Source organism: Photobacterium angustum, assembly GCF_003026365.1.
Taxonomy (GTDB): Bacteria; Pseudomonadota; Gammaproteobacteria; order Enterobacterales; family Vibrionaceae; genus Photobacterium; species Photobacterium angustum.
On record NZ_PYOM01000005.1, the window covers coordinates 173,015 to 266,251 of the forward strand.

The following is a 93,237-nucleotide window of genomic DNA, read 5'->3' on the forward strand; positions in this document are numbered from 1 at the left end:
AACTCATAGTTGGACAGCGAATCTTGTTTTTGTTGTTCATCCACTTTTGCTAAATGCGTTTGCAATTGCTGATTTTCTAAATCCTGCTTTGAAATAGAGTCAGGTTGCTTTTTAACCAGCGCCAGCATTCGTTGCAATTTTGATTGTTCTATCTTGTACTGCGTTTGAGATTTTCTCAGTTCGTCCTTTGCTTGCGTATTATCTAATGCAGCAATAAGCTCCCCTTTCTTAACGTAAGCCCCATCTTTGAAGTATTTCTTTTGCAGTATTTCTGAAGCACTAAACGTTAGAGCCGTCGAATCAACAGCCGTAATTTTTCCGACTTCTTGCATGTCTTGATTGAACTGTCGATTTTTAACATCTTGAATTTTAATGGGAGTTGGTGCTTTCTTGGCAGGCTCTTCAGCCAGAGAAGATAATGTTGTTAAAAAGAAAGAAACTAACAACATACTAGACAAAACTCGGCTCTTGCTATTCATTGCAATACTCTGTTTCACTTGTGAAGGAAGATCACACAATATCACTCTGAATTTTTCTTTCGTTAACGTTATGTCAGAACATAAATGCCATTTATTCCTTTGATAACAACAATTTACACTCAAATTAAACTCGTGAAATATAAAACATTATTCAATAATAATTTGAAATAGATAAGATGATGATTTGCAATAATATTATTAAGGAATGGTGTTTTGTATAATTAATGAACAACGATTTCACGTTTATCACATACTCCGTTAATACAAGCAGTGATGCGCACCTTACCCGAGTAATTCACTAATTTAATTTCATTACCAGTAAATGGTTGGTTATTTACATACCAATCAACCTTTACGTTTTCATCTAGCGTTTGTAGCGGTAATACGTCTAATTGATCTTTATAGTAATGCTGCCCTGTCACTATTTGCTTGATATACGGCGCAACATTTCCTTTATCCTTATGTAAATCATCTTTCCCTTTAGGCGTTGAAATCCCCTCTCGTTGCTGTTGCCAGTTTGCAAGAAGTGTCGGCCACGTTGTTTGAACCGAATCCAAACTTGGACGTAAAAAGCGCCCATCGGTTTCCAACGTGGGTGGTGTAATTCCTCTTACGGTATAGGCTTTTCTTTGCGAAACACATTGTGCAAGAGGCGTAATTTGCTTATTACGCCCACTCGGCCAACAAATGGTCTTTGTCACAACGTCTTTAGGTTTTATTCGTTGGTGTTGATCGCGGGGTAACTGATCAAAGGCGTCAAACATAATAGGTGCGGCTTGTGTCGCCCCTAAATAACCAACAACAGGGCTAGAGTCTGGGCGACCTATCCACACGCCAACGGTAAAATCTGGGCTAACACCTATCGACCAAAAATCACGATAACCATAGCTAGTCCCTGTTTTCCAAGCTATTTGACGTCTTATCGATGGTACTACTCTATCTGGCGCGCTTATTTCACTCAGTGTTTTAAAAATAATCCAACTTGAAGCTGGTGAAAATAGTGGTTTACTCACAACTGATTTGGCGTTTTGTAGCAGTTGTAATGGCTGATATTGCCCATTCGTTGCCAGTGTTCGGTACATAGCTGCCAGTGTGATTAAATTGGTTCCTGTCCCGCCTAACCCCACCGCTAAATTTGGTTTTTTATGCTGTAATTGAATCCCAACCTGTTGCAGTTTTTGATCAAAAACCTCTGGTGTTTCTTTATTAAAAACTTGTATTAAAGGAATGTTCAGTGATTGCTTTAATGCCTCACTCATACTCACTGCGCCTTGAAATTTGCCATTTAAGTTTTGTGGCTTATAGCCTGAAAACGATGACGGAATATCACTGAGCAAACTTTGAGAATGAATGATCCCAAGATCAAGGGCTGTACCATAAATGAATGGCTTTAAAGTTGAACCTGGCGATCGAACCGCTTGTACCATATCAACATAAGAAAATCGGCTAACATCATTAAAATCAGCTGAACCTTGATAGGCAATAACATTGGCAGAAGCATTATCAACCACAACAATAGCCGCAGAGCTTTTTGCAGGTAAGCGTTGAGAAACAGTCGTGAGCAGACGGTGAATTCGTTTTTGAATATCCGCTCGGATAGTGGTTTGAATCACCGCTTGGTGTGGATAGCCTTGCTGTAGCATGCGGCTCAATAATGGCGCTTGCAGTGGTTGAAAATAAGGGGCAACAACGACGGGTTCCTGTTGCAAAAAGTTCGCACTGTATTGATCGAGCTTGTTATAACGCACTAATCGTTCAAGCACTTTATTACGCATCGCTTTTGCACGTTCAGGGAAACGATCTGGGCGATATAACGATGGTTTTTGCGGTAATACCACCAGTAATGCCGCTTCTGACTTTGTTAGCAATTGAGCAGACTTTCCAAAGTAACGTTGCGCTGCAGCCTCAACACCTTCGATATTGCCACCAAACGGGGCAAGATTTAAATACAAGGTTAAGATCTGATCTTTACTAAAAAACCACTCTAATTGAAGCGCTCGAAATAACTGGGTTAGTTTGCCTGATAATGAACGTGAATGAGGTGATATTAAGCGCGCAACTTGCATTGTTAATGTTGAGCCACCAGAAACGACATGCCCATTAACGCCCCATTGCCATGCAGCCCGAAAGATCGAAAAAGGGTTAAACCCGGGATGGAAATAAAACCATCGATCTTCATAGGTTAATAACGCTTGTCGATAAAAAGGATCAACTTGCTCCGGTGAAATTAATTGTGTTCGACGCACCCCTTTATTATCTGCAAAAGCGCGCAGCACTTCTCCCTCTTGGCTTTTAACTACAACCGCAGAGCCATTCGGATAAAGTGGCGGTAATGGAAATGCATAATTAAGCGCAACACCACCAGTAGCTAATAACACAATGGTTATACAACAAGCCTGCAACCACGTTTTATAACGTGATGCAGGCTGTTGAGCAGAATGATTACTTTTCAATGGTTACCATGTCTTGCTTAGGCCAGTACACCGCATGTTGTGATGGCTGGTACATCGACTCCATGTAAATTGGCGGAATAGTAAAGGTTCCCGGTACTTCAGCACGAAGTAAATACGCAAATGAATAGGTTTTATCCTTATCAAATGACTGAGAAATTACATAACGGTCATTACGATATTCACTATGCTCAGGTGAACTTAATGTCACACCTTTGGGTGCTAATGCTGCTACATCAAGCCCTTGATTAAGTGCAGGGTTTTCTAACACAAAACCTGCTGGGATCATCTTAGACAGTAAGCCTTCATTTACTCGCTGGTTGAGATTAACATTCAATACAACCAATAACCGTTGACCAACTTTTACTGTATTACCAGTAAATGGCTTGCCGTCTAATTGATAGACAGAGCGTGAAAGCGTATTCACTTTTAATGTATTCAACGGATTATCACTATTTGATACCGCTTTATTACGTTGCTGATACCCCTCACCTTGTAATTTAACGTACAGCGGCTTGGTATTATGATTAGTAATTGTTAAACCTTCCGTTAATGGTATTGAAAATGGACCAGTATGTTGCTGATCATTACCATTAATTGTCACATCAAACTGCTGATCTTTATTCAATCTTTGGGTCAATATCGCAGCTTGTAACAATGCACCACGCTCTTGGGTGCTCAGCCACAATTTATCGCCTGATTCTGCGACAAGTTGTTCTAATAAATGCTTTTGAATTTCCGCAGCTTTTTGAGCCAAAATACTATTCGTTTTTAGTTGCTGCAAAATCAATACAGACAAGGCGCTATCACGCAGATTAGAGCCATAATCTTGAAAATAGCTGCTGTAACGTTTAACCGTATGGTAATTATTTAACAGTGCTAGTGCCTTATCGCTATCGCCTACATTGGCATAACTTGCCGCAAGTTGTAGTTCACTTAGTCCAGATGGGAAGAGTTTAAGCCCTAAATTATCAATATCGCTCCACTGAATCAGCCCTTGTTGAGACAACACATATGCCGCATAGGTTAATGCACTATCCGCATTTTGTTGGTTATACGCCCATTGCTTCATTCGAGTTGGGTTCTTCACATATTCGAGGATCTCGTCTTGTGCCCGTGTCAACATGGCTTTCGGTACTATATTTGGAAATTTTTTATCAGCACGTAGCAAAAAGTCCGTCACATAAACGGTTAACCAAGGCTGATCGTTAACACGACTGCTATAGCCATCACTTGGCCACAACGAAAAACCACCTTGTGAAGTTTGCATAGGTTTCAAATTCATTATCGCTTGATAAATCATATCCCTATCAGATGGCATCGCTTCAGCATTAGGTGCTTTTCCTTGCGCTTTCAATCGCTGCTCAAACGCTGCTTTTTTAAAGCGAGTTAATTCTGGTAAATCATATAAATATGGCAATGCTTTACTGGTCGTTTGCTCTACACAGCCATAAGGATATTGATAAAGATCTCTTGCTTGCTCTATTACGCTTAACATCGGTGTTTGGCTGATATAAGCAAAGCCTAATTGATCTGGAATCGTATCAAGCCCTTGCCACAACGAAGATGTCACTGTCAGCTTTTGTTGCGGCTCTAACAGATCCGAATGCATCTTATAAACCCACGGCATTACTGACTTGATCGGTGTTGTCCATGAACGATCAATATTGATCTTGTTGTTGCTGTTTTGTAAAAGCGAGTGTGCCTGCAGTTTGAACTCTGCACGGTTAACAACTATTGGTGAGTCAACCGTAAACGGGACGTTGTAACTTATATGCTCGCCATCTTGTAATGTAACCTTGGCTGGCAGCAGTGCAATCGCTAAGTTCACGCCTTTGTTAGCGCTCAATGCCAGTGATAACGTCTGCGCTGTTCCACTAATATTGTGAATATCTACCGTTACGCTCGATTTATCTCCCGCTACGAGAAAACGAGGAATACTTAATTCAGCGACAACAGGCGCTGCTATTTTATTACTTGATACACTTCGACCCACTTGTGAATCGTTAAATGTCGTAATGATTAACTGACCTTCACCATTGTAATCAGGGATAGCTAATTTCACATTCGTCTTGCCGTTTTTAACCATTATCGGCTTGGACATTAAAATTACGGTTTTACTTTCAACTAAATCGTCATTTTTATTATCAGTACGCGTAACGCTATCGCTACCGAAACGAGATTGAGCAAAGGGATTTGGACGCAAATCATAGAAACGTGAATACAGATCAACCACATCCGCGCTATAACGACGCTGTGCAAAGAAGTAATTAAATGGATCTTGTGGTTTAAAACGGCTGAGGTTAATAATGCCTTTATCCACAAGCGAAACCGTTACCCAAGTATTATCATTTTGTTGCTTCTCAATACCGGCAACGCTAATTGGGATATCTAAGGTCGTTAACGGACGAATAATTGGCGGTACTGTCGCTTTTATTGAGAGCTTTCTCGAATCACGATTAAGCTTAACGGGCTTAATTCCAAAATAACGTTTTGGCGCATTATCAACATTACCTATTAACGTAGCGGTTAAATAAATATCGTGACGATTTAACCCCTGTGGCAGTGGGATCTCAATATCTTGTTTGCCTTTCGTTACCTTAGTACGCTGCGACCAAATCACTTTATCTGTTTCTAGCGTCACTAATAAGCTACCTGCAATTGGTGCGGTGATCGCTGAACGGATATTCTCTCCTGCGTGATAACGTGATTGATCAAATGAAATATCAAGATGTTCAGGCTTGGCTTTTATTTGCTGATAGCCATCATACCAGCCTGCATAGAATTGATATTCAGTGACTGTTTTACTCGCTTGATCTGTCACTGTAATACGGTACTGACCCCATTTAGTCGCAAAAGACAATCGATGACTTTTTCCTGCTTCAACATGAATAGTTTGCGAAGAGATCGATTTCCAACGCGCTTGTTTCTTACGCTGCCAACCAACACCTTCCTCATATAACCAATAATAAGGCCCCTGATCGTAATCCACTTTTACGGTCAAATTACCAGCAAGACGGTGTTGACCATCATGACTTAATAGCGCGATATCAAATTGAGGGTTAGCATCATAACCGACACTTTTTTGCAGCGGCTTAACACCAGCAATTGGGCTATCTTTCCACACCGTGTAACGTAAATCCCGTTGTACAGCAGCCCCACCCGTTTCTAATAAACTGAAATTAACGACCGCATTAACTGGGGATTGAATTTTAGCTGCTGAAGGTGTCGGCAAGACAATCTCTGCTTTCCCTTCAGCTGATAATGTTTGCTTATCTAATTGCTGATAACTGCTTACCAATGAAAATCGCTTACCAACTCGATAATCACTGTATTTACCGCTAAAGCTCGACGTTGGGCTATACATTACTTCAGCAGTAACTTTATTTCCCGCTGCTGGGCTACCAAATAAATAGCGTCCACTCAGTCCAACCTTGGTTTGACTGCCTGCCACAACAAGCTTTGCAGGATCGGTAAAAGTTAAATCCATTCGCTCAGGAACAAACTCTTCCAGTTCGAAAAAATATTGGCTGATCGGCTTTTGAGCTTCAGGATCGAGCCTTACTTCAACGGTATAGCGCCCTGTGCGCCAACTAGATGTAGTGTTCAATTGCTTAGAATAAAAACTCGCCGCTTGCGGAGAGAGTTGCTCAGATAACACAACATCATTACGTGGATCTAATACCGTTAATGTGATCGGCTGCTCTTTAATCGCCAGACCGTCTTGATCACGCAGCAAAATATTTAACGGTAATGATTCACCAGGCTTAACTAAATCACGGTTACTATAAATAAACGCTTCATAAGGTTGATAAGCTCGCCCTCCTACTTTGCTATCCGATAAATCTAAGGGCGCTTCACGCAGAGGTAAAATACCGATCTCTTGTTGTGACTTCTGTTGTAATGAAGGATCGAGTTGGCGTTCTGCTTTCGTTTTATTGGTACGAGCAATAACGATATCGGTGTTTTTCGCCACAATATCAAAATTAGCTTCACCTTTATGGTCGATGGGTGCTGTTCTAAACAGTTTATGGTCGCGATAAATATCAACGCTACCTGAAGTTACAGCTTCACCCGTTGATAAACGTGATACAGAAAAACTCGCTTGATGGGTATTTAACCGTGCTTGAATACCAATATCAGTCAATAACACATGTTTAACTTTTAGCTCATCAAACGCGCCAGGTGCCTTTAACACCACAACATACCAACCTGAAGGCAAATGATGTGAAAGAGGGATACGTGCTGCAGTTTGTTGATTTAATTTACTTGGCGGTAGGGTAAAACGATCAGCATAAACACTTTCATAAGCGTGTTGTAAACGCTCTAAACTATAAGGGCCTAGGTTATCTAACAGGTAACTGTCATTTAAAAAGGTGTCGGGATCGGTAATATGTAAAATTTCAACATCAACTTTATCAAGATTCATAAAGTTAATTGGAATTGATTGGTGTTGAGATTGAGGAACTAAAGGGCCATTACCAATCACTTCCACCATCGGTGGCTGACGAATAGGATCTTTCTCTTGATTAGCGTACGCGGTAGCAGACAACATAAAACTAAAAAATAACGCTATTAAATATAATCCCGCTATCGATCGTTCTGATCCCATTATTCGCATCACTGTCCCCTTTAAGAATTACTCAAGTCTATGCACTGCATACGGTGTAATTCTATACAGAAAAGCAGATTTATTCATCCGAACATCGCTATATGTTTTCTAAAACGTTCTAAATTTTCTAATAAAATTAATAATATATTTCGCCATGACTCCGTGGCTAGCTATAAATACGGGCAATTGCTCTTTTTATCTTGGTGTCATTATCCGTTATAATCACCACAACTTTTTAAAGAAATTACCTACAGGTGTAGCGACAATATGGCTAATCAACCTAATTTTACTGATGAAGAATATAAAGCATTCGCGGAATTAATGGACTCATACAATCGTACGTTCGCCGTATCTATCACGACATTAGTTTTAGCCGTAATTGGTTTTATTATTGCAGAAGTTCAGGTTGGTTATTTAATTACTAACAATATTCGTTGGCTGTTCGGCTTACTGGTTATGCTCCCTCTTGCTGTCACCTCTATTGGGACGAAATATGACTTTAACCACCTGACTTTTAGTATGCCTAAAACCATCTTATATAGCGTACTCAATGTCATTGCTCTCATTTCAATTATCGCGATCGTGATTATGCTTAATAGCTGAGTCCATATTGATAAATATCGTACATACAAAAATCTCCTTGCTGATAATTTAGCTTCAGCAAGGATTTTAACATCTTTAACCGTTAGATCTTATCAATCGTACTCGTTGTTAGGGCATTCATTAATGGTGATTTTGTCACTGAGGAAAAGTGAATTTGGGATCAAGTGAGTCGCGTCTTGATCTTTAATTGAAATGTAACGTAAGTTCAAATCTACGACTTGCCCTTTAGAGTCCGCTACTTCAATATGATCACCTAATTTAATCGGCTTATACAAAACAATCATCACCCCAGCAACGAGATTAGAAATCGCATCTTTCAAAGCAAAGCCTAGCGCAAATCCCGTTAACCCTAATCCTGTGACTAAACCTGTAACATCAAAACCTAATTTTGAGAACGCCAGAACCGCACCTACGATTATTAAAATTGTTCTCTGTGAATTAGACATTAAACGAAATGAACCTGATGCCTCAGAATCAAAACGCTGTGAGAGTTGTTTCAACGTTTTATCAATGACAATACTGATGACAATACAAAACAAAAAGACGCCGATTGCCTGAACAACGTTATTATCCATAACTTGTACTTCCTTTCCTTGAACAAACTTAAATATAACTTACTGATTTTATATTTAATAATATTAAATCATGCCAATAAGTATCATTATTGACAATGAATTCTCTAGAAATTCAACGAACGCTGACATTCACACAAGCCATATCCATATTATCAAGCAGAATTTTGAATGATGTATCAGGTTGTATTTATGATCTGATCAGGGAGTTTGTTGATGGCATTTGACTATGGGTCAATTGATTTAGGGCTTAAAAACCCTTTTAAAACTGAAGGAAAAATAACAGCGGCGCGTGGCATTATTGTTATTTGCCTTGGTGCTTATGGGTTATTTTCAGCAGCAAAAACGGTAACTCATAGTACGGTAGCGGGTTGGATAATGATCCTATTTGCCTTAGCTTTACTTATCAGCGGGTTAACAACTGCCTACCGTGGTATTTCAGCAACACTTAAGTATTTTGTTGGCCGTAATCATCCAACATCTTTAGCACATAATCATAGCAACACATCAGAGCACGCTTACCAAGAAAATGCTTATGTCGCCTACTCTGAAGGGACAATTACCGATATGCTCATTGGTCGTAAAAATACGAATTTTGCCGAACCAACTGGGTTTATTGCACATGCATTGCACAGTATTTTCCCTAGCCTAATCTACATGCCCTACCCTATCCGCAATTTAGCTCAACGTTTATGTGCCGCTTGGACTAATACGATTGTCGCTTTATTGTGTTATGGCTTTGTCGCTTTTATTTCCCTAACTGGCTTTATTGGCTCACTTGGTAAACAAGTATTTCCTGTTTATTCCGTGGTACTGACATTGGGGTTATTATGCATGTGGATTTTAACCAGTTTACGACTTAACCGTATGTCGCAAACACGTGTACCTCGTTTATCTAACATTGAATTTATTCGTACTCTGATTGCTGCTGTTGTATTACCCATAGCAATAGGGTTAGCACTGAAACTGGCGATGCTTGTTGTTGGGAAAACTCGTGTCAGCCATTTTATTAGCTACTTCACCAACCTACATAATACGATGTTTATCTGTGCGATTATCATAGGTGCAGCGATTGTCACCATTATTGTGGCACTCATGCTTAATAAGCGTTTATCGCTATCCAACCCAAACGTGGAAGTTTCCGAACTACGTGAGAACTGGCAAGAGTCCGTCCACCCAAACGAAGTATTCATTAACCTTGATAATCTTGTTATGGCAAATCGCCGTTATAAAGAGGTGCCTAACCGCATTTATAAAGAGCTCAAGCCAACATTAGAAGAACAAGTACAAGCCAAAGGCAGTTTTGCAGGAGAAACACTCCAAGAAGTACAACCAAAGTATAAAGCGATTGAAGTCGATCAAGCATTAGATAACACTCGAATATTTAGCTTAATAACTGGCAACCTTCTTCTTATTGGAGCCGCTATTACCGTTTTGTTTGCCGCACTCTCAATAACAGGCATTGTTACAGGTAGTCACACTGCAACTAAGGTGACACAACTTTTCTTTGTTTCTTGTATTTTAAAAGCACTAGGTAGCATTTTATCTAATGCTAGCCATTTGTTTTTTGCTGAAATGCTATTTGAAAGCAATATTATCTATTTAAAAGTAGAGGGTACGTTTACTGAATCAAAAATCTCAACAGGTAATAGTATTCACGACTCGACTCGTTCTGAGAATATTTTAGTCCGTTCAAGTCTTACACCCTGGATTATTGTTAGCCGTATTATTAGTAGCTCATTTGCTTCATCTGGGACAAATAACCTTGAGCACCCTCGATTTATTTTAGAAATGCACAAAAATGATCGTGAGCTAGAGAGTATCCGAGGTGATTTAGTCAGTTTCTTAAAAGACAGAGAATCGATAGCGGCCATAACAAGCCAACGTGATTTGATGAACACTTCTCAAATTCATGAAATTAACCAGCAAACTCGCGCAAGCAATATGTCGATTATTCATTATGATGAAGAAATAGGTGGTTATATTCATCGTGAATACGAAGAAAAATTCCCACAGTAATTTTCTTTGTTCAATTCATATAAAAAGGAGAAAGTATTTAGTTATTTTCTCCTTTTTATTTTTATTCGTCATGTTTAATTAAATCATAGTCACGCTATAAAAAATAATTACGCATTTTTACTCCCGCAATCCATGCAATATTAGTGTGCATCAAGCTAAAAAATTTATATGACGAATATCACGTTTTATATTTCATTCAACTGCAAGAATATTCGCTCAATACATATAACTTAACGATAATTAATGAAAAAGATAACATTACTTTCCGCACTTATTTCTTCAGCTATTACTGTACCAGCTTTTGCCTGCACTACGATTTTAGTAGGTAACCAAGCAACAACTGATGGATCTTTTATTGTCGCACGTAATGAAGACTATCAAGCCAATAATGCTAAACAGTTTATTTACCATCCCGCTGAAGCTAAACAAAAAGCTGATTTCAAATCTAACGCCAATGACTTTACTTACCCAGCTGCAGAAAATGCACTGGAATACACTTCATTGTCAGATTTTGACACCCATGGTACTAGTATGGGTGAAGCTGGGTTTAACTCTGCTGGTGTAGGTATGTCTTCAACCGAAACCATTTATAACGGTGCTCAAGCACTCGCGGTTGATCCATATGTAACCAAGACTGGTATCGGTGAAGATGCGATTGAAAATGTCATTTTGCCGCGAGTAAAAACAGCCAAAGAAGGCGTTGAACTGTTAGGCAAGATCATTGAGAAACAAGGCGCATCTGAAGGCTTTGGCGTTGCCTTCGTCGATAAAACCGGTATTTGGTATTTAGAAACAGGCAGTGGTCACCAATGGATGGCACAAAAGATCCCAGCCGATAAATATTTCGTTTCAGCGAACCAAGGTCGATTAACTACCTATAAACCGCATAACCCCGATTATTTAGCTTCTCCAACACTAGTTAGCTTTGCCGAACAACATGCTTTATACACTCCTGTTACAGGAGAGGCTTTCAACTTCCACAAAGCTTACTCGCAAGATACCAAGAATGATCAAACGTACAATTATCCACGCGTTTGGACGTTACAACACATGTATACAAAAGGCTTAAATACCAAGATAACGCAAGGTGAAAGTTTCCCGGTATTTTTAAAACCAAGCCATAAATTATCTGTTGCAGATGTTGAACAAGGGCTACGAAACCACTATCAAGGTACGTCACACGACCCATACGCGAATAGCAACCCTAAAGAAGCATACCGACCAATATCTGTATTTAGAACTCAAGAATCACACATATTGCAAGTTCGTCCTAATCTGCCTATTGCTATCGGTGAAACCGAATACATGGCGTATGGGATGACAGCACTTAGCGTTTATATTCCTTATTATCAAGGTATGACAGAAGTGCCTAAAGCATTAACTATTGGCACAGATAAAGCAGACAACCTATCTGCTAACTGGCAATTCCGTAAGTTACAAACCATTGCCATGACCAACTGGAATGAGTTCTCGCCAATTGTTCAAAAAGCCTATCAACAATTTGAACAGCAAACGGCCGTTAAGCAACAAGAGCTTGAAAAGCAGTACCTTGCGCTATACAAAAAGCAACCTAAACAAGCACAAGCATTAATCAATCAATTTGAACAAAAAACAGTTGATAACGCATTGGCATTAACCAATGAATTAACCAATACCTTATTAACAAAAATGACCCATAACACCGATATGCTGTATCACTTTGAAGGCGCATAAGTTGATAAAACATAATCACTAGTAATAATCGAGAGATAACCCAAGGTTATAAAATTAAGGGTTATTTCTCGTTTTATCTTTTCAATGTCGCACTTTGAAACAATATTTATACCTATTCTTTTTCCGCATCTTATATCATTTGCTCATTCTGTTATGAGCACTCTCTACAATGCGAACACTACTCACCTTTCTTAGCCTTATTGTTCTTGTCTTTATCCCTTGTTCTGCATTGGCAAAAACAAGTGAGCAACAAGCTCAGATCACCTTAGGTCGCTATTTATTTAATGATGTTCGCTTATCAAAGCTCGGCAATCGCAGCTGTGCCCTTTGCCATGCTGTCGATCTTGGTTGGACAAATCGATTCAGCAAAGTGCCAGATATCCATGGCAATCCAACAACGCTAAACACACCAGCATTACTTAATGTTGCCCACTATGGCCAATTCATGCAAAGTCGCGAAGGATTACAGACATTAGAACAAGCTATTTTGTTGCCTTTATTTGGCACAACCCCAACAGAAATGGGGATGACAGAGCCGTTATTAATACAACGTTTACAACAAGCGTCTGATATCTATACCCCACTATTTGAAGCCAGTTATCAATCAGCAGATTTCACAACACAGAAAGTCATTGACGCATTAGCGAAGTATGTAGAAACAATTCAAAGTGTTGATACGCCCTATCACCGTTATTTATCAGGTGATACTGATGCACTGAATAAAGAGCAACAACTAGGATTAGCACTGTTCAATAGTGATCGCCTTAAATGCTCCCAGTGCCATGGTGGCGAGCTATTAAATACCCCTAAAAACAACACCGATCCACTTTATGTCAGCACAGGGTTGTACGGTATAAAAAATAAAGATGGTAAATACTTATACCCTGAAAATGAACGTGGCAAAGCCAGTTTTAGCCATAAAGAAAGTGACGACGGAAAATACCGTATACCTTCATTGATCAATGTGAGCGAAACAGCACCTTGGGGACATGATGGCAGCGTACAATCGCTTGAGCAGTATATTGAACATTATGCCGCCGGTGGACGAATACTTACGATAGGAAAAAATACAGGAGATGGTCGTTATCATCTCAATAAAGACAATAAGATCTCAGGTTTTAGTTTATCGAATAAAGAGAAAAAAGCGCTCGTTGCCTTTCTCAATAGCTTAACCATAACTCGACTACCAGCACAGCAACACCAAGATCCTTTTTGCCAGTTAGTCCCATTAAAAAATAAAAAAGACAGCCCGAACTGTCTTCCACCTTTTAAAGTGAAGTCATGAACACCATAAACAAGACCATGAAAAAGACGATTCAGCTAATAACAATAAGCACCTTGCTAAGCCAATCAATGGCCGTAAGCGCGAACACCGACATTAACCCTGAACACAAAGGGCGCAATGATTATTTTGCCAAAAGTTATCAGCCACTATGTAACTTGCCAACAAAGGCCATTGCTACAGCTTCAACACTTGAAGAGGCCAGCCAGCAAGAATTCATTTTAAATAAAGAATTAGGCTTATCCACCCAGCTAAATTCCCAAGGTGAAGCTTATATTCAACTGGCGATCAAAGAATGGAATGAGAAGTTTATCGTAGGTGTTACACCAAAAACCCACGTATCGATGGCGGGGGCTGATATTCAAGGCGCTGATATTGTTAACTTGCAATGTGCCGAGCAATCACAATACCTTACCCACTTAAACACCCACGAATGGGGAAGCTATACTCTGAAACTGACAGGTAAGCCAAACCAGTTGGTGAAAGTACAAATCACCACAACAGCTCAGTAGAAACAAGCCTGAGCAATCTTTGCTTAGGCTTATTGTTTCAAACTTATAAACCTGTGTTGCGGTGGTATTCTTGCTCAGCAAATTCTTTGCCTTTTTGTGCCGCCGCCGCACAAGACTCTGGTGCAATATCACCACGCTCAGTCACATATTGCTTAAGCTCTGCCGCTTTCTCTGTGCGATTAAAAAACTCATGATAGCCAATATTTTTACATAGCTCCCATGACGATACACCCGTTGCATTTTTTAATGTATAGCTATTTGATGGCGTTCCAGCGCAACCCACTAGCCCGAATGCAATCAGTGAAAATAACACCTGCTTTTTCATCAAAAATCCTTTATTTCAACTTTATCTCAATGATTTGACATACAATATCACATCATCTCTTACTTATGTTTTAGTATAAACATGATACTGATTCAAAGCCTCATTATTGATTAGACGTTAATAGGTTAATTTCCTAATATACGCATGGTTCAAATACGTTTATGATCGTTGCCAATGTAACCTTCATCGCTAGAGCTATTTTTAGGATTCACCATGAGCAATTTTAATCTTTATACCGCCCTTTTACCTTGTTTCGATTGCCGTCAACAAAAAGCAGAAGCAAGCTTAGGTTGGCTAACCCCTGCTATGCATGAAGCGGTTCTTGCGCAAGTTAATACCATCATTACAGATAGCAATGATTACCCTGATGATCTTGTTACCACTATCACTTGTTCTGTTGATGAAGCTAAGTATTACCTATTGTTAAATGCATTTGCTTATTCAGAAGAAGAAATGCAAACAACAGGCGTAGATCCAGACGACCTTGTTGAAATTGAAAAAGAAATCAAAGCAAACAAAAATGCTGATGGCATGATTGAGCTTGAACATGACATTGCGCTACAAGGCTGTACTGCTTGCTGCCCTGACGCATAATTCCATGCTATTTACTATGGTGTACGCTATGTGCGCCATAGTCATACTCCCTCCTCTCGCCTCAACCATGCCGCCTTAAGACTTGAAATTACGCTGACTAACCCCATTTTATTAATACGACAATTAATAATAAGAGCAAAAGTAAGATGAACAGCCCTATTTTAGATGACTTAAATTGGCGTTATACCACCAAGAGTTACGATCCTAATAAAACCATCTCAGCAGAAAATATTGCCATTATTTCAGAAGCACTACGCTTATCGGCATCATCAATCAACTCGCAGCCATGGCGCTTTATTATTTTAGAATCAGATGATGCTAAACAACGATTTAGCAATACCTTTGAGACTAAGTTTTTAGCCAATAAACCTCACGCAACTAACGCTAGCCATATCATTTTATTTACTCACAACCCTCATTATTCGATTGAAGATTTTGAAGCCGTGATCGATAAAAATATTCTTGATGGCCGAATTAAACCAGAGAAAAAAGACGATGCTGTGAGCAAGTTTAGTTTTGCGGATTTATACACCGAACCGAGTGGCTACAATGCTAATTGGACAAAAGCACAACTGTATCTTGCTTTCGGTAATATTCTGCATGTTCTTGCACGATTAAAAATAGATTCAACACCACTTGAAGGTATTGACGTAAAGCGTGTTGAGAAAGAATTCAGCCAAGAGTTAGATGGCTTCTCATGCCCTGTCGCACTCGCGATTGGCTACCATGATGAGTCTGATTTTAACGCACGCTTACCTAAATCTCGTATGCCATTAGAAACCGTTGTTCATAAAATCTAACAGCGAGTGGAATGGTAAAGTGATAGGTGAACCTAAAATAGTAAACCTACACACTAATAGCATTATTTAAACCAGTCGATGGTTGATAATCTATTAACTATAAAAAAGCCGCTGATTAATCAGTGGCTTTTCTTTTAAAACTTGGTGGAGAGATAGGTCTTGAACTCTCGATACAATATAAAACAATTGTAACCACCAAACGTTACGCATAGTAAAAATGCAACGCGTGCGAATCACGCTTTAGTTATTTGTTATATAAATTATTTCAGCGCAATGTAGACGCTAACTTTACTAGCACTTTCGTAGTGCTCAAAATCTGTTGTATAAGCCCTTTCATGCGCACAATTAGAAGAAGTAAAGTACGACCAAACTGACTGCCACGCAGTGATAACAGCAGCAGGAAACTCACCTTCAGATTCAAACTTAAGGTAAGAGCCAGGAAGAACAGATACCGATGACAGCGCAACATTTGAAGAGGATATTTCGTTCGACCCCATCAAAACATCAAAGTAGCCATCAACATCTGACTCGTAGTTGTAGTAGACACTATAAGCCCTTGCTCCCGATTGATAATTGATGACTAAGTTCGAGTCAACGTATTCAACATGCTTTGGGATATTCGCCGTTTCAGGATTCATCTCAATTTCATTGCGGGTTCTTAGAACTAAACCTTGGATTTCAAAACCTTTTACTTCAACAACTTCCATTTTTCACTCCATTTATATAGCGTTAGCATAACGGGCGTCCTCACCGAATAAAACGGTACGTATAAAAGCCCAACCCTTTTGCCCCTGCTGCCAACATGTCATGCAATTAACGGGAATATTTCGACCCAAATAACCGACGTTCAATAATAAGGATAATAGCTTTCTCGCTTCATAATTAAAGAGGATTTTATTATCAACAAGGGCATTAATATTATTGATTCACACCAAGGATAACGCTCGACTGCTTTTTGTCTTCACCCTTCATGCTATTTCCAATATTTATATAAGGTGGCTTGGGTTTGTCCAACACCAACGTTAGCATGCCTTTTTTATTTCCAAAGTCAGCGTACTGCGACCTTACAAGCTCGCTTGGGATACTTATTTATTAGAAATGGCAGTAATGAATTTTAGACATAAGCGGTTATGCAGTTACCACAATTAAAACTAGTGTGTCTTAGGAAAAGTAAAGATAACACTTATTACAGGCATTACTCTAGATATAGAGGTATGTAATAAATACAGGAAAGTAGTTTGTCCTGACCCCTTTGTATCACCCCATTTGTATGGGCAGCTTCAATACGCTAGATACGAAAAAGCCGCTGATTAATCAGCGGCTTTTTTGTTTTAAATATGGCGGAGAGATAGGGATTTGAACCCTAGATACGCTATAAACGTATGCCGGTTTTCAAGACCGGTGCTTTCAACCACTCAGCCATCTCTCCATGGCGCGAATAGTAGCGAAGTGAATACCGAGTGTAAATAGTAGTAAGTGTTATCTGGACAGTCTTTAATCGAATTTAACGGATTATTATTTCGGAACACCGCAATCTGTTAAAAAACGTTCAAAACCGTATTTTTCTAGCCATTCCAATTGTTCAGTTGAACTCACTAAGAAGCGACCAATAAAATTCACCCCATGCCCTTTTATTTCGCCAACTTGATTCTTTGTACGAGGAATAAGCAACATCCAGCGTTGTGTTAATAATATATTATACGGGTGACATTCTGTTAAACCATTGATACTCGATGTCATATACAATTGCATTGATTCCATAACCGACAAGTAATGCTGGTAAAGTTCTGCTGTATTCAAATATTCGAATTTTATTAAGTCATGTTTAAAGGGTAATAGACCCTCAAGAATTGTCTTCTCTAAAGGCAGTGATGTTCTAATTAGCTGCATATGCCGATGCATTTGGCTAGAACCTGCTATCGCACCTGAATTAAAAAAACCTAAAACGCTATCATCCGTTATTCCTTGTACCCAAGCATCAAAATCCTTTAAAACTAATGGCGAAGTTTGAGGAATATAATTTTTCGCACAGATAAGTAGATGCGGAACAACAATAGGAAATTTATTTAATAAACAAACGTGTTGTTCTCCAATCGTGTTGATATATGCTGAGGGATTATAAGGTGATACAAACGGATCATGAGTTGCTACAGATGGAGAGTGTTTAACTTTCATATTCTCTGTTTCTATATTAACAATGAACCCTATCCCATTTTGCTCAATGATAAGATCGTTTGTTATTAACGGTAGTAACTCACCAGACGCTAATCCCTTGTTTGACTTTTCATAACCGATATCCCACAGCATATTCTTTCCTTTACCACTTATTTAGTAGTCTTCATCAATCTCGGGAGTACATTCTTCGCAACTTTGTAAAGCAATCTCGTGTTTAAACATTGCAACACCTTCTGATGTCATATGCTCTGAAGTGAGATCATTAACTTCGGTTGAATCTTCTGAATTAACTTGGCCATGGTTAATTTCATGTTCAGAATAACCATAATAGTTAAGTAACAAATAATCACGAGCTTCATCTTCTGAACATATGATACTGACTGAAAAATACTCTTCGTAGTCTGTATCTGATTGAGATAGTACGTTTTTTATCTGTTCGAGAACATCATCTTTCATACTTGGTGTAAACCATCCAAGTTCAGTTTTCGCCATTCGTTTATGACAGATAAAGCAAGGTAAATCTTCGCTGTAATATTTAAAGTTAGTCATTGTGAAACTCCATAAAAGAGGTACACGACAAAATATTCCTAATATAAATAAATTAATAGCTATAAAAATGGAATTTTGTGTTGCGGTTTGAGCTTTTATTCTATAAATAATAACGTTATCGAGATCATATATTTTATAAATATAACCTCTCTACTAATTTAACTGACTCAAGATCACAAGTTAACAACTTAATTACATACTTTATATTTTTAATAGCTATTCTTAAAAGTCACAAATTGAATGCTTAACAGGATGTAAGATAAGCATTGCTCTTAAAAGGATTAGGAGGTTCAATCGAAATGGAAAATAATAAAGACACAAAAAATAAATGGATTATACCCACAGGGATCAGCTTACTTATGGCTGTACTTGGTGTTGTTATACTATCTCCATTTATTAACATTTAATTTAAATGGGGAGTTTCTTCTCCCCATTTACTTCTTACTAAAAATTAACTTACAGATTTCATATTGAATGGATAATAATATTTTGGCATTTCAGAAAGCCTGTTAATATTATTTTGTTCTTTTTCTGTTAATACTAAATTATCTCTTTCACCGTATAAAGCAGATTGAAATATAAGCCAACTATTAAGAAATAATTTATCTCCTGTTTTGGCTGTATAATCCAATAACTTATATGTAAAATCTTTTTCTTTTTTTATAACACACCGTTGAAGAGCCGCATTATTCAATTCATTAAGTATTATCTTTTTTCTTTCTAAAGGTAGACTGCTTAACCATGGATCATTAATAGGTTTTAATTTTCTATTTTCAAGTAATTGACATTGATGAATTTGGTTCTCATATTCTTGCTTAACTTTTAACAACTGCATTTTCTCTGAAGCGCCATTCATACTTAATGAAAATGAAGGAAAAGAGATAATTAAAAATATATACAGTAAATTATACACTTATAGCTACTCAATAAAAAATAATGATTCAGTGAGAAACATTAATTAAATGATGTTTTATATATCAGACGGCAACCTTACAACAATAATTAATGTAAAACAATAAAGATATTTATCGATAAAAAATACAAATTATAACCATAAAAAATTCTTGTTTAAATTGTTAGATTTTCATTTTAATTTGATTGTTTAAACTCATTTTTTACTACAAAATAATCTCAATTAATAACGCTGTCTTTTTCATATATACTATGTTTAGGGATAAAATAATGCATTTCGAACAGCAATTAGCCTTAGCGCATCAAGAATTAACTCGTTATGGTATTCAGGCATCGAATAGTCATCCTATAAGTTTTCAATTATTGCACTGGTCAGGTTTACAAGCGCCTCTCCCTCATTATGGTCATTTCAAAACCAACTTTTCCATTTTTTCTGCATGGTATAGCCTTATTTTTGCGATCATTTTCATTCTTGCAGAAATAATTAGTGACACGCCTATTGCTCTCATTTCGGCTATTTTTACCTCTTTATTTGCAGGTCTAACTGCAGGAATTTCAATGGCTACTTATTATTACTACAGTGCTAAACGTTTTAATTTGAGCCCTTGGCACCAGTTAAAATAGTATTAATTGTAGACCCAAACACGACTTCCTTTATTTCTGGTTTATTCCCCTCCCTATTAAGCTATGCATAAAACGCATGGCTTAAATGCATTTTATTCATTTGTTTAGAAAATTTATCTCTATATTATCCGCCGCTCGCATTTTAACGCACGCTGCACACTAAAATTTAGAGACAATCATGTTTTCACAATCAACACCTGCACAACTTATTCGCATGCTTGCGCTCCTTGTTATCACTTTGGTTGCTGTTCATCATTGCCAACCATTATTAGATGCCCTGGCTAAACATGCGACAAATGGCGGCTGCCACCAACAAAACATGATGGATGATGAGCAACCTATGCCTCACCATCACATGCATTAGTTATCAACACTTCCCTATTAATACGATTCACTTATACGAGTACCCTTAATGAGTATTTTTCGCTTTCCTCTCCTAGTTTGGTTAGGTATTGGCATTTTAATTTTTAGCCTAGGGATCAGGCAGTCTTTCGGTATTTTTATGATGCCCATATCTGACACTTTTGGCACAGGACGTGAGTTTTTCAGTTTTGCTATCGCCTTACAAAACCTATTATTTGGCTTTTTCCAACCTTTTATCGGCATGGCATCTGATCGTTTTGGCTCAAAGAAAATCATCATCGGTGGTGCTATTGCGTATGGGTTAGGTTTATATCTTACCTCTATCGCAACCGAGCCAAGCATGCTGTATTTGAGTATCGGTGCATTAATTGGCTTAGGCTTAAGTGCAACAAGCTACGTGATTATTTTAGGGTCTATTGCTCGTGTTGTTCCCGCAGAGCACACAGCAAAGGCCTTTGGTTTAACCACATCAGCAGGATCATTTGGTATGTTTGCCGTGATCCCAGGTGCTCAAGCGTTACTTAATCAATTTGATTGGCAAACAGCAATGCAAATATTCGCCCTGCTTTGCTGCATGATGATCGCTTTTGCTGCCTTTATGAAAACCGCTAATGAAGATAGCTCTAGCAATACACCTGAGGTTGACGATAGCCAAACATTAGCAGAAGCCTTAAAGGAAGCATTTCAAAATAAAAGCTATTGGTTAATTCACTTAGGTTTCTTTGTCTGCGGTTTTCACGTTATGTTTATCGCGACGCACTTACCAAGCTATTTAGCAGATAAAGGTTTACCTGCACAAACAGCCGCTATGGCGCTGGCCTATGTCGGTATCTTTAATATCTTCGGATCTTATTTCTGGGGAATTATGGGGGACCGATTCGACAAACGCTATGTAATGACATCACTCTACCTTGTAAGAACAGTTGTTATTGCAGCGTTCGTTACACTGCCTGTAACTGAAAACACAGCGGTTATTTTTGGTGGGGCTATAGGGTTTTGCTGGTTAGGGACTGTGCCATTAACTTCTGGTTTAGTTCGACAAATATTCGGTGCGAGATACTTATCTACTTTGTACGGTCTGGTTTTCTTTACTCACCAAGTGGGGAGTTTTTTAGGTGCTTGGGTCGGTGGGCGTATTTACGACTATTACCATTCATACACACCTATCTGGTGGCTAACCGTTGTTATGGCATTTATTGCTGCGCTAGTGCACTTACCTATTAACGATAAGCCTCTTCCTCGTTTACTTGCTCACCACGCAAGTTAAACACACAAAAAGCCCTACTAATTTTCATTAATAGGGCTTTATTCAACTCTTTCTAATTGAAAGTATCTTCGTCGATTACTTGTTTAAGTACTCGCCTTGACGAAGTGCTTCAATACGTTTTTCTAGTGGCGGGTGAGTCATGAATAATTCAGATAATGACTTCTTACCATTAATACCAAACGCCATCATTGAACCTTCTAATTGTGGCTCGTGGCTCACTTTTAGACGTTCAAGCGCTGCAATCATTTTCTCACGACCAACAAGCTTTGCAGAACCAGCATCAGCATAGAATTCACGATGACGGCTGTACCACATTGTTAGAATACTTGCTAAGAAACCAAATAGAATTTCCATGATGGTTGATACGATAAAGTATGTCATGTAGCTACCGCCACTTTCACCTTCTTCATCGCTATTGTTCACACCACTGATTGCGCCAGCAACTAAACGTGAAACGAAAATAACAAAGGTATTCACAACACCTTGCATTAACGTCATTGTTACCATGTCACCATTAGCCACGTGACTCACTTCGTGAGCAAGCACAGCTTCAGCTTCATCACGTGTCATACTGTGTAATAAACCTGTAGAAACGGCTACAAGTGAATCATCACGCTTCGCACCTGTTGCGAATGCGTTAATATCTGGTGAATCATAAATCGCGACTGTTGGCATACCAATACCCGCCTGTTGTGCTTGGCGAGATACTGTTTCTATCAACCAGTGTTCTGTTTCGTTACGTGGGCTTTCGATAACCACACCACCAACAGAACGAAGGGCCATTGACTTTGACATCATCAAAGAAACCAATGAACCACCAAAACCAAATAGTGCAGCCATAACTAGCAAACCAGAAAGGCTACCGGGTTGCATCCCTGTTACAGCATAAACAATGTTCAATACAACACTGAACACCAGCATTACTGCTAAGTTTGTTAATAAAAACAATGCAATACGCTTCATATTTCTAATATTCTCCACTTAGAAATTATTTCAATTCCTACCGTTATCAGTAGAATCGATGCTATCTCTTAATACTGACTCTATACTAAACAAAGTCTGTAACTTAACACTATATTCAATGAATATACGTATGATTTAAAGAGTTTAATTGTTACTAATTCTTTATATATGTTCAAAGAGGCAATTTATCAATAGCGAACACAGACAAAGGTTTTGCTTTATTTATTTAATATAGTCAATCTATGACCTTCTTTTATCCTCAACTCTCCCATTAATATAAAATTAATTTCATATTTTTTATGAGCAAGTACTTAATTTTATCAACAGGTTACGCTCAATGGATGTGCAATATGTTACTTATTAGACTTTAGTCTTATTGCCTCAGAAAACATTCTCGACTATTGTGATTGTGTTTATATTATACAAAACTTTGAACCAGGGAGGATTCATGGCTAGTAAAGAGAATTACCAAGTTGCCGTCGATATTTTACGTTGTCACCTTGGCATGTCTTTAGAAGAAGCTCATAAAGAGCTGGGTATTGATCAGGTAGCAACATCGTCAGCAACAGAAACACAAGAATTACTCATTGGCCTTAACCAAGATAATTAATTGTGTAATACCGCTCAGTTATACAGAAAAAGGCACTCAATGAGTGCCTTTTTCTTATTCTTTTTATAAAAAAACATGATTAAACGCTATAACACAAGCTTTTCTAATTGAATATACGATGATAAATCACGCTTATTAATACCTGGCATATAGGGAATTTCACCTAATTTCACACCTGGTAAATTAAGCTCTAGCATTTTTATCATTTCTGCGTAATTTTCAACCCCAGGATTAACACGATTAGCAACCCAGCCAACCAGTTCTAAACCGTCAGCTTCAATAGCTTCAGCCGTTAGCATCGCGTGGCTTAAACAACCTAATTTAATGCCTACCACTAAAATTACAGGCAACTTTTCTCGTTTAACCCATGTAGATAAGAAATCGGTACGTGTAACGGGCACACGCCAACCACCCGCCCCTTCCACTAATACCACATCAGATTTAGCTTTAAGATGCGCTAAGCTCTGTGAAAGCACATCAAAATCAATTGTTTTACCTTCTCTTTCTGCAGCCAAGTGCGGAGAGACTGGCTCTTTAAACGTATAAGGGTTCACTTCTTGATAAGTAAGCTCAACCGGTGAGGCTTCTTGTATAAATAAAGCATCTGAATTGCGAAGTCCTTCAGCTGTTTCTTCACTGCCAGAAGCGATAGGCTTATAACCTGCCATTTGAATATTGCGCTGACTGGCCGCTTGTAAAATAGCGCGGCTACTGACTGTTTTACCGACTTCGGTATCCGTTCCAGTAAGGAAAAAAGCATTAGTCATTAATTAAAACTCCAAAACAAACTTGATAAGTGGCGGGTAATAAATGGCTTTCATCACGATAGGCATCATAGGCATGCTCTAACGCACTCAGTGTTTGACGACCTAATAACACATTTTTCCTTTTTTGTTGCAAATGTGTAGCGCCAATGCCTTTTAGATCTTTCATTAACGCCAATGCTGATGGGTAATGAATGACTATGGGTGAGAATACTAATTTATCTACCTGTATTCCTGTTTGCGCCAGCGCAACTTTTATTTCATTTTCTGTTTTAAAATCATTAACATGTTGATGTTGATCAACTTGTGCCCATGCATCTTTTAACTCATATAACGAGCCATCAACCAGCGTTGTGAAAAAGATCATACCGCCCGGTCGAACAATACGTTTTAATTCTTTAAGTGGTAAAGCTAAATCATCACACCACTGTAACGCCAAGCTACTAAAAGCAATATCATAGCTATTGTCTGCCAATGGCAAATTTTCAGCATCAGCCAATAGATAATCACAGTCGCTATTACAGCGTTGTTTTGCTTGCATCAACATTTCTGAAGACAGATCTGCAGCTGTCACATTAAAGCCAAGCTTTACCAGCTCCGCACTAAAATAGCCTGTTCCACAACCTATATCGATCGCTTTTTTATGGCTTCCTACGGCATGAAGATGAGGTAATTCCTCTAATAATAAATGCCCAACTTTACGTTGAAATGCCGCTGCGTTATCGTAATTTTTCGCCGCTTTACCAAAAGCCGATGCAACCGCTTGTTTATCTATTGGCACCGCAGGCTCGGTATTAAACGCCGTATTAAATTTATCCATTATATTGCTCATTAATCACCTCATTTAATGATGCAGCAAGCAGACGAATATCCTTATCGTTATGTGTTGCTGTTAATGTGACGCGAAGACGAGCTGTATTTTGAGGAACCGTCGGAGGACGAATAGCACCCACCCATAATCCACGCTGTTTTAACTGCCCAGATATCGCGATAGTTTGTTCACTACTACCAATAACTATCGGTTTTATAGGGGTAATGGTGTGCTGCAACGGTATAGCAGAATCGAGTTGCTGGGTGAACAAATCACTTAACGCTGTTAATTTTTCTCGTCGCCAAGGTTGTTGTTGTATTACTTCACATGCCTTACTTAATGCATAAGCTTGAGCTGGCGGCATCGCTGTTGAATAGATGAAGTGTCGTGCAAACTGAATTAAATATTCAGCAGTATCGTTATCACATAATATTGCAGCGCCTTGAAGCCCAAACGCTTTGCCGAAAGTGATCAGTAAAATATCTGCTTTTATTCCGCTCGCAGCACAACTCCCTTTTCCTTCATCACCAAGAACACCACACCCATGTGCATCATCAACCACTAACCAACTTTTTTGTTTATCACAAACACGACGTAATGCTTTAAGCGGTGAACAATCACCATCCATGCTAAATACGCCTTCTGTAATCACCATTCGTGCTTGCTTAGGTTCGAGGATTTGTTTATCAAGTAATCTATCTAGAGCATCAATATCATTGTGTGGAAAACGCTTCATCATTGCTGGTGATAACATTCCCGCTTCCATCAATGAAGCATGATTCAACTTATCTTGATAAACACTATCGTGCTTTTGTAATAGCGTAAAAAGCAAAGCTTGATTTGCGCTAAAGCCGCTACTGAAAAGTAACGCCCTGTCATAACCGAGCCATTCCGATAATTGTGCTTCTAAATTTGCATGGGGAGAGTGGTAACCTGTCACTAATGGTGATGCGCCACTGCCAGCACCATATAGACTCAACCCTTGCTGCCATGCTTCGATAATTTCAGGTGACTGTGCTAATCCCAAATAATCATTACTTGAAAAGTTAACAAATGATTGTTGATCCGCAGTAATATGTCCTGAATCATTACCCTGCTTACGAGATAAACAAGTACGGCTACGATAAAGCCTTTGTTTATCTCGCTCAGCTAACGCATGGCGAAAACGTTGACTAAACAGAGGCATCGTAAAAGATGTCATCTTTAGTCGGGCGCGATGCCACACGTTGTGCCACTTTGCCTAATAATTCATGTTCTTGAACTTCATCAGGTTTTGCTGCTTGTTGCTCACTGTTAATTCCTAACTTAGCAAACAACTGCATGTCTTTATCTTCACCTGGATTCGGTGTTGTCAGTAATTTACAACCATAGAACACAGAATTAGCACCCGCCATGAAACAAAGCGCTTGCATCTGATCATTCATGTCTTCACGACCGGCTGATAGACGTACCGCTGACATCGGCATAATAATACGAGCAACCGCAATAATACGAATAAAGTCAAAAGGATCGACATCATCAACACTTTCTAACGGTGTCCCTTTCACTTTCACCAACATATTAATCGGTACACTTTCAGGGTGAACAGGCAGATTCGCTAATTCAACTAATAATCCAGCACGATCACGTGAGCTTTCACCCATTCCAATGATCCCACCAGAACAAATTTTCATCCCAGCATCACGAACATGAGATAACGTATCAAGTCGATCTTGATAAGTACGTGTGGTGATAATATTGCCGTAGTATTCAGGGGATGTATCAAGGTTATGGTTGTAATAATCTAAACCAGCGTCGGCAAGCGTATCGGCTTGATCACTGGTGATCATACCCAGCGTCATACACGTCTCTAAACCCATTTCTTTTACGCCTTTAACCATATCGAGTAGATACGGCATGTCACGCTCTTTCGGGTTCTTCCAAGCCGCTCCCATACAGAAACGGGTTGCGCCTGATTGCTTTGCTTTAGTTGCAGCGTCTAGGACACGCTCAACTTCCAATAAGCGTTCCTTATTTACATCTGTACGGTAATGAGCACTCTGTGGACAATACTTACAATCTTCAGGACATGCACCTGTTTTAATTGAAAGCAAAGTACTGACTTGTACTTGATTCGGCTGATGATATTGACGATGTACTTGCTGTGCTTCAAAGACTAAATCCATAAATGGTTTATCGAATAAAGCTTGGACTTCCTCTACTGTCCAATTATTACGTACTTCCACAGTCTGACCTCAATTATAGTTATCTTACGACTCACAAGGACTTGCTCGATCCTTCCTGTTTATCTGATGTTTCACAGTTCTAGTTGTTAACGTCTTGTTTCACTTTTACTAAGTAAAAAGTTATTAAATGATAACTCTATGAACTATTACTACTTGGCTAGTCTACTAACAGTGCGTAGACTGTCAACTATGGATAATAACAGAGGTTTACATCTGTGCAAAAAGCGAACAATATAGATATTGATTTTGATAAAGAACACGTTTGGCATCCCTATACATCAACAGTAACCCCCCTACCTTGCTACCCTGTTACGTCAGCCCAAGGGGTTTATCTCACTCTTGAAGATGGCACTCAGTTAATCGATGGTATGTCATCATGGTGGTCGACCATTCATGGTTATAACCATCCGGTTTTGACTGAAGCGGCAAAAGCGCAGCTTGATAAAATGTCACATGTGATGTTTGGTGGTATCACCCACCAGCCAGCCGTTGATCTGTGTAAAAAGCTCATTGCTATCACCCCAGATCCTTTAGATAAAGTGTTTCTTGCCGATTCTGGCTCTGTTGCCGTTGAAGTTGCTCTTAAAATGGCATTGCAATATTGGCACGCACAAAATGAATCTCGTGCAAAATTCTTAACTGTCAGCCATGGTTATCACGGTGATACTTTTGCAGCAATGTCTGTAACTGATCCCACTAATTCCATGCACAGCATTTATAAAGGTTTTTTACCTGAGCATATTTTTGCCAAATCGCCAGAATGTGGATTTGGGGATGATTGGGATGAAACAGACATTGCTGACTTTGAAGAAAAAATGCGTCTTCATCATCAAGATCTAGCTGCGGTGATTATTGAACCCATTGTTCAGGGTGCAGGTGGCATGCGTTTCTATCATCCAACGTATTTAAAACGTATTCGTGAGCTCTGTGATAAATACAATGTTTTACTTATTGCTGATGAGATTGCTGTCGGATTTGGTCGAACAGGTAAATTATTCGCCTGCGAACACGCAGAAATAAACCCTGATATTATGTGCTTGGGTAAAGCGTTAACGGGTGGATATATGACCTTGTCAGCCACTCTGACCACCAAGCATGTCGCCGATACCGTTTGCAGCGGTGAAGCGCAATGCTTTATGCATGGACCAACATTTATGGGGAATCCCCTTGCTTGTGCCGTCGCAAACGCCAGTTTAGATTTATTAGCAGAAAATAAATGGCAACAACAAGTCAAAAATATAGAGCAGCAATTATCGCTGGAACTTCCGTTAATTGCAGAACTTGAAAATGTAAAATCTGTCCGTTGGTTAGGTGCTATTGGTGTGGTTGAACTACATCACCCAGTTGAAATAAAAAGTATTCAAGAGAAGTTTGTCCAACAAGGCGTATGGGTTCGACCCTTTGGCAAACTTGTCTATATTATGCCGCCTTTCATTATTAGCTCTTCACAGCTAACACTACTGACGACAGCAATTAAAAAAGTTATAAGTTCAATATAACGGTCATTAATCTTAGCTAAAATATCGCATGATTTATCAAAAAGCAGACAAAAATCTTATTTATGTCTGCTTATACTTTACGTCATGATGCCAGTACTAAAAAATAATAATAATTTAAGTACTGTATCGAAGAGAGTACGTCAGCTAGGGCTAAAATTATGCAAATACCTCTGTTTCCACTAGATATTTATCTATTACCAGGCGGGGTCAGCAAATTAAGGATCTTTGAACCTCGTTATATCAAACTGGTAAAAATTGCAGCAACAAACAAATATGGATTCGGTTTGTGCATGTCAATCGATAATACGATCTGCCACTTTGGCACACGCGTAGTTATCACTGATTTTGATTCTTTACCAGACGGTGTCTTGAGTATCACAATTCAAGCCGTTGAGTTATTTCTTATTGACGATCATTGGCGTGATGAAGATGGCCTTCATTTGGGCAGGATATCTTCCGTTCCTAATTGGCAAAGTACTGATATTAACTATACCGATCTTGAGATAGCTAACAGCCTTAAAGTACTTTTCCAAGAACATCCAGATCATGCAAGTTATTACCCTACCCCTAATTTTGAAGACATGACATGGGTATGTCAGCGCTGGCTTGAAATTTTACCCTTAGAAGTCAACCAAAAGCAGTGGTTCATGAGCCGAAACGACCATACTGCCGCCTTATCTTTTCTACACACTGTAATTGATGATAATTTGCAAAAAAATGATCCATAACTAAATAAATGACGTATCACTATGTAACCATTCACTATTTATATCAATACACATTGAGATTATGTCTATTATTACATACCCTAATTCTCAATCTAGTCATCATTATAGGTTGAGAACACCCACAATGAATGAGATCAGTATTGAGCAACAAAAACAATTACTCGTTAGTGTAGCAACAGACCGTGACAAAACGGCTTTTGCCGCTATATTTTCTCATTTTGCGCCCAAAATCCGCTCTTATGGTTTGAAACACCTTAAGCAAGAAGCTAATGCGATGGAGCTTGTTCAAGAAACAATGCTTACTGTTTGGCGTAAAGCACATCTTTTTCATCCTGAGAAAGGTGCAGTATCAACATGGGTTTACACAATAATGCGTAACCAATGCTTTGATATTTTACGTAAGCGCCAAGCAACAAAAGAAGATAATTATAGTGATGATATTTGGCCTATTTTTGAGCAGAAACTCGTCACAACATCTGATGACCCAAGTAACGAACAACTCAATGGTGAGCTCGTTACATTAATAGCAACATTACCAAAAAATCAACAAGTTGTAGTGAATGAAATTTATCTCAATCAGCGTTCACATCAAGAACTTGCTGACCAGCTAGGACTCCCAGTGGGTACCGTAAAATCGAGGTTACGCTTAGGCTTGCAAAAGCTGCGTTTGCATTTGGAGAATGACGATGCCTACTAATAACATATCGTTTATTAAACATCACCCCAGTAAACAATTACTTGAGCAACATATAGAAGGTAAATTACCGCTTTCTATGGCACTGGCTGTAGCGGCACATATTGAACTTTGCCCTCATTGCCAACAATTAGAGTTACAATTAACGCCTCAAATTGCCAATGCTGCTTGGGCACAGTCAAAAGTCGCACAACGTGATTTAGAGCAAGACATAAACGTTGACGCATGTTTTTCTGCCATGCTGAGTGATATTACAGAGAGTAGTGATGGCAATACGTCATACCATGAGTCAGAGCCTCTTTCTATTGAATGTAAAGGAATGACATATACCTTACCGAGAGCATTCACTAAATTTCATCAGTTAAACTGGCGCAATTTAGGGAAAATTAGTCGTGCTAGATTACCCTTTGAAGAAGCTGAAGTAAGATCTAGCTTATTACATATAGGCAAAGGCGGTACTATCCCAACTCATACTCATAAAGGCTACGAACTTACGCTGTTACTTGCTGGAGATTTTGAAGATGAAAACGGGCACTATGTCGCTGGTGATTTTATCTTACTTGATGAGTCACATTCAGGACACAGCCCAAAAACCTCCGAAGGATGCCTTTGCTACACCGTGTCAAATGCTCCACTTCATTTTACCCAAGGTGTGAGTCAGTTATTTAACAGCATAGGTAAAGTCATCTACTAATACTTATTTAGAGCCTCTTAACTAAAATGCCTGATGGCTAGGAAAACAGTTGAGAGGCTCTACACCCCCATTCATTTATTGATTTAATGTATTTACAATTTTTTACTTTATTTCGATAATCTATATTTCACCCTACCATTCATTTATAAAATAAAACATAAAAACAACCTTATTTATAATATAAACAAAACAACATCGTTTTATATTTTAATTCTTATTTAAACATAAAATCGTATTTGTAGTTTAATTACTTCAAATATGATTTTATTTGAAAATAAGTCTTATTTTATTTTTTACTAAAGTTATCTATTATTCAAAAAACTGGCATCTTTATTAGGTTGGAATCGCAAAATATTTGTTTCCAATACTCACCTAATCAATTATTAAGCACACCCAAAAAAAAACAACATAACCAATTGATTATTAATAAAAACAAAAATAAGTATTAATGCATAATTATCAACTAACATCACATTTCTTTTATTATTCATCACCTTTTGGATTAAAAAATAGATAGTCATCATCTATTTCCAACCTAAAATACTCTTCCCACTGCGGTTATGCGTTCAGTTTTTACGTGTCACTCAGTAAATAATTAAAAATAACAACAAAACAATTTCGTGGGACAACGAAATAATCTAGGTGGGAAATATGTTAAATCTTGCAATATCGGTTATCCCTATTTTGCTTTTAATTTGGATGATGACAAAAAAGAATGCGTTGCCATCACATATCGCATTACCAGTGACAGCACTCATTGTTGGTTTTTTACAACTTGTCTATTTTGGTACAGACAGCCAACTTTTAGCCGCAAACGTCATTTCTGGTGCATTATCCGCGATAACGCCAATATCTATTATTGCTGGCGCTATTTTATTAAACCGTACATTGAATGTATCTGGTGCTGAAGATGTGATTCGTCAATGGTTAGAAGGCATCAGTAAGAATCAGGTAGGCCAGTTAATGATCATTGGCTGGGCGTTCGCTTTTATGATTGAAGGTGCATCGGGGTTTGGTACGCCTGCTGCGATTGCTGCGCCGATATTAGTCGGTCTTGGTTTTAATCCATTACGTGTAGCCATGCTAGCACTGGTTATGAATTCTGTTCCAGTCTCTTTTGGTGCAGTGGGTACACCTACATGGTTTGGTTTAGGTAACTTAGGACTACCCGATGCAGAATTGCTTGATGTCGGTCGCCTATCAGCAATTATGCACACAGCGGCAGCCGTGGTGATTCCAGTAATTACGCTTAAATTTGTTGTTAACTGGCAGCAAATAAAACGCAACTTTGTGTTTATCCAACTAAGCATTTGGTCATGCACTATACCTTATGTATGCCTAGCCCAGTGGAACTACGAGTTCCCAGCATTGATCGGTGGCGCAATTGGCTTAACGTTGTCGATTATTTTTGCCCGTTACAATATTGGTTTAGAAAGACAGACAAATGCTGAAAACGATAAAAAATTAGCAAAATTACCATTTGGTACTGTTTTTAAAGCAATGGCGCCAACACTATTACTGATTGTCATTTTAATTGTAACCCGTATTAAACAACTTGGTCTCAAAGGCCTATTAAATGACGCGACGCCGATGCTACATCTAAATTTAGGTTTTGCTGATTTACACCTTAGCCAAGCGTTAATCATTCAGCTTAGTAATATTTTAGGTACAGATACATCTTGGGCATATAAAACACTCTATGTTCCTGCATTAATTCCGTTTTTTGTTGTAGTGCTTATTTCAATTCCTTTCCTAAAGATGAATAAGCAGCAAACAAAACAAGTATTTAGTGATACCGCATTACGTATTAAAACACCGTTTATCGCCCTAGTAGGCGCGTTAATTATGGTCAAGTTTATGATGATTGGTGGAGAGCACTCACCAATTATGACTACGGGTAATGCCTTTGCTGATCTAATGGGTAAAAACTGGCAATACTGCGCTGCCTATTTAGGTGCGCTTGGTGCTTTTTTCTCAGGCTCCGCAACCGTTTCAAACCTAACCTTTGGCGCAATTCAGCAAAGTATTGCCCACAATGTTGGGTTAACTGAAACCACTATATTAGCCATGCAATCTGTTGGTGGTGCGATGGGTAATATGGTGTGTATTAACAATATTATTGCGGTATCAACCATTCTTGGTATTGCAAATAAAGAAGGCTACATCATTAAGCGTACAGTGATCCCTATGATTTTGTACGGTGTGATTGCAGCATGTGTCAGCATTTTTATCTAATTGTCCCTACATAACATTAGATAAATGATTGGCTTACTTTCGGGTAAGCCAATCTCGAATATGAACAATCAGGCGGTAACCCGCCACTGGAGCAATAAAATGAAGGTAAACTTTTTTGTCACCTGCCTAGGCGATACAGTAAAAGCTGAAGTAGCCAAAAAAACAGTAGGTTTACTAGAACAACTTGGCTGCGAAGTGATCTTCCCAGAACGTCAAGGTTGTTGTGGTCAGCCTGCATTAAATAGTGGCTACATTGAAAAAAGTAAGCCGGCAATGAAAAGTATGATCCAAGCATTTGAGATCAATGACTTCCCTATCGTAACACCAGCCGGTTCTTGTGCGGCTGCGCTTAAAAAGTACCCAGAGTATTTAGCAGATGAGCCAGAATGGGCAGAGCGTGCGAAAAAAGTCGCTGATCGTCTGTTCGAATTAACACAATTTGTTGTACGTCAACTAGGTGTTGAAAACGTCGGTGCTCGTCTTGAAGGTAAAGGTGTTTACCACCCTTCTTGTAGCTTGATCCGTAAACTTGGCGTACGTGAAGAACCTCTACTTCTTCTTAGCAACGTTGAAGGCCTTGAGCTTTTACCTATCGAAAACCAAGAAACATGTTGTGGTTTTGGCGGTACATTCTCTGTGAAAATGTCTGAAATCTCCGGTGAAATGGTGACAGAAAAAGTGCGTCACATTAAAGCAGCAGAGCCTGATTTCTTAATCGGCGCTGATATTAGCTGCTTATTAAATATTGGTGGTCGTATTAGTCGTGAAGGTCAACCAATCAAAGTGATGCACATTGTTGATGTGCTGATGAGTCGTTAAGAGGTCATTATTATGTCAATGAAAACAAGCAACCAAAAATTTAAAGATCGTATTCATGTAAAAATGAAAGACGAGTCTATGCGTGCCGCTGTTGCTAATGCACAAGAACGTATGTTCAAAAACCGCGCTGTTGCTGCGGAAAAACTAGGTAACTGGGAAGAGTGGCGCGAAATGGGTATGGATATCCGTAACCATGTGCTTGAAAACCTAGACTACTACCTACAACAACTTAGCGATAACGTTGAAAAGAACGGTGGTCATGTATTCTTTGCAGCAACAGCTGAAGATGCAACCAACTACATCGAAAAGATTATTCAGCAAAAGAATGCGAAAAAAGTTGTTAAGTCTAAATCCATGGTGACCGAAGAAATCGGTATGAACCAAGTGATTCAGCGTAATAACTGTGAAGTGATTGAAACCGACCTTGGCGAATACATTCTTCAAGTCGATGATTGTGATGCGCCATCGCACATCGTTGTACCTGCACTACATAAAAACCGTACTCAAATTCGTGAAGTTTTCAATAAAAAACTCGGTTACGAAGGCTCTTCTGATCCAGAAGAAATGACACGTTTTGTTCGTAAACATATTCGTCATGACTTCCTTGAAGCAGAGATCGGTATCACGGGCTGTAACTTTGCTATTGCAGAATCAGGCACAGTCACCCTTGTGACCAATGAAGGTAACGCGCGTCTTGCAACCAGCCTACCGAAAACACATATCGCAGTAATGGGTATGGAGCGTATCGTTCCTACTTTTGAAGAATTCGATATCCTAGCAAGCTTGCTATGTCGTAGTGCAGTAGGTCTGCCTCTAACGGGTTATGTAACAGCACTTACAGGTCCTCGTGAAGACGGTAACTGTGATGGCCCTGAAGAGTTCCACTTAGTGGTTGTTGATAACGGTCGTTCTAAAATTATTGGTTCTCAGTTCCGTTCTATCCTACGTTGTATCCGTTGTGCGGCGTGTGTTAACACATGTCCTGCATACCGTCATATTGGTGGTCAATCTTACGGTTCAATCTACTCAGGCCCTATTGGTGCGGTACTTTCACCACTACTTGGCGGCTATGAAGATTTTAAAGATCTACCAAACGCTTGTAGCTTATGTCGTGCTTGTCATGATGTATGTCCTGTTAAGATCCCACTGTCTGATTTGCTGCTTAAACACCGTCAAATCATGGGTGAAGAAAAAATCACAGATTCTATGGAGCGAGCTTCAGTCAGTGGATTTAGCTTTGTGAATGCTCACCCTGCACTATGGGATAAAACCGTTAAGATTGGTGCTATCGTTGCAGGTAAACTGATTAAAAATGGTCAATTACCATTTAAAGTTGGTCTATTAAACGCATGGACTCAAACGCGTGATTTACCAAACCCATCGGGTGAGTCATTCCGCAGTTGGTTTAAAAACAAAAATAAATAATTAAGGAGCTTTCCGTATGTCATCTCAAAATGAGCAACGCATTTATAATCGCGATAGTTTCCTTAACAACATCGCTAAACAACTTGGTCGTGACCGCATTACTACACCCGTAGAGCGTCCAAACCTTAAATATAACTGTCACAAAGAAGTATTTGCTGATAAATCACAAGATGAATTAAAAGATATCTTGGTTGAATACACGCAGTCTTCTTTAGGCGCTCAAGCTGTTGTGACAACAAAAGCACAGTTAACTGAAGCACTACGTAATGTTTGTTTCAAATACTGCAGCGAAGACGAAACAAACATTGATCCTGTTGGTGAAACCATTTTTACCGCAGATACTCGTCTACTTAACATTATTGACCCGAAAGATTTGAGCGCCGATAAGCATGGTGTTTACATTTGGGATCACTCGGCGGGTTACGAAGCAAACATCACAGTAGCAGAACGTGCAAAAGTCGGTGTTGTATTCGCTGAACAAGCGTTAGCAGAATCAGGCACAATGGTACTTTACAGCAACCCAGCACAGGGTCGCGCAGTAAGTCTATTACCAGAAGCATCTGTATTCGTTGTACCTAAAAGCTCAATCGTTGCTCGTTTAACACAAGCAACTGAGATTCTGCATCAAAAAGCCATGAACGGTGAGCGTGTACCTTCATGCGTAAACTTTATTTCAGGTCCGAGTTCGACAGCAGATATCGAGCTGATCAAAGTTGTTGGTGTGCATGGGCCCGTCTTTGCCACCTACATCATTATTGATGATATGTAAGCTTACTTATCACCAATAGTGATAGCAAACTAGTAGGATACTAGTGGTTAAGCACATTACGGGAATATGAATAACGCAGTCTTCGGGCTGCGTTTTTTTAACTAGAATTTAATCATTTTAAGTATATAATCCTTCGCCTATTAGGCTTTAAGTGGGATAAATAATGCCAGCTATCGATGATCTCGTTTTATTCACTCAAGTTATTGAACATGGCTCATTCAGTAAAGCTGCTGAACTCAATAATGTGACTAAATCCGTTGTTAGCAAGCGTATTAGTAAACTTGAAACCGAATTAGGCTTACAACTCATTTACCGCACCACACGAAAGCTAACACTCACTGAACCCGGTGAAGTGCTTTACCATCGTGCTAAAAGTATCAGCCATGTTGCTCAAGCTGCTTTTGACTCTGTTAAGGGTTACAGCGAAGCACTCTCTGGTAAAATTCGGATGTCAGTACCGACAATTTCAGGCGAATTAGTATTAGCAAAAGCCGTGTCTGATTTTTGTCAGAAACACCCCGGTCTTTCGGTTGATATGTCGCTAAACAATCACTTTGTCGATCTCGTTGCTGACAACTACGATCTGGTGATCCGTACCGGTTATCTCGAAGATTCAAGCCTAATCGCTCGTCATATTTTTAATTCGCGCTGGGTAATATGTGCCTCACCCGCTTATATTGAACATTATGGCAAGCCAGAAAAACCTAAAGATCTCAATTGTCATAACTGTCTAGGTTATAACCCTCAAAGTACTGGCCCTTTTGACTGGCAGTTTATTAAACAAAATAAAATTTACACTCAAAAAGTCAGCGGAAACTTTTCATCCGACAATGCGATCGCGTTGAAAAAAAATGTACTCGCAGGTAATGGTATCGCTTATCTACCAAATTGCTTAGTTCATGATGAATTAGAGCGTGGCGAGTTGGTTGAATTACTTTCGACGCATGCAGGTAAGGTGGTGGGAATTTATGCAGTCTATCCTTATACCAGAAAGCCCGCTAAACGGATTCAAGCACTGATTGAACATATTCGAGAAAGCTACATGGAAATTAAAGAAAAGTTCTAACTCCCATGCAATATCAATCAGTTATATCTAGAACAATTAACCATCTACGAGTTTCATCAATAGATGTCCATCGTACAACGCTTGTTTAACCAGCGCCGCTCCCGGCATCGTCGCTTGAGTATAAAAACAGCTTTCTTCTATTTCTAAGCCATCGAAATAAACAGGCAAGGTTTGCGAGCTAATACGATCCATAATCGCAGGGTAAAGCACGGATTTAGCACGATTAAACTCCCCTCCAATCAAAATGCGCTGAGGGTTAAATAAGTTAACCATTATCGCGATGGCTTGGCCTAAATTATGGCCTAACTCCACAATAATTTGTCGCGCTAAACTATCACCTTCCACTGCCGCATCACAAACTGACTCAATCGTTAAAGGCATATGATTAAGCATAGAGTCATGCCCTGCTTCAAGCTGCGTTTTCACTTGTTCTAAAATAGCCTGTAAACTCGCTACCGTTTCTAAGCAGCCGTGATTACCGCAAAAGCAACGTTTGCCAAACGGCTTAATTTGAATATGCCCAAGCTCACCTACGTTACCGGTTTTCCCTTGCAGCACGTTATCGTCAAGGACGATCCCCGCTCCCACGCCATGATGAATCGAAATCAAAATAGAGTTTGAAATACCACGAGAATTACCAAATAACTTTTCAGCTAAAGCCCATGAACGCGTGTCGTTGCCGATAAAAACAGGCAGCCCGGTTTCATTATGAATAATTTCACCCAAGGGTAAATTAGACACATTATAATGTGGCATCTGCAATACCATACCTTCACTAGAATTGACTAACCCCGGTAATGACACAGCAATCGCAGTTATTCTATCTAGCTCGCTGACATGATTGGCAAAGAAAATGTTTATTTCAGCTAATAACTTTTTAACCACATCTTCTTGATGAAGTTCTTCAATATCTTGACGTTCTTCTACTAAAATTTCGCCGCCAAGTTCATGTAAAGCAATAGTAAGATAACCACGCCCCAAACGAATAGATAAAAATTGCCATCCTTCATTAGCAGGAACTAGTCCAATCGCAGGTCGTCCACGGCTGCTAGGCTCTTGAAATTGCGTTTCTTTAATTAAATGCGCATCAATTAATTCACGGGTGATCTTAGTAATACTTGCGGGGGCAAGTTGACTGCGTTTAGACAATTCAATGCGCGAGATCGGCCCATACAAATCAATTAGTTTATATACGCTGCCGGCATTATTTCTTTTTATATGATCGATATGGCCTGGCTGAGCGACGTACATGTCGATACTCCTGAGAAAAATCAGCTGAAAAACCTTCGGAAGTTAATTTTTTTACTTTGCGAAGTAATTGTGAAGCCTCTTATCGTCAGTACGTGACAAGTATCACTATCAATGACTAAAGACATTGAGTTTCGCTTCTGCGATAATGAAAAAAAGGCTTTTTTGCCTACTATTTTTTTTAATTAGCGGATTTATTTCACGCAGTAACTTTTCTAATAATGGCCATGTTTCATTAACACTAGAATAGTGATAATCGTGAAAATAAGAGGTTCAACGTGTACAAAATTAACGAAGTATTCGAAACAATTCAGGGTGAAGGTGTATTTACTGGCGTACCTGCAATTTTTGTTCGATTACAAGTCTGCCCTGTTGGCTGCTCATGGTGTGACACCAAACAAACTTGGACAGCAGAGCCACAAGATTTAGTTAGCTTAGACCAGATCATGGCTAAAACTGGGGACTCACCGCTTTGGACTAATCTTGACGCTAATGGTGTAGTGCAATTATTACAAGATCAAAAATATACTGCTAAGCATGTTGTTATTACAGGCGGTGAACCTTGTATTTACGATCTTCGACCTTTAACTCAAGCACTAGAAGAGGCAGGTTTTAACTGTCAAATTGAAACCAGTGGCACATCTGAGATTCAAACTAGTGATAATACTTGGGTGACGGTATCGCCAAAAATTAACATGAAAGCAAAGTTGCCCGTTTTAGCTTCTTCCCTAGCGCGTGCTAACGAGATCAAGCACCCTGTCGGCACTAGCAAAGATATTGAACAACTTGATGCGCTCATTGATGGTGTTACGTTAAAACCTGATGTCACGATTGCGCTTCAACCTATCAGTCAAAAAACACGTGCAACAGAGCTATGTATTGAAACTTGTATTCAGCGTAACTGGCGTTTATCGATTCAAACACACAAATACCTAGCCATCGCTTAATCGCTCTATACTTTGCTTGATTTATAAAACACTTATCAAAAAAACCGCTTCGCTTTAATGTTTTACAACGCTAAAGCGAAGTGGTTTCTTGCAAATGACCGATAATTAACCAACTATCACCTCAAATTGCCTATTTCCTTCATCAATTTATCATTTGATTGATATCAATACTTGATGCTTGTCGTAAGAAAGGTAATATTGCTAATACATAAATATCTTTAAGCACGAGATACTTTAATTCCAAAGTCAGTGCCTAAACGGAGAATGATTTAAACATGACTTACGCGCCTGTAACAGACGTATTAAGCGGTAAACTAGCGGTAGACAGTGAAGTAACTGTTCGCGGTTGGATTCGCTCACGTCGTGATTCCAAAGCTGGGATCTCTTTCCTTGCCATTTATGACGGCTCTTGTTTCGACCCGATTCAGGCCGTGGTCCCTAATGAGTTAAATAATTACCAGGAAGAAGTGCTTAAGCTAACAACTGGTTGCTCTGTTGAGGTTACCGGTACTATTGTTGCTTCACCTGCTAAAGGTCAAGATTTCGAACTAGCTGCAACCAACGTGAAAGTGGTTGGTTGGGTTGAAGATGCTGATTCTTACCCAATGGCTAAAACTCGTCACTCAATCGAATACTTACGTGAAGTGGCACACCTTCGTCCACGTACTAATGTAATTGGTGCGGTTGCACGTGTTCGTAACTGCCTATCTCAAGCTATTCACCGTTTCTACCACGAGCAAGGCTTCATTTGGATGTCAGCACCACTTATCACAGCATCTGACTGTGAAGGGGCTGGTGAAATGTTCCGTGTATCAACATTAGATCTTGCTAATGTACCAATGACAGATGAAGGCAATGTAGACTTTGACAAAGATTTCTTTGGTAAAGAGACATTCCTAACAGTATCTGGTCAGCTAAACGCAGAAGCATATGCGTGTGCACTAAGCAAGGTTTACACTTTCGGCCCAACCTTCCGTGCTGAAAACTCAAACACAAGCCGCCACCTAGCTGAGTTCTGGATGGTAGAGCCTGAAGTTGCTTTCGCTGAACTTGATGATGTAGCAAAACTTGCTGAAGACATGCTTAAGTACGTGTTCAAAGCTGTACTTGAAGAGCGTCGTGACGATCTTGAGTTCTTTGCATCTCGCATCGACAAAGAAGCAATTACTCGTCTAGAGCAATTTGTAACGTCTGATTTTGCACAAGTTGATTACACTGATGCAATTAAGATCCTCCAAGATTCTGGTCGTAAGTTTGAGTTTGATGTTGAGTGGGGCATTGATATGTCTTCTGAGCACGAGCGCTTCCTTGCAGAAGAGCACTTTAAAGCACCTGTAATTGTTAAAAACTACCCGAAAGATATCAAAGCATTCTACATGCGTATGAACGATGACGGTAAAACAGTTGCAGCGATGGACGTACTAGCACCTGGCATCGGTGAAATCATCGGTGGTTCTCAACGTGAAGAGCGCCTAGACATTCTAGATGCACGTATGATTGAGATGGGTCTAGATCCTGAGCACATGGGTTGGTACCGCGATTTACGTCGTTACGGTAGCGTTCCTCATGCAGGTTTCGGTCTAGGTTTCGAGCGTCTAGTTTCTTACGTAACAGGTATGGGTAACGTACGTGACGTGATCCCATTCCCACGTACTCCTCGCTCTGCAAACTTCTAATCATATTTAGTTTAGAATTTCAAAACGCAAAAAGGCTGTCCTATTGGCAGCCTTTCTTTTATCATCTATTTTTTAAGAAATTTGATTAACAATGAAATTAGACGACGTTAATCATTAAAGTCTAGGTCATTAAACGGCACAGGTTTTGAGTAATAATACCCTTGAATATAATCAATTTTATGTGCACGCAAGAAATCAACTTGCTGCTGGGTTTCAACCCCCTCAGCGACAATATCAATCCCTAATCTTTTCGCCATCATAATAATTGAGTTGAGTACTTCCACTTTCACATCGTCCCCCCCAATAACATCAATAAACATTTTATCGATCTTCACGCCATCTAAGTTAAAGTCCATAAAGTAACTAAAACCACCATAACCCGTTCCAGCATCATCAAGTTTAATTTGATACCCCTGCTCTTGCAGACTACGGATATTCGCTTTTGCCATCGCGAGGTTTTTAAAATGCTGGCGCTCGGTAATCTCGAACGAAGCAATAAAATTCGTTTCAGATTTCAACATATCAATAAGCTGATCAATAAGCTGATCAATAAATGCTTTATTCTCTATCTGTTGCGCCGTTAAGTTAAAGGCGCAGAATACCTTCCGTTCATATTGATAACGGTTTTGTGAAAAGTCTTTTTGTACTTTTTTCACTAAGGTTAATGTAATTTGGTTAATTACTTCCATTTTCTCAGCGACATCAATAAAATATACTGGCAGTAATAAACTACCATTACTTAATTTCCATCGAACGAGAACCTCTACCCCTTGAAGTGTATCACCAAGAGGTATAATAGGTTGATAGTATGGAATAAATTTATTATTTTTTTACAGCTAACTACTAATAACTTTTTTAAGTCTTGCCGAGAATGATAATAGTAAATAACACCAGCGGAGATTAAGCATAAAAAGAAGAAGTAGATTAATGAGTAATAATTAAATTATATTAATAATAAAAAGATAAACACTTATTAAAAAATTAAAAAATCATTTGAAGTAATATAAATAAGAAACGTTTTATGATTAACATTAAATTAAGACTACTATTTATTTTTTCTTACTAATAAAAGATATATAACGGATATAAGGTGGCTGTTGTTCTTCAATCATTGGAGAATAGACAATAAATAAGATAGCCACGATACTGTGAATTTTTCAAATCATTAACTAATAAGAACGACAATAACATTTATTTGTCTTAATATTTTTATAATAGGATTCAAAAATACCGCTATTACCTTACCCAAAACTCACAGATGTGCTTTAATTATACTTAAAATGAATAAAAAGAATTCAATGAATTTTACATGTCGTATTGATAAAATATTCTCATCAAAGATATGATAAATATTATTGAATTTATATCTTTAAGATATAAAATCCACCCTTCATCTCTTGTATTGATATAGCAAATGTTTGGTAAGTTAATAAGTAAAAACAAAAGTTTAATCACTAGCCTTAAACTTTTCTCACTGTTATTCATAGGAATATCAGGTGGATATTTTGCTTACAACGCCTATCATTTAGACGAATTTCATGAGCAATTTTTTGAAAAAATGAATTCGATTTACTCTGTGAGTCGACGTTTTAGTTCATATTACAACAATACTGGAACCACCTTTATTCCAAAAGGTATGCATGATTACAATGGCGTTGACGTTTGGGTAAAAAAACCTTCAGATGTAAAATTATTATCAACAGGAATAAACCGTCTTCGTTCTCAACTCGATGAAATTACAGATAATAACATCTGGACGATTGCTGTTTTTGAAAATCCTGCAGACTATGTCCATTTCGACCCAGCTAGACCACTTTATTTAGAACTTTATAAAAACAATCATGACAAAGATATAATAAAGCGAATTATTCAACGTGAGGGTCTTGGTGAAACTTACCGCTATTTTTATGGCTGTAATTTAAAACTGACAGAAAGATATGTAGAAGAAAGTTCTAACCAACACATCAGATCTTTATATTATCCTATCTATAATAATCGTAAGTTAGATGCATTACTGGTTATTGATATCAAAAGTAACTTACTTCATAAAGCACTTAAAAGTTACAATCGCGAATTCAAAACGGTGCTTTATGAAAACCCATCAAAGCATGGATATTACATAAAAAAACTATTACCTTGCGCTAGCCAAGATCCATTTTATGTAGGCGTAAACTTATTGACTATTTTAAAAGTATCGCTTACGCCTGCATTACTTTTAACCTTCTTTATTCAGCTATTAACTTCGAGATTGAAAAGAAGAAAGTTTTCGTTACAACGCGATCTCATGACGCATTTCTATCGACGTGATTACTATGAAAAAAAGCTGCTTTCTCAAAAGAGTTTTTGTTTATTAATCATTGATATTGATAACTTTAAGTCTATCAATGACACTTATGGCCATGAAGTCGGTGACGAAGTAATTCGTACTGTCGCAGAAAGAGTAAACCAGTGTATCCGCCAAAGTGATATCGCGATACGTTGGGGAGGAGAAGAGTTTATTTTAAGCTTCCCAGTAATGACAAGAGAGCAATTAGAACTAAAGGCAGAAGAAATCCGACATATTATTCAGGTATACCCTATTCATGGGATTGATGTCACAATTTCAATAGGGGGTACTGTGTCGGAGACATTGTCATTTACTGAAGCATATAAAGTCAGTGATGATGCGTTATATCAATCAAAACATAACGGTCGTAATCAATCGACAATTGTTTGATGACGTTATTACTACTGACAACTTACTTTTGATACTAAATTAGCAAATAATTACTGTTATATGCCATCCTTGATAGATCACTTATCGTTCAAGGATGGCAACATGATCACTTCATCTTTATCAAATCATATTCTTACGCTTACTATTGACCGCCCTACAGCGAAAAATGCACTTAACCTTGATATGTACCAAGATCTTGCTCAACTGTTAGAGCGAGCAAAAAATGATGATATATACGTCGTTATTATTACCGGTAGTTCGGATATTTTTTGCAGTGGTAATGATATTGAAGACTTTATTCAGTTAGCGCAGGCAGATGACACTCAAGCACAAACAAACCGAGAGATTATTGAACGCTTTATGCTCGCAATGATTGACTGCCCTGTGCCTATTATTGCCGCTGTGTCTGGTGCTGCCATTGGGATAGGGATGACACTGTTACAACACTGTGATTTCATTTTTGCCACCCCCAATACAATCTTCACTCTCCCTTTTGTAAAGCTTGGATTATGCCCTGAATTTGGTTCAAGTTTATTATTACCGCAATTGATCGGCGAACGAAAAGCTAAAGCAATGTTACTGCTTGGCGAGGAAATGACAGTAGAGGAAGCGTTATCTCTTGGTTTTATCAATCAAATAACCGTTCAACCTGAGCAACGAGCTGCACACTGTGCCAATACACTTACCGCTTTACCTAAAGAAGCATTGCAGCATACTAAGAAGCTACTATCTGACAGTACACGCCAACAACTTATTGATTGTATCTACAAAGAGAATGACCTTATTTTTAAGCTTATTAAACGTTCAGAAGCAACCAATGCGTTATCTCGATTTAAGGGCAAAAAAAGTCATACTTAATTCATGAATAAAAATTATGACTAATTTGTTGCATTATCTTGTAAAGGTTCTATGACAAAGGGTATAAATAGGCATAACCATTTATTAACGCCACGGATGACCAACTATGTTTGAGAAAATTACGGCAGCTCCTGCTGATCCAATTTTAGGTTTAACAGAAGAATTCAAAGCAGATACACGCGCAACAAAGATTAATCTAGGCGTTGGTATTTATAAAGATGAAACAGGGAATACGCCTGTTCTTGCCACCGTAAAAAAAGCAGAAGCAATTTTGCTTGAAAAAGAAAAAACAAAATCATACTTAAGCATTCCAGGTACTCCAGAATACGGCCTAGCGGTTCAAGAGCTACTTTTTGGTAACGATGCAACAATCATCACTGAAAAACGCGCACAAACAGCTCAAGCACCTGGTGGTACTGGTGCATTACGTGTTGCCGCTGAATTTATTAAGCGTCAATTGGGTGATGTAAAAGTATGGATCAGTAATCCTACTTGGGCTAACCACCACGGCGTCTTTGGTGCTGCTGGTCTTGAAACACAGCAATACTCTTACTACAACGCAGAAACAAGTGATATTGACTTTGACGCAGCTATTGCTGATTTAAGCCAAGCTAGCGAAGGAGATATTGTTCTTCTGCATGGTTGTTGTCATAACCCAACAGGTATTGACCCAACAACAGATCAGTGGCAAGCACTAGCAAAAGTCTGCATTGAGAAGAAACTACTACCAATGTTTGATTTTGCTTATCAAGGCTTCGCACGCGGTGTAGAAGAAGATGCGCAAGGTTTACGTATCTTTGCAGATCAACTGCCAGAATTGCTGGTAGCGAGTTCCTTCTCTAAGAACTTTGGTTTATACAATGAACGAGTAGGTGCATTTACACTTGTTGGTAAAACAGCAGAGCAAGCAGCTACAGCATTTAGCCAAGTGAAATCTATCGCACGTGTTATTTATTCTAACCCACCAGCTCACGGTGCTGCGATTGTAACAACAATCCTAAATAACGCTGAGCTTCGTGCAGAATGGGAACAAGAAGTTGCTGATATGCGTGATCGTATCCAAGAAATGCGTACACTATTTGTAACGACATTAAAAGAGTTAGGTGTAACTAACGACTTTAGCTTTATTGAACGCCAAAACGGCATGTTCTCGTTCTCTGGTTTATCAAAAGACCAAGTTACACAACTTAAAAATGACTTTGCTATTTATATTGTTGGTTCTGGCCGTATTAGTGTTGCGGGTATGACAAAAGATAACATGATGCCTTTATGTAAAGGTATTGCTGCCGTCTTATAATATAAAAAATAAGTAATAAAAGAGGACGTAATGTCCTCTTTTATTTTCTACCATAACGACGAGATGTCTTTTTATGCGAATTTAACTAATTAAGTTAATATAAATCAGCCCGATTTATTCAATGGTAATACATTACAATATAAATCTCGCTCGTAATTTCTGTTTAGCTGTTCCTTCCAAGGTCTGTTTGCAATAGGAACAAGATAGAACATTTCACGTGCGGTATCAGTTACAAAAGCCATATCATGCCGCATCACTTCATAGTGAATATCATGAACAAACCCTAACGAGAAACTTTGCCTACCCGTTAATATATTTATATCTTCCCTCGTTAAAGAAACGCCTTGATTATCTTCAGCGAAACGATCAATCAGCCAATCTGAAAATTCTCTCGCACTTATCATTGTCATAGATCATTAACTCCAAATGCTTCGAGCTTCTTGAAATTAACATCCAAATAATTGCTATCTAAAACATAAGTTAATAAATTTTAAAATATAATCTAATAAAATCATGGATATTAATTCATTATTATATTTATAGCATTAAAATAGTTATTCTTAAAAATAATCGTAACGATGCATAAATAATAAAGTAGAACTTAATATTAGCAGAAGAAAATAATTTAGATGGAATATAAATGAGAATAAAAACCCCCGCTTCTTAAGAAGAAGCGGGATTGGCTGCTTAAAGTGCTTTGTATAAAACTTTGTTGCCAGCCAATTGAATGCGTTCAACTAACCCTTCTTCAGTCAGTTTTTTTAACGCACCTGTAGCCCAAGAAGCCGCTTTCGCATCTTCTTGACCAGCTTCTAAGCCAATGCCTTTAGGGTTTAAACCTTCAGCATTTTTAACAACAATATCTAACACTTGTTGCTGCTTAGGAGTTAATGACACTGCTGATGTAGCCTTAGCGGGTGCCACTTTAACTTCTTTTTTTGCTTCTACAGCTTTTGCCGCTGGTGCAGCCTTCACTGTTTCAACATTTGATGCTTTTTCAGCTGCTTTTTTAGGCGCTGCTTTTGTCGCTAACTCAGCAAAAACAGGCGTCTGTTTTTGAAGTTTTAGCTGTACTTTACGTTTGTGAGAGATTCTCATTAAATTTCCTACTCCGTTGCACTACTTTCAGTCACCACTATGCCAGCGGGAAAAAGTAAGCGCGTTTTATATCAAGTATGTCAGAGAAATACCAGCAAACGGCGATATATCAACCGATAAATATGATTTTAAGCAAAAAATTCCTTTTATATTCTTAATATATACTTAATAAGTACAAAAGATGTAGGTATCTATCATGAACATGCCGTTGATGTGCAATATTTTGAGTAGTCAATACGATCGCTACGCATTTCCATAACGTAGGATAAATAGATGATTTGATTTGATTTGATTTGGAGTAAAGCAATGGAAACCTATCATGTAAAGTCAGCCCCTATTACCCCTTATGTAATGCTATTTGTTTTTTGTTTTACAGCGTCGATTAGTGCTAGCTGCCTTACCTTTTTTATTCCTAATATGACACCTCTAGCAACCATTTTTACCACTATTATCATTGGGGTTAGTGCCGTTATAGTTATTCGTTATATCTGTGACTCAAAATATCTGTTCACACTTACATTCATGCATTGCCAATATCACAGTCGTTACGGTGGCTGGTCAACGCCTTGGTATAATATATCTCAATTAGGTAAAGCTGAAATAAGCCACCAAGGCTGGCAACAGCCCCTCCCTTGGATCGGTATTAAACTTAACGATTATGATGACTTTATTAAAAACATCAGCCCCCGATTAGCAGCACGCATTATTATCGAGCAGCGTATTTTATTAGTCATGGCAATTAAAAATAGTGATGTTGATAATCACACTATAGAAGATGTGTTATTTGATGATGAGCCCTACCAATCCCAAAATGGTAATGTCTTTAAAGGCTTAAGAGCGATGCTAGCACACAGAATGGAATATAATCGTGAGTTCTTAGGGTTTGATTTTTTTATCTCTGAAGATACGTTAGATAGGCCAATTAATGATTTTATTGGCCTATTAAGACGTTATAAAGCAGCCGCTATACGCCAATAACGTCGCTATGTTGTGCTTTTAAAAATGGTAATAACAATAACCCTATCGCAGCTGCCGCTACAGAAATAACGACAAAGAATCCCATCCAATGGTAATGCTGCATAATTATCGCCAATGGGTAACCTGCAAGTGCTGCGCCCATATAGGCAAATAGCCCCACAAATCCGGTTGCTGCGCCAACAGAGTCTTTATGTGAGCACTCAGCAGCCGCCATACCGATTAACATTTGAGGGCCAAACACAAAAAAGCCAATAGTAAATAAACACACCGCCTGTAAAACAAAGCTCGAGATTGGAATTAACCACAGCGCGGCAACAGACAAAAAGATACCGATTGAAAACAATAAGATCATCGGCCCGCGATTGCCTGAGAATATTTTATCCGATCCCCACCCAGCCACCAGCGAACCTAAAAAGCCGCCGATTTCAAACAAAGACAGCGCGCTATTAGCCGTGATTAAGCTATAACCATATTGTTCGGTAAGATACAAATTACCCCAGTCGTTAATCGCTGTCCGAACGATATAGACCAGAATATAGCTAAAGCTTAATAACCAAATATATTTATTATTCAGTACATAACGAAACAGGATCTGCTTTTGCGATAAGCCCTTGCCTGTATTTTCATGGGCGATTTCTAAGTAATCTTTGCGCCAATGTCCAATACTGGGCAACCCCATTGAAGTCGGTTTATCGCGTAAACGCCAGCAAAGAAATAAACCGATAACCACTGCAATGATGCCAGGAATATAGAAACTGTAACGCCAGCCAAAATGGAGCACAGTAAAGCCAACAATAATGGGGATCATTGCGCCCCCCACATTGTGTGCAGTATTCCAAATAGACCACCATCTGCCGCGCTCAGATCGTGAATACCATGTTGTTAGTAATTTAGAACAGGCAGGCCATCCCCAGCCCTGAAACCATGCATTTAATATCCATAATATGCTTAGCGCGACAATGGAACTAGATAAGCCAAATAGAATATTAATTATACCGGTCGCAATCAGCCCAATCCCCATAAAGTAACGAGGATTAGAACGATCACTAACAATCCCAGAGATGAATTTCGAGCAGCCATAAGTAAGATAAAATAGCGTGCCCATTAAACCAATATCCGCTTTATCCCACCCCAAATCTGTAATAATTGCGGGCATAGCATAACTAAAGTTTTTACGGGTTAAATAAAAGGCAGCATAACCAATATACATACTGACCATAATGTGAATACGCCAATAACGATAACGTTGAGCCGTTTCTTGAGTCGCGTCTATATTCATAATTCTATTATCGTCTAAAGGTTCTAAATCTATGAGAGAGAGCTAAGCTGTGGCAGTACAACACGAATGTTTGTTCCAGCTAATTTCGGATGCTCATAGTACATCTGTAATTCAGCTTTAGGCTGAGTATGACTGGTAATAACACACTGACCGCCTAATGCTTCGATACGCTCTTTCATCCCACGTAAACCAAAGCCTTTCAATGTGTCACTGGTTTTAAAACCCACGCCGTTATCTTCTATTTCCATAGTGATATTGTCATCAACCGACAGTGTAATCAGCACTTCCGTTGCCTTTGCATATTTTGCGATATTATTAAGTGCTTCCTGTACGACACGAAACAGCGTGATTTGCAGCATATCTGACATCACATTATCAATATCTTTCGGATAGGACATTGCGACATCAATATCTTGTGCTTCAAAGTTTAAATCTCTGATCACTTGTTCAATCGCTGCTTTTAAGCCTAAATCATCCAGTGTCTTTGGCCGTAATTGCGACAATAAGCCTTTTGTTGTGTCATAAATATTTAGCGATAATTGTTCAATTGAAGAGGCGCATGACTCGCCAACCTGTGATATTTCGACACGTTTTAAAATACTGGCTTGAGTGCGTATTGCGGTAATATTTTGTCCAATTTCATCATGTAATTCTCGCGCGATATTTTGTCTTACAGACTCTTCTGCCGTAACCAACTGACGTGATAATGAATAATTTCGTTTTAATTGTTTCGACAGTTTTTTATTTAAATCACGCTGATGTTGGATCCCAATTCCCAACAAGATCCCCGTAATACTTTGTGCTGATAACGACAACAACAAATCAACGGTTTCAATTGAGCTCACTTCACTACGAACAGCAATTAAAGCAATACTGTTAAGTAAGGTGCCAAGTAGTGCCCCTTCCCAACCATAACGAAACGCCAATAAAATAATAGGAATTGCCAAACAAAATGGTGCAAACAAACTCAATTGCTCAGGTAAATGCACCTGCAATAGAATATTGGCAATGAATAATAAGCAGAAAAAAAATAGATGCTGGCTACGAAATTCAACAGGACGAGAAACCACATCAACAGTTAATGGTATCCACTCCTTTTGAAACAAATAATTCCAAATCAAATAACAGCTAGGAACCAACATTAAACCGCTAGTCATACTAATAAGGAAAATAAAACCGAGTCGGCGAGTATTGAGAAGATCAAAGAAGTGCAACCCATTCAATACCAGCATATTGAACAGTGCTAAAGTGGTTATCGCAATCGCCATAACAGTAAGTAACCGCCACTGCACACCTTTATAGTAACGCCGCGCAAGTAAGGTAACAGGTATAGATAAGACACTGGCAATAAATAAAGCCAGCCAACTATATTGCGGTAAAGATAAAGCTAATAACAGTAACCCACTCCATTCCGCGCTATAAATCGCAAGCCAATATTTCTTCAAGCTGTGAAGAGTTAGGCCAAGCCTAAGTGCAAAAGGAAAAAACACCGTTGCGAGAATAGGATCCATAATGAAGTAATATGAAATACCCCATAAACAAAACCAACTACAGCAAACAAATAACCAAACACAAAGTGATGTTAGGCTAAAGCTACGCACTAGATAACATCCCCGCTAAAGAACTTAGCAAGCTCAACGTTATTTTTTACGTCTAATTTATCCATCGCATTAGCACGATGAACATGTACCGTTTTATGGCTTAAACCCAATTTTACCGCGACCGCTTTAACATCAAGTCCTGTTGCCAGTAATTCACTAATTTGATGCTCACGTTTAGTCAATTTTCCTAACGCTTGCTTATTACAATTAGGTGATACTAAATTAATCGCGATATCAGGGGTCAAATAACAACCACCTTGCGACGCTGTTCTTACCGCTTGAACTAATTCCTCAGGACTACAACGTTTACTTAAAAAGCCTTTTGCGCCTAGGCTCAATGCTTTTTCTACTACCGTTGCAGAGTCATGGACACTCAGCATAATACTTGCAATGCCTGATGGAAGATCTTCAAGTAACGTTAAGCCACTTTCGTTAGGCATCGAAATATCTAAAATACATACCGTAACATCTAAACCAGGTAAACCGACTCGAGCATCTTCAGCAGAGCTGAACTGTCCAACAACCTCCATATCAGGCTCTAACGCTAATAGCTGAGCAAAGCCAGAACGCACAATAACGTGGTCATCAACCAAAGCAATTTTAATCATTACCTGAATACCTATAGAGAAAAACCCCATAAACTACCCCTTCGTATTACTGTGAGCAAGTGCTTTACTTGAGTTTTATTCCCTATTGACATACCTGATTGCATAGATACAAAAAAGCGCCTTGGTGATCAAAGCGCTTTAGTAAAACGTTAGTTGCTAATTAGTTAGTTGCTAATTGCTGTTTTTCTTTCTTTTCACGGTAAATCTTACGCTCTTCAAGAACAGCAACAATTGCCATGATCACACAACAAATAACTGCAGCCGTATCTAGCGCAACAAAAGTTCCTGCCCAACCCGTTTGACCGAAAATAGGCGTACCATCAGCAATCATACCTAAACCCAGTTTCGCAAAGCTATCACCGATTAGGTAAGCAAACGTACCTTTAATACCATCGGCAACCGCGATACCTTGCTTAGGTACAAAGCCAACGGCTGCAACACCAATTAGAAGTTGTGGACCAAAGACTAAGAAACCAAGTGCAAATAATGATGCTCTGTAAGCAAAAATTGTATCTGCATGTTGATAGAAACCTAATGTTGCAATCACACCAATAAGCGCAATACACGCAACTAAGCCACGACGACCATTGATTAAGTCAGAGAAGAAACCCCATAAACATGTACCGATCAAGGCACCCGTTTCGAACATGGTGAAACCAGAAATAGCCGTTTCTTTATCAAAACCAAGTATTTCGTAACCGTATACCGTTGACCATTGGTCGATACCAATACGCACAACGTAAAGAAATACGTTAGCAAAACATAGTAGCCAAATAACCTTGTTGTAAAGCACATAGGTTTTGAAGATTTCCAGCTTGCTCATCTGGTTTTCGTTAACCGCTTTATCTTCTTCTGAAATTGGCTCTTCAAATAGTTCCTCTGCGGTACCTAAACCATAAGATTCAGGGCTGTCGTTACCTATGCTAAAACCAATTAGCGCGACAACAATTGCAATGATAGAAGGCACGATAAACATACCCGCAACATTACCATTAAAGAAGTAGTTTGCACCAAATAGTGCAACACCCGCGGCACCCGCACCACCGATGTTGTGCGAAATATTCCACATACCAAGGAACGTACCGCGGTTCTTTTTACTGGTCCACTTTGAAATAGTAGAGTACGAGTTAGAGCCACCCACACTTTGGAATAAACCCGATAATGCATACAGGCCAATCATCATGTAAAACGAGCCCATTGATGGCCCCATGACTAAACCAAAGCCCAGCATACATAAACCAGACAATAGTAAACCCAATGGCAAAATATTTTTCGAGTTCTTACCATCACACCAGTAGTTTAATGCTGTTTTACCGATGCCATAAGTAATGGAGAAACCAAGACCAATGGTACCTAGTTGCGTCATACTCATACCGTAATCAGAGATCAGGTCGTTTTGCGCAATATTGAAATTCTTACGGATGAAATACATTACCATGTAGCTAACAAATACTACGAGGTATGAACGTAAGAATGGCGCAAGCCACATTTTCTTACGTACAGCTAAAGGTAAATCAAGCGTTGGTTTTCTTACCTGTGTAAGCAGTTTTAACATGTGAAATCCTCAGATAGTCACTGAAAAATCGATGCTATGGATGTTTTATGATCAATACGCCGAATCGGAGTACTGTTATTACCATTAACATTCACAGTGCAGGGGATCACCATCATTCAAAACATGTGATTAAATTGGAATAAACCAATCAAAATGGATAGATGATCATTGCCGAGGATTTTATCGATACCCAACCGTTAGGGCATGAGAAGCCGACCTAACATGACTAGGAATAATTCCTAGTTTAAGTGAAATTGGAGTGAAAATGTGACACAGCGCAAACTGAAGATATGTAGCAAATAGAATAAAGTGAGGATAAAACCCCACTTTATAGAATAGAAAATCGCATTAATATAATGGCATTTCATCAGCAACAAATGGGTTTGTTGCTCGCTCATGACCAAATGTCGATAATGGACCATGGCCCGGTACAAAAGTCACATCATCACCTAATGGCCATAGCTTAGTTTTAATCGCGTTGATCAACGTTGGATGATCACCACGAGGAAAATCAGTTCGACCGATTCCCCCTTTAAATAACACATCGCCAACAAATGCAACATTAGCGTCATTGCTAAATAAAATTACATGTCCAGGGGTATGTCCTGGGGTATGGAGGACTTGCAATGTTTGATTGCCGACATGAATTTCATCGCCATCGTTTAACCATTGCGTTGGCTCAAATGCTTCCGTCATCGGAAAGCCAAACATTTCACTTTGACGCGGTAAGCCTTGTAGCCAAAACTCATCATCTTTATGTGGACCAATAACCGGTACATTTAAAGACTGAGCTAAAGGCGCTGTACCTCCAACATGATCAAGGTGACCATGGGTTAAAATAAGTTGAGTAACGGTTAACCCTAACTCGTCAACCACCTTGGTTAATTGTTCAATGTCACCACCAGGATCAACAATCGCCGCTTGGTTTGTTTCATCACACCAAATAATTGAGCAATTTTGCTGAAATGGTGTAACAGGAACAATTTGATACTTAAGACTCATACTCGCTTAACATCCTAGCCATAAACATAAGCCGAAAGGATGCCACGATTATTAATAAAAATATAGCGACGATTTATAGCATCTAATTAACCGCGCCAGTTACGCACTGGACCTGTGTCAATATGCACAAACTGGCTCCCTGGGTAATAACCCACACCACCAATTTTCAGATCCATTGCCGCTTGGCGAATTTTTGCTAATGGAACACCTTCAAGGTTAAAATCGATAGCTTGCGCCTTCATGTGATAACTCTTTTTCGCAACGCCACCGCTGCGTTTTGCTAACATTTTATTAGTTTTTGGCGAACGATAACCAGAAATAAGTTGAGCATAACCTTCATGCCCTAAATATGTCTGAATTTGTGATATTGCATCATATAAACGGCGATCAATACGCGCGACTTCATTTTGCCTAAAATCACGGCACAGATGATCAATTTGTCTTACCGCAGAGCCGACATAGGTTTTGCCATTAAAATACTTTGTTTCTAACTCTTCACCTGTATGAAGATTACGGATCAATAAATTACGAGGATCAGATGCTTTAAATGGGCTAGCAATTGCTACATTAGGTAATAAACAAGAACCGACAACTGCTCCGCCGAGAGCAAGAAATTTACGGCGATTAATATTAATTTCTGTCATACCTACCCATGATAAAAAACGTGCTATTTATTGTAATAATGCAAAGCGTATACCACCCGCTTTTTCCAGCACGATATCCATCACTGATAAAGTAGTCAAAGACACATGTCACATATTTTTAATGGCGAAAGAACTACTATTTATTTTCATGGAGTTATCTAGTTCAGTAATTGTAAGCAGAAATTAACGAACTATTTTTTCCTTGATCTCGGTCATACTGATATATGTCACTACGATAATTCACCAAGCCTAAATCATCGACCCACGCAGTCTGATAAATTAGATCTACAGGCACACTTTTACTACCACCCAACACTATGGTGCGCGTTTTTTTACTTCTAGATAAATTATTAAAACGCTCTTCACTACTTCCTGAATATTCTAATAATATCCTTGCTAAACTTTTTGCCTGTTCAACTCGAATACAACCAGAACTTAATGCACGTTCATGCTTTTCAAATAAAGATCGCGAAGCGGTATCATGTAAATAAATAGCTTGGCTATTCGGGAAGTTAAATTTAAAAACTCCTAATGCATTTTGCTTTCCTGGCTTTTGTCTTAAACGATAGGGAAAACGATTCGGTGATAACAAATAATATGGAATTGAATTAATAGCTATTTTTTGCGCATTATCCCATCCTTTTATCACTTCATAATTATTACTAGACAGGTAATTTCGATTTCTTCTCACCTTCGGCATGATATCTTTTTTCATAATAGAATTTGGGACATTCCAATAGGGATTAAAGACAACCGATTGAATATCGGAATCAATCATAGGTGTTTGTCTTGATGGGCGTCCAACAATCACTTTACTCCCCAGTACCCTTTCACCCTCTAACCATAAATTCATATAATAACTGGGAATATTCACTACAATGCCAGTGTCAGGTTTCACCGACCATAACCGCATACGCTGTGCATTTAACGCCAATAGCCGAATACGCTCTTTGATATTTAGTGCTAGCCATTGCTGGGTGTCAGCCCCTATTACGCCATCACTCTTTAAACCGTGTCGCTCTTGAAAACGCTTAACTGCTATCAGAACAGATCCTGATAAATCTTGTATTTCTTGGGTTCGTACATTCTTTGCTTCTAATGCAGTCATATCCCCTAGTGTTTCAAGCACAGTCACAACCCCCTCAATATTATTAACATATTGTCCAGGATGAATATTGCCTTTAAACAAAAAGACAGGCCATCGTGTATCTTTTATCTCATTGAGTTTATTTAACGCAGTGACAAGCTCAGTATATTCATTATCGAATGGTTTTAACTTAGAAATAAAGTTACGTAAACGTTGTTGTTCATGGCTTATTAATAATTCTTCTATAAATCCATCAGAAGGTACAGGCAGTTTAATAGGAGGAATATCGCCAAATAGCCATAGGTTTCCTTTTTCCTGTACCCCTTCAATAAATCCCATATATGCTAGTAATGTATCAGTTGCTAACACATCGTAATCACGCCAATCATCACTCTTTTTATAACGTTTTAAATTATGATAGCGACGGGTTAAATCAGCTGAGATTCTAGTTAGCGATAATAAGTAAAGTTGCTCTTCAAATTCAGCCATAGCAATTTGGTCTTGCCAAACTTGACTATATCCAACCGAAAAATAAAACTCTGACAATTTATCAAGGTACTGAATACCTTGTACATTATTAGCAATATCTTTTATCCAGTGATTCGTTATTTGATACTGCTGACTAACGGTATGATTATTGCTAATTATTTCTTTACTTGATGAATTTATTAATTCAGACGTGATAATTTGTTTATCTTTTATCACAATCGCTTTATTTTCAGTTGCAGAATGAGACGGTAAATCAGATGAAGCTGTAAGACTAATAGAAAAAAAGCATAATACAGAGGTGAAATACCAATACTTACAAATAGTCATAGAAGTCCCCAAGCACTACTTCGCTATTACTAATAATAGTATTTAGAGCATCAAATGTAGACGCAACTTGATTAAAGTGAACTATATCTACAAGAATAGAAAGGAAACGGGGAATTATTAGCAATAATATTCGCACATTGCAAAAAATAGGGCTGTTTCTTAATAATAAGAAGAAACAGCATTTATAATTTAGCAGTAGGAAATAACCTAATTAGACAACAGACAAAGCCCAATGGTTATCCCACATAATCGCACTTTGTTTTGACGTCTTTTTAAAATGGGTATCAATACTGAGTATTTTCCCTGCTCCCGAGCCGACAATCCAATGGTTATCTAGCATTGCAACACCAGAAGCATCAACTAAAGGCTTTACCTCAACTAACTCTCGCGTTGATTGCTCCCAAATACCGTAACAATTACCTCTTGGTGAGGTTGCTAATAAATAGCCATCAATCGTACCAATACTGGCAATGTAATGATTAAACCTCAACCATTGTTCATCTTCAGCCAATAAAGAGTGCAATGCCTGACCCCGTTGATGCGTTGCCACCAGCGGTGCGGCATGTTCAGGCTCACCACGATATTGTTGACCGCAAGCTATACCGCCATTATCCATTAAGCTAAGGTGGCGAATACTAAGTCGCTTATCTGCAAGTTCTGCTTGATCAACAATCTCACCTCGGCTTTTATCTAAATACACTAATGCCGGTTGCATTGAATCAAGATTTAACGGTGTTCGTCCTTGGGTATGTACCCCACCAACACCCACCGCTAAGGTATTATTATCAGCCCAAATCACTTCATGGGGGCCAATACCAAAACCGCTAAACTCAGCTACTTTGGGTAAACCTTGCTTGACCTCATAGACCCCAATAATGCCACGACTGGTTGCTGATTCTCCTTCCGTTGTATACAAATACTGACCATCATCAGAAAAAACACCGTGGCCGTAAAAGTAACGATTAGGATCTGCTGCTCGCAACCCCCATTCTTTACATGATTGATGATCAAACACTTGAACATATTGCCCAGGACGGCGAGAAAAGACCGCCGTTAATGAGCCGTTACGTTGCAACGCAATACCATGCCCCCGTGCAGGTAACATAATTTTCAACAGCGGATTTCCTGATAAATCAGCCACAACAGCTGCAAATTTCCCCGCAGCGGTTCGACTACAACCTATCAATTTTGGCTGACGGTGTGATTGTGCTGAAGCACCATGCCGCGCGTTAACATCACAGCCCGTTAACGACATAAACGGTAACGTACTGGCTGATGAAAGAGCATAACCTAGTAATTTACGCCTCGTTAAATTAATCTCCATCGGTTGCATTAAACCCCATCACAATACCTAGCTCTGCAGCTACATCATCGTGTAACGCTAACTGGATATATTCCAACCCATTGAACACATTAATTAATTCACGGTATCCAGCTTTTGTTTTTAGTAACGATCCCATACTCTTTTCTTGTGGCCAATCAGCTAACAACAATTCAAAACGCTGATTAATACGGTTCGCGGTGCTCTCATGCCCTTCTTTAATCAATAAAGCATTCAAACCATTGCCATTCGCTAAATAAAGCTGATGTAATGCTTCCACACTCGCTTTTAAACTCACCATTGATGTTTGTGAACGCCACGCTTCCGATTGATATGGTTTTGGTTTTCCCGGTTTCCCCATCGGACGAGTCAGCTTTTTAAGGGTGTAATCAAGCTGGTTATTGAGCGCGCCTAAATATTCCCCCAAGGCTAATGGCGGCGGTAATGTTTGCCATGGGTTATGTTTCCATTCTGCGACTAAATCTGTGGCGGTTTGTACCATATGCCCTGTTATTGCATCGGCTAAATGACAATAATTAGCCTGAGATAACTGCTTTTGCTCTTGAAATAAAAACCACTCAGCAGCACCTAAACCTTGCACAACCACACTTTGATCAGCAATGTCTTGGCTACTAAATGTCTTCTCAGACTGTAGTAACTCTTTAAGCTTTCTACCTGTGGTGTTCTTTTTGTCAGGCCAAAATTGCACTTGCCAGCTTAACGCTAAAGCTTCTTCACTGCCTTTTTCTCGGCCTTGTAATGCCATCCAGCTTTGCATTGTTGATAGCCATGCATCTTGCGCCGCTTCTACAGACGCATCACTATACTGAGTACAAATATGACTAACGCTGTCATGAAGTAAACGGGTCGATTGCTGATACTCTGTGGCTTCATCCAGTGACAATTCGTACACAGGCGTAAGATTAAAACCTAACGCCTCAGTAGCTTTTACATTTTCAATCGGTAGCGTTTGTTTCGGCTCTGATTTTGAAACGTCAGTACTATCGTCACTACAACCAGTGGTCATAGTACTTAACGCCAATGTGCAAACAGTAAGAATAATCTGAGATTGGCTTGCATACTTCTTCATTACAATACCGCTCCTTTACAATGAATTTAAAAACGCGACTAATGCTTGGCGATCAGATAAAGGCAGTTGCAACACTTTATCGCGGCTCATTTGTGCTTCGCCGCCATGCCATAACACCGCTTCCATAACTGTGCGAGCACGTCCATCATGTAAAAAGTTAGTGTGTCCGTTCACTTCCTCGGTATAGCCTAAACCCCATAACGGCGGTGTTCGCCATTCTTGCCCATTAGCTAAAAACTCAGGGCGATTATCAGCTAACCCTTCACCCATATCGTGTAATAACAAATCGGTATAAGGGTTGATAGTTTGTTCAGATAACGCTGGACGATTAGGTACGTTGGCTGTCTTAATATTCGTGCGGTGACAACTTTCACAGCCAATATCAGCAAACAGCTTTTCACCTTTCATGACTTGAGGTTCTGTAATATTTCGACGTGCAGGAACCGCTAAATGCTGAGAATAAAATTCAACAAAATTAAGTACTTTTTCCGTCACTTCATGTTTGCCGCCATTAGGCAGCTCTTGGCAAATTGATTGCGCACCACTACAGTTTTCTTGTTCAAATAACGCACTGGTTAAGCCTAAATCACCATTAAACGCGGCAGCATTTTGTTGCATTAAAGTTGGTTGTCCGGCTTTCCAACCAAAACGCCCAATGACAGTTTTATTTTCTTGTACATCCCACACTTGGTTTAACTTTCCACTTACGCCTTTATTTTCTGCGGCTTGCTCTTCAACAAAACTTTTTAACGTTTGCTCTGGAATATGCTCTAACAAACCTAATCCAATCATTGGTGGCGCAATACGTGCAGACAGCATTACATCTTCCGCCATTGGGCCATAATTGAGATCCGTGATAGTTAAATTGGGCTTACGCAGGGTTATCACTTCACCGTCAGCAAACGTCACTGGTTCATCACTGTAGGTTAATGATATTTGCCCTTCAGGTTTCGCTTCAGGCAAGGCAAAATCTTGTAATTGATCGCCATACATCGGGTCTGGAATTGTGCCGCTTTTAATCAACTGTTTTTTCTGGGTATCTGTTAACGCAGGAATACTTAAACGCACCAGCATAGACACAGAATTTGTATCGCCTTTTTCAGGTGGATGACCACGCCCATCTTTAATATGACAATTCTGGCAACCATTAGTATTAAATAACGGCCCTAAACCATCACGGGCATCGGTTGTTGCAGGCGCTTGTACCCAAGGGTTACGAAAAAAACTGTTACCAACACTGAAATCTAATCGCTTAGACATCGGCAAATTACTTGAAGGCAAAGAAAAGGCATTGGCACCTGTTTTTGGCGTTGTCGTATCACCGCCAGATTTAATTTTTGCCAGTCGCTCTTGGGTATATTTTGTTTTTTTTTCTTCAGGAATAGTGGATTCTGCCGACGCGATAACAGGCAGTAATCCTAACGACATCAACATCGTTGCTAAAGACTTCATACTCACACTCATAGATTCTTATTATTAAAATACGAATAAAGTCGCCCTAACTGCTGGCGACTTATTTTTATATTTTTGTAGAGAGATAAGTCACTTAGAACTGATGATCTGCTGTATCTGGATTTAGATTACTAACCCCAATAATACTTGCCGCTTTTTCAATTTCAGCCGTTTGCTGCACTAACGCCATAATAGATTTTTTCACCAACGCATGGCCGGCTTTGTTATCTGTAGCAATAAGCTGATCAAAGTGTTGGTTATCTTTTTCAGCTGAATCAACAAGTGTTTGTAGTTGAGCACGAGTTTTATCAAATTCTGCTTTAATTTCAGCAGCGGCTTTCTTATCTTTCGCTGCTACTAAATCATTAATACTTGGGCCTGTTAACACTTCACCATTAGTACGGGTGTAAGTACCAGTGTAAACGTTATAGATACCTTGCTCATTGTAGTAATGCGAGTTATGGGTGTTATCTGAAAAACAATCGTGCTCGTCTTCCGTTGAATTGGCTTCTAATGCCACTTTCATACGCTCACCAGCAAGTTCACCTAATGAAAGAGAGCCCATACCAAATAGCATTTTACGCAAACCATTATCCGCTGATTCTGCTAGTAACTCACTACGGTAGTTCTTCGCTTCGGTTGCTGACCACTGCTTTTCCATCCATTGCAGATCGTTAATCAACAGTTGAGAAGAGGCCGTTAAATACTCAGCACGACGTTCACAGTTACCGTTAGTACACGCTTCGCCTTTTACAAAATCTGTAAATTTACGATCGCCAGCACCACTCTTAGTACCGTTAAGATCTTGTCCCCACAATAGGAACTCAATGGCGTGATAACCAGAAGCAACGTTTGCTTCAGAGCCACCTAATTCATTTAAGTCAGCAATTAATTCAGGCGTGATCTTAGTAACATCAATCTCTTTATTACCCACATTCAGGGTTTTACTTGCTACGATATTCGCTTTTGCGCCTTCATTACCAAGCTCGTGTTGGTAATCTTTCGCTACGTAATCAATTAAACCTTCATCTAACGGCCACGCATTTAATTGTCCTTCCCAGTCATCAACAATACCGTTACCAAAACGGAATACTTCAGATTGTTGATAAGGAACGCGAGAAGCTTTCCATGCGGTACGTGCTGCTGAAAGTGTTTTTTCAGAAGGATTAGCAACAAGTGCAGCAATCGCTTTATCTAAATCTTGCGCGGTCGTTAATGCATCACTATAAACACTGTGTGCAAGATCTGCATAATGCGTCACCACTTCTTCTTTAGTTGCCGCTTGTGCCACGGTAGGCAACGTAAAAATCGCTGCCGCAATCAGAGTGTGAGTAAATGTTTTGTTCATTAAAGCGTCTTCCTTGTTGAGCATTTCTTAATATAACCAAGAATGAAAATCTAAGTGATAATTGTTATTATTAAGACAATATATCAGATTGGTAACATTTTGAAACACATCAGCCGCATTTAATGGTAATAATTTGCATTTAATTTTTTAAAAAAACCATAACTCGAACACATATAACGATTATCTCGATGTATTTCACGTATAACCTTTGCTATAGCTAGCGTAATGATACATATTGCACTACTGAGATTTATTACCGCAGTGATAAATCTCAACACGTAATATGCCGCTGTAAGATTTGGAGATTTACATGGACAAGCACGAAGAAGTTCTGATCGCTCTTCGACAAATTATTCGCGCTATCGACCTGCATTCAAGAAAATTGAACAAAAATGCAGGATTGACAGGCCCTCAATTAGTTTTGATGCGAGCGATTAAAGCATCAGGTGAAGAAGTGACTATTCGTCAGCTTTCTAATAACACTAATATGAGCCAAGCAACGGCTACTACCATTCTTGATCGACTAGAAAAACGCGGTTTAGTGGTACGTCAGCGTAGCCAATTAGATAAGCGTAAAGTGCATGCTCACCTTACCGAAGATGGCTTAGCACTCCTTGAAAAAGCGCCATTGCCGCTACAAGACAGCTTTATATCTCAATACCAAGAGTTGGACGATTGGGAACAATCACTGCTACTGTCATCAGTACAGCGAATTTCAACCATGATGAATGCCGAACATCTTGATGTAGCTCCCCTACTTGAAGTAGGTAGCATTACTCAACAAGAAAAAACCAAAAGCGAATTAGAAGAGTAAGCATCACACACGTTTGCAAATATTGAGATAATAAAAAACCGATCAAGTGATCGGTTTTTTACTTTTGGTTATTTGGGCATCTTTACGTTTTTTGGAAACACCTACGCACCATCTATAATATCTTGGCTAAGTTGATATATCCGCACAATGAACCCAGCATCATCACTACCTACACCTTCTCTTTTTAGCCAAAACTGTCCTGCACTCGTTTTAACAAACTTGGTATGAAATTGTTCATTAATCGTTATTAGCGATACATACCGCCCCCATTTCTGAAATGGTAATTCCCCCCCAGAACCAACATCAAAAAACGTCTTCGATTTATTCTGATCGTTGGTTGCTGTTCAATCAGAGTCAGCGCCCTAAATTGTTACTATTGATCCCACGCTTTTTGCTGATTCTCGATAACAATCAATTGACTTGCTAGATTCTGCATGTATTCACAATTCTATTGTTATTAACATCAACAACCCATCCGTAGCAAAATAGCGCAATGAGCTAATAATCTAGAGTAAGAAAAAGAGAGTCAAGGCGACCCCATGCCATATGCAATGTTGCAATTGGGTAACAAAAAAAAACACAGCCAAAGAAAAGCGTGATCGAAATCACATGGTAATTTGGTGTTAAAAAATCATAAAACATCGGGGCTAAAGTGCCTTTCAAAAATGATCCATATCGTACTTTAATACATAAATTATTAAGTAAATCATAGTCAAAGAGAATTCGAGATAAATCTTTGAATGACACAAAAGTGACTAAATTAGTCACTTAAATCGTTAACCAATGTAAAAATTAGTGATCAACAAGGATGAAAGCTAAGTGGAATAAGTTATAAAATAGGCAAAATAAATCAATGTGACGTACAAATTCAGTAATATTTGCAACGTACATCATCATTTTGCAACAAAGTGAAACATGTGTTTTACATTGCTCACTTTTGCAATTAAATTGCACTCATAAACCTTATGAACAAAAGAAGGAAATCAGACACGGTTAATATCAATAATGAATAACAAATTTCTAAATTTTTGTTTTCAACGTTAAATAATTACAAATAAACAATAAATATTTGACAATTCTTTTAAAGCAGTCTTCTGATTTTCATTACTGGATATTTGAAAGTAGTACAAAGTCAGGGAGGAAAAATGAAGATAACACGTAGCAGGAAAGTTGGGATAACGATCCTTGCAATTTTATCAGTAGCACTTTTAACGTTCCTATTTACTAGCAGTAACATGGTTCTATTCGATTCAAAAGGTTCGATTGGTCAAGCCCAGTCTTCACTGATCATTACATCAGTACTTTTGATGGCAATAATCATAGTCCCTGTTTTGCTGATGTCCGTGTATTTCCCTTACAAATACCGCCACAGCAATAAAGATGCGGAATACAAACCAAACTGGGAGCACTCCACAAAAATCGAAGTGGTTGTGTGGGCAGTTCCTTGCTTAATCATTCTTGCGCTTGGTTGGATCACTTATCAAACCTCATATTCTCTCGACCCGCGTAAAGAGATTGCATCTGAAGAAAAACCGTTGACTATCCAAGTTGTTGCAATGAACTGGAAGTGGCTGTTTATCTACCCTGAACAGCAAATAGCAACAGTTAATGAGATTGCATTACCTGTTAACCGCCCAGTTAGATTCCTAGTTACATCTGACACTGCGATGAATTCATTCTTCATTCCACAACTTGGTAGCCAGGTTTACGCAATGGCTGGGATGGAAAATCGACTTCACCTCATGGCAGAAGAGAAAGGCGTTTACCGTGGTATTTCTGCGAACTACAGCGGCTTTGGTTTTACCAACATGAAGTTCAAAGCACACGCAGTTGACAATGCCGACTTTGACCAATGGGTTCAAAAAGTAAAAGCATCCGACAAAGTATTGAACGACAGTAGCTACGACGTACTGACAGCAAATGCTAAAGAGCAAATTAAAACAGCTCACCCTGTGACTTATTTTGCATCTGTCGATCCTCTTCGATTCAAAGATATTATTGAAAAACACGCGGGAGTCCAAAATGGCTTATAAGGGCGATGTCTACGCCGATCCGGATCCTATCTTCGGCAAACTAAATTGGGATGTAATTCCATTTACAGACCCAGTTATATTACCTGTTATGCTAGGCGCTCTTTTTGGCGGACTAGCACTTGTAGCTGCAATCACTTACTACGGTAAGTGGAAGCATTTGTGGGAACAATGGTTTACTTCCGTCGACCATAAAAAAATCGGTATCATGTACATCATTGTTGCGGCAGTGATGCTTTTCCGTGGTTTTGCTGACGCCTTCATGATGCGTACTCAACAAGCAGCAGCAACCATTAATGGAACTGGTTATCTACCTCCTGAGCACTACGACCAAATCTTTAGTGCCCATGGTGTAATTATGATTTTCTTCGTTGCCATGCCATTCGTGGTTGGCCTGATGAACATCATCGTTCCACTTCAAATTGGTGCACGTGACGTAGCCTTCCCATTCTTAAACTCTTTGAGCTTTTGGCTATTCGTTGTTGGTGCAATCCTGATTAACATGTCACTGTTTATCGGTGAATTTGCTGCAACAGGTTGGCTTGCTTACCCACCATTATCTGGTATGGAATACAGTCCTTGGGTAGGTGTCGACTACTGGCTTTGGGCGCTGCAGATCTCTGGTATCGGTACCCTACTGACCGGTGTTAACTTCGTTGTGACCATTATTCGCATGCGTGCGCCAGGTATGAAACTGATGCAAATGCCTGTGTTTACATGGACATCGCTATGTGCAAACGCACTGATTGTTTTGGCTTTCCCAATTCTGACAGTAACGTTAACGCTATTAACACTTGACCGTTACATTGGCACCCATTTCTTCACTACAGATATGGGCGGTAACGTAATGATGTACGTTAACCTTATCTGGGCATGGGGTCACCCTGAAGTATACATTCTGATTTTACCTGCTTTTGGTATCTTCTCAGAAATCACAGCGACATTCTCACGTAAGCGTCTATTCGGCTATGTTTCACTTGTGTGGGCAACAGCCGTTATCATGATTCTGTCATTCGTTGTATGGCTACACCACTTCTTCACCATGGGTGCAGGGGCAAGTGTTAACGCTTTCTTCGGTATTGCTACGATGATTATCTCTATTCCAACCGGGGTTAAGATATTCAACTGGCTATTTACTATGTACAAAGGTCGCGTTGAGTTTTCTGCGAGCATGTGGTGGACAATTGCATTCCTAATTACCTTCACAATTGGTGGTATGACAGGTGTAATGCTTGCAGTTCCAGCAGCGAACTTCGTACTTCACAACAGCTTATTCGTTATCGCTCACTTCCATAACGTAATTATCGGTGGTGCGCTATTCGGTTACTTTGCAGGTTTCACTTACTGGTTCCCGAAAGCAACGGGTTTCAAGCTAGACGAAAAACTAGGCAAGCTTTCTTGTGTTCTTTGGACTGTCGGCTTCTTCGTAACCTTCATGCCAATTTACGTTCTAGGTTTCAGTGGTATGACACGTCGTCTGAATGTTGCTGATAACCCTGAGTGGGCACCACTACTTTGGATCTCTGCATTTGGCGTATTTATCATTGCATCGGGTATTGCGACTCAGTTCTACCAAGTTTACGTAAGTATTCGTGACCGTAAGAAGAACCTTGATCTTACCGGTGACCCTTGGGATGGACGTACGCTTGAGTGGGCAACATCTTCGCCACCAGCGTTCTACAACTTCGCGACGCTACCTAAAATTCATGACCGTGATGAGCACCACTATGCAAAAGAGAACGGTTTAGCGTACCAAGCACCTGAACGTTACAAGCGCATTCATATGCCGAAGAATACTTGGGCAGGTGTTGTAATCAGCGCATTTGCATTAACTCTTGGTTTTGCTTTTGTATGGCACATCTGGTGGATGGTTATCGCTAGCGGTGTTGGTATTTTGGCGTCATGGATTGCATACAGCTTTGAGCGCAACAAAGACTACTACGTTGAAGTTGCAGAAGTTGAAGCAATTGAGCGTGCACATCTAGCACGTGTTTATGGCGAACAAGGTTCGACTAGCGAAGAAAACAAAGACGAAGATCAGGATGAAGATGATTCGTCTGACCTAAAACCTGTTACGGCATAGGGACTGACAGCAATTATGACTACAGAAGTTAAACATACATTTGAACCAAACGTTGCTGCTCAGTCACATGGCGGTCATGATCACGATGATCATGACCATCATGATTACGCAGGCGATACGATCTTTGGTTTCTGGATTTATATCCTTAGTGACTGTTTATTATTCGGTACACTTTTCGCAGTGTTTGCCGTTTTCTCAAACAGCTTTGCTGGACAAATTGAGCCAACTGAACTGTTCAACTTAACTTTCGTTGCTGGTGAAACTGCCCTACTTCTTCTAAGTAGTTTCACTTTTGGCATGGCGATGCTTAAGGCGAATAAAGAAGACATGAAGGGCATGCTCAAATGGTTGGGCATTACCTTTGCGCTCGGTCTGTCTTTCTTAGTAATGGAACTTTATGAGTTCTGGCATTTCAGTAATGAAGGTGCCACTTTCCACAGCAGTGCATACTGGTCATCTTTCTATGCACTTGTTGCAACGCACGGCCTTCACGTATTTGCTGGCCTGATTTGGATGATTGTTCTATTCGTCCACTTCAAACGTGATGGTTTTTCTGAAGATAATAAAACGCGTCTAGCTTGCCTAAGCTTATTCTGGCACTTCCTAGATGTTATTTGGATCTGTGTATTCAGCGTTGTTTACTTGATGGGGGTATTGTAATGGCTAATTCATCTGAGCACGGCCAAGGTGGACAGGCTCACGGTAGCGTAAAAGAGTATTTGAATGGCTTGATTCTATCCATCATCCTAACAGTAGTACCTTTTGTTATGGTGATGGCTGGAATCGGCTCTAAGCCGCTAATTATCGGCGTAATCATGGTTTTCGCAGTCGCGCAAATTTTTGTTCAACTTGTTTACTTTTTACATATGAACACCTCATCAAAGCAAATGTGGAATACCTCTTCCGCTGTTTTTGTTGTGGTAATTGTCGCAATTATCCTCATCGGTTCGTTGTGGATTATGGAACACCTAAATCACAACATGCTGATGGGTCACTAATAGGGTTACAGGATGTATAGACCTTATCTAAAAATCACCAAACCCGGTATTATCGGCGGCAACTTAGTTGCCGCCATCGGTGGTGTGCTTCTCGCTTCTCAAGGCAATATCGATTGGCTATTACTGCTTGCTGTTTGTATGGGTACTAGCCTAATCGTTGCGTCTGGCTGTGTTTTCAACAACGTGATCGATAAAGATATCGATCGCTTAATGAAACGCACCTGTGAAAGAGAGCTCGTTAAAAATGTTATACCTGTATCTCACGCGCTTATCTGGGCTACGGTATTAGGTTTGTCTGGCTTTTATATACTAAGCCAATTTACAACAACGGTTGCATTGCAATTTGGTGTGCTCGGGTTCGTTGTCTATGTCGGTTTATATAGCCTTTATTACAAACGTAAATCTGTTTACGGCACACTAATCGGCGGACTTTCAGGTGCATGTCCTCCAGTTATCGGTTATTGCGCTGTAACAGGTCACTTCGATGCAGGCGCTGCGATCTTATTCGTTACTTTCTGTATCTGGCAGCTTCCGCATTCCTATGCCATTGCCATTTACCGATTTGATGACTATAAAGCAGCATCCATTCCAGTTCTACCTGTAGAAGTGGGAATCGCACGTGCTCGTTTACACATCATCGCTTACATCATTGCGTTTGCTGTTGCAGCTTTAGCACTTAACTACCTTGGTTATGCGGGCAGCTGGTATGCACTGGGTGTTGGTTTAGTTAGTCTTCACTGGTTATATATTGCCAAAGTGGGCTACCAAAAAGTGCCAGATGCGCAATGGGGCAAACAAATGTTACTTTGCTCAATCGCTAACATCATGGTGTTTTGTTTACTTATTTCTCTCGACTTTTCGGCGGGAGACCTATCAGAAAATTATCAAGCTAGTAATACAGTAGTGTCTACTCTGCTGGAGCGAAGTTAATGACGAAAAACCCTGTAAAAATTGTGCTCCTTCTTGGAGCACTTGCCCTCGCTGGCATTTTCGCGCTTTACGTAAGTAACAGTACAACCCCGATTGGAGAAAAACAGAAAGCACTTAAAGATCTTGGCGGTGAGTTTCAGCTAAATAGCCTTGATGGCACCGTTAATCTTAACCAATTTAAAGGACAAACAGTCGTTCTTTACTTTGGATTCCTTAACTGTGCAGAAGTCTGCCCTTCTTCAATGGGCGTGATGGCAACAGCTTTTTCCATGTTGCCACCAGAAGAATATGCAAACGTACAAGGTATCTTTATTAGTGTCGATCCAGGTCGTGATGACCTTGATTCTCTTGACAAGTTTGCTAAGCATTTTGATAACCGCATTAAGGGACTAACAGGAACAAAAGAAGAAATAGACGCCCTAACAGAACAGTATGGTGTTTACTTTGACTTAGTTGATATGGAGTCTTCTGAACTTAGCTATACCGTTGACCACGCATCTCGTTTCTATATCATAAACCCAGAAGGAAAGCTGGTTGATGCAATGAGCCACACAACAACACCTATCGAACTCGCGGCAGGTATTGACCGTGCTCATAGCAATGCCCTTGCTAATAACTAAAAATTTATAGGGAATATTATGAAAAAGACCGTATTATCGATCGCATTTGCACTCGCTGCATTCCAAGCTTCTGCACATGACCATAGTACACACGATCACAGTGGGCATGATGCTGCTGCCGCTGACACGAAAACATACCATGAAGTACAAACTATTAATGACGTACTTACGGTTGAAAATGCCCGTGCTAAAGCAACTATTCCAGGGGTAAAGGTTAGCGCTGGTTATATGAAGATCACCAACGATACCGATGAGCCTATTCGTCTTGTAGAAGCAAAATCATCTATCGCAAAACACACTGAGATCCATCGTATGTTTATGCGTGATAGTCAGATGGCGATGCGTAAAGTTGATTCGCTTGAGATCCCTGCAAATGGCTCTGTTGAACTAAAACCAAAAGATTACCACCTCATGTTTATGGGTGTTAAAGAAGCTTTAAAGCCAGGTCAAGAAATCAAAGTGACTTTAGTTGCTGACAACGGTGAAAAGTTTGACGTGCAATTAACTGTTATGCCGATGACCAAGTATTGATTCGGAGTATAAATATGAAGTTATTTGCTTGTGTGCTAGGTTCGCTGATCGCGTTACCAAGCTTGTTTAATGTCGCTCAAGCGAAGACATCAATGGACAGTATTCTTGAGAGCCAAGCTATCCCCTGCTCTTCTGAACTGAGGGATTTGGCAACAGTCACGTTGAAAGAGAATCCTCATAGAATGCTGCCCTACGTTAGTAAATCTGATGATGTGCATCTTTTCAATGCGCTGGCTGTAACCACTTATCGTGATCGTCAAAGCCATGTGACTTTTCATGGCGTGAAAAATATCGAAGGTGGATGTGATACTTCAGTTACTGAAAGCTATATTTTGCAAACTTCTTGTGCTGATGCCCGCCATGAAGCTTTTAGCAAATGGGACTTCGAAGGGAAACTGAATGAACATACCTACGTGCTTAAAAGCAAAAAGGTTATTGGTAAGCAAGCGTTTCTAACAGAGCAGTTCTCAAACTTTTGCTTAGTAACGACACGACAAGTGATTAGTAACTAACTATAGCCACAATCAGTATCAATGCCCTGTTTCTTGATTATTCAAGTACAGGGCATTTTTTATATTCTTCACAAAAGGAAGTATTAACGTTAGCCGTTATACCCTTTGTTTGAAGTCAGTTTCGCTAAACCTTTCACCACGCGGAAGATAGACCAAATCCAGACTGCAATCGCTAAGAAATAGCCAACAACAACTAATGTTAGTATGCCGCAAATAATCGATAAGCCTAACCCCCACCAGAACGTTGTTGTGATATTGCTGTAGTGATCAGCAAAGATAGTCCCTTGCGCATCACCCTTTTTCACCATTGCCCAAATTGCACCAACGAACCAGAAAACCCCTGTAAACAAACCAAGAATCATCAAGCCATAGGCAATTAATGCGTTTGTTTTTGCGGCTTCATCTTTTACTGTCATGGCTGAATTAACCACTACCTCTTCTTGCATCTCTGACATGTAAAACTCCTAAAGTTGTCAGCTAATCATCCGATCAAATAATGGTGAAAATACTATATAGGTCTTTTTTTACTCGCAACGTAATACCTTGCTATGCAACGAGATACACAATGTTATTCGACGAATATCTAAATTCATTATTAATGGCACATCAATTCATCAGCATGTTGCCAGCAGGTGAAGCACCACAGTATACCGAAGGGCGCGAAGGTTATTACTGGGTAAAAGAAATGACAGGCAACAGTGCTAAAACAGTACTTAAACTTGATATTCGTGATTTCAGCCAACAGGGCTATCGTGATCGCATGGCATTTTTACAAAACCTTGCCGATAGCTGTGCCACATTGTGGGGGGAATCTACCATCTCGATTCAATTGGATAACCGCTACGAGAATGTCGCAAATAGTTTAGAAGGTGAAGCGAGATTCCCTATCTATATTGCCAAAGAAGCTTACACACGCAATAACATAGCGATGAACGCGATCCCAATGCGAGGGCGGCTATGATGGCGCAGTGTTGTCACAAAAAGGCTTACCTTGCCCTAACCTTTTCACTGGGGCACATAACTTCCATTCTATTTATGAATATCTGCCGGTTAAATCGCTACAAGCAGCCAGTTCTGTTGTAACAGAGATAATCAAAATCACCTGCGAGCGATACAGTCAATAAGCTAATAAACTTATAACTACGCCGTTTAGTAGGCTCTTATTAATAAAAAAACCGATCGAACGATCGGTTTTTTATTCAGACTGAATAATAATTATGGTAAGTACCAATCAACAAGATCTCTCACATTACTTTGGCAATTAAAAATTTCAGGTTTAAATAAAATATTTTCTTCTGTAATTAACTCAACATAATTAGATATTTCTTTAATTTCTTCAGGTGGAAAGCCATAACGCAATAACAATGTATAAGTAGTATCGTTAGTTCCATATCGTAACAATTCAGCCATTTTAAGTGCTCTTGGATCCTTTGTAATTGTATGAAAAATATTAAATGCACCAATAAATACATCTGATAATGAAAATGAAATTACGGTATCTAGATAATCATAAGTATCGAATACCACTGCATCGTAGCTTACATCTTTAGATTTTATTTCTTTAAATAGAGGGTACTCATTAATAAGACCACTATCTGGTAATTTATTAGCTGGTTGACTGAACTTTGCATATAAATTTTGATCTTGGCCACGATTAGCAAGATAAGCATATCTAATTCCAACAATCTCTTTAAAGCTTCGCCCCTGTATTACATGGAAAAAGATTTCAATTGCTGTATTGAATACATTCCGCTCACCTGCATATAATTTTCTATCTAAAGAAATCTCATAAATATATCTCAAACAATCTTTAACTATAATTCTATTGTCTCTATTCTTTTCACCAAATAGATTAACACCAAATTCGGTTCCATATATCAAAGATAAAATATCATCCATTAGTTTAATGGCTTGATCTGAAGATAATCTCTCTACTTTGGTTGACGGTAAATTCATCGACTCATTGAATGTTCCATCAATTATCGAAGATATTAATTCCCTCTCATCATCCATCCCTTCTACATCCTGCTCAAGTAAAGATTCTTCTGATAATATAAAAGGGGTATTTAAACGTTCTGATAATAATATCGGATTTTTGGTATAAACATAACCAAAATCAAAAATAGCATCTTTAGATAATCTTCCACTTCTACCAATTAAGTTCTTAAATGCCAGTGCTCTATCTGCTTCATCACCGCCTAACATTCTCATATTATCTAACCACACTACATCAAATGGCATATTAATACCTTGCGCTAACGTACTAGTGGCAAAACAAATTTTTGCAAAACCTAATCGAATAAAGTCTTCAATCAAAAAGCGAACTTCAAGAGGAACAGATCCATGATGAATTACTACCCCTTTTTTCAACAAAGCAACAAGATTAGAGTGATGGTCTTGTTCATTCGCACCAATTAGAACTTCTACTTCTTCAATCAAAGAGATTGCTTGAGCATCTAAAATAACATCAAATTTATCTACATATTTTTGAAACTCATTTATAAAATCACCTCGATAAAGAGACGCTTTCGAGACGTACACCAAAACTGTATGCTTGCCATCAAATGCTATTTTTTCAAATTTTTCTTCTAATTGAATACTATTTCGAACAAGATGCCCTTTATCTTTGAATGGTGAGAAATAATAGTCTTTTTTATTATTGTGCCCAAATATAAAAGCCTTACCTACTGTATTATGTTGATATGATCTAGCATAAGACAAATTTTCATTTAAATTATGCTTTTTCATTTGAGCATCGGGATTATCAACAAAAGGGTGTGCAAAAACCAATTTCGCATTTGGATAAGCTCGTTGTACACGTCTAACTAAAACATCAAAGATAACACCTCTTTCTGCCTCTTCTGAAACCTGCGCTTCATCAAAAAAGAATAGAGATATATCTAACTTATTTACATATGAAAACAACTCTCTAGCTCTTTCAGGAGTAAGAACAAAAATTCTTCTCAATGATCGGCTTGTAAATACATGATCAACAAAAGAGGAAATCATCACTGTTTTATCATTTTTAAACCTATCCCGAAGAGTTGTCATATACTCAGCAATTAACGCTCGTGATGGTACAACAATAACGCTATCTTTCTCTTGCTCGAATATATAATCTCTGATGGAAAATGATTTTCCTGCACTAGTAGGTGCTGAAATTGATGTATACCTATAATCCTCTACTGCCTGTCGTACACTGGCTTGAACAGGGGTCAATAGCGCACCAAATCTCTTTTTATTCTCTTGTCCAATACCTGAAAGTAAAAATGAAAATAGATCTGACGGGCTCTCATTCTTATAAAATAAGCCTAATACAGATAATAACCTCTCTTCATAGTTCTTAAATACCTCAATATGAAAAAGTTTGTAATACGTAATAGCTTGGATTACTTCATTATTGATAGGTCCTTCTTTATGAAGTCTTTCAATTAAGCAACTAACGCTAGAATTAGGCTCTGTATCTGACTTTATTTCCAGAATATTTAACATACAACAACTCCAACTAAATAAGCATATTGAACCTTACTTAGTAAATCTGATGCGTTAATGCTCTCTATGGCATTCTGCATTATCAGATTATAGTTTTCTGAATTTATTGAGAATGCAGCAATAGCCCCATACTTATCATCATCAAGATTACTAATTGACTGAACAGATGTAAGGTTAATTAAGTGCACACGATCTCTGAAGTGTTTCTCTTCATTTATAAATCGTTCGGCTTGAGGTATAGCTAAACCATGTGGATTTTTGTTTCCAGAAAACTTAGCTTCTCCAAAGTTAATTAATTGAGCATTGCATTCTGTATGAAAATCAAAACCTTCATTTTGTTTAAGTTGTGGTTTCCAAATTTCAGCGATCGGTAATACTTTATGATCAAAAATCATAGCTAATGATCTCGCTGAACTAATTGATACCATCACCTCTCCAAATTCAGCGCCAAGTTCATTATCGTCAGAGAAATCCTTAAAAATTGATACTAAAGCTTCAGCTGTATCACGAGCTGTATACTCATAAGACCGTCGTGTTCCTCTGTCTAACTCAAGCATCCAAGACTCATCAAGGACAGACTTTGACAGTTGTTCTGATATTTTTGTTAAATCATCAACTTTCACAATACAAGCTTTAACTTTATTGTCATCAAAATAGCATTCGTGATTACAACCCCAATCATTATCTCTTTTACTCAACTACGTCACCAACTAACTTATAATTATATTACCAGTATTGTAATGTCTAATTATCAATACACAAAGAACGTTATTTTGCCATTTAATTTATTTTTATGTCCACGCTATAATACTGATAACATGAGTGATTTCATGAAAATAAGAATAATGAGCTATTAACAAAACAACACCATAAAAAAAGACAAGGTAATGCTTAAAAGCATAAACAACATCCCTTTTAAGCATTAAGTTTCTTATATAAAATTTATCTTATTGTATTTATGCTATTTAGTTAATTTGTTGTATATGAATCTGTAAATTCAGTATCACTAGCCCTTCAACACATCATCCTTTATGATTAATTCCTCTCTTTCATCAATGGAATGAACTATGTTACTCGAAGGTATTGAAACCTTATTAGTGCTAGCAGAAGAAGGCACCATGAGCCGTACGGGTAGCCGTTTGTATATCAGCCAATCCGCAGTGAGCAAACGGATTGCCAAGCTAGAGGCGACATTAGGCACTAAGCTGATCATACCTGCGGGTCGATTAATTAAGCTAACCCCTGACGCCCATGCGCTGATTAACAATGTAGGGCCGAGTTTTAATGAAATTCGAGGGCTGATTTTTGAACATCAGAATTTAGACGATCAAAGCATTATTACGATTGATTGCTCTGAAACCTTAGTCGCGGGTTATTTATCACAAGCGATGGGGCAATATTTCCAGCACGATAAATACATTTCAATTACCACTCACCATACCCCAGTGATTGTCGAAAACGTGCAATCTGGTAAGGCATCTATTGGTTTTTGTGCGGGACATCTACCTGCAAACTATAGTTTTATTGCCGAGCATTTAATCGATGAGCCTTTTAAGGTGGTATTTAACCAACCTTTGACGGCATTACCGAAAGCGTTAGTGGTGAATGATTTAAAAAACCCATCTAATTACTCTCAAGCTGCTATTTTGCAAAAAGTTGGGATTGCACCATTAATGGAGATGGATTCTTACACTGCCGCAGCACAGTTAGCCTTGGCTGGTATGGCACCAGCACTTGTGCCTTTATCGATTGTGAACACACTCAAGATTGAAGATACGTTCTGTTTTGATTTTGAAGCGTTATCTGGCTTAACCCGCCCTATTAATCTGATTTATCGTCAAAATAGTTACAAGCTACCTAGGGTGAAAAAACTGGTTAAGACTATTGCTGATGTTGTGATCCCAAAAACAATTTAACTGATCACTACCCCCGAGTAGAAACGCTATTTATTCGCGCTTAAATGCCCTAGTGTAACTTTGTTTTTACCCGTTTTTTTAGATACATATAGCGCTTCATCAATACACTTCATCACTCTGGTTATCGTAAAGTCTGGGGTGGTAAATTCACATAACCCAACCGATGATGTCACTGAAAAATGAGTATCACCAGAGGTAATACGATGCTGTGACAAGGTGTGAAGAATACGCGTACAAATTTCTTGGCCATGATGACTGTCGGTATTTTCCATTAACAACACAAACTCTTCACCGCCCCAACGCGCAATGATATCGGTCGAACGTATGCTCGATAAACAAATGTTGGCAAACGCAACCAGTACATCATCACCAACATCGTGCCCATAAGTATCATTAACCTGTTTAAAGTTATCGATATCGAATATCGCAATACTGTAGGTTTGGTTGTTGGTTTCCGTTGAAATAGCATCTAGCTTTTCATTTAACAAACGTCTGTTGGGTAGATGTGTTAACTCATCAGTATATGACGCTTTTTGCAGCATCATATTCATATCAAGAATAGAGTTCTGGCTCTGTTTAAGGTACATCTCGCGCTTATAGACATAAACGCAGATCAAGCAAGAGAAAATGTAAAGCAAGCACCTTAAATAGAGACTGTTGTCTTGGTGGCTTTTTTGTTGGTTTTGAATAACGAACAACCACTCACCATTCGGCACTTTTACTGTAAATGAGTTATCGGTTTTTTCGCAGGTCTTTTCTAGGTTATTAAAAATAGTTAATCGATGACCATCTGGGTTAAAGCCAAGGATTTTATAATAGCTTTTATCTAGCGCTAGTTTTTCTCGAAATGTATCAAGGTAACTGATCGCATTAACAAACCCTGTAAACTCATTTTTTTCATTAAATAAGGGTAAACGTAAAATAAACGCCAGTTTACCGTTTTGAATGAGCTTAACAGGACCAATTAGGCTAACATTTCGGTTTTCAATGGAAAGTAATACGCCTTTTTTACGCTCTTCAATATGGGTGAGATCGTGCCCTATCGCAGTATGCTTTGTCTGGTTAGGGTAAATATCTGTAATAATCCCCCTAGGCGCATATTGAAGTTCTGAAATAACATCGTTATCAGCCATAACTTTTTTAGCTATTCTATCAAAGTCTTTCGTATTCTTGCCGTTTTGAATATTTAATGAATAACTTAATGCTTTAAGGCTAACAACCATACTATTAATTTGTTCATTAATTTTTGTTGTGATGGTCTGACTGATATTAGCAGTATCTTTATCAATTAATATATTATGTTTATTTTTGTTATTAAAAAACAACAATTCAATAACAATTAAAAATAAAAACAAGGCAAGTAATATTGCAAAGCCAGAATGCGTTATCCTTACTTTAAATTTGTTATCCATAAATAAATCACTGCCAGCATTAGAGTTGAAAATATCAATCGCTTAATTGCGCAAATATACTTCATTTTGAATAAAATTAATATCTTATGTGCAAAAAATGAAGCATTTTCTTACACTGCTAGAGTTTATTTAGAATATCGAAGAGTAAAAATATTTAATTATTATGATTTACTATTTTTTTATTTGTTACGCCTATCACTCCTCTTGTCTCTTTCTTTTTATTTTGTATGCCACGCTAAATAGATGTATAGCGTGGCATTCGTTTTATTTATTGAATTTAAAAACTAAGAAATTGAAACCATTGTGGGTGTTGATCCCAAAGCAGTTTAATCGCCATGATCATCGACATAATAATAACCATTGGACGAATAAACTTTTGCCCTTTATTAATCACAATGTGTGCCCCTAAACGCGCACCAATAAAGCCACCTGCTGCCATAATTAAACCCAGTTTCCAAAGAGGTAGCCCTGCGATAATAAAGAAGGTAAGCGCAGCGATATTAGAAGTGAAGTTTAATATTTTGGTTCTCGCTGTTGCCTCAACTAGGCCAAACTTAGCAATCGCAACAAAACAAATAGTAAATAAAGAGCCGGTTCCTGGACCAAAGAAACCATCATAAAAACCAATCGATGTACCCACGGCAAAAGCAAACATTGCTTCTGATAGTTTTGGATCGCCCTGCGGTTTGCCGATATTAGGACTAAAAAGAAAATACAGTGATACAAATATTAATAAGAGAGGAATAAGACTGGTTAATATACCTGCATCAATATGTTGAACTAACAACGCGCCAATCGCTGAGCCAGTAAAGGTACAGGCAATGGCTAAGCGCATGTCTTTAAGTTTCACTAATCCATTACGGACAAAGTACAGAGATGCTGAAAAACTACCAAATGAGCTTTGTAATTTATTGGTGGCAAGTACCTGTGCTGGCGGAATGCCCACCGACAATAAAGCAGGAACTGTTAATAACCCACCGCCACCAGCAATGGCATCAATAAAGCCGGCTAATCCTGCGACAAAAAACAGTAGTACGAAGATCTCTAACGTTAATTCCATTGCGACTCACATTGTAAGTTATTATTAAATATCGTGATATTAACGTTATGAATAAAAATGCAATAGCGAAAAACAAGACGACAACCTATTCCAAGTTGGAATAGGTTGCCGATATAGAAAATGATTGCTTAGCGATTACTTTCTGTTGCGGCACATTTCTGCGGGGAAGGAAAGCTGTACCATGACGTAGCGTTTGAAGGTTTCTTCATAAGGCTGGTCGTCTAACGCTTTTTGCATACACAATAGCCATGCATCTTTTTCTGCTAAACCAATATCTAAATGACGGTGCGCGCCCGGTATATTGATGGAGCCATACATTTCTGCGTAACGAGAAGGGCCGCCCATCCAGCCCACTAAAAATGTGGTGAGTTTAGCTTTAGATTCCGTTAAATCAGGGTTATGCATAGCACGTACTTTGGCTGCAACAGGCAAGGTATCCATATAGTGATAAAAGGCATCCACTAATTGTTTAACCCCTTGCTCACCACCCGCCGCTTGTAAGGTGCTGTCTCCCACCCCATATACGGGCGCTTTGGCTTTCTTTACACCTGAAAACTCATCTTGCTCTGGGTATTCTGAACTATCCAATCTCGACTCACTGTCTTTTACTGCTTTTGTTTATTTTATTATATCTAAAAAAAATAAAGAGCCATGTTACTGGCTCTTTATTGTTTGCTTGATGTCACAGCAATGGCTTATTTACTGCTGCTGTTATCGCGGTTTAACTCACATAAATAGGCCCACTGAATGAAGTCACAGGCGGTACTTCGCCAGTGAATTTTTCAATATCGACAACAACGGTATTGGCACTGGTTGCTTGCGCTAATTGTGAGCTTGGAATATCAATGGTGACGGTATTAGGATCACCATAAGTATCAATCGCACCAATGTCGTTATTCAACGGCCCAAACCATGCCCCTTCGTAAATTCTTATTACGCCTGTTGGGTAATCTTCCGATAATACCGCCCCTGCTAATAACTGGCCGCGATCATTAAAGACTCGAACAATATCACCGTCTTTAATGCCTTTTTTCTTCGCATCATCGGGGTTGATATAAACGGGCTCATGATCTTTCACTGCATAGGTATTACGGTACTCTTCCGAATCACACATTTGTGAGTGTAAGCGCTGATTGGGATGGCAAGATTGAAGCCAGAATGGAAACTTCTCCGATTTCGGACCACCATGAGAACGTTCTTCTTTTTCAAACCACATTGGGTGCCCTTGGCAATGTTCATAGTTATAACGCGCTATTTTTCGGCTATAAATTTCTATAAACCCTGATGGTGTACCCAGTGAGTTGATTTCAGGATCATTTCGGAACGCTTCATGGCTAACGAAGGTTTGGTCGGTTTTAAATTCGACGATGCCATTTTTCCAAAACTCGTTAAATTCTGGCATCGGGTTTTTATCTTTGTTTGCATCACGACAACTTTTATACAGATCTTGTATCCACTGCATTTCTGTCATGCCGCGCGTATATTGCTTACTTTTACCGAATCGTTCGGTCAGTTCAGTGAAGATCTGAAAATCTGTTTTTGATTGGTATAGAGGGTCAACCAATTTATGCATCGCTAACACACCAGAGGTGGAATACGTGCCGTATTGGTCGAGATCATTACGTTCAAACTGCGTACATGCTGGTAATACGATATCGGAGAAACGACAAGTTGGCGTCCATGTATAATCAATATTGACGACGGTTTGTAGCTTTCTGAACGCTTCTTTCATTCGATTACGTTGTTGATGGTGATTCCATGGGTTACAGCCGCTAAACACCATCATTTTAATATCGGGTAATACGACGTTACCGCCGTTATATTTGATCTTTTTCCCCGGCTCCATAATCGCATCAATCCACCGAGCAACAGGAATAACTGCGCTATAACCTTTGAAGTCATTATTATTCCAAACAGGCTCTTGCCCTTCATCGACATTTCGTGGAAAACCACCCGGCCCAGCTGCAGTACTAAATGGCAATCCAACACCACTATAGAAATGAGAATATGAAACCCCACCTCCGGGTAAGCCAATTTGTCCGAGCATAGATGCCAACACTGCTCCCATCCAATACGGCTGTTCACCATGTTGCTGGCGTTGTACTGCCCAGCCAAACATTATCATGGTGCGATCTTTTACTAAGCGACGAGCAAATTTACGAATATCGTCGGCTTTAACACCACAAATTTTTTCTGCCCATTCTGGGGTTTTCTCGACTTTATCTTTACCTGTACCAAGTAAATACGGCAAAAATTCGTCAAAGCCTAAGGTATACATTTCTAAAAATTGTTTATCGTAAAGGTTTTCTTTATATAAGGTATGGGCAATACCTAACATAAAAGGAACATCGGTTTGAGGATTCACGTATTGATTTTCACAGCCGAAATATTTTTGGCTTTTCGACACTACAGGATCGACGGATATCATGGTGAGCTCGCCCTTTGCGACTTTGTCTTTTAATTGGGCGTAATAACCATAAGAGCCGTGCGTTTCACACTGCCAACCAACTTGGCTATTTTTTATCGGATCGTTAGACCACCAGATTAAGGTTTTGGTCTCTTTTAAGATTGTTGTCCATGTTGTTGCTTGAGCATATACCTCGGTAGAACCAAGTACATAAGGTAAGATAGTTTGCCCAGCTCCCGTTGAGTAATCCCCCACTTTTTTAATAAAGTTACCATGCATACCCACCGCACGTTGCATGTGTGAGGTACAACTTTGGAACTGCCCTGTTTCACGCCAGCCTGTTTGCCCCGCATGAAGAGCCCAAGGACCATAATCTTTTTGGATACGCTGTAATTCTTGGTAGAAAAGATCTAACGCTTCATCCCACGTTACTCGAACAAAGCGATTGTTACCTCGTGTTTCGCCACTGTATTTGTTTTTCTTAAGCCAGTCTAACCGCACCATGGGATAACGAATTCTTGAAGGACTATAAATTATCCCTTTAATACCGTTAAGCATATCAGTTGGATGCTTATCTAATTCAAAGGGCTTAATTTCTGCGACTTGGCCGTTATAAATACGCGCTCTAAATGCTCCCCAGTGTGAACCAGACACTTTCCAAATACCCGGCGCCTCTGTTGATTTTGTTACTTCTTCAGCAGCCTTAGCCGCTTGCATCAGCAATCCGGGACCAATAACAGAAGCGGCACTCGTAGTTGCTAAACCTTGCAAAAATTTACGTCTACTCAGTGACATAAAAAATTCCTCACGATTAAAACGTAAAAAGGTTGCTGAACATGATGAATGTTGAGCAACCTTTAGTTTGATTAATGTTCAGCTTTAGAAAAGTCTGACGAATGGTTTTGTAAATATTTCAAAACAATAGCTTCACTATCAGTATCAAAATTCACAAATGCAAGCATACCGTTAAACATGCCAGGCCAAGTATTTGCGTCAAAATGGTTTTCTGCGGGCTGGGTATGACATACGCTACAGTTGGTGTTGTATGCCGATTTTGCGGCAGTCCAAACAGTACTGATATCACTAACAAAGTTCTTTTTCTCAACCCATAATGTTGCGGTTACTTGTTGCCATTTCAGCCCTGTGACGTCATCTTCTTTTTGCTCGAAACCTTTTACAATATCAGCGCTTTGCGCGGCGTTTTTACTTAAGGCGGCTGTCGGTATGTTCATCCCGAAATCTTGATTAATTACCCGACCAAAGCCTTTTTCTTTACGCCAACCGCTTAGTTCAACTTGCAGCATATCACCTTTAATCGCGACGACTTTCACTGCTGATGCTGGCTCTAGTTGACCACCATCTTGGGATTTAGCTACATCTTCAAACATTGGAGTAAATTGAATACTGTAGTAAGTACTACCTTCAGAGTAATCGGTACTATGTGATGCTGCGGTCAATTCAGAGACAATACCACCCGACGAGGCCATATCCGCAGGTAAATGATGGGCAATACCTTTATGGCAATCAAGACAGCTTTGGTCTTTCGCTGCTGCTTGTTTCATTTGTGCCTGTGCACGTGGTGACATTTCATCCCATTTCATGCTGTCATAATTGTGGCAACTTTTACATTCCAACGATCCATTCGCTGCAAAGCGTTTCCACTCGTGTTGGGCTAATTCCAGTCTTTTTGCCTCAAATTTTGCAGGCGTATCAATAGTGCCAGCAATCGCGCCAAAGACTTCTTTACTCGCCTGCATTTTTCGAGCAATTTTATCCGTCCAATTATGAGGAACATGACAATCAGGACAAGTAGCACGGACACCTGAGTGATTTGACCAGTGAACGGTTTCTTGCAACTCAGGATATACAGTGTCACTCATGGAGTGGCAGCTGATACAAAATTTTTCTGTGTTGGTCATTTCAAGAGCGGTATTAAATCCCCCCCAAAAAATAACCCCAGCAACAAAACCACCTAACGCGAGGACGCCAAGGCTTATTTTGGTTGCTGGACGCCACAGCGTTATCCAAACTTTTTTTAAGGACGACTTCATTATTTACCTACCCGTTTTTTATTTAATGTTGACGAGTGCTTAACCGTGACCCGGAGGACCGAGGAAAAACACTTGCAGCGCCCAAATAAAAAAGCCATATCCGCTAACAAACATCACAGATAAAATAGGAAACAGTAAAACAACGATGAATAGAAATGTTCGCCATTCATAACGACCTTTCTCTTTATCATCCATTTCTTCACTTAACATTATTGCTCTCTCACTTATTAGTAAGTCTCGTTATTCCTAATAAGACTTTCCAGTGCTGTAGGTGAATTATAGACAATAGTTATACCTTACATTTATAAGGTTATTAAAAAGCTACTGGGATCACATTTTCGCTTACCTTATGAATCCTGATTTTTTTCTCTAAGCCGTTATTTTAGGTATAAAAAAAGGCCAGCATCTCTGCTGGCCTTTTTTACAAAATTTAACGGAGAATTATTCTACCGTGTCGATATCTAGTACCGTTTGGATTGGATCTGCAATCTTTGGTGTATTACTAAAGCCACGTAAACCCACCACGTGTACGTGTTCACGATCTTTGAAAATCTTACGTACCAGTTTGTAGGTTGTACCCTTTTCAGGACTGATATTTTCAGGTGCCGCAATCAGTAACTGCATGTCTAAGCGTTCACATAACTCAAACAATGTTGCGATTGATTTAGCATCAAGTCGTGCCGCTTCATCCAAGAACAATAGCCGACAAGGAATAATATCTTTACCACGTAAGCGACGAGATTCTTCTTCCCAGCTTTGAACAACCATTAATAGAATTGCCTGACCAGTACCAATCGCTTCACCCGTTGATAGCGCGCCAGATTCCGCCTGTAGCCAACCGTCTGTACCACGGTTAACTTCAATGCTTAACTCTAGGTAATTACGGTAATCTAACAGCTCTTCACCCAAGATCTGCGGTGAACGTTGACCCATATCGATATGTGGATTCAAACGCTGGAACAGCTTCGCAATCGCTTCAGAGAATGATAAACGGTTATTACCGAATAGATCGCTATGCTGATCTTTATTCTCAACAAGTCCTGCAAGCAATGATTCATGCGTATCACGTACTTTAACGTTTAGACGCACACCATTTACCTGACCAAAACCAATACTTTGTAAGCCTTGGTTTAGCATACGAATACGGTTTTGCTCACGCTGGATTGTTTTACGAATAATATTCGCAACAGAATCTGAACTGATCGCTAAACGTTGTTCACGAGCCGTTAGCTCTTCAGTTAAACGACCGAGTTCTGCTTCCATTTCTTCGATAGCTTCAACCGGATCGTCGGTACGAATAATATCGTGACGAATACGCTCACGTAGATGCTGGTACACTGCGATGTAGAATAGAACTTTACGTTCAGGACGCGTCACATCTTCTGACGCACGTAACGCATCACGTAAATCTTCGTTATCCGCAACCGCAAGACGCAGTGAACCTAGCGCTTTATCCGATAGCGAACGTAGTTCATCTGCCGACATATACGCCATTTCACGACGGTGTAAACGACGTTCAACATCGCTTTCACGTGCTAAACGTAATACCGCGCACCAACCCGCTTTCGCGTTAACCACTAACTTACGGAAGTCTTGGTAATCTTTACCCACTTTACGTAAACGCTTCACTAACGACTTCATTTCAAGTTCGATAGAGGTGGTTGATTTTTCTAACTGGCTACGGCGACTACGTGAACTGTGTAAACGCTCATTGAGTTCATCACGACGAATACGTGCACGCTCTTCTGCTTCAACATCGGCACGTACACCTAGCTCTTGCAGTTCACGTTCAAACTCTTGAACAGTTTCCATCTTCGCTTGGTGCGAGCTCTTCAGTGACGCCATTAACTGGTTGTACTGGTTCGCTTGTGCGCGCGCTTGTTTTAGACTTTCACGGCTGCGACCACGCGCTTGTTCTGCGGTTGCCAGTTTCGCTTTAAGCTGCTCGTTTAGCTCTGAACTCTTACTCAGTAGCTCTACCGCATCGGCATAACTAAAGTAGTGACGACGTTCGGCTAAATCAGCTACTGCGAAGATCAGCGTCTTCAGCTCTTGTAGCTTCTGATCCGCCGCTTCGTAATCAGCTTGTAGCGCATCGAATTGCTCGGGATCAGCATCCAGTGCAGACACTAATGTTTCAAGCTCGGCTAACGCTTTTCCATGACGGTCAAGGTAGTTACGTGCTTCATCCATTTGTGAAAGTTGTTGTTCAACTTCTTCAAAACGTGCACTTAGCGTGTCATCTTCAAGCAGTGTTACCACTGGGTTTAATTTACCCAGTAATGCAAGACCTTCACGTGCTGCCGCTAACTGGCTACGCTGTTGTTGCTCTTGCGCTTGTGATTCAGATAACTGACGTGCAATTTGGTTACGTTGATCACGTGCTTGCTTTAATTCTACTTCTGGATCTGGGTTAAATGCCACAGACATGTGCGTTGCTACAAAGCTATTGAAGCTTTGGTACAAACGCTGAAGTTTTTGTGAATCAAACGATGCTTTTGCGTGATCTTCTACAACTTGATCTTTCTCATCACGTAAGAACTCTAAACGTTGTTCACGTGCTGCGCGACCAAATAATGGCATTTCTGGGAAACGTGAATAACGCAGTTGGCGATCGTTTAAGTGAACACAAACCGCATCTTCTAGTTCATCAACATCAAAGCCACTGTCATCGAATGAATCCGCATCACCTTCGATGATGTAAAGATCATCTGGGCAATCATCTAGCGAGACTAATTTTTCTTTAATGCCGTTAAGATCAGGGACAATAATCGCGTGTCGTGCAGGGCCATACATCGCACTGAAATATGGTGCATCATCAATAGTGATATCGTCATAAACTTCAGATAACAGCGTACCGCCAAGAGTATCGGCTAACCCACGTAAACGTGAATCATCACTACCACCAGGCTGTGCTAAACGTTCAATATCTGCATCAAGTTGCTTCTTACGTGCCGCTAATTCATCACGTTGGCGCGAAGCTTCACGCTCGTTATCCAACGTTAGCTGCATTGCATCCATTACCGCTTGGCTGCTTGAAAGCTCGGCATTGGCTTGCTCTGCTAATTTTTCAAGCGCATCAGAAGCTGCAATCCATGTTGGTGCTTGCGATTCTAATGTCGCGATACGAGAAACTAAGCGTTGCTCGTCATGGCGCATGTCGTTACGTTGCTCAACCAGCGTTGCTTGATCTTGCTCTAGGCTTTCAAGCGTTGCTTCATGGCGCGCTTGCTCTTCAACTAACGCTAATTCGCTATCTAATGTGGTAGCGAATTTCTTGGTATACGTTTCTGCTAATTCAAGCGCTTGGCGTTGGCTACGAACACTGCGCTCTAAATCACGGTATTGCGATTTTAGCTGCTCACCACGATCTGAAATCGCACGAAGTTGACGACCATGATCAATCAATTCACGGGCTTTATTACTCGCATTAGCGCGATCAAAGGCACCTGCAATGGTGGTTATGATCGCTAAGCCTTTATCAAACTGTTGCGCCGCCGCTGACGACATATCCAGTTTGTGTTTAAGGGCTAATAACGCTGTTGTTTGAGTATCTTGCTGCTGTTTAAGCTGTGCAAGATACGGTGGCGCTTGATCAGGTAACATTTGATGATCGCCAGACAAATCACGCGCTTTTTCTAATGCCTGTACCGCTTGTTGGTACTGCAATGCACGGGTTTGCTGCATATCTAATGCTTGTTGGTAATCGGCTAACTGGGTTTTTAAGCTATCAACTTCTTCTTCCGTTAGCTGTGATTGTTCTTCGGCAATCGCAAGTTGCTCTGCCGCTTCTTCAACCACCATGACCTGCTCTTCAAGACGCTCAGTTAGCTCTTCAAGATCTTCTTTATAACGCTCGATTTTCTCAGCTTGACGTACTGCTGTTTGTACTAGCTGTAGGTGATCCGATGCGGCTTGATGATCTTGCTCTAACGCGCCTTCTTGCTCGGTCAACTCATCCAGCTCTGCAGTCATGTTATTTAACGTAGACTGCTGATCGATTAAGGTTTGGCGTGAGCCCATTAGCTCACCACGTAAGCTTAATGTTTGCTCTAGTTTCTTCTGACGCTCGTTAGCATGACGCATATAATCGGCAGCAACATAGTTCGTTGCTTCTGAGATCAAATGCTTAAACAAGTCACGGTCACGCTGAGTCAGTTTGATCGCTTCTAATGTCGAACGGTTTTCACGCAGTGCCGCTTCCATATCTTGGAAGGCTTTTTTAACACCGGTGTTGTGCGGTAATAGGTAATCACGTAATGAACGTGTGATCGCACTAGAAATACCACCGTATAGCGATGCTTCAATTAAGCGGTAGAACTTAGAACGATCTTGGCTGTTACGTAATTTCTTCGGTAACACGCCCATTTCAAACATTTGAACGTGGTAATCAGTTACCGAGTTAAATGCTTTAAATTGCACGCCTTCATATTGTGAAACAATGTCTTTAACATCATTAAGCTGGCGAACACGCGCTTGATTTTCAGATAGTGTTTCAATTAACACATCAGTTGGTTTGATGTTTGAAGGCAAGCCTTGAATTACGAAAGGTTTAATATCAACTTTCTTATCACGACCCGCGACTTGCTGTAATTTTACAGCAAAGATAATGCGTTGTTTCTTCGAGTTAACCACATCAAGCGCGGCATAACAGGCACCCGGCTTCAATTTACCGTGAAGGCCTTTATCGCGTGAGGCATTTGAGCTTCCCGCTTCCGTTGTATTTCGGAAGTGAAGTAGGCTTTGATCAGGAATGAGTGTGGTAATGAAAGCAGCCATGGTTGTTGACTTACCTGCACCGTTACCACCTGAAAGCGTTGTCACCAAATTATCAATGTCAAAGGTACGCGCAAAGAAGCCGTTCCAGTTGACCATGGTGAGCGATTGATACTTACCGCGTTCCATTAAATACTACTCTCCTGTTCCACTTGTTGTGCATCTGCATTTTCAAGTGATTCTTGACTGTCTTGTTCGATATCGTCGAGCAAACTTGATTGGCTTGGTTCTTGATGATGCACGACGGCTTCACCGTCACGGATCAAGCGTAGCTGCGCTTCACGTATATCATCACCGGTTCGTACATCGGCACCAAAACGGAATACCGCTTCACTAATACGGAATTTACCGTGATCACCAATTGGAATTAACATCCCTATACGACGTAAACGACGCAATGATGTTTTCACTTTATCGAACAGTTTTTCACGATCAAGATCTGAACCTGTTGCGCGGTTAGTCACTAATTTCATTAGCTTTTGTTCATCAGCTAATGTCACTAACTCGTCAAACAACTCTTGGTTGGTAAAAATACCTTCGTGCGCTAAACGCTCTGGGCTTAGGTAAAGGAAACACAATACTTTACCCACCAGCATGTCGATTTCTGACAATACAGAACGACCAATCAATGAGGTTGAACGTGGGCGAAGGTATAAAAAGCCTTCTGGCGCACGGACTAATTCTGCATTATAACGCTTGTAAAACATGCCGAGTTCTTGTTCAAATTCGATCAAAAAGGCATGGTTATCTAAATCTTCACTAGAAATATGGCGACCTGAACGGAGCGCGTTATCCAGTGCTGGGAAAAGTGGATTAGCAATTGCTTTTGCTAAATTTTCCGGCATGAATTCTTCAATATTTGTCAATGACATGAGCTTGTACCTTGGCTCCGTATTCGTTAATTGCTTCCCAATCCGGCTGAATTGCATTGAAGTCAGCCTCTGAGTATCCCATTCTTACTGCTTGATCAATCACGATTCTTGCCAAATCAAAATGCTGGGCAAATGGGTGTTGAGCCAAATAATCTTTGAGCAGTGAGCTTAGGTTGATGGGTGCGCCTGTCGCTTTGTGCGCTTTTAGCATTGCTGCAACTTTTTCAGCCAATATATCATTAACTAAGTCGAGCTCTTCAAATTCCATCTCAGCAGGAACAATACCTGTTACTTCATCGTCACGAAGCACTAATGCTTCATCACGCATGTCTAATAAACGTTCAGCGTCTGCATAGGTCAATAACCATGGCGCATCAAAATAATCAGTAACCGACTGGCGTAAACGCTGACTAAATGCACGGTTCTTGTCCATGTCTATCGCGGTACGAATAAACTTATGAACATGGCGATCGTAGCCAATCCATAAATCAATCGCTTGCTGACCCCAACTGATAATGCGATCCAGTTTTGCTTGAAGGATATAAACCATCCCATCAACATAATCTAAATCATCACGACCTTGTGTGGATTCTTGAATCGTAAGTAACTGCGTTTGTAGCTGATCGCCTGCCGCTTGTAGTGTGTCTTGAAGCTCTTTTAACGTCGCTGACGTTTCATCAAGTAACTGCTCACAACTACTGATTGCTGCGCGCCAGTCTTGGTTTAGCAACTCAGCAATATCGACTTTTACTTGCTGCTGTTGTTCATCCATGGTGCGCTGGTTTAAATCGATGCGATCGAATATTTCAGCTACTGAGTATTTCAATACGGCATGGACATTTTGACGCCAGTGTTTTTCATCACCGTCTTCTTGTGCCGCTGTTGCTGCTTTATTGATTTCGTCTGCCACCATTGCTAACTGGATAGATAGCTTGAGCGTTGAAAACTCTCGTTGGCGAACGTAATAATCAGTAATGCCTAACGCTAATGGGCTTAAACGATAAATACTAGCGCCATCAGTTACTTCACTAGTAAAGCGTGAAATTAATCGCTGTCTTACCAATTCATTAATGGCGTTGTTGGCGCGAAATGCCAGGGTTTCTTTGGATTGGCCGAACATATCACTTACTATGCGAAATGCGTCAACCAGTTCTCCTTCCCCTAATTCTTCATCAAAGCGATCACCGCTTAAAACGGCAATGGCTAACAAGAACGCCAGCCGTTCCGTTGGTAGGTTTAAAGCAAAATCATTTTGCTTTACCCAGTTAACCAACTCAGGAACCGTCTGGGTAACTTCACTCATCCCTTGTCCTTATTGCTGTTATTAGAGTTTGTCGTTGTTATGTGCGTTTCTTCAGCAAAAGGCTTACGGGCATACACATGAATATAACGCCCCAACGACAAAAACGGCTCTTGGCGACAAAGCTTCTGCTCCATCTCAAGAACCTGTTCAAAACTGTAGTCACCTACCATATGAGTTTGAATATAATCATGGAAGGTGCGAACCCCTGTTTTACCCATGATTTCAAACCCAGCATCGGTTAGGCACTGATAAACATCTTCAGGTTTTATCCCTTGCTGCGGCTGCAATTTAAAGCGCTTGCGATGCGGCATTCCTTGCTCAATATGAGTCAAGTTGCCACAAATTAAGTTTTTAAACAGTAGACCGTTGTAGTTATAAAACATCACGGAAATTGCACCGCCAGGTTTCACATTGTCTAATAGACCAGTAAGTACCTCGATTGGTTCAGCTAACCATTCCATTACTGCATGAAATAAAATTAAATCGACAGGTTCAGGTATGAACTCACCAATTTCCTGTACAGGACAATGCACTAAACGATATTGCTCAAGCAAACCGTTTTTAGCAATTTCTTGTTGAGCTAATGTCAACATTTCGCTAGAAAGATCACATAACGTTACTTGATGTCCAAGTGATGCAATTTTTTGTGATAATTGTCCAATACCTCCCCCTGCATCTAATACAGTAAGAGGTGATACACTGCTAAGCGAGGTAAGAATTTGTTCAATATCTTGCCAAACGACAGTTTGTCGAATTTGCCCTTTTGCTGTGCCATATATGTTTTCAGCGAACTTTTGCGCTAAATCATCAAAATTTCGGTCTTTGATCACGGCTGCTTTACGTTATGATAGCGAATCTAAAAAGTGACTCATTTTCTCACAAGCAGTAAAGGAATAAAGGCTTGTGATGCTTTTTCAAGCTCAACTGCTGAAATTTCGGACTACATTTCATGTTTGAATTAAAAAAATTAATCGCAACACTCCTTATGCCCCTCCCAGCACTGCTGATCATTGGGTTTATTGGATTATTGGTTTTATGGTTTACACGTAAGAAAAAACTGGCTTCGGGAATTATTGCATTCTCTTTTTTAGGTATTTTTGCCGTCTCTTTTCAGCCTGTTTCTACGAGTTTACTGCGACCATTAGAGCAACAATATCCCGCTTTTGTCGGCTCATCTAAACCTATCAATTTTGTGATGGTGCTTGGTAGTGGTCATGTGATCGATAAAACGTTTCCCATCACCTCTGAACTTTCACGTACTGCGTTAATGCGTTTAGTTGAAGGTATTCGTATTGCGCGAATGTATCCGGGATCTAAAATGATCCTCTCAGGTTACGGTGGTGGAACCGATATCAGTCATGCTCGTATGATGGCTAAAGTTGCCCTAGCATTGGGGGTGAGTAAGTCGGATATTCTGTTATTAGAAACAGCGAAAGATACATGGGAAGAAGCTCATCAAGCCGCTTCTGTTGTTGGTGATAAAAACTTAGTACTTATTACTTCAGCCAGCCATATGTCGCGTGCCTTGTATGAATTTCATCAAGCAGGACTAAATCCAATTCCAGCACCGACTAACTTTTTAGCGAGCAACAAAATTAAACAACCTTGGGTACGCTACGCGCCAAGTTCGCAGTTTTTATACCAAACTGAACGTTATTGGCATGAAAAACTAGGGAGTTTATGGCAACAATTGCGTACATTTCTTGCTAACCATAAAGAGCCAAGCACAGATGAAAACAATCATGATAGTGCGGATGCGTTAACAGTTGCAGGCTAAAACCATATAAAATGCCCTTATCGCCCAGTAAATCATTACTGGGCTTTTTTATGCCAACGTCACTTACCTTTCTTTTACTTTTCTAATTAGTCTTCGACGTATGACTACCATACATATAACCAAAAGCTATATGTATAAAACAATTATGCTAAGAAACGTCATAAAAAATGTATATGAAAAACGCTTTAACCACTATGATTCTTCTCCAATGAGAAACAATGATTGCTTAACATTTTAATTCCTAAATCTTACAAGCATCAGTTTATTTAACTGCGAATTATTGCTTTCTTATTTTTATTATATTGATAAATTAAAGGTTAGCAGTATGTATCAAATTATAAATTTAGCCGTGTTTACGCTACTGATCGCCTTGTTGATTAAGCAGCAGCGTACAGATAGCACCTTGTCGAAACGCGTTTTTACTGGGTTAATTCTCGGTGTCTTATTTGGCGCCTCTCTACAATGGTTATATCACCCACAAACTCCTGTCGTTAGCGACACTCTTGAGTACATTAATATTGTTGGTGCAGGTTATATCAGCCTTTTAAAAATGATTGTTATGCCCCTCATTATGGTTTCTATCATTGGCGCAATTATTAAGGTTAAAGATTCAAGTTCACTAGGCAAAATATCATTTCTAACCATAGGTGTTTTATTAGCAACAACCGCTGTCTCTGCTTTAATCGGCATAATGATCACTAACCTATTTGGTTTAACTGCTGATGGTATTGTGGAAGGTGCGCGTGAAATTGCTCGTGGTGAAGCATTACAAACACGCTTGGGTAGTATTGCGAATGTTTCGTTTGCAGACATGATAATTTCATTTTTCCCTTCTAATCCTTTTGCTGATTTAGCGGGTACTCGTCCTACTTCTACTATTGCAGTTGTGATTTTCTCTGCATTTGTTGGTATGGCTGGCTTAACGGTAATTAAAACAAACCCAGAGTTAGGCGCTAGCTTTGAAAAGTTTGTTAATGTTGCCCAGGAAATTGTTCGTACACTAGTACGTATGGTGCTGAGCTTAACGCCTTATGGTGTGATGGCATTAATGGCGAAAGTGGTTGCTGGCTCGAATTACAACGATATTCTAAGCTTATTAAATTTTGTTATCGCATCTTATGTTGGGCTTGGGTTAATTCTAGTATTGCATCTCGTACTCGTTAGCTTTGTTGGGGTCAATCCTCTGCGCTTTTTCCAGAAGATATTACCAGTACTAACGTTTGCTTTTACCTCGCGTTCTAGCGCTGGCACAATTCCGTTAAACATTGATGCTCAGGTTAAATCACTCGGCAATGGCGATGCGGTTTCTAACTTCTCTGCTTCATTTGGCGCTACGATGGGACAAAATGGCTGTGCAGGATTATATCCAGCGATGCTTGCGGTAATGATTGCGCCGACAGTAGGCATTAACCCATTAGATCCGAGCTTTATGATTTCTCTTATTGCCATTGTAACTGTCAGTTCATTTGGTATTGCAGGTATTGGTGGTGGTGCAACATTTGCCGCTCTTATCGTTCTTTCAACATTAGGTATGCCAGTTGCACTTGCAGGCTTGTTAATTTCTATTGAGCCTTTAATTGATATGGGAAGAACAGCAGTAAATGTTAGTGGGTCAATGACGGCAGGAACTATTACTTCTCGTATTTTAGGCTTAAATAAAACATCTGAGATAGATAAAGGGAAACAACCAAACGTTATTGATACACATGCTTAACCACAATTTAGTGAAGATCATTCTTGTGTTTACAAATAAAAATCACGGGTTGTTTTAATTTTTCACTATTCAATCAAAGATTACTTTTTTAGTAAAAAACATCAACCTTACACTTTAATAACACTATTTATTATTTAATTTTAATAAATAGTGTTTTTTTTATTC

79 protein-coding genes, 1 tRNA gene and 2 pseudogenes (1 of these 82 running past the window's edge) are annotated in these 93,237 nt (G+C 39.4%); 39 read left to right on the forward strand and 43 right to left on the reverse strand.

The annotated features are described in order from the left end of the window. From CTN01_RS07060 to CTN01_RS07070, 3 genes are all read right to left on the reverse strand, one after another. Positions 1 to 479: the 5' end (the start) of an efflux RND transporter periplasmic adaptor subunit gene (locus CTN01_RS07060; RefSeq protein ID WP_045147850.1), read on the reverse strand. The gene continues 694 nt to the left of window position 1, outside the view; only the first 479 of its 1,173 coding nucleotides appear in the window; the start codon lies at positions 477 to 479; the stop codon falls past the left edge of the window. Positions 480 to 700: 221 nt separating this feature from the next. Next, on the reverse strand, positions 701 to 2,932 hold the full coding sequence (gene pbpC / locus CTN01_RS07065) for a penicillin-binding protein 1C (protein WP_045147852.1): 2,232 nt from the start codon (positions 2,930 to 2,932) through the stop codon (positions 701 to 703). Continuing rightward, positions 2,922 to 7,550, reverse strand: a complete 4,629-nt coding sequence (locus tag CTN01_RS07070) for an alpha-2-macroglobulin family protein (RefSeq protein ID WP_045147853.1) — start codon at positions 7,548 to 7,550, stop codon at positions 2,922 to 2,924. The genes pbpC and CTN01_RS07070 overlap by 11 nt, the downstream gene beginning before the upstream one ends. Positions 7,551 to 7,808: 258 nt before the next feature. Between CTN01_RS07070 and CTN01_RS07075 the strand changes: the two genes are divergently transcribed. Beyond that, positions 7,809 to 8,144, forward strand: a complete 336-nt coding sequence (locus tag CTN01_RS07075; RefSeq protein ID WP_005367315.1) for a hypothetical protein — start codon at positions 7,809 to 7,811, stop codon at positions 8,142 to 8,144. A 92-nt stretch (positions 8,145 to 8,236) separates the two neighbouring features. Here CTN01_RS07075 and CTN01_RS07080 read toward each other — a convergent pair whose 3' ends face one another. After that, a complete protein-coding gene (locus CTN01_RS07080) occupies positions 8,237 to 8,719 on the reverse strand; it encodes a mechanosensitive ion channel family protein (RefSeq protein WP_052666561.1) in 483 nt (160 codons plus the stop codon). Between the two features lie 213 nt (positions 8,720 to 8,932). Here CTN01_RS07080 and CTN01_RS07085 point away from each other — a divergent pair, with 213 nt between their 5' ends. The 4 genes from CTN01_RS07085 to CTN01_RS07100 all read left to right on the forward strand — a co-directional run bounded on the left by CTN01_RS07085 (position 8,933) and on the right by CTN01_RS07100 (position 14,242). Beyond that, positions 8,933 to 10,735, forward strand: coding sequence for a hypothetical protein (locus CTN01_RS07085; RefSeq protein WP_045147856.1), 1,803 nt, complete (start codon positions 8,933 to 8,935; stop codon positions 10,733 to 10,735). A gap of 243 nt (positions 10,736 to 10,978) precedes the next feature. After that, positions 10,979 to 12,448, forward strand: a complete 1,470-nt coding sequence (locus CTN01_RS07090; RefSeq protein ID WP_045082951.1) for a C69 family dipeptidase — start codon at positions 10,979 to 10,981, stop codon at positions 12,446 to 12,448. A gap of 169 nt (positions 12,449 to 12,617) precedes the next feature. Next, positions 12,618 to 13,733: a cytochrome-c peroxidase gene (locus CTN01_RS07095; RefSeq protein ID WP_052666564.1), complete on the forward strand. Its 1,116-nt coding sequence runs from the start codon at positions 12,618 to 12,620 to the stop codon at positions 13,731 to 13,733. Then, a complete protein-coding gene (locus CTN01_RS07100) occupies positions 13,730 to 14,242 on the forward strand; it encodes a hypothetical protein (RefSeq protein ID WP_045082952.1) in 513 nt (170 codons plus the stop codon). The genes CTN01_RS07095 and CTN01_RS07100 overlap by 4 nt, the downstream gene beginning before the upstream one ends. Positions 14,243 to 14,285: 43 nt before the next feature. On the opposite strand, the gene CTN01_RS07105 is transcribed toward CTN01_RS07100, so the two are convergent. Next, positions 14,286 to 14,567, reverse strand: coding sequence for a hypothetical protein (locus CTN01_RS07105; protein ID WP_045082953.1), 282 nt, complete (start codon positions 14,565 to 14,567; stop codon positions 14,286 to 14,288). A gap of 213 nt (positions 14,568 to 14,780) precedes the next feature. Between CTN01_RS07105 and CTN01_RS07110 the strand changes: the two genes are divergently transcribed. Both CTN01_RS07110 and CTN01_RS07115 read left to right on the forward strand, forming a co-directional pair. Continuing rightward, positions 14,781 to 15,161: a hypothetical protein gene (locus tag CTN01_RS07110; RefSeq protein WP_045147858.1), complete on the forward strand. Its 381-nt coding sequence runs from the start codon at positions 14,781 to 14,783 to the stop codon at positions 15,159 to 15,161. A gap of 146 nt (positions 15,162 to 15,307) precedes the next feature. Beyond that, positions 15,308 to 15,961, forward strand: a complete 654-nt coding sequence (locus CTN01_RS07115) for a nitroreductase family protein (RefSeq protein WP_045147859.1) — start codon at positions 15,308 to 15,310, stop codon at positions 15,959 to 15,961. Between the two features lie 260 nt (positions 15,962 to 16,221). Here the strand turns inward: CTN01_RS07115 and CTN01_RS07120 are convergent, their stop codons facing one another. From CTN01_RS07120 to CTN01_RS07140, 5 genes are all read right to left on the reverse strand, one after another. Then, positions 16,222 to 16,668: a GyrI-like domain-containing protein gene (locus CTN01_RS07120; protein WP_045147860.1), complete on the reverse strand. Its 447-nt coding sequence runs from the start codon at positions 16,666 to 16,668 to the stop codon at positions 16,222 to 16,224. Between the two features lie 631 nt (positions 16,669 to 17,299). Continuing rightward, a tRNA-Ser gene (locus tag CTN01_RS07125) sits at positions 17,300 to 17,390 on the reverse strand. Between the two features lie 86 nt (positions 17,391 to 17,476). Continuing rightward, positions 17,477 to 18,268, reverse strand: a complete 792-nt coding sequence (locus tag CTN01_RS07130; RefSeq protein ID WP_045185871.1) for an ATP adenylyltransferase family protein — start codon at positions 18,266 to 18,268, stop codon at positions 17,477 to 17,479. 21 nt (positions 18,269 to 18,289) lie between these two features. Then, positions 18,290 to 18,685, reverse strand: coding sequence for a hypothetical protein (locus CTN01_RS07135; protein ID WP_005367289.1), 396 nt, complete (start codon positions 18,683 to 18,685; stop codon positions 18,290 to 18,292). A gap of 451 nt (positions 18,686 to 19,136) precedes the next feature. Beyond that, positions 19,137 to 19,520 (reverse strand): hypothetical protein, encoded by a 384-nt coding sequence (locus CTN01_RS07140; protein ID WP_045147861.1) that lies wholly within the window; start codon positions 19,518 to 19,520, stop codon positions 19,137 to 19,139. A 347-nt stretch (positions 19,521 to 19,867) separates the two neighbouring features. On the opposite strand from CTN01_RS07140, the gene CTN01_RS07145 reads away from it, so the two are divergent. The 3 genes from CTN01_RS07145 (at position 19,868) to CTN01_RS07155 (ending at position 21,851) form a co-directional block, all read left to right on the forward strand. Continuing rightward, positions 19,868 to 20,221 carry a DUF6404 family protein gene (locus CTN01_RS07145; protein WP_005367285.1) on the forward strand — a complete coding sequence of 118 codons (354 nt, stop codon included), beginning with the start codon at positions 19,868 to 19,870 and terminating at the stop codon, positions 20,219 to 20,221. A gap of 178 nt (positions 20,222 to 20,399) precedes the next feature. Continuing rightward, the gene (locus CTN01_RS07150; protein ID WP_005367283.1) at positions 20,400 to 20,585 is read left to right on the forward strand and encodes a hypothetical protein; all 186 of its coding nucleotides are present in this window, start codon (positions 20,400 to 20,402) and stop codon (positions 20,583 to 20,585) included. A 48-nt stretch (positions 20,586 to 20,633) separates the two neighbouring features. Continuing rightward, entirely contained in the window at positions 20,634 to 21,851 is a 1,218-nt protein-coding gene (locus CTN01_RS07155) for an MFS transporter (protein WP_045147863.1), read from the forward strand. Between the two features lie 75 nt (positions 21,852 to 21,926). Here CTN01_RS07155 and htpX read toward each other — a convergent pair whose 3' ends face one another. Continuing rightward, on the reverse strand, positions 21,927 to 22,814 hold the full coding sequence (gene htpX / locus CTN01_RS07160) for a protease HtpX (protein ID WP_045147864.1): 888 nt from the start codon (positions 22,812 to 22,814) through the stop codon (positions 21,927 to 21,929). A 448-nt stretch (positions 22,815 to 23,262) separates the two neighbouring features. Between htpX and CTN01_RS22740 the strand changes: the two genes are divergently transcribed. Next, on the forward strand, positions 23,263 to 23,424 hold the full coding sequence (locus CTN01_RS22740) for a hypothetical protein (RefSeq protein WP_005367277.1): 162 nt from the start codon (positions 23,263 to 23,265) through the stop codon (positions 23,422 to 23,424). A gap of 86 nt (positions 23,425 to 23,510) precedes the next feature. On the opposite strand, the gene bioD is transcribed toward CTN01_RS22740, so the two are convergent. The 4 genes from bioD to bioB are packed head-to-tail and all read right to left on the reverse strand — an operon-like array spanning position 23,511 to position 27,224. Continuing rightward, positions 23,511 to 24,191: a dethiobiotin synthase gene (gene bioD, locus CTN01_RS07165; RefSeq protein ID WP_045147866.1), complete on the reverse strand. Its 681-nt coding sequence runs from the start codon at positions 24,189 to 24,191 to the stop codon at positions 23,511 to 23,513. Then, complete coding sequence (gene bioC, locus CTN01_RS07170) at positions 24,184 to 25,008, reverse strand: malonyl-ACP O-methyltransferase BioC (protein WP_080896162.1); 825 nt, start codon at positions 25,006 to 25,008, stop codon at positions 24,184 to 24,186. The genes bioD and bioC overlap by 8 nt, the downstream gene beginning before the upstream one ends. After that, the gene (gene bioF, locus CTN01_RS07175; protein WP_045147869.1) at positions 25,001 to 26,185 is read right to left on the reverse strand and encodes an 8-amino-7-oxononanoate synthase; all 1,185 of its coding nucleotides are present in this window, start codon (positions 26,183 to 26,185) and stop codon (positions 25,001 to 25,003) included. Before bioF ends, bioC begins: the two co-directional genes overlap by 8 nt. Then, a complete protein-coding gene (gene bioB / locus CTN01_RS07180) occupies positions 26,172 to 27,224 on the reverse strand; it encodes a biotin synthase BioB (RefSeq protein ID WP_045147870.1) in 1,053 nt (350 codons plus the stop codon). The genes bioF and bioB overlap by 14 nt, the downstream gene beginning before the upstream one ends. A gap of 215 nt (positions 27,225 to 27,439) precedes the next feature. On the opposite strand from bioB, the gene bioA reads away from it, so the two are divergent. From bioA to CTN01_RS07225, 9 genes are all read left to right on the forward strand, one after another. Continuing rightward, positions 27,440 to 28,723, forward strand: coding sequence for an adenosylmethionine--8-amino-7-oxononanoate transaminase (gene bioA, locus CTN01_RS07185; protein ID WP_045147872.1), 1,284 nt, complete (start codon positions 27,440 to 27,442; stop codon positions 28,721 to 28,723). Between the two features lie 158 nt (positions 28,724 to 28,881). Then, positions 28,882 to 29,451, forward strand: coding sequence for an LON peptidase substrate-binding domain-containing protein (locus CTN01_RS07190; protein ID WP_045147873.1), 570 nt, complete (start codon positions 28,882 to 28,884; stop codon positions 29,449 to 29,451). A gap of 124 nt (positions 29,452 to 29,575) precedes the next feature. Beyond that, positions 29,576 to 30,148, forward strand: a complete 573-nt coding sequence (locus CTN01_RS07195) for a sigma-70 family RNA polymerase sigma factor (protein ID WP_045147874.1) — start codon at positions 29,576 to 29,578, stop codon at positions 30,146 to 30,148. After that, the gene (locus tag CTN01_RS07200) at positions 30,138 to 30,839 is read left to right on the forward strand and encodes a ChrR family anti-sigma-E factor (RefSeq protein ID WP_045147875.1); all 702 of its coding nucleotides are present in this window, start codon (positions 30,138 to 30,140) and stop codon (positions 30,837 to 30,839) included. The genes CTN01_RS07195 and CTN01_RS07200 overlap by 11 nt, the downstream gene beginning before the upstream one ends. A 651-nt stretch (positions 30,840 to 31,490) precedes the next feature. Beyond that, positions 31,491 to 33,074 carry an L-lactate permease gene (locus CTN01_RS07205; RefSeq protein ID WP_045147877.1) on the forward strand — a complete coding sequence of 528 codons (1,584 nt, stop codon included), beginning with the start codon at positions 31,491 to 31,493 and terminating at the stop codon, positions 33,072 to 33,074. 99 nt (positions 33,075 to 33,173) lie between these two features. Further along, positions 33,174 to 33,893 (forward strand): (Fe-S)-binding protein, encoded by a 720-nt coding sequence (locus CTN01_RS07210; RefSeq protein ID WP_045147879.1) that lies wholly within the window; start codon positions 33,174 to 33,176, stop codon positions 33,891 to 33,893. Positions 33,894 to 33,905: 12 nt separating this feature from the next. Further along, positions 33,906 to 35,318 carry a LutB/LldF family L-lactate oxidation iron-sulfur protein gene (locus tag CTN01_RS07215; protein WP_045127106.1) on the forward strand — a complete coding sequence of 471 codons (1,413 nt, stop codon included), beginning with the start codon at positions 33,906 to 33,908 and terminating at the stop codon, positions 35,316 to 35,318. A gap of 16 nt (positions 35,319 to 35,334) precedes the next feature. Beyond that, positions 35,335 to 36,087: a LutC/YkgG family protein gene (locus CTN01_RS07220; protein ID WP_045129601.1), complete on the forward strand. Its 753-nt coding sequence runs from the start codon at positions 35,335 to 35,337 to the stop codon at positions 36,085 to 36,087. A 163-nt stretch (positions 36,088 to 36,250) separates the two neighbouring features. Continuing rightward, positions 36,251 to 37,153, forward strand: a complete 903-nt coding sequence (locus CTN01_RS07225) for a LysR family transcriptional regulator (RefSeq protein ID WP_045147881.1) — start codon at positions 36,251 to 36,253, stop codon at positions 37,151 to 37,153. Positions 37,154 to 37,189: 36 nt separating this feature from the next. Here the strand turns inward: CTN01_RS07225 and mlc are convergent, their stop codons facing one another. Next, positions 37,190 to 38,404: a sugar metabolism global transcriptional regulator Mlc gene (gene mlc / locus CTN01_RS07230; RefSeq protein WP_045147883.1), complete on the reverse strand. Its 1,215-nt coding sequence runs from the start codon at positions 38,402 to 38,404 to the stop codon at positions 37,190 to 37,192. Positions 38,405 to 38,679: 275 nt separating this feature from the next. On the opposite strand from mlc, the gene queE reads away from it, so the two are divergent. Both queE and asnS read left to right on the forward strand, forming a co-directional pair. Next, on the forward strand, positions 38,680 to 39,348 hold the full coding sequence (gene queE / locus CTN01_RS07235) for a 7-carboxy-7-deazaguanine synthase QueE (protein ID WP_005367248.1): 669 nt from the start codon (positions 38,680 to 38,682) through the stop codon (positions 39,346 to 39,348). Between the two features lie 275 nt (positions 39,349 to 39,623). Then, complete coding sequence (asnS, locus tag CTN01_RS07240; RefSeq protein ID WP_045082971.1) at positions 39,624 to 41,024, forward strand: asparagine--tRNA ligase; 1,401 nt, start codon at positions 39,624 to 39,626, stop codon at positions 41,022 to 41,024. A 107-nt stretch (positions 41,025 to 41,131) separates the two neighbouring features. Here asnS and CTN01_RS07245 read toward each other — a convergent pair. Further along, positions 41,132 to 41,842 (reverse strand): annotated as a pseudogene (locus CTN01_RS07245) (EAL domain-containing protein); the annotation flags it as partial. Positions 41,843 to 42,438: 596 nt separating this feature from the next. Here CTN01_RS07245 and CTN01_RS07250 point away from each other — a divergent pair. The 3 genes from CTN01_RS07250 (at position 42,439) to CTN01_RS07260 (ending at position 45,895) form a co-directional block, all read left to right on the forward strand. After that, the gene (locus CTN01_RS07250; protein ID WP_045147885.1) at positions 42,439 to 43,740 is read left to right on the forward strand and encodes a GGDEF domain-containing protein; all 1,302 of its coding nucleotides are present in this window, start codon (positions 42,439 to 42,441) and stop codon (positions 43,738 to 43,740) included. A gap of 102 nt (positions 43,741 to 43,842) precedes the next feature. Further along, on the forward strand, positions 43,843 to 44,598 hold the full coding sequence (locus tag CTN01_RS07255) for an enoyl-CoA hydratase/isomerase family protein (protein ID WP_045147886.1): 756 nt from the start codon (positions 43,843 to 43,845) through the stop codon (positions 44,596 to 44,598). 106 nt (positions 44,599 to 44,704) lie between these two features. After that, on the forward strand, positions 44,705 to 45,895 hold the full coding sequence (locus CTN01_RS07260) for an amino acid aminotransferase (RefSeq protein ID WP_045147888.1): 1,191 nt from the start codon (positions 44,705 to 44,707) through the stop codon (positions 45,893 to 45,895). 104 nt (positions 45,896 to 45,999) lie between these two features. On the opposite strand, the gene CTN01_RS07265 is transcribed toward CTN01_RS07260, so the two are convergent. Together CTN01_RS07265 and CTN01_RS07270 are read right to left on the reverse strand one after the other, a co-directional pair. Beyond that, the gene (locus CTN01_RS07265) at positions 46,000 to 46,305 is read right to left on the reverse strand and encodes a hypothetical protein (protein WP_045147889.1); all 306 of its coding nucleotides are present in this window, start codon (positions 46,303 to 46,305) and stop codon (positions 46,000 to 46,002) included. Positions 46,306 to 46,582: 277 nt separating this feature from the next. Continuing rightward, positions 46,583 to 46,993 carry a hypothetical protein gene (locus tag CTN01_RS07270; RefSeq protein WP_045147891.1) on the reverse strand — a complete coding sequence of 137 codons (411 nt, stop codon included), beginning with the start codon at positions 46,991 to 46,993 and terminating at the stop codon, positions 46,583 to 46,585. Between the two features lie 306 nt (positions 46,994 to 47,299). On the opposite strand from CTN01_RS07270, the gene CTN01_RS07275 reads away from it, so the two are divergent. After that, positions 47,300 to 47,971, forward strand: coding sequence for a DUF2982 domain-containing protein (locus tag CTN01_RS07275; RefSeq protein ID WP_107188490.1), 672 nt, complete (start codon positions 47,300 to 47,302; stop codon positions 47,969 to 47,971). On the opposite strand, the gene uhpC is transcribed toward CTN01_RS07275, so the two are convergent. The 11 genes from uhpC to CTN01_RS07330 all read right to left on the reverse strand — a co-directional run bounded on the left by uhpC (position 47,958) and on the right by CTN01_RS07330 (position 61,774). Then, complete coding sequence (gene uhpC, locus CTN01_RS07280; protein WP_045129599.1) at positions 47,958 to 49,250, reverse strand: MFS transporter; 1,293 nt, start codon at positions 49,248 to 49,250, stop codon at positions 47,958 to 47,960. The genes CTN01_RS07275 and uhpC overlap by 14 nt on opposite strands. A gap of 29 nt (positions 49,251 to 49,279) precedes the next feature. Beyond that, positions 49,280 to 50,851, reverse strand: coding sequence for a signal transduction histidine-protein kinase/phosphatase UhpB (uhpB, locus tag CTN01_RS07285; RefSeq protein WP_045147892.1), 1,572 nt, complete (start codon positions 50,849 to 50,851; stop codon positions 49,280 to 49,282). Then, positions 50,851 to 51,459: a response regulator transcription factor UhpA gene (uhpA, locus tag CTN01_RS07290; RefSeq protein WP_005367223.1), complete on the reverse strand. Its 609-nt coding sequence runs from the start codon at positions 51,457 to 51,459 to the stop codon at positions 50,851 to 50,853. Before uhpA ends, uhpB begins: the two co-directional genes overlap by 1 nt. A 160-nt stretch (positions 51,460 to 51,619) precedes the next feature. Beyond that, a complete protein-coding gene (gene uhpT, locus CTN01_RS07295; protein WP_045147894.1) occupies positions 51,620 to 53,014 on the reverse strand; it encodes a hexose-6-phosphate:phosphate antiporter UhpT in 1,395 nt (464 codons plus the stop codon). Positions 53,015 to 53,362: 348 nt separating this feature from the next. After that, positions 53,363 to 54,016 carry an MBL fold metallo-hydrolase gene (locus tag CTN01_RS07300; protein ID WP_005367216.1) on the reverse strand — a complete coding sequence of 218 codons (654 nt, stop codon included), beginning with the start codon at positions 54,014 to 54,016 and terminating at the stop codon, positions 53,363 to 53,365. Between the two features lie 86 nt (positions 54,017 to 54,102). After that, a complete protein-coding gene (gene mepK, locus CTN01_RS07305; protein ID WP_181318108.1) occupies positions 54,103 to 54,651 on the reverse strand; it encodes a peptidoglycan L,D-endopeptidase MepK in 549 nt (182 codons plus the stop codon). A 172-nt stretch (positions 54,652 to 54,823) separates the two neighbouring features. Then, the gene (locus tag CTN01_RS07310) at positions 54,824 to 56,563 is read right to left on the reverse strand and encodes a L,D-transpeptidase family protein (RefSeq protein WP_045147897.1); all 1,740 of its coding nucleotides are present in this window, start codon (positions 56,561 to 56,563) and stop codon (positions 54,824 to 54,826) included. 211 nt (positions 56,564 to 56,774) lie between these two features. Then, positions 56,775 to 57,896 (reverse strand): DUF1513 domain-containing protein, encoded by a 1,122-nt coding sequence (locus tag CTN01_RS07315; protein WP_181318107.1) that lies wholly within the window; start codon positions 57,894 to 57,896, stop codon positions 56,775 to 56,777. Beyond that, positions 57,877 to 58,974 (reverse strand): imelysin family protein, encoded by a 1,098-nt coding sequence (locus CTN01_RS07320; protein WP_045147900.1) that lies wholly within the window; start codon positions 58,972 to 58,974, stop codon positions 57,877 to 57,879. Before CTN01_RS07320 ends, CTN01_RS07315 begins: the two co-directional genes overlap by 20 nt. Positions 58,975 to 58,989: 15 nt before the next feature. After that, a complete protein-coding gene (locus CTN01_RS07325; protein WP_107342125.1) occupies positions 58,990 to 60,426 on the reverse strand; it encodes a di-heme oxidoreductase family protein in 1,437 nt (478 codons plus the stop codon). A gap of 94 nt (positions 60,427 to 60,520) precedes the next feature. Beyond that, positions 60,521 to 61,774, reverse strand: coding sequence for an imelysin family protein (locus CTN01_RS07330; RefSeq protein ID WP_045147904.1), 1,254 nt, complete (start codon positions 61,772 to 61,774; stop codon positions 60,521 to 60,523). Positions 61,775 to 62,084: 310 nt separating this feature from the next. Here CTN01_RS07330 and CTN01_RS07335 point away from each other — a divergent pair, with 310 nt between their 5' ends. The 9 genes from CTN01_RS07335 to CTN01_RS07375 all read left to right on the forward strand — a co-directional run bounded on the left by CTN01_RS07335 (position 62,085) and on the right by CTN01_RS07375 (position 70,292). Continuing rightward, entirely contained in the window at positions 62,085 to 62,588 is a 504-nt protein-coding gene (locus CTN01_RS07335; RefSeq protein WP_005367205.1) for a MarR family winged helix-turn-helix transcriptional regulator, read from the forward strand. A 1,145-nt stretch (positions 62,589 to 63,733) separates the two neighbouring features. Further along, complete coding sequence (gene cyoA, locus CTN01_RS07340) at positions 63,734 to 64,621, forward strand: ubiquinol oxidase subunit II (RefSeq protein ID WP_045147905.1); 888 nt, start codon at positions 63,734 to 63,736, stop codon at positions 64,619 to 64,621. 28 nt (positions 64,622 to 64,649) lie between these two features. Continuing rightward, on the forward strand, positions 64,650 to 66,701 hold the full coding sequence (cyoB, locus tag CTN01_RS07345) for a cytochrome o ubiquinol oxidase subunit I (protein WP_208598937.1): 2,052 nt from the start codon (positions 64,650 to 64,652) through the stop codon (positions 66,699 to 66,701). A gap of 15 nt (positions 66,702 to 66,716) precedes the next feature. Further along, a complete protein-coding gene (gene cyoC / locus CTN01_RS07350) occupies positions 66,717 to 67,361 on the forward strand; it encodes a cytochrome o ubiquinol oxidase subunit III (protein WP_005367201.1) in 645 nt (214 codons plus the stop codon). Continuing rightward, positions 67,361 to 67,699 carry a cytochrome o ubiquinol oxidase subunit IV gene (cyoD, locus tag CTN01_RS07355; RefSeq protein WP_005367198.1) on the forward strand — a complete coding sequence of 113 codons (339 nt, stop codon included), beginning with the start codon at positions 67,361 to 67,363 and terminating at the stop codon, positions 67,697 to 67,699. Before cyoC ends, cyoD begins: the two co-directional genes overlap by 1 nt. 12 nt (positions 67,700 to 67,711) lie before the next feature. Further along, positions 67,712 to 68,629, forward strand: a complete 918-nt coding sequence (gene cyoE / locus CTN01_RS07360; RefSeq protein ID WP_045127120.1) for a heme o synthase — start codon at positions 67,712 to 67,714, stop codon at positions 68,627 to 68,629. Next, positions 68,629 to 69,249: an SCO family protein gene (locus tag CTN01_RS07365; RefSeq protein WP_107342126.1), complete on the forward strand. Its 621-nt coding sequence runs from the start codon at positions 68,629 to 68,631 to the stop codon at positions 69,247 to 69,249. The genes cyoE and CTN01_RS07365 overlap by 1 nt, the downstream gene beginning before the upstream one ends. 18 nt (positions 69,250 to 69,267) lie before the next feature. After that, on the forward strand, positions 69,268 to 69,780 hold the full coding sequence (locus tag CTN01_RS07370) for a copper chaperone PCu(A)C (RefSeq protein WP_045147908.1): 513 nt from the start codon (positions 69,268 to 69,270) through the stop codon (positions 69,778 to 69,780). 14 nt (positions 69,781 to 69,794) lie between these two features. Then, the gene (locus CTN01_RS07375; RefSeq protein ID WP_045127122.1) at positions 69,795 to 70,292 is read left to right on the forward strand and encodes a hypothetical protein; all 498 of its coding nucleotides are present in this window, start codon (positions 69,795 to 69,797) and stop codon (positions 70,290 to 70,292) included. 89 nt (positions 70,293 to 70,381) lie between these two features. Here the strand turns inward: CTN01_RS07375 and CTN01_RS07380 are convergent, their stop codons facing one another. Then, the gene (locus CTN01_RS07380; protein WP_052666568.1) at positions 70,382 to 70,747 is read right to left on the reverse strand and encodes a DUF4870 family protein; all 366 of its coding nucleotides are present in this window, start codon (positions 70,745 to 70,747) and stop codon (positions 70,382 to 70,384) included. Between the two features lie 131 nt (positions 70,748 to 70,878). Between CTN01_RS07380 and CTN01_RS23000 the strand changes: the two are divergent. Next, positions 70,879 to 71,416, forward strand: a pseudogene (locus CTN01_RS23000) (zinc-binding metallopeptidase family protein); the annotation flags it as partial. Positions 71,417 to 71,507: 91 nt separating this feature from the next. Here the strand turns inward: CTN01_RS23000 and CTN01_RS07390 are convergent. Together CTN01_RS07390 and CTN01_RS07395 are read right to left on the reverse strand one after the other, a co-directional pair. After that, the gene (locus CTN01_RS07390) at positions 71,508 to 73,784 is read right to left on the reverse strand and encodes a DEAD/DEAH box helicase (protein ID WP_045147910.1); all 2,277 of its coding nucleotides are present in this window, start codon (positions 73,782 to 73,784) and stop codon (positions 71,508 to 71,510) included. After that, positions 73,778 to 74,482: a hypothetical protein gene (locus tag CTN01_RS07395; protein WP_045147911.1), complete on the reverse strand. Its 705-nt coding sequence runs from the start codon at positions 74,480 to 74,482 to the stop codon at positions 73,778 to 73,780. Before CTN01_RS07395 ends, CTN01_RS07390 begins: the two co-directional genes overlap by 7 nt. A gap of 369 nt (positions 74,483 to 74,851) precedes the next feature. Between CTN01_RS07395 and CTN01_RS07400 the strand changes: the two genes are divergently transcribed. Further along, a complete protein-coding gene (locus CTN01_RS07400; RefSeq protein ID WP_045147912.1) occupies positions 74,852 to 75,700 on the forward strand; it encodes a LysR family transcriptional regulator in 849 nt (282 codons plus the stop codon). Positions 75,701 to 75,726: 26 nt separating this feature from the next. Here the strand turns inward: CTN01_RS07400 and CTN01_RS07405 are convergent, their stop codons facing one another. The 10 genes from CTN01_RS07405 to cmoM all read right to left on the reverse strand — a co-directional run bounded on the left by CTN01_RS07405 (position 75,727) and on the right by cmoM (position 90,411). Further along, a complete protein-coding gene (locus tag CTN01_RS07405) occupies positions 75,727 to 77,112 on the reverse strand; it encodes a sensor domain-containing diguanylate cyclase (RefSeq protein WP_107342127.1) in 1,386 nt (461 codons plus the stop codon). 277 nt (positions 77,113 to 77,389) lie between these two features. Continuing rightward, the gene (locus CTN01_RS07410) at positions 77,390 to 78,172 is read right to left on the reverse strand and encodes a TSUP family transporter (protein ID WP_045147913.1); all 783 of its coding nucleotides are present in this window, start codon (positions 78,170 to 78,172) and stop codon (positions 77,390 to 77,392) included. Between the two features lie 135 nt (positions 78,173 to 78,307). Beyond that, the gene (locus CTN01_RS07415; protein ID WP_045147914.1) at positions 78,308 to 78,760 is read right to left on the reverse strand and encodes a group II truncated hemoglobin; all 453 of its coding nucleotides are present in this window, start codon (positions 78,758 to 78,760) and stop codon (positions 78,308 to 78,310) included. A gap of 133 nt (positions 78,761 to 78,893) precedes the next feature. Then, complete coding sequence (torA, locus tag CTN01_RS07420; protein WP_045147916.1) at positions 78,894 to 81,374, reverse strand: trimethylamine-N-oxide reductase TorA; 2,481 nt, start codon at positions 81,372 to 81,374, stop codon at positions 78,894 to 78,896. Between the two features lie 71 nt (positions 81,375 to 81,445). After that, a complete protein-coding gene (gene torC / locus CTN01_RS07425) occupies positions 81,446 to 82,630 on the reverse strand; it encodes a pentaheme c-type cytochrome TorC (RefSeq protein WP_045082998.1) in 1,185 nt (394 codons plus the stop codon). 39 nt (positions 82,631 to 82,669) lie between these two features. Further along, positions 82,670 to 82,840: a periplasmic nitrate reductase, NapE protein gene (locus CTN01_RS07430; protein ID WP_005367160.1), complete on the reverse strand. Its 171-nt coding sequence runs from the start codon at positions 82,838 to 82,840 to the stop codon at positions 82,670 to 82,672. Positions 82,841 to 83,071: 231 nt separating this feature from the next. Further along, positions 83,072 to 87,535, reverse strand: coding sequence for a chromosome partition protein MukB (gene mukB / locus CTN01_RS07435; RefSeq protein WP_045147917.1), 4,464 nt, complete (start codon positions 87,533 to 87,535; stop codon positions 83,072 to 83,074). After that, on the reverse strand, positions 87,535 to 88,278 hold the full coding sequence (gene mukE, locus CTN01_RS07440; protein ID WP_045083001.1) for a chromosome partition protein MukE: 744 nt from the start codon (positions 88,276 to 88,278) through the stop codon (positions 87,535 to 87,537). The genes mukB and mukE overlap by 1 nt, the downstream gene beginning before the upstream one ends. Continuing rightward, the gene (mukF, locus tag CTN01_RS07445) at positions 88,259 to 89,581 is read right to left on the reverse strand and encodes a chromosome partition protein MukF (protein ID WP_005367154.1); all 1,323 of its coding nucleotides are present in this window, start codon (positions 89,579 to 89,581) and stop codon (positions 88,259 to 88,261) included. The genes mukE and mukF overlap by 20 nt, the downstream gene beginning before the upstream one ends. Beyond that, positions 89,578 to 90,411: a tRNA uridine 5-oxyacetic acid(34) methyltransferase CmoM gene (gene cmoM / locus CTN01_RS07450; protein ID WP_005367152.1), complete on the reverse strand. Its 834-nt coding sequence runs from the start codon at positions 90,409 to 90,411 to the stop codon at positions 89,578 to 89,580. Before cmoM ends, mukF begins: the two co-directional genes overlap by 4 nt. A 119-nt stretch (positions 90,412 to 90,530) precedes the next feature. On the opposite strand from cmoM, the gene elyC reads away from it, so the two are divergent. Both elyC and CTN01_RS07460 read left to right on the forward strand, forming a co-directional pair. Next, a complete protein-coding gene (gene elyC / locus CTN01_RS07455; RefSeq protein ID WP_107188485.1) occupies positions 90,531 to 91,358 on the forward strand; it encodes an envelope biogenesis factor ElyC in 828 nt (275 codons plus the stop codon). Positions 91,359 to 91,683: 325 nt separating this feature from the next. Continuing rightward, complete coding sequence (locus CTN01_RS07460; protein WP_045147919.1) at positions 91,684 to 93,072, forward strand: L-cystine transporter; 1,389 nt, start codon at positions 91,684 to 91,686, stop codon at positions 93,070 to 93,072. The last annotated feature ends 165 nt before the right edge of the window (positions 93,073 to 93,237 follow it).

Bases quoted from the DNA above. Each gene is read 5' to 3' on its own strand.
- CTN01_RS07375 (WP_045127122.1), top strand. From the start codon at position 69,795: ATGAAGTTATTTGCTTGTGTGCTAGGTTCGCTGATCGCGTTACCAAGC.
- CTN01_RS07225 (WP_045147881.1), top strand. From the start codon at position 36,251: ATGCCAGCTATCGATGATCTCGTTTTATTCACTCAAGTTATTGAACAT.
- CTN01_RS07195 (WP_045147874.1), top strand. From the start codon at position 29,576: ATGAATGAGATCAGTATTGAGCAACAAAAACAATTACTCGTTAGTGTA.
- cyoA (WP_045147905.1), top strand. From the start codon at position 63,734: ATGAAGATAACACGTAGCAGGAAAGTTGGGATAACGATCCTTGCAATT.
- CTN01_RS07300 (WP_005367216.1), bottom strand. From the start codon at position 54,016: ATGAGTCTTAAGTATCAAATTGTTCCTGTTACACCATTTCAGCAAAAT.
- CTN01_RS07140 (WP_045147861.1), bottom strand. From the start codon at position 19,520: ATGCAGTTGTTAAAAGTTAAGCAAGAATATGAGAACCAAATTCATCAA.
- CTN01_RS07460 (WP_045147919.1), top strand. From the start codon at position 91,684: ATGTATCAAATTATAAATTTAGCCGTGTTTACGCTACTGATCGCCTTG.
- CTN01_RS07105 (WP_045082953.1), bottom strand. From the start codon at position 14,567: ATGAAAAAGCAGGTGTTATTTTCACTGATTGCATTCGGGCTAGTGGGT.
- CTN01_RS07155 (WP_045147863.1), top strand. From the start codon at position 20,634: ATGAGTATTTTTCGCTTTCCTCTCCTAGTTTGGTTAGGTATTGGCATT.
- CTN01_RS07430 (WP_005367160.1), bottom strand. From the start codon at position 82,840: ATGTTAAGTGAAGAAATGGATGATAAAGAGAAAGGTCGTTATGAATGG.
- CTN01_RS07200 (WP_045147875.1), top strand. From the start codon at position 30,138: ATGCCTACTAATAACATATCGTTTATTAAACATCACCCCAGTAAACAA.
- CTN01_RS07410 (WP_045147913.1), bottom strand. From the start codon at position 78,172: ATGGAATTAACGTTAGAGATCTTCGTACTACTGTTTTTTGTCGCAGGA.
- CTN01_RS07135 (WP_005367289.1), bottom strand. From the start codon at position 18,685: ATGACTAACTTTAAATATTACAGCGAAGATTTACCTTGCTTTATCTGT.
- CTN01_RS07205 (WP_045147877.1), top strand. From the start codon at position 31,491: ATGTTAAATCTTGCAATATCGGTTATCCCTATTTTGCTTTTAATTTGG.
- CTN01_RS07075 (WP_005367315.1), top strand. From the start codon at position 7,809: ATGGCTAATCAACCTAATTTTACTGATGAAGAATATAAAGCATTCGCG.
- CTN01_RS07220 (WP_045129601.1), top strand. From the start codon at position 35,335: ATGTCATCTCAAAATGAGCAACGCATTTATAATCGCGATAGTTTCCTT.
- CTN01_RS07255 (WP_045147886.1), top strand. From the start codon at position 43,843: ATGATCACTTCATCTTTATCAAATCATATTCTTACGCTTACTATTGAC.
- CTN01_RS07315 (WP_181318107.1), bottom strand. From the start codon at position 57,896: ATGCAACCGATGGAGATTAATTTAACGAGGCGTAAATTACTAGGTTAT.
- CTN01_RS07120 (WP_045147860.1), bottom strand. From the start codon at position 16,668: ATGGAAGTTGTTGAAGTAAAAGGTTTTGAAATCCAAGGTTTAGTTCTA.
- mukB (WP_045147917.1), bottom strand. From the start codon at position 87,535: ATGGAACGCGGTAAGTATCAATCGCTCACCATGGTCAACTGGAACGGC.
- CTN01_RS22740 (WP_005367277.1), top strand. From the start codon at position 23,263: ATGGCTAGTAAAGAGAATTACCAAGTTGCCGTCGATATTTTACGTTGT.
- CTN01_RS07090 (WP_045082951.1), top strand. From the start codon at position 10,979: ATGAAAAAGATAACATTACTTTCCGCACTTATTTCTTCAGCTATTACT.
- uhpC (WP_045129599.1), bottom strand. From the start codon at position 49,250: ATGAATATAGACGCGACTCAAGAAACGGCTCAACGTTATCGTTATTGG.
- CTN01_RS07370 (WP_045147908.1), top strand. From the start codon at position 69,268: ATGAAAAAGACCGTATTATCGATCGCATTTGCACTCGCTGCATTCCAA.
- CTN01_RS07110 (WP_045147858.1), top strand. From the start codon at position 14,781: ATGAGCAATTTTAATCTTTATACCGCCCTTTTACCTTGTTTCGATTGC.
- bioD (WP_045147866.1), bottom strand. From the start codon at position 24,191: ATGACTAATGCTTTTTTCCTTACTGGAACGGATACCGAAGTCGGTAAA.
- CTN01_RS07310 (WP_045147897.1), bottom strand. From the start codon at position 56,563: ATGACTATTTGTAAGTATTGGTATTTCACCTCTGTATTATGCTTTTTT.
- CTN01_RS07115 (WP_045147859.1), top strand. From the start codon at position 15,308: ATGAACAGCCCTATTTTAGATGACTTAAATTGGCGTTATACCACCAAG.
- mukE (WP_045083001.1), bottom strand. From the start codon at position 88,278: ATGTCATTGACAAATATTGAAGAATTCATGCCGGAAAATTTAGCAAAA.
- cyoE (WP_045127120.1), top strand. From the start codon at position 67,712: ATGTATAGACCTTATCTAAAAATCACCAAACCCGGTATTATCGGCGGC.
- CTN01_RS07080 (WP_052666561.1), bottom strand. From the start codon at position 8,719: ATGGATAATAACGTTGTTCAGGCAATCGGCGTCTTTTTGTTTTGTATT.
- CTN01_RS07100 (WP_045082952.1), top strand. From the start codon at position 13,730: ATGAACACCATAAACAAGACCATGAAAAAGACGATTCAGCTAATAACA.
- CTN01_RS07265 (WP_045147889.1), bottom strand. From the start codon at position 46,305: ATGACAATGATAAGTGCGAGAGAATTTTCAGATTGGCTGATTGATCGT.
- CTN01_RS07270 (WP_045147891.1), bottom strand. From the start codon at position 46,993: ATGAGAATCTCTCACAAACGTAAAGTACAGCTAAAACTTCAAAAACAG.
- CTN01_RS07400 (WP_045147912.1), top strand. From the start codon at position 74,852: ATGTTACTCGAAGGTATTGAAACCTTATTAGTGCTAGCAGAAGAAGGC.
- bioC (WP_080896162.1), bottom strand. From the start codon at position 25,008: ATGGATAAATTTAATACGGCGTTTAATACCGAGCCTGCGGTGCCAATA.
- CTN01_RS07250 (WP_045147885.1), top strand. From the start codon at position 42,439: ATGTTTGGTAAGTTAATAAGTAAAAACAAAAGTTTAATCACTAGCCTT.
- bioF (WP_045147869.1), bottom strand. From the start codon at position 26,185: ATGCCTCTGTTTAGTCAACGTTTTCGCCATGCGTTAGCTGAGCGAGAT.
- CTN01_RS07275 (WP_107188490.1), top strand. From the start codon at position 47,300: ATGGAAACCTATCATGTAAAGTCAGCCCCTATTACCCCTTATGTAATG.
- CTN01_RS07210 (WP_045147879.1), top strand. From the start codon at position 33,174: ATGAAGGTAAACTTTTTTGTCACCTGCCTAGGCGATACAGTAAAAGCT.
- cyoC (WP_005367201.1), top strand. From the start codon at position 66,717: ATGACTACAGAAGTTAAACATACATTTGAACCAAACGTTGCTGCTCAG.
- CTN01_RS07070 (WP_045147853.1), bottom strand. From the start codon at position 7,550: ATGCGAATAATGGGATCAGAACGATCGATAGCGGGATTATATTTAATA.
- CTN01_RS07390 (WP_045147910.1), bottom strand. From the start codon at position 73,784: ATGTTAAATATTCTGGAAATAAAGTCAGATACAGAGCCTAATTCTAGC.
- CTN01_RS07145 (WP_005367285.1), top strand. From the start codon at position 19,868: ATGCATTTCGAACAGCAATTAGCCTTAGCGCATCAAGAATTAACTCGT.
- uhpT (WP_045147894.1), bottom strand. From the start codon at position 53,014: ATGTTAAAACTGCTTACACAGGTAAGAAAACCAACGCTTGATTTACCT.
- CTN01_RS07325 (WP_107342125.1), bottom strand. From the start codon at position 60,426: ATGAAGTCTTTAGCAACGATGTTGATGTCGTTAGGATTACTGCCTGTT.
- asnS (WP_045082971.1), top strand. From the start codon at position 39,624: ATGACTTACGCGCCTGTAACAGACGTATTAAGCGGTAAACTAGCGGTA.
- CTN01_RS07095 (WP_052666564.1), top strand. From the start codon at position 12,618: ATGCGAACACTACTCACCTTTCTTAGCCTTATTGTTCTTGTCTTTATC.
- CTN01_RS07320 (WP_045147900.1), bottom strand. From the start codon at position 58,974: ATGAAGAAGTATGCAAGCCAATCTCAGATTATTCTTACTGTTTGCACA.
- CTN01_RS07215 (WP_045127106.1), top strand. From the start codon at position 33,906: ATGTCAATGAAAACAAGCAACCAAAAATTTAAAGATCGTATTCATGTA.
- torC (WP_045082998.1), bottom strand. From the start codon at position 82,630: ATGAAGTCGTCCTTAAAAAAAGTTTGGATAACGCTGTGGCGTCCAGCA.
- mukF (WP_005367154.1), bottom strand. From the start codon at position 89,581: ATGAGTGAAGTTACCCAGACGGTTCCTGAGTTGGTTAACTGGGTAAAG.
- CTN01_RS07150 (WP_005367283.1), top strand. From the start codon at position 20,400: ATGTTTTCACAATCAACACCTGCACAACTTATTCGCATGCTTGCGCTC.
- CTN01_RS07130 (WP_045185871.1), bottom strand. From the start codon at position 18,268: ATGCTGTGGGATATCGGTTATGAAAAGTCAAACAAGGGATTAGCGTCT.
- CTN01_RS07335 (WP_005367205.1), top strand. From the start codon at position 62,085: ATGGACAAGCACGAAGAAGTTCTGATCGCTCTTCGACAAATTATTCGC.
- cyoD (WP_005367198.1), top strand. From the start codon at position 67,361: ATGGCTAATTCATCTGAGCACGGCCAAGGTGGACAGGCTCACGGTAGC.
- CTN01_RS07405 (WP_107342127.1), bottom strand. From the start codon at position 77,112: ATGGATAACAAATTTAAAGTAAGGATAACGCATTCTGGCTTTGCAATA.
- uhpA (WP_005367223.1), bottom strand. From the start codon at position 51,459: ATGATTAAAATTGCTTTGGTTGATGACCACGTTATTGTGCGTTCTGGC.
- torA (WP_045147916.1), bottom strand. From the start codon at position 81,374: ATGTCACTGAGTAGACGTAAATTTTTGCAAGGTTTAGCAACTACGAGT.
- CTN01_RS07260 (WP_045147888.1), top strand. From the start codon at position 44,705: ATGTTTGAGAAAATTACGGCAGCTCCTGCTGATCCAATTTTAGGTTTA.
- CTN01_RS07380 (WP_052666568.1), bottom strand. From the start codon at position 70,747: ATGTCAGAGATGCAAGAAGAGGTAGTGGTTAATTCAGCCATGACAGTA.
- mlc (WP_045147883.1), bottom strand. From the start codon at position 38,404: ATGTACGTCGCTCAGCCAGGCCATATCGATCATATAAAAAGAAATAAT.
- elyC (WP_107188485.1), top strand. From the start codon at position 90,531: ATGTTTGAATTAAAAAAATTAATCGCAACACTCCTTATGCCCCTCCCA.
- CTN01_RS07085 (WP_045147856.1), top strand. From the start codon at position 8,933: ATGGCATTTGACTATGGGTCAATTGATTTAGGGCTTAAAAACCCTTTT.
- htpX (WP_045147864.1), bottom strand. From the start codon at position 22,814: ATGAAGCGTATTGCATTGTTTTTATTAACAAACTTAGCAGTAATGCTG.
- CTN01_RS07330 (WP_045147904.1), bottom strand. From the start codon at position 61,774: ATGAACAAAACATTTACTCACACTCTGATTGCGGCAGCGATTTTTACG.
- CTN01_RS07365 (WP_107342126.1), top strand. From the start codon at position 68,629: ATGACGAAAAACCCTGTAAAAATTGTGCTCCTTCTTGGAGCACTTGCC.
- CTN01_RS07190 (WP_045147873.1), top strand. From the start codon at position 28,882: ATGCAAATACCTCTGTTTCCACTAGATATTTATCTATTACCAGGCGGG.